Below are 115343 nucleotides of genomic sequence, written 5' to 3' on the forward strand. Positions count from 1 at the left end.
GGACGGCGCGCGGCATCGAAGCGCTTCACCTATGGGCTGAAGGGCTCGACCATTCTGGCGGCCTTGCTCAACGCACTGCTATTGTTGGTCGCGCTCGGCGCGATCCTGCTCGAGGCGGTGCAGCGGCTGGCGATGCCCGCGCCGGTGGACGGGCCGACGGTGGCGTGGGTCGCCGGAGCCGGGATCCTGGTCAATGGTGCGACCGCGCTGCTGTTCCTGCGCGGTCGTGAGGGCGATATCAACATTCGCGGTGCCTATCTCCACATGGCGAGCGATGCGATGGTATCGGCCGGGGTGGTCGTGTCGGGGCTGGTAATCTGGTGGACCGGGCTGACCTGGATCGATCCTGTGGTCAGCATCGTCATCGCGGTGCTGATTTTCCTGCAAACCTGGGGCCTGCTGCGCGAATCGGTCGAGATGGCGCTGGCGGCGGTGCCGCGCAGCATCGATTCGGACAAGGTGTGGGACGCACTGCGCGCGCTGCCAGGCGTCGCGCGTGTCCACCACGTTCATATCTGGCCGATGAGCACGACTGAGACCGTGCTGACCGCGCATCTGGTGATACCGGCGGGCCATCCGGGCGACGCCTTCCTGGATACGACGCGCGCTATGCTCAAGGGCCGTTTCGGCATCGGCCATGCGACGTTGCAGGTGGAATTGTCCGGCGCTGAAGCAGGCGATGCCGAGGTGCGTGGCTGCTAGACGTCTCCGACGGTCAATGCCGCCATGCCGCCATTACGGCATCAAACAGCGTGACGCCCGCCAGCGGGCCGACCAACAGCATCACCAGGTTGAAACCGATAATCCACGCTGCGATGCTTTCCCGACGCGGGTTTGGCGTCGGTGCGGGCTTGGCTTCCCAGCGCTCAGGGGGCGGCCAGCCATTTTGGAAATCGACGAACATCTCCGACGCTCCTGCAGTCCGGCACTGAAGGTACCGGAAAGGAGGCGGTGCGACAAATGCGGATCGGCGACAACGGAGCCGAATCGCCGTGACTGACGCTCAATAGGCGCGTGCGATCGCGAACTCGACGGCTTCGACCATCGCATCCTTGGCTTTGCCATTGCCAAAGATGCCGAGCGCGTCGATCGCGCGTTGCCCGTAATGCCGCGCGCGCGCCAGCGTGTCGTCAACTGCGTGGGTCGAGCGCACCAGGTCGATCGCTCGCACGAAATCCTCGTCGCGGTTACGATGGCCCTCGATTGCCGCCTTCCAGAACGCCCGGTCTTCGGCACCGCCGCGGGCATAAGCAAGGATGACGGGGAGCGTCGCCTTGCCTTCGCGAAAATCGTCGCCCGCGTCTTTGCCCATCGTGCCTGCGTCGGACACGTAATCGATTGCGTCATCGACCAGTTGGAACGCGATGCCGAGATTGCGGCCATAAGAGTCGAGCGCGAGTTCTTCCGCCTCGGGGCGCTCCGCCACCACCGCCGCGACCCGGCACGCCGCAGCGAACAAGGCGGCGGTCTTTGCACCGATGATATCGAGATAGCGTTCCTCGGGGATGTCGACTCGGCGCGCGGCGGTAAGCTGGTTGACTTCGCCCTCGGCGATGATCGCGCTCGCGCCCGCCAGGATCGACAGCACCTTGAGCGAGCCGTCTTCCACCATCAGCTCGAAGGAGCGGCTGAACAGGAAGTCGCCGACCAAAACGCTGGCGGGGTTGCCCCAGATCAGATTGGCGGTGCGCTTTCCCCGGCGCAGATCCGACCCGTCGACGACATCGTCGTGCAGCAGCGTGGCGGTGTGAATGAACTCGACAGCGGCGGCCAACCGGTGGTGGCGCGAGCCGAGATAGCCCAGCAAGCGCGCGCTCGCGAGCGTCAGCATCGGGCGCATACGTTTGCCGCCGCCCGCGATGAGATGACCGGCAAGTTCCGGGATCAGCGGGATTTCCGACTGCATCCGCGACAGGATCACCGCGTTGACCAGATTCAGGTCGCCCGCGACGAGTTGCACCATGGGCTCCAGCGAGGGCTGGGCACGCGAAGGGTCAATGCGGAGAATGGTGGCGCTCATCTGCGCTGCGATGTGGCGGCGTGGCGCGCTAAAGGCAAGTCTTTCTCGGGTTGCGCCAAGCCGCCAGCGCACGCAAAAGAGCGCTGACGCGCGATGAGGAGTGGATGGTGACCGACGAAACGCTGAACGGATACCGCCAGAGCATCGACAATATCGATGCCGCCCTCGTCTTTTTGCTCGCCGAACGCTTCAAGACCACACAGGCGGTCGGTCGCTATAAGGCCGAGGCTGGTTTGCCGCCTGCCGATCCGGGTCGTGAAGAAGCACAGATCGCGCGGTTGCGAGGCCTTGCCCATGATGCGAATCTCGATCCCGATTTCAGCGAGAAGTTCCTCCGCTTCATCATTGACGAGGTCATTCGTCATCACGAGCGCGTCCGCGTTACGGACACACGTTAACCACGAAGCTTTGCCAGAAAATCGGACAGCGTGCACAGGCCATTGATGCCGCGTGCCTTGCAGCCCGCAATTGGTAATACTTTGTGATAGGGTGTCTTGGCCGTCGCCGCGCGCAACTCGGGCAGCGATTGGGCGCGATAGCTGGCGCGGACATAATGGTTGCCCTTGCCGTCGGTCAGCCGTTCCAATTGGATGGCCCCACCTGGTACGGGATCATCCGCTGCAATCCCGGGGACGTTCCAGTGCAGGCCTAGCACTCCGGCAAGATTGGCGACGTTCGTATCGTGACCAGCAATCAACGCCACTTTCGGGGCGGTGGGGGCTTCATCGGTAAGCCAGGTCGCGATGCGCGGCGACAGACCGGCCAGATTGCGCGTCGCGATATAAGGTGGTCGCGCCAGCAGCCGGAATTCGAGTGCATGGAAGGCTCCGAAAGCCGCGATGTCGGAAGCGGTGGCGCGGCCCCAGCCGACTTCGTTTGCCGGTTTGCCTTCCGCATATTCCAACAGGAGAATCTGCGCTGCGGTCGACGCACGGTCGAGTGCGCCGCCGAGCTTGGGCCGTGAGGTGGCCGTAGCCGGGCGGATGGTGGTCGGCTCGCGCGCCACGCCGCAAGTCGCGGTCGCGGATCCGCACAACACGCGGTCCAGGCGAATCAGCAGCGGTTTCATGCCGCGCTCGGTCGCGGCGATCCCGCGCGGTCCCACCGCCGCGTCGATGGCGGCACCGGCGCGCGCAGGGTCAAGCGGGGCCTGCCCGCTCTCGATTGGGTTGAACATCGGATCGGGCTCGTCCTGCGGACGATGTTCTATGGTGAGGGAGCAGCCAGGGGCGACGCCCTTGGCATAGCTTGCTGCGGTCGCGATGGTGCGTTGGTCGCTGTCGGCAAGGAGCGCGATGCGGGTGGGGCAGTCGGTCAAGGGCAGCAGCCCCGCTTTAATAAAGCCAATCCGGTCGAAATCGGCCACCGCCACGATCGCGCTGGCACCGTGTTCGGTCAACCAACCGGGCTTGACGCTCCAAGTCGGCCAAGCGGCGGCAGCGGTACCGATCGGCATCGGCTGTGCTTTGGTGGGCGGGCGGATGCCGTGCCGCATCATCAGGACGACGCGATCAACCTGTAACGGGTCAGCTGGCGCTCCGGCAGTCAGCGCGACACCCGCCAGCATTGCGGCCAGCGCGGCCAACGTTCGTCCGGTTCGTGAAGTGCGCATGCGACCATCTCCTTCGGACGCTATGCCGCACAATTATGACAGCATGGCAATCCCTGAAGGGGGGCTCTGGGCTGCTTTCATTGGCCCGGCAGCGTGAAGTAGACTGCCGCGCCGCCCTGGGCGGTGTTTTCGGCGCGGATCGTACCGTGATGCGCAGCTACGATGGATCGGCATACCGATAAGCCGATGCCTAGACCACCTGTGGTTGAGGTCGCCCGCTGATGGAAACGCGCACTATCGGCCTCCGGATCGAAGCCGGGACCATTGTCGATTACGCCGATCTCGACCGTGCCGTCCTGTGTCCGGCGACAGGAAACGGTAATGGTCGGTGACGCGACGCCGCGCAAAGCGGTCGCCGCGTTACGCAGCAAATTCGTCATCACCTGGGTGATCTGCACACCGTCTCCGACGAGCGCGGTGACGCTGGGGTCGATATCATAAATCATCGCGGGCGCGGCACCATCGTGATCGGCGAGCGCAAGTTCGAGCGAGTCCGACAGCACTTCACAAAGGTTGGCATGCTCGTTCGCGACCGTTCCGGTTTCGACCAATTGGCGTGCCTTGGCGATGATCTGAGCCGATCGGGTAATCTGGGTCCGGGCCTGTACGAGGCGACGCAGGATGTCGGCATCTCCCAGCCCGCCGAGCGCCATTTCGGCGGAGGCGATATAGTTTGCGGCGGCGGTGAGCGGCTGCGTCATTTCATGGGCAAGCGTTGAAGCGACAGCGGATGTATCCGACAAGCGCGATAAAGTGGCGATGCGATCGACGAGCCGCGTTTGTTCGACGGCAAGCGCATCGCGAGCACAGGTCGTCTCCCACAGGGTCAGCTCGGTACGCAGACGGTTTTTGGCGATGGCGACGAAGCTGCAGATTGCACGCAGGAACTGCACTTCGGCGCGACTGAATGGCATCGTCGCCTTGCGGCCAAAGCCGAGGGTGCCAAGCAAGGTATCACCCTGCATCAGCGGCGTCCCGACATAAGCGGCGAGCCCGATTGCGCGGGCATAAGCGAGCCGCGCGTCCTTTGAGCCGCGAACCCGATTGAAAACATGCGGCGCGCGATCCGCAGCCACCAGCCCGCACGGACCTTGACCGAGGGCAAGATGGGAAGCCGCTCCGCTTTGCGTCGGGGTCAGGCCGCCATGTTCTTCGAGGATGAGGCCATTCCTGCCATCGTAACGATAGCAGAAATACACACTCAGGTTCAGCTTGACGCGGACTGACTCAAAAAGGGCGTTCAGCATCGACGACGTATCGGAGGCGCAAAGAATTCGTGCGGCGCAATCCGCCAAGAGTCCCAGATAAGGACTAACGCCATCATCATTCGAAGGAATGATACCGTTGTCATATAACCGTAAGGCGCTGCTGGATCGCATCGATATTTCCTCTCTGCGATCCCGGATGCCACGGTTTTATAACAATAAAAAGCGGCGAATGCCGCGTTGGCATCGTCTTATAGTATGAAAATTGGCCGATTTGGCCCGAATTTTTCGAGGAGCCTTGGTTGGATGTCGCTTTTATACAATTTATCCGGTCACATCGTGGAAACAAAACGCGTGTTCGAACGTACGCGCGAAGATCGGGATGTGAGTCGGTCTTGCGGTGTCGACAGACCGACCCCGCTCGGAAATTGCGCTAGAGGCGTGCGTTGATCGAGATCGGCGCGGGCAAGTCGATCCGCATCATGTCGCCTGACGCGCCATAGGTAGAACTTCGTTTTCCCGTAGCGCGCTGTGCTTCTGCTGCGATCGCGCGCATCAAGTCGCTCGAAAACGCGATCTGCCGCTCCAAAATCTGCGCGTTGACGATCGAGGCGTCGCGTAAATGCCCGAAGACAAGCGCCATTTCGGCACGCTGTTCCTCGGACAGGGCATCGGCCCAATCGGGAGTTTCGCGCTCCCGCTTCGTAACTTCGGCCTCGATTTGTCCAGCCAACCGCAATTTCGCCGCGACGAGTTCTGCCAAGCCCTGCAAGCGGCCGCTTCGGGTCAGCGCCTCGCTCTCCTGCTCCATCAAGTGCGAGAGCGACGTCACAAGATCGATCAGGTCATCGTCCATTGTCAGCATTTTCCTGCATTTTTAGAATTTGAGCGAGCACCGCCGGGGCAAGGCCGACGCCGCCCTTTTGGGCAATTGCAGTCCCGAGCTTTTCAGCGAGAACACCGCGAAACATTTCCTCGCCATGCCCCCCGGAAAACTCGCCGGTCTGCACGCTTTCGAACATCAATTGCGTCATCTGTCCGAGGAACACCGCCTCAAAGGACTGGGCGGTGGCCTTTTGCGCGGGCGTTGCGGCCTTGGCGGGTGCCGCGCCAACGGTCGCAGCAGGAGTCGGGATTTCGATCGTCATTGGACCTCAATGTCGGCCTGGAGCGCGCCTGCACTCTTCACCGCCTGCAAAATGGTGATGAGGTCACGAGGGGAAACGCCGAGCGCGTTCAACCCGCTGACCAGCGTCTTGAGCGATGCGCCTCCGCCGATCAGCGCGAGATGGGCGTCGTTACCGTCGTTGACCGATACCTGCGTGCGCGGGACGACCGTCGTCTGGCCGCTGGAAAGCGGACCCGGCTGCGACACTTGCGGAGTTTCGGTGACGCTGATGGTCAGCCCACCCTGCGCCACCGCGACCGAGCTTATCCGTACGTCCGCGCCCATTACGACGGTGCCGGACGCTTCGTTGATGACGATCCGCGCCGGCTGATCGACATCGACGTCGATCGTCTCGATCTGTGTCATCAGATCGACGACCGAACCCTGAAAGCCTCCGCGCTGCGCGATTTCGACGGTGGCGGGGTCGAGCATCTCGGCCGTCCCCGAGAAACGGCCGTTGATCGCGGTCACGATTCGCTGCGCCGTCGTAAAGTCGGGGTTTTTCAGTGCGAGCTTCAGACTGGTCGCGGTGCGTAGCGCAAACGGCACCTCGCGCTCGACGATCGCGCCGCCGGCGATCCGTGCCGAGGTCGAAACACCGCGGCTGATGCTGGCGGCGGCCCCTTGCGCCTTGAAGCCCGATACCGCGACCGGGCCCTGTGCGACGGCGTAGATTTCCCCATCAAGCGCGCGCAGCGACGAAGCGATCAGCGTGCCGCCCTGCAGGCTCGAAGCATCGCCGAGCGCCGCGACCTGAACGTCGATGCTGGAGCCGGTGCGCGAAAAGGGTGGCATCGACGCGGTGATCGACACCGCCGCGACATTCTGGGTCTTCATGTCGGAGCCCCGGATGTTGACGCCCATGCGTTCGAGCATCGCCTGCATCGATTCCTCGGTGAAGGGCGAATTGCGCATCCGGTCGCCGGTGCCGGCCAGGCCGACGACGAGGCCATATCCGACCAGTTGGTTGGGCCGGACATTCTCGACATTGACGATATCCTTGATCCGCGTTCGCGCGATGCCGGGCGATACGCAACCGAGCACAACCGCAAGCGTCGCGGACGCGCGCAGCCCTTGTCGGATAAAGCGGCGAATTCGTGGAAAAGATCTCATGAATCTCTTATAGGATAGGTATGGCCGATGACGGTCTGGAGGTGTAAGTTTCGGTGCGGATCGATGCCCTGACAGTGCCGGTGACACGGACCCTGCTCTTGGGCGCGTTGCCCAAGGCGGCGGCGCAGTTCGCCGCGCAGGAATTGCATCCCCACGCCGTGCAGGCACCGACCCCCGCACCGACCGCGCCGGCGATGCCAAGCGTTGAAATGCTGGTTACGCTGGCGATGAACGAAGCGCCGATCGAGCGCCGCCGCCGGATTGCCCGCGACGCGAGCCGTGGCCTCGACATGCTCGAGCGGCTGCACCAGGAGTTGCTGGTCGGTGTTGCGGCACCGACGCGCTTGCGCGAGATCGTCGAGTGGGCGCAAACGACCGAGCAACCCGAAGATCCGGTGCTGGCGCAGATCTTCCACGACATTGACGTCCGCGTTCGCGTCGAACTGGCGAAGCACGACATCGAGGTGTAAGGCTCAGCGCCCGCGGGCGAGGCGCAAAACGTAGCTGATGATTTCGGCGACTGCGGCAAAATGCTCGGTCGGGATCGGGCGATCCAGTTCCGCGCTGGCGTAGAGCGCGCGCGCGAGCGCGACATTCTCGACGATCGGCACGCCATTGGCGGTCGCGATCTCGCGGATCTTGGCGGCGATCGCGTCGACGCCCTTGGCCACCACAATCGGCGCGGCCATAGCGCCGTGATCATATTTCAGCGCAACCGCATAATGGGTCGGATTGGTTATGATCACGCTGGCATCGGGCACGGCGGACATCATCCGGCTGCGCGCGCGCTGCATCTGGATCGCGCGGATCTTGCTCTTGATCAGCGGGTCGCCATCCTGTTCCTTATGCTCGTCCTTAATCTCCTGCAGCGACATTTTCATGCGGTTGGTGAACGACCAGCGCTGATAGACGAAATCGAAAATGGCGAGCGCGGCGACCAGGATCGCCACCGCCTTGATCATGGCGAGCACGACCCCGACTGCGGCGGCGGTGACCGCAGCCGGATCGGCACCGACCAACTGGTCCAGGCCGACAATCTTGGGCCAGATGACATTGGTCGCAATGACGATGACGCCGGTCATCTTGGCGAGCGTCTTGCCGAATTCGATCAGCGCGCGCGGGCCGAACATGCGGCCTAGGCCCGAAAACGGGTTGAGCTTCGACCATTGCGGTTTGAGCCGGGCGAGCGCGAAGCTTGGTCGCCCCTGCAACACACCGCCAAGCAGCGCGAACACGAACAACACGCCCAGCAACGGTGCCACCGCCAGGCCGACCGCACCGAGAAGACCGATTGCGAAATTTTCGGCCCCTTGCGGATTGAACAGATAATCGTCCGCGCCGCCCCACAACCGCACGAAGATGACGCCGAGCTGTTGCACCGTATAGGTGCCCATACCGCCGACCACGACGATGGCAGCGGCGAACATGGCCGCGTGCTTCATCTCGGGCGACGACGGCATGTCGCCCTTGGCACGCGCGTCGGCGAGCTTCTTTTCGGTGGGATCGAAGGTTTTCTGGTCGTTGTCGGCCACGCTTTAGTTCCAGCTTGTCTGCATATAGGCGGCCATCGCCTGCGCGAAGCCGGTCAGCAGTCCGCCCAGCGTCATCGCCATCACCGCCAGGCCGAGCAGGATGTTGAGCGGCTGGACGATGAAGAAGAGCTGGATCGCAGGCGCAATCCGGGTCGAGAGGCCAAGCGCGACGTTGAACACGATGCCGTAAACCAGCAACGGGGCCGACAAGCCGATTCCCAGCGTCATCGCGCGCGCCACCGCGTCGAGCGCGGCGCGCAGGAAATCATGCGCTGGTGGCATGCCGCCGATCGGGAAGGTGCGATAGGATTCGACAATCGCGCCAATCCACAAATGGTGGACGTGCATCGACATGCACACCACGGCGGCGGCGACGGTCACGAACTTGGACAGCAACGCCGCTTGGCCGCCCTGTGAGGCATCATAAAGCAACGCCGAGGACAGGCCGATTTGCGAGCTGATGATCGATCCCGCCATCGACACCGCGCTGAACACGATCTTGACCAGCGCGCCGATCGCGAGCCCGGTAATCAGTTCTGCCAGCAGTACCGCCGGCAGCGCCCCGCCCGCCGCGGCCGCCGTGCGCATCAACGGTCCGAGCACGCCCCACAGGCCGATGCTCATGCCCAGCGCGATCATCAGGCGGATCCGCCCGGGCACCGCATCCTCCGAAAAGACCGGGAGCAGCATCAACACCGTGCCGACGCGCGCGAACAGGATGAGGAACGCGGTCGCCTGCACATCGAGATGCGACAGGTCGAACGATGGCGGGGCGAGGGGGGCGAGCACCCTTTCAGCCAGCGATGATCATGCCGCTGATCCGCGCCATGAAATCGGACAGCGCACCGCCGATCATCGGCAGGCACAGCAGCATCACCACGCCCATGGCGATGATCTTGGGAACGAAGGTCAGCGTCATTTCCTGGATCTGGGTCAGCGCCTGCAACAGGCCGATCGCGACGCCGACGATCAACGAGGTGATCAGCAGCGGTCCGACGATCGTCATCACCAGAATCAAGGAAGCGCGGGCAAGCTCCATCGCGGCGAGCGCATCCATTGGCGTGTGCCTCAGATCTGCATGCGCATGATGTCGGAATAGGCGTTCACGACGCGATCGCGCACTGCGACCATCGTGTCGAGCGCGGTTTCGGCCGATCCGATCGCGGTCACCACGTCGATCAAGTCGCCCTTGCCCGCGACTTGCTTGGCCGAGGCGCTTTCGGCGGCACGCAATTGCGTCGAGGTGTCGGAGATCATCGCCTCGACCATGCCGCCAAAGCCGCCCGATGCGCCGGGCGCGGTTTCCTTGGTCGAGCCGGTCTTGAGCGTGTTGCCAAGGCCAAGCGTACGGCCATAGGCCGAGCTGGCGTCGAGAGATCCGATGGACATTGTCGCTCTTCCTTATTTCAGCAAATCGATGGTGCGCATCGTCAGGTTCTTGGCTGCTTCGATGGCGTTGAGGTCGGCTTCGTAGGAGCGCTGCGCGTCCTTCATGTCGGCGGCCTCGAGCAGGGGATTGACGTTGGGCTTCAGGACGTACCCCTGAGCGTCCGCAGCCGGGCTGCCCGGCATGTAGACCTTGGTGAAGGCGGTCTTGTCGGCGTCGACGCTGGAAATCTTGACGGCGGTTCCGCCATTCGCCCGGTCGACTTCGGCCTGAAAGCTGACGACCCGGCGGCGATAGGGATCGCCACCGGCGGTGCGCGACACCGAATCCTGGTTGGCAAGATTTTCCGCGATCACCCGCATCCGCAGCGACTGCGCGCGCAAACCCGATGCCGATACTGCCAACGATGTCTTGAGATCCATGAAGTCGCTCCACCGGCTCCGTGCCGTCACCCCTCCTTCATAGGCAATTATTGCCTAGCCAGACCGTCAATGCGGAAAAATAATCCTATAACTCGGGGGAAGGAGCCGTGCATTGTCCATCCTCGAAGATATCGAAGTCGAGCTGTCGATCGTTCTGGGCTCGGCCCAGGTTCAGATCCGCCAGATCCTGCAAATGAGCCGCGGCGCGATGATCCCGCTCGATTGCGGGCAGGACGACCCGACTTTGGTGTTCGTCAATGGCGAGCTGATCGCCAAGGGCCGGATCCTGGTCAACAGCGAGGAGATGTCGCTGGAAGTGACCGAAATCACGCGCAAGAGCCGCAACTGATGGATGTGCTGTCGCTGCTGCGCACGATGGGGGCGCTCGGGGTCGTGCTTGGCTTGCTCGGCGGTGCGCTGTGGGTGGTGCGGCGCTACAATATCGCCTTGCCGGGGCGCGTTACGCTCGGTCGCGGGCGGCGCTTGGAAGTGGTCGAGCGGGTCACGCTCGACGGGAAACGCTCGCTCGCCCTGGTGCGGCGCGATGGCTGTGAACATCTGATCCTGATCGGCCCGGATGGGCAGATGGTGGTCGAAAGCGGTATCCTGCCGTCTATCCCCTCTGACGGAGCGGCTGCGGTCGGCACCGCGATGGCTGGGGAGGCAATCGCGCAGACGGTAGTCCCTGAAATGGCAGCGCCTGAGCGCGAAGGCCAGGCGTCGGAACCGACGCCTGGAAACAGCAAGGATGCTATCGTCAGCGACGAGACCGCGCCGGAACCCGAAACCGAGTTGCGCACTGCCCTGACGCTGCTGCTCGACCATCTCCAGTCGCGCCGCGACAAAGCGGCCTTGATTCAGGCGTCGCTGTCGCCTTCGCGCGAACCGTCTTTGCCTGTCTCGGCTGTCGCTTCCGCCTCGTCCACGCCGCGTCGTTCGGTGTCGGCATTGCTCGACCATCTGACCGAGCAGCATCATCGGGCGGACGTCGTTGCGTAAGTCGGCCCTGTTTGCGCTCGCCGCAGCTGCGCTGCTGATCCCGGTCGCTGCGCACGCGCAGTCCGCATTGGCCCAATCCGCATTGGGCTTGCCCGGTGCTGGCGCTGGCGGGTCGGTATCGGGCCGGGCGATCCAATTGGTGCTGATGCTGACGGTGTTGAGCCTCGCGCCCGGCATCCTGATGACCGTTACCAGCTTCACCCGCATCGTCGTCGCGCTGTCGCTGTTGCGCACCGGCATCGGTGCCCAGGGCGTGCCGCCGAATCCGGTGATCATCAGTCTCGCGATGTTCCTGTCCTTCTTCGTCATGGCCCCGACCTTCGAAAAGGCGTGGGACCAGGGAATCAAGCCCTATACCGCAGGCAAAATCGCCGAGGAGCAAGCCTTTGCGGCGACCGCCGAGCCGTTCCGGCAATTCATGCTGAAACAGGTGCGCGATGACGATCTGAAGCTGTTTATCGACATGGCGCATGCGAAGCCGACGGCGCGCAAAGACGTCGCGCTGACGACGTTGACCCCGGCCTTCATGATTTCCGAACTGCGCCGCTCGTTCGAGATCGGCTTCTTGTTGCTCCTGCCGTTCCTCGTCATCGATCTGGCCGTGGCCGCGGTATTGATGGCGATGGGCATGATGATGCTGCCCCCGCCGACCATCGCCATGCCGATGAAGATCATCTTCTTCGTGCTGGTCGATGGGTGGGCGCTGGTCGCGGGGTCGCTGGTCAAGAGCTTCGGCACGACGTGAACCCGACCGCCCCCCTCCAGCAAAGGCGGGGGGCTTTGGGGGCGTCGGTTTAATTATTGCGGCTTGCGCCTGCGAGCCACGCCGACAGCTCGGCAAAAGAAATCAATTCGATGAAGGCGACCCCGACATGAAGCTCGTTGCGCCAGCGCACCGAGCACGCGCGCGGGGAAAGTCCAGGGATCGTCAGCGTGGCGGGCGCGTCAAGCGGGATGTCGGTGGACAGCGTCAACCGCGCGCCGCTCTGCGAGAGATTTTCGACCGTGACCGGGCATGACCGACCGAGGCTGCTCAAACGGCCTGGCGCAGCGACGGCGAAGCGCGGGGCCCGGCCGATCGCGGGGATATGGCCCTTTGCCTTTACCACCTGCGGTCGCAAGGTGCTCGCTACATCGATTTCATGGTCGAGCTGGATGCCGACACGCCCTTCGTCGGTCCATACCACGGTTGCCGACAGGCGCTCGCCCGAGCGGAGTTCGATGACGACGGCATCGTCGCGGGTGAGCGGTTGACCTGTCTCCACCAACATGCCGGTCGTCGACACGTTGCGCAATCGGCACAGCGCTTCCTTGCCCGGGCCTAGCTCAAGCTTCGCGGCAATGAGCGTCGTAACGGTTCGCTGCGCGCGTTGGCGCAGTCCCTCCGGTGAGGCGATTGAGGGATCGACCGGTGGGTGAGGTTCAATAGAGGTCATGATCGTCTCTCATGAAAAAAAAGAGTATCCCCTCTTTTTATAGGATGATCGACCCGTCAGGCGGGCTCGGCGCGTGTTATTGCGATGCGCTTGACCGTGCCCTCACCGAATGCCTCGGTCGATGCGGCACGCACCACGTCGCGGAATCCGCCGATATTGGCCAACAGGCCGTCGGGCCCGGTCGCGAGCGGGGTTCGCCAGGTGCGCATGTTGATCGCGTGGAGCATCAGCGGCAGCTTCGACGTCACCATATCGGCCTTGTCGCTCGCGACTTCGAGCGACACGTCGAAATTCACGTAACCAGCGAGGCGACCGTCCGAAAACACCAGCGGAGCGAGGATCTTGGCGCTGGACACAAAGCTGCGCGGCGGTTCTGCTGCCGGTGTCGCAGCGGCCTTGGGTTCGCTGCCGCCCGGTTTGGCGAACAGCAGAACTGCACCATAGCCCGCACCGCCGCCGATCGCGACGCCAAGGATGAGCAGCAACAGCAGGGAGAGCGCGCGTTTCACGAACCGGATCTCCTCAGAATTTGAAGCTGGCGTCGCTGGGCAGCGCAGATTGCTGACCCATCACGACAACCGTAATGCGCCGGTTTTCCGCACGATCGGGCTGTTCGGGATAGACCGGCTGGCTCGCACCCAGCGCAACGATCTCGGCGAAGCGATCGGGCGTCATGCCCGCCGCGATCAACGCCGAGCGCGCGGCGAGCGCGCGCGCGCCGGACAATTGCCAGTTTGCGTCGCTTTGGCCGCCGGTGCCGTCCGTATGCCCTTCGATCGCCAGTTGTGCCGAAGAGCGGGACAGTTTTTCGGCAAGCTTGCCAAGCACTACGCGCGCATACGGGTTGAGCTCCGCCGTGCCGGCGCGAAACATGGACTGTCGGTCATTGTCCATCAGCGTGATGCGAAGGCCGTCGCGAGCCACTGCCAGAGTGACGTTCTTCTGGCCGTCATTGGCTTGCGGCACGCTGTCGATCGCGATCTGCAATTCGGCGGCGACAACGCGTTGCGACGCATCGGGCACATTGGCGGTGCCGCCGCGCGCCGGGCCGGCTGCCGCAATTTCGGTCGAAGTCCTGCCTTTGGAGCGGCTGCCCGCCCCCGATCCTGGTGCGCCGCCTTGCGGGCCTGTGCCGCTGGCGCTGCTGGGCGGGGACGGCGTAAAATATTCGGCCAGGCCCTTCAGCTTCGCTTTGTCGGGGCTCGACAGCAGCCACAGCAGCATGAAGAACGCCATCATCGCGGTCACGAAATCGGCATAAGCCACTTTCCACGCCCCGCCATGATGGCCGCCAGCGATCTTCTTGACCCGTTTGATGATGATCGGGCGATCATTGGCCGCTTTGCCAGCCATGTCAGGTTCCGATCAGCGCGATACGCAGACGTTCCTGCACCGCGCCAAGGCGAACATGCTTGATCGCCTCCACCGAATTTTCGCCAGCCGCGATGCGGTCCATCAGATTGGCGCATTCATCGGCATGTTGGATCAGGTAATCGAAGCTTTGGAGCTGTTCCAGAAAGCTGGTCACGAAGTGTTCGTCCGCGACGAGCACTTCGGCCAACCCTTCCAACTGTTCGCGGATTTCGCGCAGCTCGGCCGCCATCACGCCGTGCAACAGGCCCGAAAACGGGTCGAAGGCTGTGACAGGGGTTCCGTCCTGGGTTGTGATCGAGGGAAGATAGGCCATCAAAACAACTCCAGTTCGCCATCGCTGGGCGGGGCAATGACAGGGACGGGCGCGCGGACGAGGGGGACCGCATCCGAAACGTTTTTGCTGCGGCTCAACCCCTGATAGGGAATGAACTCGACCTTGCGGGCGGAGCGCCCGCCAATGTCGACGTGCCCGATCTCGATTCCTTCGGTTTCAAGGAAGCGACGCGCGAACTCCGCATTTTGCGACCCGATCGAGCCCAGCCCGGCAATGATGTTGGCACCGCCATAGATATGGCCTTTCAGCCGCGCCCGGGACGCGCCCTTGGCCATCATTCCGTTGATCAGCAATTCCATGGCATGGACGCCATAGCGCTGCATCTCGTCGGGCCGCGGTTTGACATCGGCTCCCGGTTCGCCGAGCAGGAAATGATTCATGCCCCCGATCCGAGAGACGCTGTCGTTCAGGCAGACTGCGATGCAGCTGCCGAGAAGGGTCGTCACCATCGTATCCGGTTCGGATACGACGCAATGCTCGCCCTGGATGATGTTGATCCTCCGCATGGCGTCAGGTCAACGCGCCGAAGACGCGCTCAATCTTTTCCTTGAGGGCAGCCGGCGCAAACGGCTTTACGACATAGTTGTTGACGCCGAGGGCTGCCGCCTTTTGTACAAGATCGCGGTCAGAAGAACCGGTCAGCATGATAAAGACGGTCTTCCCGATCACCGGGTCGGCCCGGACTTGCTCGAGAAACTGGAGTCCGTCCATTTCGGGCATGTTGTAATCGGAAATGATGAGATGAACCCGGTCGCTGCGGACCGCGCTCAACGCCTCGGTTGCGCTGCCCTTGTCGCGCACATCCTTGAAGCCGAGATCCTGGAGCGTGCGCCGGATCATGGCGCGCATGCTCGTCTGGTCGTCGACCACCATAACCTTGATCTGTGCAGCGGCAGGCATCAGACAATTCCCAGGGGCTTGGCCCGGCATGCCGCAAGGATCGCCTCGGGCATGGCGGACAGGCTGATTTCTTCCATTACCGCGCCGATTTCCATCGCCGCGCGCGGCATACCGTAGACCACGCAGGTTTGCTGGTTCTGCCCCAGCGTGCGCGCACCGGCGCGTCGCATTTCGAGCAGGCCTTGCGCCCCGTCCGATCCCATGCCGGTCAGGATCACTCCGACCGATCCGGACGCGACCGGACAGAACGAGCGGAACAGAGCGTCGACCGAAGGACGATGGCCGCTGATCGGGTCGGTTTCGCGCAGTTTGATCCGGCGGTCGCCGTTGGTCGCGAGTTCCATATGTGCTTTCCCCCCAGGAGCAATATAGACGGTTCCCTGCTCGACCGGGCTGCCATTGGTCGCTTCCACCACCCTTACGGCACATTCGCCATCGAGGCGTGCCGCGAAGTTGCGGGTGAACGCTGCTGGCATGTGCTGGACGACCAGGATCGGCGGGCTGTCCTTGGGCATCGCCTTCAGCACCGAGAACAGCGCCTCGACGCCGCCGGTGGAAGAACCGATCGCGATGATCGAACCCTTGCCGACGCCACCGCCCTTGGCAGGCGGGAGGTTCGGCGTCGGCCCCGGCCGCACCGAAGCGCGGGCGGCCGCCTTGACCTTCTCGCACAGCAGGGTCGCGTCGCGGGCGATGTCCTCGGGCGTGCCGGTGGGCTTGGCGATATAATCGACCGCCCCCAGGCGCAGCGCCTCGATCGTGACCTCGGCTCCATGCGCCGTCAGCGTCGAACACATCACCACCGGCATGGGCCGCAGGCGCATGACGCGTTCGAGGAAGGACAGGCCATCCATTCCCGGCATTTCGACGTCGAGCGTCAGAACGTCAGGATTGAGCGACTTGATCATTTCGCGTGCGGCAAACGGCTCGGGAGCCATGCCGACGACTTCGATTTCGGGGTCGGCCGACAGCATCATTTTGAGCGTCGCGCGCATCGTGGCGCTGTCGTCGACAATCAGGGTTCGGACACGGCGGGTCATGAGCGGCCCTCGATTTTGGCGTAAATGGTCTGGCCGCTCGATCGCATCTTGGTCGCCGAGACCCCGATGAGACGTTCCGAGTGGCCGATGTAGAGATGTCCCGCTGGCGCAAGTTGATCCACGAAGCGTTCTTCCAACTCAGCCTTCGCCTCTTCGTCGAAATAGATCATCACGTTGCGACAGAAGATCACGTCGTAGAGCTGGCGCAGCGGCCATGGTTCGAACAGGTTCAGCACCTTGGCGGTGACGAGCGCGCGCGCTTCATCGACCATGACGTAATCCTCGCCGTCCTGGCGCATCCACGTCGAGCGATACTCGGCGGGAATGGGGCGGACGGTCGCCGCGTCATAGACGGCGCGCCGGGTGGCTTCGACCACGGGCGGCGACAGATCGGTTGCGAGCAGCCGAACATCGGCGTGCCGCAGCCAGCTTGCCGACGCCCGATCGGGGCCGAGCAAGCACATCGTGATGCTGTACACTTCCTCCCCGCTCGAACATCCTGCCGACCAGATGCGGATCGGGTGCCCCTTGGCAGCCCGTTGCTTCAGTTCAGGCAGAACGACTTTGCGGAAATGGTCGAAGTGATGGACCTCGCGAAAGAAATGCGTGTGATTGGTAGTCAGCGCGACCACCATCGACGCGCGTTCCGTCTCGTCCGACTGCACCATCGCGACATAATCGCGAAAATGCGCCAAGCCGTGTTGCCGAAGCCGCTTGGCCAGTCGAGACTGGACCAGCGTCATCTTGCCCGCGCTAAGCGAGATACGCGCGTCGCTCTGCATGATCGCTGCGATCGCTGCGAAATCCGACGAGGTCAGTTCTGCGTTCGTCATGGTGGTGCCGCCGGCGGGCGCGGCGGGGGCGCCCCCGGCCGCGGTCACGCTACGAGTTCCAGATGGCGGGTCAGCGACAGGCCATCGAGATCAAGCAGCAGGATCATCTGCCCGGTGTCGTCGCCGCGCGCTTCCATCGTCCGCGATTCGACCCGGACCAGGCCCAGGATGACGCTCGGCTCGCCGATTTCGACATCGGGTGCCGGCTGAATTTCCTGGTCGCCGATCGAGACGATGTCGCTGACCTCGTCGACCAGGAAGCCGGCCTGTTTTTCGCCGATCGAGACCACCAGCACGCAGCTCCGCGCATGGATCTTGCTGGGTTCCCAGCCAAGGCGCTCGGCCAGGCCGATGACGGGAACGACGTTGCCGCGCAGGTTGGTGACACCCTTGATGAACGACGGGACGGTCGGCAGCGGAGTCGGCTCTTCCCACTCGCGAATTTCGATCAGCGAGTGCATGTCGATCCCGAAGGTTTGATGGCCCAGCGAGAAGGTCACGATCTTACGGTCGGCCTGCTTGTTCGCGGTGCGATGGTCGAGGGAGCTCATGCTGCGATTCCTTTTGGAGTGAAGCGGTTGAAACTGTTCGAGGCGACCAGTGCCTCGATATCGAGAATAAGGGCGATCGATCCGTCACCCAGGATGGTCGCGCCACCCAGCCCGCGGATCGGGTAGAGGTTCTGGTCGAGGCTCTTGATCACGACCTCGCGACGGTCATCGATCGTGTCGACGATCAGGCCGACATGGCCGGCGCTTTCGCTTTCGACGATCACCACCAGCGAATCTTCCAGGCTGCGGTTGCTACCGGGCAGATCGAAGATGTCCGTCGCACGCTTGACCGGCAGATACTGGCCCCGCATGTCGATCACTTCGTTGGTCGGGCTGGTGCGCTTGACCTGGCCGGGGGCCGGCTGGACGGTCTCGATCACGTTCGCCAGCGGCAGGACGTAGCGTTGCCCGCCAAGGCGAACGATCATCCCGTCGAGAATCGCCAGCGTGAGCGGCAGGATCATCGTGAAGGTCGTGCCTTCGCCGGGGGTGGAGGCGATCTCGACGCGGCCACCCAGTGCCTCGACGTTCGAGCGGACCACATCCATGCCGACGCCACGCCCCGAGATGTTCGAGATTGTCTCGGCCGTCGAGAAGCCGGGCGCGCAGATCAGCTGATCGATCTCTTCGTCGGTCAGTTGCGCATCCGCCTGGATGATGCCCTTTTCGATCGCCTTGGCGCGGACCCGGACGCGATCGATGCCGCGGCCATCATCGGCCACGCGCACGAAGATGCGCGCGCCCTTCTGTTCGGCCGATAGCCGGATCGTGCCTTGGGCTTCCTTACCTTTGGCGATGCGGTCGGCGGGCGGTTCGATGCCGTGGTCGATCGCGTTGCGGATCATGTGGGTCAGCGGGTCGCCGATCTTCTCGATCACGCCCTTGTCCACTTCGGTCGTCTCGCCCGTGGTCTCCAGGATGACCTGCTTCCCGGTTTCGGCCGAGAGATCGCGCAGCATGCGCGGCACGCGGCTGAATGCCTGACGGATCGGCTGCGCGCGCAGCGACATCACGTTGTCCTGGATCTGGCGCGTCAGGCGCGCCAGTTCCGGAAGTTCGACGCGCTGCTGGTCGGCCGGGGTCAAGCGATCCGCGAGGATCGAGTTGCGGATGACCAGTTCGCCGACCAGATTGAGCAGCAAGTCGAGTTTGATCAGGTCGACACGGATGGTCTGCGCGGCGGGTTCGGAAGCGCGCTCGAGCGTTGGCGCGCTTGGCGACGGTGCTGTCGTCGATACCAAAGTGAGCACCGGTGCCGACAGTTCGGGCTCCGCATCGGCAATGTCGTCCGAGGTCTGGTCGAGGGGATCGGTGGCCGCGGCAGAGGTTGCCGGAACAACCGACTCTGCGCGCGCAATGCTCACGAGCGAATCCGGGGCGACGAAATCGAAGCAGTCGGTCAGCGCGGCTTCTTCAATGCTTGCCGGGACGCGGATCGTCCACCGCAGATAGCTCTGCTCGGGTTCCATCTCGCGCAGCGGTGGCAGCGCCGACAGGTCGACACTAACAATGGAGCCCCCAAGCGCTTCGACTTCCCGCACCAGCAGCAGCGGCTCGCCGCCATTGGCCAAGGCGGCGTGCGACGGTGCGAAATCGATGATCCAGTCGGGCTCGACCGGCTCTTCCGTCGCATCGAAGATGTCGAGCGCGACACCAACCGGGCGGAACCCGAATTCGTCCTCGTCGCTTTCCTCGGCCTCCGGCTGGGGCGCGTCGGGCGTGGCGGGCGCGGGTGCGGGTGCGGCGGTAGCACCGCCGCCGACGCCGACGCCTTTTGTCTCCAACACGTTCTCCAGCGCGGCCAGGACGGCAGAATCCTGGGGCAAGGGTGCGGTGCCGCGGGCGGCGGCGACGTGGTCGGTCAGAATGTCGAAGGCCGACAGCATGACATCGGTCACACCGGGCGTCGCGGGAATGCGACCGGCACGTACCTCGTCCATCACGTTTTCAAAACGATGGGCAAAGGCGGTCAGGGCAGCGTGACCGAACGCGCCGGCGCCGCCCTTGATCGAATGCACCGCGCGGAACACGCCGGCAATGGTTTCCGACGACAGGTCGCCCGCGCGCATGGCCGACAGGCCCTGCTCGGCGACGGCCAGCCCTTCAGCGCATTCTTCAAAGAAGATGCCCTGGATTTCGTCCATTTCGTCGCTCATGAGCATACCCGCCGAATGGCGGCTCCCAGTTTTGCCGGGTCGAACGGCTTGGTGATCCACCCCGTCGCGCCAGCCTCGCGGGCGCGCATCTTCTTCTCGTCGGAGAATTCGGTGGACAGCACGAGGATCGGTGTGCCGCGGAAGGCGGGCTCTGCGCGCACCGCCTCCATCAGCTCGAACCCATCCATCTTCGGCATGTTGATGTCGGTGATGAGCAAGTCGGGCTGGACTTCGCGCATGCGCTCAAGCCCATGCTCGCCGTCATTGGCACTTTCGATACGATAGCCTTGTGCGGTCAACGATGCCTTCAGCAGCATACGCATGCTGGCAGAATCATCGACGGTCAGGATCAACTTGCTCACGCCTGGTCTCCGATGGTTTTGATGAGGCCGATCGCGTCGGCAAGACCGCACTTCTCCATTCGTTCGACGAAGGCGGGGCTGGGGTCGATGATGTGAAATTCATGTCCGGCGTCGCGCGCTTCGATGCGCGCGGCGAGCAACACTTGCAGCGCGGCCTGGCCAATGCTCTCGCTCGCGGACGCGTCGATGGTCGTTGCGCCGTCGTCGGCGGCGTTGATGAGCCGAGCGAGCAGATCCTCGGCGGTCACCGTCGTCGCATGCGATGGCAGGTGGATCACCGACGATGCGGTCTCGGGGTCAAGCGGGGGTGGCATTGAGTTCATTTTTCGCCTCGTCGAGTGCGGCTTCGAGCTGCTGGAAGGTTGGGGCATGGGCCGAGGGCGCCATGCGTCGGGCAATTTCCACCGCGACCTGAACGGGCACGTGCTGCGCGTAGGCAACGATCGCGGATTTCGCGACCAGGAAGGGTTTGGAATCGGCTTCGATCACTTCGAGCAGTTTCGATGCGAGCGGGCCGACGATGCAGTAGGACAGCAACACGCCGAGGAAGGTGCCGACCAGCGCGCCGCCGATCATCGCGCCGAGCACTTCGACCGGCTGGTCGATCGAGCCCATTGTCTTGATGACGCCGAGCACGGCGGCGACGATGCCGATTGCGGGCAAGCCGTCGGTCATGATCTGCAGCGCGTGCTGCGGTGCCAGTTCCTCGTGGTGGTGCTTGTCGATATCGGCATCCATTGCCGATTCAAGCTGGTTAGGGTCTTCGAAATTGACCGTCATCATCCGCAGATAGTCGCAGATGAATTCGATCAGGTGATGGTCCTTGAGCAGCCGCGGATAGGGCGAGAACAGCTTGCTCTCCGACGGCGTGTCGAGATGCGGTTCGATCCCGGTCGCGCCACCCTTTTTGAAGGTGGTGAGCAAGCCGAACATCATGGTCAGAAGATCGCGATAGTCGCTCGACTTCCAGCGCTCGCCCTTGAACGCGCGCAGCAAGCCGCCCATCGCCTTCTTGATCGTGCCAAGCGAATTGGCGACGATGAAGGACCCGATCGCTGCGCCCATGATCGCCATCAGCTCGTGCGGCAGCGCTTCCAGCACGACCGCCAGCTTGCCGCCCGAGAGCAGGAAGCTCCCGAACACGCAGCCGAGGATCACTATGAAGCCGATACCGTTCAGCATGATGGATAACGCGTCCGCAATGAAAGGTGGGTGACCCTTTGATTATAGGATGAACGCGGGCGCTTGGGCGCGGGAACGATACTAAATCTGCAATCCTCCCAAGATGACGGCTTCCGACCGCCTAGAATGATAACAGAACCGTAAGAGGAGATTTCATGTCACTGCATGCTTATCAAAGCGCCCGGAGCCGCGCCGAAACCCCGCGCGCGGCCGAGGCCCGCCTGCTGAGCCAGATTACCGGCGAATTGATGGATGCGCAGGCTGCGCGCCTGTCGGGCGGAGCGCTGATCCAGCCGCTGCACCGCAACCGCGAAATGTGGTGTACCTTTGCCAGCGATTGCGCCGCACCCGGCAATGCGCTGCCCGAGACATTGCGCGCGCAGATCATTTCGCTGGCGCTGTTCGTCGACCGCTTCACCACCGAGGTGATGATGGGCCGGGAGAAGATCGAGACGCTGATCGATTTGAACCGCACGATCATGGAAGGGCTGCGCGCACCTTCGCTGGTGAACTGACTTTCCCGCCGCTCCCGTCGCTCGGACACAAAAAGGGGCACCGCAGAGAACCTGCGGTGCCCCTTTTGTTTGGGTTGGATGGGCTCAGAAGCTGGCCCAATCCTCCCCATTGACCGATTCAAGCGCCTTCACCGGCGACGTATAGGCGGGGGCCTTTTCCTTCTTGGCCGGCGCAGCGGCGCGGGGCTTTGCAGCGGGCCGGGCCACCGGGCGAGCGGCGGCATTGCCGCCAATGTCGAAGCGTGCAGTCTGCTGCGACAGCGAACTGACCTCGGTGGTCAGGTTGCGGGCGGCAGCCGAGGTCTGTTCGACCATCGCGGCGTTCTGCTGCGTCGCACGGTCCATGCTGCCGACGGCAACGCTGATCTGCGAGATCGCGGCGGCCTGGGCCTGGTTGTCGGCGGCCATGTCGCCGAGCAGCTTGTGCACTTCGCCAACGTCACCGGCGATGTTGACCAGCGCGCCATCGACCTTCTGCACCGCGCCAACCGCGGACAGAATTTCGCTCTGCGTGACGGTCAACTGGTCGCGGGCGCGCTTGGCTTCCTCTTCGGCGCGCATTGCCAGCGCCGAGACGAGATCGGCGACGACCGCGAAGCCGCGACCGGCGTCGCCTGCACGGCCCGCTTCCACGGCCGCGTTCATCGCCAGAACGCGCGTCTGGAACGCGATCTTGTCGAGGCCTTCGATCACGCTGTCGATGCCCTTGGCGCTTTCGGACACGCGGCCCATCGCCTGTACCGCTTCATCGGCGATTTCACGACCGCCCGAGACGGTGGCGATCGCGCCGTCGGCACGGGCAACGGTGCGCCCGGCCGCATCTGCGCTCGCCTTCAGGCGACCATCGATCTGCGTGATCGCGGCGGAGGTTTCCTCCAGGCTGGCGGCATTGCCTTCGGTCCGGCGTGCGAGATCTTCCGACGCCTGCGCGATTTCGGTCGAGCCGGTGCCGATGGCCGAGGTGCTTTCCACGACCCCGCCGATCAAGCCGCGCAACGCTGCGGTGGCGGCGTTGAAGTTGGTCTTGAGTTCGGCATAGTTGCCGGGGAAATCGGCGTTGATCGTCGCGGTCAGGTCGCCAGCGGCCAGCGCGCCAAGATTTTCACCGACGGTCGCGACGACCATCTGCTGCGTCGCGTCTTCCTGGGCCTTGGCCATTTGCGCAGCTTCCAGTTCCAGCGCCGCGTCGCGGAACACGCGCACGGTGTCGGCCATGGTGCCAATTTCGTCGGTACGATCGGCAAAGGGAATCTCGACCGAATTGTTTCCGGCGGCGAGCGTTGCCATCGTCTGCTGCAAGCGGGCGAGCGGGCCAGTAATACCCTTGCGGGCGACGACCAGGCTGAGGCCAATGCCAATCGCGATGCCGAGGATGCTCACGATCGTGAGCGTCATCGTCGTCGATCCCGCATTTGCATTCAACTGAGCGGTTTGCTTCTTGCCGTCGGCGATCAAGCGGTCGTTGAAAGTTGAAATATCCTTCGCCAATGGCTCGAGCATTTCGTCAGCAGGGCGCAGCAACGCGGTCGCTTCGGCATTGCGGTTGACCGCACCGAGCTTGGTCGCCTTGTCGGTCAGCGCGTGCAGTTGATTGATCCGGTCTTCGAATTGCGACAGTTCCGCCGTGTACTGTGGCCCGGATTCCTTTGCCTGACGGATGTAATCGAGCGCGGACTTGTACGCTTCCTCCTGCTTGGCCGGAGATGATTTTGCCATCGGCGTGGACGCGTCGTAGATCATTGCCTGATAGGCGATCAGGTCCATCATGACCGAGCGCCGATTGGCGCGCGTGAGCATGGCGGGAATCTGCAGGTCATGCTCGGCGAGGTGCGTATAACTTGTGTTGGTCCGCGTGAGTGAAGACGCGCCAAGATAGGCGATGACGGCGGTGATCAAGCCAAGAAAGACCAGTAGTGAAATGATCTTCTGGGCGATTTTCATATTATCGAGAAAGCGCATTGAACTCTCCGGGATGGGCGGGGAAAGGAAGCAATTGTCCGTTTCGTAGGAATTATAGGATGTTTGCAGCGGTCTCGACGGCGTCATGTGCAAATTGGGCCCTTGGCTCTTCGCAGCGGCACGGACCAGGCAGCGGGAAAGGGGCGGGGTTGGGTGTCCCTGCAGTCGCTGAATTCGACACGCCGCGAATGTAGTGGGAATCGCCACTGCGCGTTTGCGGGGGCGGCAGCCATCCCAAGAGATGATGGTCGCACCGGCACCGAACGACGGCCTCTCCCGCAAATCCTCTATGATGAAGGTTAGGGATCTGGCCCGGAACCTTGCGGATGGCTGCGTCGCCTTCGCGCGCCGTGTCACCGCGCGGGATATGAGCATGACCAATATCGGAACCAGGATTGCACGGCTGCAGGTGTTCGGTGCCGCGCTGTTTTTTGCGGTGGCGGCGCTGGTCGTTGGCGGGATGCATGAGAGCAGCCTGGCGATGGAGCAGAACCTCGAGGACATCCGCCGTGTTTCAGCAGTTATGGAAGTTGCCGATCTGATTTCCGAAAATCGCGTGGCGCAGGCTTCGTTGCTGCTTGAGGACGGGCAGGCTGCGCGCGCGCTGTTGGCGAAGCGCACCGGCGCGCTAACCGTCGAGCTGGCGCGCTTATGCGCCCTGACGCCGCCCGGTCCGCTCAGGCCGATGGTCGATGCCATGGAGAAGGATTGGGACTCATATCAAAAGGCGCAGCAGCGAATGATCGCTATGGACGGGGATGGGCACGCCGCTGACGCGCTTGCCCTTTTCCGCGGGGAGCTACAGAAGAAATACCTCGATTTTGACCGGCAGGCGGATGTTTTGGCCGGCCAGTTTCGTGCCAATGCCGATCGATCCGGGCAAATGGCGACCGGGGTGGCGCACTTCGTCGCGGTGTTTGTACTGTCGTTTTCGGCCGTTGGTTTCCTGGCCCGCTTCCTGGTTCAAATCTTTATTCACCGCCGGGTGGTGCGACCGTTGGTCGACATTACCAAGTCGCTGACGGCACTGGCGTCGGGCAAAACCGACGTCGTGCTGGCTGGCGGCGAGCGGCGTGACGAGATCGGCGCGATGGTGCGGGCGCTGGATGTGTTCCGCGCCCAGGCTCGGCTGATCGAGGCGGAGCATGAGCGGACCCTGGAGGCCCAAGCCCGCGCCGAGCGATTGGCGCGGCACGACTCGTTGACCGGTCTGCCCAATCGGCGCTTCTTTACGGAAGTTCTTGGGCGCATCACTGCGAACGCAGAGCATCCCGCAGCCGTAATGATGATCGATCTGGACCGCTTCAAACCAGTAAACGATATCTATGGGCATGATGCCGGCGACCTCGTGCTGAGCGAGCTCGCGCAACGTTTCATTGCCCACCGCGATGAACTGGGAACGGTCGCCCGGCTTGGCGGAGACGAATTTGCGGTAGTGTTCCCCTCTTCGAACGATCGCAGCCATGCCGCGCGCGTTGCCCAATTGCTCAGCGTCATCATTTCCCGCCCGATTCAACTGGAAGATGCCGTGGTCGAGGTGGGCGCGGCAATCGGCATCGCGCTCTTTCCGCACGACGGGACAAGCCCGGCCGCGCTGCTGCGAGCTGCCGATCTGGCAATGTATCAAGCCAAGACCGGTGGCCAAGGACGCTATCGTTTTTTCGATCCGTCGATCGAAGACAATGTCCAGGCACGGGCCGCGATGCACATCGACGTCCGGCGTGCGGTTGTCGCCGGAGAAATTATCCCTTACTATCAGCCTCTTGTGGCTATAGATGGAGGCGGACTGGTTGGTTTCGAGGTGTTGGCGCGTTGGATCCATCCCGATTGTGGAGTGGTTATGCCCGATGCGTTCATTCCGGTGGCGGATGAAATCGGCGTGCTGACCGACCTTACCTATCGTTTGTTGGAACGGGTTTGCCGGGAAATTCGGGAATGGCCCGACACGCTGACCTTTTCCATTAACTTGGCACCGAGTCAGTTGCGCGATCCGCAGATTGCGTCGCGACTGATTGCCATCCTGGATCGCTACGGCATCGCACCGCAGCGGATCGAAGTGGAAATCACCGAAAATGCCCTTATCACGGACTTTGGTGCGACCAAGAAGGTATTGAGCCGCCTCCAGAAGCACGGCATCCGCATTGCGCTTGACGATTTCGGGACCGGTTATGCCAGTTTGAACCATCTGCGCGAATTCAAGTTCGACAAGATCAAGATCGATCGGTCCTTCCTGCGCGGGCTCGACCAAGGCAGCAAAAACGAGGGAATCGTGCGCGCCATGATTACGCTCGGGAAAAGCCTTGATCTGGCGATCACCGCCGAGGGCATTGAGGAGATGGGCCAGTGGGCGCATCTGTCGGAATGGGGATGCGATTTTGGCCAAGGCTATCTGTTTGGGAAGGGCATGCCGGCCGGAAAGGCGAAGGCCCTGATCTCCACCGGCGCGCGCGGGCTGAAAGGTGCTCCACGGTCCCCGCTTCGCGTGGCCCAGTTATAGCCCTGAACGCCGTCGCCGACCGCAGATTCAGTCTTCGAAGATTGTGCGCAGGCGTTGCAGCAGGTCCCGCGCGCGCAAGGATTGAGCGCTGGCATCCTTTACGAACCCGGTGATCGTCTCGGGCGAAGAACCCGCCATCAGCGCGATTTGGGCAGCGGCTAGAAAATTGGTCATCGCGGTCATCGGTTGGTTCAGTTCATGCACCAGAAGCGCGACGGTGTCGGCCGATCCAATCGCGTTCGCATCACGCTCGCTCGCCTGCGCGGCATGTGCGCCGGTGCCAAGCCAATCCGAAAGGGTTTGCAAAGAGCAGGCAAACACCCGTTGCCCTTCAATGACCACCTTACTCACCAGCGCGGCGACCGGAATTTCATAACCGTCGCGGTGGCGCGCCATGAAGACCCGACTTTGCGCGATTCGTTCGCCGTCCAGACTTCCCGCATACTCCGCGATGGTCCTATCGTGGATATGATGATATAGTTGGGGTATCAATTCGTTGATGTTCTGGCCCGGCGCGGTCTTGCCGTCAAAGCCGAACAAAATCTCGGCATGATGATTGGACGATCGCAGGATTCCGCAATCGTCGATCACCATCATCGGAAAAGGGACAATGGCCAGGATGGATCGCGCGATCGCATGATCGCCATCCATGGGCTTATCCGATTCTCGTGCGCCGTTCATCACCGGTCGCTTATAGCTCCGCGATGCAGCGCACCATACATCATATTGGAGCGTGTGTCTGGAACAGATGACACCGCACCGATGGGCGCGATTTTGCGACCCTTGAGCCGAGGCATCCGCAATTCAAACAATGCGCGGGCGGGTCAATCCACGAGCCCGGCTGCAAAAGCGATGCGCAGCGCGTCGGGTAGGGACCGGACGTGGAGCTTGGTCATCAAGTTGGCGCGATAGACCTCGACCGTGCGCGGGCTGATGTCGAGTTCGTGCGCGATGACCTTGTTGACCTTCCCCGCGATCAAACCCATCAAAACATCGACTTCGCGCGGGGCCAGGCGCGCGATCGATTGTTGTGCGGCAAGGACGCGTGCCGCGTCCGCTTCGACCTTTTGCAAGCGATCATAAGCACGCTCGATGGTGGTGATCAGCGAACCGTGATCATACGGTTTTTCCAGAAAATCGATTGCGCCGGCTTTCATCGCCTCAACGGCCATGCTGATATTGCCATGCCCAGTGATAATGACGCAAATCAGGGGCAAATCGCGCGCGCTAATGGCGGTCAGTACGTCGATCCCGGACGCGCCGGTCATATGCACATCGAGCAGCACGACTCCGGGTTCGAGGGTTTGTGCCGCCGCCAGAAATTCGTCGCCCGAACTGAAGGTGCTGATGATGAATTCAGAGCGCATGTTGAGCAAGGATTGCAGCGATTTACGCACCGGTTCGTCGTCATCGACGATATAAATCTGTTTTAACATGGCTACCCCGCTGGCCGTGGCGAAACTGTTTCCTGAAGCCCTTTATCCCCACGTGGGAACGGCGGCGCGCGGATCACGCCTTGTGCCGGGCAGTCAGAAGAAACAAACTCTCCGAAATAAACGTGATTGATCGAGAGCGATCTATCTTGCGGTGCAGCAATATTGTGCAAATGCACATTGGAGATTTTGACGTCTCCCACGCCGTAAAATGTTCGATCTGAGCGTGATAAAGGTACAACAGATTCGACCCGGCGTTTACGTCGGTGAAATGCACGGACCGAGGACACTTCTCGTAAAACCACATTTCACTATTACACCTAAAAAAAACGCTTTCCATAGCAAAAATGGATGATGCCGTTGGCCAAAAATGGGATTTACTTTAAGGATAAAACTGCTCCCGCGGAGGGTGATCTCACCGTTCAAGCATAGCCAGTGGCCCCGCCGGTTAACTGGGCAGGCCGTTCCTTCCACGACCGCGTTCGTTGATTTCCGGACGCGGAGCTGCAGGACCACCGCGCCAGATTGGGAAGTTTGTCCTTGCGGCTTGGGAGGCATGATCCCGTTCTGAAGGGTGGGTTTGGCTTGCCCGGATGCCAAACCGAAGCGCTGGCCAGTCACTTGCCGATATGATCGGGCACGGGCGTAGCAGGGGGTTGGGTATCGCAATGTGACTGCCCAGAAACAGCCCTTCGTTCGTCGGGCGATATACGGGGGACCTGACGCCTTGGGTGGAAAGCTGTCGCTACTTATTGCGAAAAGCCGACCAGCGATGTCGCGCCACTTCGTTTTACAACCAGCAACCGAACGCCGCCACCTATCTCATCTTGGTTGGAGACTTCGACAAGCCAAGCGTCGCGGTGATCAGAAACATAGTAGGAAAGGTATGCGCCCTTCGCCGAGTATCTGTTTGGAAAGTGAGAGAAAATGTAATCTCTCGCCCTGACAACTGGGTCGATATGCTGTCTCACCGCTGGTTGCCGAGCGCCTAGCGCGAAACCGAAGAACGCTCCTGCAATCATTGCAACCATGATCGAAAGGACCGCAGTTCGTTTTGCCATTAGGATTGTATCGTGCATGTTGCGAATGTCCGCTATTGGGCGTGATCCGACGCTTGGCACTCGACCCGGCACGTTGCGCCATTGCGCAATGCTGCGCACGCCCAACGCAGCCATGCCAGTATCTCCTGCTACGTCTTGCGGGAAGCCGCTACTGCTGAACGAAGCGGCGCTTTCTGCGCCTGAACGGTCAGTGTTGCGGGGACCAGCGGCATGCCCAGCGCTCCGCTTTCCGCTGCCTCGATCAGAATCGCGCCGCTGCGTTTGCTCGACTGGACGATCACTTGTGCCAGTCCGTTGAACAGCGACCGCTCGCTCCCCTTGTCGCTCTCCAGGCAATTGGGATTGCCGTTGCCGACGCCGATCAGCTTGCCCGCTCCGGACACGCGGAAGCCGAGTTTCTGACTGGCGGTTGGCACCGGACGCCCGCGTGCATCGAGCGCTTCGATCTTTATCAGCGCTACGTCCTCGCCATCGGCATCGATCGTCAGCCGGTCGGCGGTCAGGCGCAGTGACCGCGCCGGGCCGGTTGTCTCGCGCCGCTGCGTCATCACGACGCGCCCCCCACGCCGCCCGCGCGCCTCGATCACGCCGGGCTGATATATGGCTTTCCACGCGACGTGCCCGAGGTGCGGTACCGCCTGGCTGCCGAGGCTGCGACCATTGACCAGCAGTTCGACCTCATCAAGGTTGGAATAGACCCAGATGGCGAGTTCATCCCCCTCGCGGCCCGTCCAGTTCCAGTGCGGGAAAAGGTGGAGCGCCGGCTCCGGACGCCACCATGCCTTGTAGTAATGGAAATAATCCTTCGGAAAGCCGCACATGTCGACGATGCCGAATTGCGAACTGATCGACGGCCATCCATACGGGGTCGGCTCGCCGCGGTAATCGAAACCGGTCCAGGCGAAGCCGCCCGCCAGCCACTCGCGCGCGCCGTAAACGCCCCACCATTGTTCGGGCGTTTCACCCCAGGGTACCACGCCGTCATAGCTGTTGACGGTGTTCCGCGCCGGGTCGCTGCTATATTCCCCGCGCGTCGAGATCGCGCTCGACGTCTCCGAGCCGAACACCGGTCGGGTCGGATGCTTGCGATGGAATTCGTCGGGCAGCTTGAGATTGTAGTTGAAGCCGATGATGTCGAGCGGGTCGGACACGCCTTGCTCGTTATTGCCGTTGACCGCAGCCGATACGACCCGCGTCGGGTCCAGCGCATGGCAGCGCCGCACCATCGCTGCGGCGATGGCGCTGCCTTGCTTGGCCATGTCGCCCGATTGCAGCAGCCATTCCTCATTGCCGATCGACCAGATGATGATTGAGGGTGAATTGCGGTAGCGCTTCACCATCATTTCGAGCTCCTGCATTCCTTCGGCATTGGAGCTCATCTGGCGCGTCTCGCACATCAGCATGACGCCCATGCGGTCGCACGCCTCGACCCATTCGGGTGTCGGCATGTTGTGCGAGGTACGCACCGCATTGCATCCCATCTCCTGCAGGACGGACAGGCGAAAGGCCTGTAATCGATCGGGCAATGCCGCGCCGACGCCGGCATGGTCGTGATGGTTGCAGGTGCCTTGGATCTTGAGCGGGCGGTCGTTGAGGAAGAAACCGCGGTCGGCCGTGAAGCGCGCGCTCCGCAGGCCGAAGGTCAGCCGCTCGGCATCGCGCACCGCTGCACCGCTCAGCACTTTTACGACGGCCGAATAGAGATAGGGCTGGCCGGGTGCCCAGCGCTGCGCGATCGCGATCGTCGCGCTGGCGGTGAAAAGGGCTGAGGTGCCTGCAGCGATGTGCTGCACCGGCGTTGTCGCCGTCGCGACCGTCTGGCCGGCTGCATCGAGGATCGTCCATTCGACCGCGGTGGCGGTCGCCTGCTCGCCCTCATTCTCCACGACCGTCGCCAGTTCGAGCGCGGCACCGTCACCATTTGGCGTTGCGCGTACGACGCTGTCCCATTTGCCGAGATGGAGCGGGTCGATTTTGCGCAGCCAGACGTGCCGGTAGATCCCGGCTCCTTCATAGAACCAGCCATCGCCGAAGCTCGCGTCGACGCGCACCACGACGCAATTGCTGCCGCCATAGACGAGGAAATCGGTCAGATCGAAACGGAACGGCGCATAACCGTTATCGTTGCGGCCGATGAAGCACCCGTTGACCAGGACGATCGCGTCGCGCAGCGCGCCATCGAACTCGATCCAGATGCGTCGGCCTCGATCGCTTTCGGCCACGTCGAACAGGCGACGATACCAGCCGACGCTGGTCTCGGGATAGCGCCGACCGAGCGGTTTATAGCCGTGCGAGCGCAGCTTGCTGTCGCCCTCGCCGCCCTCGTCGTTGACGAAGGGCAATTCGACCGCCCAATCGTGCGGCAGGTCGATCATGCGCCAGCCACCGTCATCATAGGCGGCCTTGGCAATCTTGAAATCGCCGGTCTTGGCGAAGTCGGCCTGTCCCGCGCCATAGCCGAAATCCTTGGCGGGATCGCTCGCATGGCCGAATGCAAAACGCCAGCCAAAGTCGAACAGGGACTCTTCGCGCGGCGATATCCCCGTGTTCGGGCGCTGCTTGGATGCGGCCGTGGGGACGGGCGCAGCCATGCTGGCGGTTGGCAGCAGCGCGGCTGCCGACATCACCAAACCGTCTCCTATAACTTCTCGACGAGAGCGATCATGCATCAGAATTTCTCCGCGCCCGTAGCTTTGCGTCCATTGCGAAGGTCGCGCCGTTAAAGCGTCCCACGTCGCGCCAGATGAGAAAGCGTAGGGCAACCAGGCGAGAACCGCCAGATCTGTCGCCTCGTAAAGGCAGGCAAACGTGTCGGTGCGCGAAGCCGCAGCAGTGGAATGATGTGCTTTTCTTGTAGGAGTATTGACTCTGGATGCGTAGGCTGCCCTCAACACCAAATGCCGGGCGAGCGGCGGGGGGAGGGATGATGCGGACACTGTCGAGCGTGGTGGGCTGTGCGGCACTGCTCCCCTGCCATGCTGCTCCGACGGCGGTTCCACGCGTTGCGCCAGCAAAAACGCAGGGCGCGGTCGTGAGGGTTATACCCCGAGCTATGGTACTTCCGGGAGATAGATCTGCCATGCGATCATTACACCGACTATTCGCGACCGTACTACTGCCGATGTCCGTGCCGATCCCTGCCGCCGTTCTGGCGGCAAGCCCGGCGCTCGCGCAGTCGGTGGCGGCACCGACTGGCCTCGACCCGCTCGGGCAGATGCAGTTGGCGGCACCGGCATCGGACGCGGCGTTCCACTATCGGCGGCTGCGCGGCGGCGTGCAGTTCATGCTGGGCGGCGTCACCAAATCGGTGATTTTCTACGCACCGGGCGTGGTGCGGGTGAACGCCAATCTCGGCCAATCCTATTGGACGCAGCGCAGCCTCGTCGTGATCCGCGAGCCCGGCGCGGTGCCGTTCACGCTGCGCGAAAGCGCTGACACGCTGGAGCTCGTCGGGCAAAAGCTGCGCGTTGCGATCGACACGCACACCGGCGCGGTGCGCTATTATGACCCTTCGGGTCGCTTGCTGACGCGGGAGAAGGACGACGCGCCGCAATCGATCGACAAGCGGATCATTTCCAACGCCCCGACCTATGAGGTGGAAAATCGTTTCACGCTCAAGCCCGATGAAGGCATTTACGGCTTCGGCTTCACCAGTGACGACGAGGTCAACCGGCGCGGCAAGGATCTGCTCCTCGTCCAGACCAATGTCGGCATCATCATCCCGGTGATGGTCTCGACCGAGCGGTACGGCGTGCTGTGGGACACCTATTCGCAGATGCGCTTCAAGGATGATGCCGATGGCGCGCGGTTATGGGCGGAAAGCGCGCCGGGCGGCGTCGATTATTACTTCATGGCCGGCGACACGATGGACGGGGTCGTCGGTGCCTATCGCTGGTTGACCGGCGATGCGCCGATGTTCCCCAAACAGGCGTTCGGGCTGTTTATGAGCAAGGAGCGCTACCCGACGCAAGAGCGCATCGTCGATGTCGCGCGGACGTTCCGCAAGGAAGGCTTTCCACTCGATTACATCGTGCAGGACTGGCAATATTGGGGCAGCGACAAGGACGGAAGCTGGTCGGGCATGATCTGGGACCCGAAGCGCTATCCCGACCCGGTGGCGATGAGCCGGGAAATTCATGATCTGCACATGAAATTGATGGTGTCGATCTGGCCATCGGTCGGCGACGACACCGCGCTCGCGCACGATCTCGATCGGTATGATCTGCGGTTTGCACCGGAACACTGGATCTCGAAGCACGCGCGCGTCTACGACGCGTACAGCCCGAGGGGCCGCCAGATCTATTTCAAATACGTCAAGTCAGGCCTGCTCGACAAAGGCGTCGATGCGCTGTGGATGGACGGCACCGAGGTCGAGGTCAGCTCGGCGATGTGGAATCCGGTCGACAATGTCCGCGACACCAAGGCGCTCGGCCGCAATGCGATGGGCGATTTTACGCGCTATCTGAACCCCTATTCGCTGCTGACCACGCAAGGCACCTATGACGGCGAGCGCGCGAGCGGCGACAAGCGCGCCTTCACGCTGACGCGTTCGGCCTGGGCGGGGGCACAACGCACGGCGGCGGCATCCTGGTCGGGCGACATCTATGCCAATTGGAAGACGTTCGCACAGCAGGTGTCGGGCGGCCTCAACGTCACGATCACCGGCAATCCGTATTGGACGCAGGACACTGGCGGGTTCTTCGTCAGCGATTTTCCCGGTGGCGAGAAGAACCCGGCATGGCGCGAACTGTTCGCGCGCTGGTTCCAATATGCGACCTTCAACCCGATCATGCGCGTGCACGGCACCAACGTCGAACGCGAGCCATATATCTTCAAGACGCTCGATCCGGCGGTGTACAAGACCCTGCTCGACAGCGTGCATCTGCGCTATCAATTGCTGCCCTATATCTACAGCCTGAGCGCAAAGGTGACGTCCGCTGGCTATACGCTGATGCGCGCGCTGCCGATGGACTTTCCGGACGATGCCGCGACGCGCAACATCAATGACAGCTTCATGTTCGGATCGGCGTTTCTCGTCCATCCGGTGACGCGGGCGATGTACAATATCCTGCCCTCGGAAGCGGGCACCGTGCCGACCGAGTGCTTGCGCACTGCCGACGGGAAAGCCGGGTTGAGTGTGCAATATTTCGTCGGCGAGAATTTCGAAAAGGCGGGCGGCGTGGTGTCCGATGCGAAGATCGATCACACCTGGCCCGATCCGCCGCTTGCCGAACTGCCGCCGGGCCTGACCTCGCTTAGCCACTTCTCCGCACGCTGGCAGGGCGAGTTGATCGCGCCTGAAGATGGCGAGTATGAGATCGGGCTGACCGGCAACGATGGTATGCGGCTATTCCTTGGCGGCAAGCTGGCGATCGACGGCTGGAAGCGCAGTGCCACGCGCTCGCGCGTGGTGCGCTACACGCTCAAGCAAGGCGAACGGCTGCCGGTGCGGCTTGAATTCTTCCACCCCGAGGGCGGGCGCGTCTTCCGTTTTATCTGGCGCACCCCGAGCGAGCTGAAGCGGGATGCCGCGATCCTGAGTGCGCCGCGCGACCTGACCATGCGGACCTACCTGCCGCGCGGGAACGACTGGTATGATTTCTGGACCAACCAGCGCTACCCCGGCGGCGTGACCGTTGCCCGCGAAGCGCCGCTCGACGTAATTCCCCTCTATGTCCGCGCCGGGGCGATCGTTCCGATGGGGCCCGTGCTGCAATATGCGACCGAGCGGCCCGATGCCCCTTATGAGATCCGCGTCTATCCGGGAGCGGACGGTCGCTTCACGCTCTATGAAGACGACAACGAGACCTATGCCTATGAGAAAGGGCAGTCGGCGCAATATGATCTGGTGTGGGACGACGCCAAGCGGACGCTGATGATCGGCCCGCGGCGCGGGGCCTTCCCCGGCATGGTGCGGCAACGGACGTTAAAGGTCATCGTCGTCGACCGTGGGGGTGACGAACGGGCTGGGCAAGAGGATACGCGAACCCTCCGGTATGACGGAGGTGCGATCAGTCTCCATTTCGATCACACGGGTTGAGGCAACCCGCTAACCGTGCCGGAAGGCGCACGGCAACAGGACGTTGCGCGTTCCCAAAGATCGCTCGACCGCACTCTCGCGATACCCGCGGGCCTGCCGGGAGCCGACAAGCTGAATCAAATCTCGCTCCGTTTTGAAATCCTGCAAGCGATTCCAACGCTTAAAAACGGGTATCAGTGGTCCAATTCCGGGGAGTTTTTTTATAGTTACAAATTAACCACACTGCCAATGAAACGACCTGTCGCTTTCATTGCCCCTTGCGGCAACCGTGCCGATTGTTTCACCATCCTGTCATAAACCCGGAGAGGATGTCGCAAAGACGACAAACGGGGAAACAATCATGCTCAAAGCTATCTCGCCTTACTATCTCGGTGCCGCCATTGTTGCGCTCGCGGCCGGCATTTCGACCGCTCCAGCGTCCGCGCAAATCGCGCCCGGGAGCGCGGCTGCCTCCGACCAGGATATTGTCGTCACCGGATCGCGCATTCGCCGCAGCCCGCTTGACCAGGACAAGCCGGTCGTCACCGTCGATCAGGCCGCGATCGCGCGCACTGGCCTGAGCTCGGTCGCCGACGTGCTGCAGCGCTTGCCGAGCGCCGGCGGGGGGCTCAACACCAAGGTCAACAATGCCGGCAATATCGGTGGTCCGCCCGACGGCACCGGCGTGAGCTCGGGCGCGGCGGAAATCGACCTGCGCTATCTCGGTGCCAAGCGCACGCTCGTGCTGGTCGACGGCCTGCGCTACGTCAACGGTTCGTCAGCGGGTGGCATCCCGGCATCGGTCGATCTCAACGAGATCCCGATGAACTCGATCGAACGGATCGAAGTGCTGCAATCGGGCGCGTCGCCGCTCTACGGCACCGATGCGGTGGCCGGTGTGGTCAACATCATCACCAAGCAGGCGCAGAAGGGGCTGCAGGCCAACGCCCAGTTCGGCACCTTCCGCCAGGGCGACGGCCATACCCAGAATTACGAGCTCAGCTACGGCATCCAGAAGCCCGAAAGCGGCACCTCGGTCGTGTTCGGTGGCTATTACACCAAGCAGGAAGCGGTCAGCACCGGCAATCGGGCGATTTCGCAATTCCCGGCGTCGGGGGCGGTGTCGTGCCAGGATCCGGCCTTTGCCGCGACCGGTGGTGTCGGGTGCAGCGGCTCGCCGCCGCTCGGGCGCTACCGCGTGCTGGGCCAGAACCTGACGCTCAAGGCACCCGTCGTCGGGCGCACCACGACGCTGGCCGATTTCAAGACCTTCACCGATGCCGACCGTTTCAACTTCGCCCCGTTCAACTATCTGCTGACACCGTCGGAGCGCTACGGCGGATTCCTGAACTTCAAGCAGGCGCTGGGCGACAGCGTGAACATGCGGGTGAAGCTGGTCTATAACCACCGCCATTCGACCACCGAGGCGGCGTTCCTGCCGCTTGTGATCGGGCCGGGCGCGGGCAACGGCAATTTGCTCGACCGCATCTCGGTCGATGCCAGCAATCCCTACAATCCGTTTGGCGTCACGCTGTCCTCGGGCGTCAACCTCGACGGCACGCCGTCGGGCGTGCCCGCCAATTACGTCGCGATCAATCGTCGCTTCGTCGAGGGCGGCCAGCGCGTCTTCACGCAGGATGTCGATACCTTCTCGGGAACGGTGACGCTCGACGGCTCGTTCCACATCGGCGACCATAAGTGGTTCTGGGATGCGAACGCGGTCTATGGCCTTAACGACGCGCACCAGCTCTTCACCGGCAACGTCAATGCCGCCAAGCTCGCACAAGCGCTCGGGCCGGTATCGCAATGCACCGGTGCGTGCGTGCCGTTCAACATCTTCGGCGGGGCGACGGTCGGCGGCGCGGGCTCGATCACCCCGGCGATGCTCGCCTTCGTGACCTTCAACGAGCGCGACAAGAGCCAACAGGAGCTCAACGATTTCAGCGCCAACCTGTCGGGCTCTCTGTTCACACTGCCCGCCGGCGATGTCGGCCTGGCGATCGGCTATGAACATCGCGATCAGGGGGCGAGCTACGACCCCGATCCCGTCATCGTCGCCGGGCTCGGTGCCGACGTGCCGACCCAGCCAAGCCGCGGCCGCTTCAACGTCAACGAAATCTATGGCGAGCTTCGCGTCCCGATCCTGACCGACACGGCGTTCTTCCAGAAACTCGAATTCGACGGCGCGGTGCGCCACTCGAACTATTCGACCTTTGGCGGCAACACGGTCTTCACCGCGTCGGGGCTGTGGAAGCCGGTTTCCGACCTGCTGTTCCGCGGCGGCTATGCCGAGAGCCTGCGCGCGCCGAGCATCGGCGAACTCCACGCCGGTGCCTCGCGGTCCGACCAGACGATCCAGGATCCGTGCACCAGCGGCCTGGGCGGCTCGTTCCAGACGAACGCGACCGTGAAGGCGAATTGCATCGCCAATGGGGTGCCCGCGAACGGCAGCTATGCCGAGCCGGCCGGCCAGATCGGCGTCTTTTCGGGCGGCAACATCAACCTCAAGCCCGAAACCGCGAAGACCTGGACTGCGGGGGGCGTCTACAGCCCGTCCTGGGCACGTGGCGGTTTGGCCAGCGTGCTGAGCCTCGAGGTCAATTATTACGCGATCAGCCTGAAGAACGCGATCGACTCGGCACCGGCATCGCTGATCCTCTCGCGCTGCGCGTTCAACGCCGATGCCGCGAGCTGCGCGCTGATCAAGCGCACGACCGTCGGCACCATCGCATCGGTCGGTGCCGTCCTGCAGAACCTGAACTCGATCAAGACCAACGGACTCGACGGCACCTTGCTCTATCGCACCCCGCGGTTCCGCGGCGGCACCGCTGGCCTCAGCGTCAATGCCGCATATCTGCTGAAATATGACGCGCTGCTGCCGACCGGCTTGCAGAAATGCGTCGGAACCGAGCGTTGCCTGTCGGTCGATCAAGCCTTTCCTCGCTTCAAGCTCAACAGCACGGTCGACTTCGCGACGCCGTATTTCGGGGCGTCGTTCACCGGCCGCTACATCAGCGCCGTCACCGAAAGCGATGCGACCAAGCACCGCATGACGCCAACCTTCTATGGTGACGTGCAATTCTACCTGTCGGCAGACTGGATGCAAAAGTTCAAGCTGGTCGCAGGCGTCAACAACGTCTTCAACAAGCAACCGCCCGTCTGCATCACTTGCGACGGCGCGAACTTCGACACGACGACCTACGATGTGCCCGGACAGTTCGGTTATTTGCGGCTGTCATACGGCTTCTGAGCCAACCGGCCACCTGGCCAAAGGGTCCTGCGCGGTGTTCTTCACCGCGCAGGCACAGCCCCACGAAACGATCTGCAACGGCGTATGACCGCGCCGATCAGCATCAAGGTCGGCGCGCAAGGCCTGTCAGGCCCTGCGCGCCGGTCGGTATGAACGCCTCAGAACTGATACGAGACCTTTACTGTCGCAGTACGGCCGGAGTCGACGATCGAACCGATTGTCGAGCTGGAGCGACCGATGGTGGCATAATAGCTACGCTGGTTGGTCAAATTCGACAGCGCGGCTTCGAACTTGGCGCGGCCATAGCGATAGGCGACGTGAAGATCGAGCTGGCTGTTGGCCCGCACCCAGCCGTCCAGGTCGCTCTTCCCGTCAAGTACCGCATATTGATACACGTAGGAGCCGATGTAGCGATACGAGAAATCGGCCTCGAACCCGCCAAGCACATAGGACAATTGGGCGTTGCCGGTCAGGTTGGGCTGGTTGAGCAAACGTTCGTTGCTCGACAGGCCGCCCTTGGGGTCGACGCTGGACCCTTCGAGGGTGACGTTACCCGACAGGATGAAATTGCCCGGAATACTGGGCGCGGCACCGAGCATGGTCGAGGCGGCGAGTTCCAGCCCGTAGACGTCGCCCGATCCGCCATTGACCGGCTGCGAAATGGTGGTCGAGCCATTTTCCTTCGAGCTGGTGACGTTGGTGAAGCTGTTCACCCGCGAATAGGTGAAATTGGTGATGTGCTTGTAGAAGCCGCTGATCGAGGCAGAGCTCTTAGTATTGAAGAACTCCGCAGAGGCATCAAGGTTGGTGGCGTCGAGCGCCTTCAGATTGGGGTTGCCCATGGTGATCGAGGTGGTTCCGCCCGCTTCGGCACCCCCGCTCGACCGGTTGATGCGCTGACCACCGGCAAGTTGGAAGAAGGACGGGGCGACATAGGAGCGCGAGACCGAAAAACGATACACGCTGTTGCCGGTGGGCCGATAATTGACCGCGAAGCTCGGCAGAACCTTGTCGTAGGTTGTTTTGCTCGATGCAAAATTGCCGGCGATCTCCGCACCGGTGCCGTCGGTGGGCAGCACCCAGAAGGTATTGGTGATGCCGGTATGCTCGTAACGCAGGCCCGCCAGAATTTCGGCCTTCCCGGCCTCGAACGTCCCCATCGCATAAAGCGAGGTGATGCGTTCATGTCCGGTCTGCGTGTTACAATTTTGGTTGTTGACGTTCTTGATCGCCGGATTGGGATCATTGCAACTGTCGTCCGCAGCTGCGAACGAACCGTAGGTCGCGAGGATCGCCTTGTTGAACACCTGGTCATATGCAGCGCGGTCGATCAGCGGGGCCGCGAAATTGTAAACGCCCGGGACGATCGATGGGACGCTCCCGCCGAAGATCCCCAGGGTGGTCCAATTTATCTCGGCACCAGCAGCGTTGTAGACCCGCGGCGTGTAATAGTCGTTGTAGGTATGCTTGCGATAGGCATCGCGATATTTGGCACCAAAGCTGATGGTTTTGAGAAAGTCGCCATCAAAATTGACGTCAGCATCGAATTTTGCGCCATATTTGCTCTGGTTGCTAAATTCCGCCGAGAGATCGCCGTAGCGACGGGCGTTATAATTGGCGATGTCGTTGATATAGGCATATTGCGCCGCCGATCCGATCAGCAGCGGAATCCCGTTCTGGTAGGTGAACATGGTCGAGCCGCTATACGGGAGAGCCGTACCGCTATTAGGTTTGCGTGCCGAAATTTCCGCGTGGTCGGGTGCGTTATATTCGCCATAGCTGAAGAAGATGTTGGGCCGCAGCGTCAGTTGGCCGAACGTGACCTTGCCGCCGAACTGCGCGGTCGCCAGCAACGCCTGTTCGGGTGAGGTGGTGTAATAATAACGTGGACGGATCGCGCCGATGCTCGGCGCGTAAACGCCGCTGGTGCCGATCTGGGCCTGGCCGATGCTGTCCCCGTAAATCTGCGCGTAATAGGAATTCTGCGTGATCTCGTTCTGGGCATAAGTGCCACGCAGATACCAGCTTTGGGTATCGCTCGGGGCCCAGTCGAGCGAGATGCTGCCGCCGTAGCGCTGGTTGGTGCCCTGGGTGAACCCGGCATTCACCCCGGTGGAAGTAAGATTCTGCGCGGGCGACAGACCCGAGGCGCTGGTGCCGTCCTTATTCTGGCTGGCATAGGCCCATTGGCCGTTGGTCGCCGCCGGGTAGACACCGTCGATGATCGTGTTGGTGAAGTTGGAGCGGTCATAATAGCCGCCGACATAGAGGGTGAACGCCTTCGACGCGCCAAAACCATGCGCGAATTCAAGCGAGGCGGTCTCGCCATCGGCCTTCTGGCCATAGTCCCGCGCGCGCGTGTTGAGGCGGCCGGTCACCGATACGTTGAACGCGGAGCTGTTCTCGAAATCCGCCGCGGTCGGCGTGCGGAAATCGATCGAGCCGCCAATCGCGCCGCCGTCTTCCGTGGCGAGGAAGGATTTGTTGACCACCACGCGGTGCATGCCGCTGGGCGGCAGCAGGTTGAGCGGCACCTGCCGGCTGAACGGCATACCCTGCGCGCCTTCGACGCCATTGATGAGGTTGATGTTATATTCAGCAGCCATACCACGCAGCGAGACGTAATTGCCCTGCCCGCGACCGGCGATATCGACGAACACGCTGTTGGTGTTGCCCTGGCCGCCGTTGAATACGGATACGCCCGGCAGACGTGCGAGCGCCTCGGCGATGTTCACATCGGGCGCGCGCTCGATCGTTTCGGGGGAGAGTACCGCGATGGCGTTGGGCGACGCTACCTGCTCTTGCGCCGGGCTCTGCGCGACCTTGCGATTGCCGGTGACGACGATCGTTTTGGAGCTGGTTGTATCGGACTCCGGCTCAGCCTCGGTCGGCTTGGTGGTTTGGGCGTGGAGGGCGATCGGCATCGTAAACACCGATGCGACCAACATGGATTTCAACGTCAGGCGATAATTTTTCACGGCGACCCCCAAAAGGAAAAACCCCGTCGGGCAGGCTGCGAAGCGTTTTTCGCGGCCTGCCGCGAACAGGACCGGGGCCGCCTAACAGGGGGGTGTTTCAGTGATGGTGCACTGCAGCGTCAGTTTCGTTACGGATCGGATACGAAATCCGATCGGAGCTGCCATGTCGCACAATCGCCAGCCAAGCCGCGTTGCGTCCTGTTCTAGCCGACCGCCCTTCGTTCGATCAGTTCGGTCAATGTGGCCAGCGGACACAGATCGTGTCGCCTGGCGCGGCTACAGCCTGGCACGTTCAAAATCTGACGCGCTGGCGCATCACCGTCGGAAAAGCGCACCAGGTGCCGGATCTGTTCCGGATTGGCGGATTCGAAGAACAGCCGTGCCCAACGGTGTCCGCGTCCGTCGCGCAACACCTCGATTCCCAACGCGCCGCCCGGCGGTGGATCGCCCGGTGCATAATCGCGGGCGGTGACCTGTACCCCCAAGAGCGCCGAGAGCGCCGCGACATTGGTGTCATGCCCCATGAAGATGCTGACCTTGGGGGCAGCGGGACTGCGTAGAAGCGCCGCGATCCGGAGCGCCAAAGGGCCCGCCACGCGCGCGGCCATGTAAGGCGGCCGCGCGTAAACGTCGAATAAGGCGGCATGGAGTACGGCGAGGCGTTTGAGCGCGGCGGGCGTGGCGCGCCCCCAGCCCACCTGCGCCATCGGCAGCCCCTCCAAATATTCCAGCAGCAGCACCTGCGCCGTGCCGGAATAGCGACGGATGGGCCCGGTCAGTGCCACATCGCGGCCATCGTCGCCGACGCTGACCGTAGCGGGCACTGCCGCCAGATCGCAGGGGGCAGGAGCCCGGTCGCAGCCAAGAACATGCGCCATCTCGCGTAGAGCGGCGGCATTGCGCGCGGTCATCGCGGCCACGCCACCGGTATAGGCCTGGACCGAGGCGATCGCCGCTGCGCCGTCAAATGGCATCGGGCTTATGCGCATCGGCTCGAACAACGGGTCGGTCTGGCCGTCGGCCAAGTGGCCGATCGGCACCGTGCAGCCTGGTGCGAGGCCATTGGCGAGCGCCGCGCCGCTGGCGATGGTACGGGCGGCGGTGTTGGTCCAGATCGCCAAATCGCGTGCCGCCGGGCATCGCCCGCGCCACAGTCCGCTACGCTGGAAGCGCGCCCGGCGCCAACTGCCGATCCGGCGCAGTGCCTCTGCGCCATGCGGGGTGAGCAAGCTCGGCGAGACTGGCCAGGCGGGCAATGGGGCATGCGGTAAATCGTCGATCGCGGCTTCCGATTCCAACGGCGCACGTACGCCGTGCCGGTAGAGCAGCACCACCTTTTCCAGGGTCAAAGGCGCGCGCGTCTGCGCCGCCGCATCGCCGGCCGCGCTCGCCGCGACCGCCACGACGGCAAGCCAGCCCAACATACGCCGCATCATGGAAGCCTCACAACAAAGCCGAGGTGCAACGGGTCGGGCGCACCCGGATAATAATCGGTACTGATGATCTGCGCGCCCGAACGGAGCGCGGCCTGAAACCGGCGATAGTCCCCGCGGCGCGCCTCCACCGTGTCGGAATCGGCGCGAGTGCGCACGATAAAGCCCTGCGCCACGGCTTGACGGATGCGCGCTTCGTTCTCGACCGGATTCTGCACGTTGAAGATAGCGGCTTCGGCATCGCCTTCGCCGTAAAAGCCGAACATCGCCCGACCACGCAGCGAAGCGTGGCCGCGTCGGTAGGCGTCGAGCACACGGTCGTTCGTGTCGAGGATCAGCATCACCTTGCCCTTCGCGGCGCTTTGGCGGGGCCACCCGCGATGCAGGACGCCCGCGCGCAAGGTCGGCCATCGACCGCGAACCTGATCGGGCGTGATGAGATGCGCGGTGCCGAAGGTGCTCCGCGCGCTGGTATCGATCGCTGCCAAGGCGGCCGCGTCGAACGGCATCAATTGCGGCATGATCGGATTGTCGTCCCGCCCGTCACTGGCATTGACCACCACGGTGATCAGCGCATGGCCGGGATGCGCGCGCGACCACGATGCAACCTGCGCGAAGCAATCTGCCAGCGTCAGGCACAGGCTGCGCCTGTCGACAAAGGGCACATGCAAAACCTTCGCGCCCGGGCGGCGCATAGCGGCGAAGCTGGCAGGATCGCCGACATAGGGGGCGGCGAACAGCCCGCCAAAGGGATCGGCGACGGGATCGAATTCGAGTTGGCGCAGCCCGAGATCGAGCTGCCGTGCAATCGACGGGTGGCCATATTCGACTGCGGCGGAGTGTTCCCCGAGGATGCGCCGCTGCTCGGCAAGCGTCTGCTCCGTCAATGCCGGACGGTAGGAATTGTGGGAACCAAGCACGCGCATCCCGTTGAGCGGCACATCCTGGGCCCGCACCGCGATCGGCGCTGCGGCACACAACGCCAATGCCAGCGCCGCAAGCCATTTCTGCATCACGACTCATCGTCCCGATTGGTGAACGTGATCGATCCGCGCGGCTCACGAAGGGGGTCGATCACGTTTCACTATGTCCCGTTAAATGCGGGCCATTGGGTGAGGCCGCCGGTCGCTGTCACCACAGGACAATGACGGTGCCATGACAGGTGCGGTATTATATAGCGGCACTGGCGGATTCGGACCTGATCCGTCTACCAAACTGCGTAGGACGTAGCCCCTGGAGGTAGCGAGTATAGGCCGGGCGCAAGGCACCTTGCGGCAGACTGCAACACAAGCCTCCGGGACGGGTGGCTCGCGGCGACCTTATGGCCGGCACCGCTGGCCGCACGGCGACCTGACCTGCGGCGCGGCGAACGAGCGCGCGTTGCACCGCAAGAGCATAGGATATTTGATCGTTTCACGACGCTGCCCTAGACGAAGCGTTCCTACATCCCGCTTCATTAGGCGCATCCCATGATAGCTCCGCCGCCTCCACCCTCGTCCGGCGACGTGACGACGATCGCAAGCCTTGTCGATCTGGCGCAGGCCGCTGGTACGTCGGTATCGACCGCTTCGCGCGCGCTATCGGGGCATTCGTCGGTCAACGAAAAGACCCGGCTGCGCATCCAAAAGCTCGCCGACGCCCATGGCTTTCAACCCAACCGTCTCGCTCGCAACTTGCGGTTGCAGCGTACCCAATCGATCGGGCTTGTGCTGCCGCTTGGGCACGAGGCCGGGCAGCACCTGTCCGACCCGTTTTTCCTGTCGCTGCTCGGCCATCTGGCGGATGGGCTGACGGAACGGGGCTACGATTTGGTTCTATCGCGGGTGATCCCGCACGATGGCACCTGGCTTGACCGCCTGGTCGATAGCGGACGGATCGATGGGCTGATCCTGATCGGTCAGTCCGACCAGAGCGACGTGATCGACAAAGTCGCGGCACGCTATGCCCCGATCGTGGTGTGGGGCGCGCGCCTCCCGGGACAACGCTATCTGACGGTCGGATCGGACAATCGACTGGGCGGAGCGCGTGCAGCCGAGCATCTGATCGCGATTGGCCGACGCCGACTCCTGTATCTTGGCAATGCGAGCGCGCCCGAGTTCGCGGAACGGCTTGCCGGATTTCAAGACGCGGTGTCGCGGGCCGGTCCCGGCGTGGCGGCAGCGGCGCTGGACCTGCACATGACGCCCGACGCAGCCCATCTTGCGATTGCCAAATACCTTACGGAGCATCCCGCTCCCGATGCGATTTTCGCGGCATCCGACGTGGTCGCGATGAGCGCCTTGCGGGCGTTGCGCGAGCGCGGCCTGAGCGTGCCACAGGACGTCGCCGTGGTCGGCTATGATGATGTGACGCTGGCGGCGCATACCGCCCCGGCACTGACGACGATCCGCCAGGATCTGGTGGTCGGTGCCAAAGCGCTGATCGAGATTCTGTTTCGCCGGATTGCGGGCGAACCCGCGCAATCGCTGCAACTGGACCCGCAACTGATTGTGCGCGGGTCGAGCGTGGCCTGACGTCAGGCCGCTGTCGCGACCGTTCGCGCTGGCGCGACCCGCATCGTCGCCAGCGCGGCGGCAAGCATCAGCACGCCGCTGAGATATAGCACGTTGCGTGGGTCGCCCCGCAGCACGCCATTGTACAGCAAGGGCAGCGTCAGGCTCTGGATCATCATCGGCACAACGATGAACATGTTGAAGATGCCCATATACACGCCCGTTCGCGCCGGTGGGATCGAATCCGCGAGCATGATGTACGGGTTCCCCATCAGGCTGGCCCAACCCAGACCGATGCCGATCATCGGCAAGAACAGCCAGTTTTGCGTGGTGATTCCGGGGATCGTCAGCATCGCAGCGCCCGCCGCCACCATACACAGCGCATGGACGTTGCGCGCGCCCCATGCCCGCGTCACCGGCACCAGCGCAAAGGCACCGACAAAGGCGATGAAATTGTAAAATCCGCCAAGCTGCCCGGTCGCAAGTGCGGCGGCGCGAAAGCCGGGGGAGGCGGGGTCGCTCGTGCCGTGGAGCGAGCGCGCCAGCGAAAAGGTGATGTACTGCCAGTAGCAGAACATCGCATACCATTGGAACAGCATCGCCACGGCCAATTGTCGCATCGTCGGCGGCATTTCCCGGATCGCGTCGCCAATCTCGCGCAGCGTGCTACGGGCCGATAACGGGGTAAGGCGCAACTCGGCAATCTGGGCCGCCGTCAGGGGAAGCTCGCGGACCGACAGAACCGACCACAGGATCGTCGAAAGGGACAGCACCGCGCCGATCAGAAAGGCTGCTTTCGTAATGTGCGGGATGCCGTTCAGGTCGACGGCATCGCGGCTCATTCCCGCATAGACCAGGATGGAGGGGGCGAGGTAGGCCAGCGTTTGCGCAAGGCCGGTGAAGGCGCTCTGGGTCAAGAACCCGATCGGTCGCTGGTTTGCATCGAGCCGGTCGCCGACATAGGCGCGATAGGGTTCCATCGTCACATTGTTGGCGGCGTCCAACACCCACAGCAACGATGCTGCCACCCACAGCGTCGGGCTGTACGGCATGGCGAGCAGCCCCAGGCTGCACAGGATTGCGCCGATCAGGAAATAGGGCGTGCGTCGCCCGAAGCGGCTGATGGTGCGGTCGCTGAGCGCGCCGATGAGCGGCTGCACCAGCAGCCCGGTCATCGGGCCCGCCAGCCACAGCAGCGGCATCGCCGCCTCGCTGGCCCCGAGGTAACTGTAGATCGGCCCCATATTGCTTTGCTGCAGGCCGAAGCTGAACTGGAGCCCGAAAAAGCCGATATTCATTTGGAAGATGCGCGCCAAGGAAAGGCGCGGCTTGCGCTCCCCTGCGGACGCGTTGCCCGTGCTGTCATCCGCCTTCTGGTGCATCGCCCTCTCCAACCTGTTCGTGACAGCCTGTCTTTCGGCGGTCGCTACCATCGATCCAAACTTTTCACAAACGATTGCGAAAAATTATTGCAATCGATTGCGAAGCGCTTATGAGCATCCCTCAAGCCGCAATACAGCGGACACTAGGAGGGGTTATCATGAAGCTTGCAACGCTTTTGCTCGCCGGTACGGCTTTGGCGTTTCTGCCGCAGATCGCACTCGCGCAGAGTTCCGTGCCCGCGCCGGAAGCGGCCGTCGAGCCCGAAGCCAAAACAGATGCCGCCGATATCATTGTGACAGGTACCGCCCGGCCCGAGCGCCGTTTGACGACCAGCATCTCCATCAGCGCGGTCGACTCTCAGGAAATCGCCAAGCTCGCCCCAATGGGCAGCGCCGACCTGTTGCGCAACATTCCGGGCCTGCGCGCCGAATCTTCAGGCGGCGAAAGCAACGCCAACATCGCGGTCCGCGGTTTGCCGGCGGCAAGCGGTGGCGGCAAGTTCGTCCAGTTTCAGGAAGACGGCCTGCCGGTGCTGGATTTCGGCGATATCGCCTTCGCGACCGCCGACACCTTCGTCCGCCCAGACTATAGTGTTTCGCGCGTCGAAGTTGTCCGCGGCGGTTCCGCCTCGACCTTCACCAGCAACGCGCCGGGCGCGATCATCAATTTCATCAGCAAAACCGGCGACGTGGCCGGCGGAACGGTCGGCATCACCAAGGGGCTTGATTTCAACCGTACCCGGATCGACGCCGATTATGGCGCGCCGCTCGGCGAAGGATGGCGGTTTCATGTTGGCGGGTTTTACCGCGTCGGCAATGGCGTGCGGAACGCCGATTATACGTCGGAGCGCGGCGGCCAAATCAAGGGCAACGTCACCAAGACTTTCGCCAACGGCTTCATCCGGCTGAACTTCAAATATCTCGACGATCGCTCGCCCATCTATGTCCCGACACCCATTCGGGTAACCGGCACCGCTGCGAACCCGACCTATTCGTCCTTCCCGGGTTTTGACGTGCGGTCGGGAACGTCGCTGTCGCCCTATTTCCGCTCGGACATTGCGATCGGCAGCGGCGGGCAGCGGATCGTCTCCGATCTGGGCGACGGCTACCGCGTCAAGACGCGCGGCGGCGGTGCCGATGCATCATTCGATCTGGGCGGCGGCTGGCACATCGAGGACAAGTTCAACGTTGCGAGCAATTCGGGCAGCTTCGCCACCTCCTATCCGGGCCGGGTCGCGCCGCTGACCACCTTGATGAGCGAAATCGGCGGTGTCGGAGCCACCTTGCGCTATGCCAACGGGCCAAATGCGGGGCAGGTCATCGCCAACCCGGCGGGTCTCAGTGGCAACGGCCTCGGCATCAACGCACTGACCTTCGGGGTGACGCTGAACGATTTCACCAATGCCACCAACATCCTGACGCTGAACCGCGACTTCAGCGCCGGTGGCGGCACCGGCAATGTGACGGCCGGCTATTTCAAATCCTATCAGGCGATCCAGATGGATTGACACTGGAACAGCTATCTTCAGGAAGTGAAGGGGCGCGATGCGGCGCTGCTGAACGTCTATAATGCGGCCGGTCAGTCGGTTACGCAAAACGGACTCATCGCTTATGGCGAACCGGTGTTCGGCAATTGCTGCCAGCGTTATTACAATGTCGATTACAATATCGATGCCCCTTATCTGGCGGTTTCGTACAAAATTGGTAAATTGAACCTGGACGGGAGCGTCCGTTTCAACAGTTCGAGGGCCAGCGGATATTACGCCTCGAATAACGGGCTGAGCGTGGTCGATGTGAACCAGGACGGCATTATTCAGACGCCGGAACGCAGCGTGCCCGTGGTCAATCCCCAGGCATCGTCACCCGTCAACTATCGGAAGAACTATTTCACCTACTCGGTCGGTGCAAACTATGAGGTCATGCCGAGTCTGGCGCTCTTCGCACGCGTGAGCCGCGGTGCGCGGTTCAACGCGGACCGTATTCTCTTTGGTGGCGGCGTGCGGGCCGATGGCAGCGTCGCGGACGAAGTCGCGGTCAATTTCGTCAATCAGCAGGAAGCGGGCATCAAGTTCCGGCGAGGCGGGGCCTATGTCAACCTGACGGCGTTCCGCGCGACCACGGCCGAGGCCAATGAAATCGTCATCCCGCAGCAAGCCATCATCAACAACAAATATCGGTCTTACGGCGTGGAATTCGAAGGCGGGGTCGATCGCGGCATTTTCCACCTTACGGCCGGTGCCACCTATACCCATGCCCGGATTACCGAGAGCCAGGTAACCCCGGCGCTGAACGGCAACATCCCGTATCGCCAGGCGGCCTTGATCTTCCAGGCGACGCCTTCGATCAGGACCGACCGGTTCGACATCGGCGCAAACGTCACCGGCACCACCTCGTCCTACGCGGCTGACGTCAACACGCTGAAGATGCCGGGATATGTCATGACAAATGCCTTCGCCTCTTATGCGATAACGCCAGCGATCCGGCTTTCGGTGAACGTCCAGAACCTGTTCGACGTGATCGCAATTACCGAGGTCGGCCAGGTGCCGGACAGCGTGCCGGCTGACGGCATCGATACCGCGCGCGCTTTCCCCGGGCGCAACATCAGCGCCACCGCGACGCTGCGTTTTTGATGCGCGGGCGAGCGTTTGCGGTGGCGGCGATGGCCACGGTGCTTGTGTCGGTCGGGGCGACGGACAGGGCGGCAGCGATGGACGAGACCGTCGTCGTTCCACCGCGGCCTTTGCCCGTGCCGAAAACGGTTAGCCCTGAATTACAACGGCTGATCGGATCGCCGATGAACCCGAGCTGGGATCAGCATCCGGCATCGGCGGAGGCGTGGCGCGCGTTGGTCAAAACTTACGCCGCCGACATTGAAACCGCGTTGCCGGCGCTGATGGCCCGCGAAAAGGTCACGATCCGCGCAGACCGGATGAACGGCGTGCCGGTGTTCTGGGTCGAGCCAGAAACCGTGCCGTCGGAGAACCGGGACCGCATCCTGCTCAACTTCCACGGCGGCGCGTATGTTTTCGCCCCCGGCAAAGCCGGGCTACGCGATGCCATCTTGCTCGCCGGGCGTGGCTTTAGAGTGCTGAGCGTCGATTACCGCATGGCCCCGGACGCCCCATATCCGGCCGCGATCGATGATGCCGAGGCAGTGTGGAAGGCGGTCGTCGCCCAATATCCCGCCAAGCGTGTCGGCGTGTTCGGATCGTCGACTGGTGGGGCGATGACACTGGCGCTGGTGGTGCGCGCCAAGGCGCATCATTTGCCACTGCCCGGTGCGCTGTGGGCGGGCACGCCGTGGGCGCAACTCGACAAGGTCGGGGACAGCTATTTCACCAATGACCATGTCGACAATGCGCTGGTATCCTATGACGGACTACTAGGCGCGGCCGCACGGCTCTATGCGAATGGTCACAACATGGCCGGCCCGGAGCTGTCGCCCGTCAATGCCGATTTCACCGGCTTTCCGCCGACCTTGCTGACGACGGGCACCCGCGATTTGTTCCTCTCCAACACCATCAGGGTTCATCGCAAGCTGAAGCAGGCGGGGGTCGTTAGCGACTTGAACGTCTATGAGGGCTTGTCGCACGGCGATTTCGAGCGCGATCCGGATCTGCCGGAATCGCGCGAAGTTTACGGCGAAGCTGCGGCCTTCTTCCGCCAAATGCTGGCCCGATGAGCGAGACGTTGCAGTCGTTGTTCGATCTGCTGGAACCGCTCTACCAAGGCCATCCCGCCTGGCCGGTGGAGCGCGACCGGATCGCGGCGGTGGTGTCCGCCGCCGCCGAGGCCAGATCGCCGGCCTTGCGCGCGCTCGACGCCGACCGGGCGGCGCATCCCGCCTGGTTCGGTGCGCCCGACATGGTCGGCTACAGCTTCTATGTCGATCGGTTCGCCGGGACCCTCGCCGGGTTGCGGCAGAGATTGCCATGGCTGGAAGCGCTGGGCATCCGCTTGCTTCATCCCTTGCCCATGACATTGAGCCAGTCAGATCATAGCGATGGCGGTTTTGCGGTCGCGGACTATCGCGCGATCGAGCCCGCGCTTGGCAATCTGGACGACGTGCGGGCGCTGGCCGCCGATTTGCACGACCGTGGCATGGCGCTGGCGATGGACTGCGTGTTGAACCACACCGCGCGGGATCATCCCTGGGCGCAGGCCGCACTGGCTGGCGATCGCGAGATGCGTGGCTATTACCGCATTGTCGACGACGCTGCCGAAGTCGCCGCCTGGGAGCGCGATCTGGACGAGGTTTTCCCCGATACCGCGCCGGGCAATTTCACGCATGAGCCCGCGCTCGGCGGGTGGGTTTGGACGAGCTTCTATCCGTTCCAATGGGATCTCGACTGGTCGAACCCAGCGGTCTTCCGCGAAATGCTCGACGTATTGCTGTTCTGGTCGAACATCGGCGTGGATGCCTTTCGCCTCGATAGCGCGCCCTATCTGTGGAAGCGGCGCGGGAGCGTATCGCGCAACTTGCCGGAAACGCACCGGCTGGTCGCCGCGCTCCGCGCCGGTCTCGACATCGCTGCACCCGGTGTCGCGCTGCTGGCGGAAGCGATCGAACGCACCGCCGACGTGCTGCCCTATATCGAGCCACAGGATGGCACGCGCGCGGCGCAGCTTGCCTATCACAATGGCGTGATGGCGGCGTTATGGGTGGCGTTGGCGACGGGCGACGCGGCGATCGTCGGCGATCTGGTTCGCGATACCGTGCTGACGCGGCCCGATACGGCGTGGCTCACCTACCTGCGCTGTCATGACGACATCATCTGGTCCGCACTCAATGGGCGGGTGTCCGCCGAAGCGCTGGATCGTATTTCGGATTTCTACACCGGTGTGGGCGGGTTCGGCGATGGCCGCCGCTTTCAGGCCCGCCCCGGCGCGGCCGCCAGTACGGTCGGGATGCTCGCCTCGCTGGTTGGCACTAAGGGCCCAGAAGCGCTCGGCCGCTACCGCTTGCTGCTGGCGACGATGCTGGCGCTGCCAGGCATGCCGATGTTGTACATGGGCGACGAAATCGGGCTGCCCAACCATGTCGATCCCGCTGCGCCGGACGATGCGCGCTGGCTGCATCGGCCGCCGATGGACTGGTCACGCGCGGATAGCGCGGCGGCGGGGAAGGGCGCTGGGGCGGAATGGCTGGCGCTGACCGAGCGGCTTCTCGCGGTGCGGACCACCTTGCCGGCGTTCGACGCCAAGGCCGCTACAAACGTGCAGGCCGATGTGCCGGGCCTGCTGGTCGTGTCACGCGGCGGCGATAGCGATACGGTCGTACTCGTTGCGAATTTCGGTGATGTGCCGCAGGCGTTACCCTTTGCGGGGCGGTGGAAAGATGCGATCGAGGACCGTCCGATTGGGCGCGTGATCGCGCCAGGGGCCGTGCTCTGGGCAATCCGTTGTGATTGACCGGTTTACAAACAGCGTCCTTCGCTGATCATGCGATGTCGCCCCTGACCGCGAAACCACCGGCCGCCAACGTGACGGTGCCGGTCGGGATTCGCGCGCGCGGTTGACATCAAGAAACGATAGCTATCAATATCGCCTTGTCGCTATGCTCTGGTCGTGAGAAGCGCGCCGGTCGCGACAGGAGAGATGTATTGAGCAATCATCGCAAGCCGATGCAGGAGCGGTCGCGCAAAACCTATGAGCTCCTGCTTTCGGCTGCGGAAACGCTGCTTGAGGAGGTTGGCATCGAGCGGATTTCGAGCAACCTCATTGTCCAGCGCGCCAAGCTGACCTCTCCTGCATTCTATCGATATTTCGATGATAAATATGCCGTTATCGAGGCATTGGCGGAACGACTGATGCAGCGCCAGAATGAAGCCCTGACCCGCTGGATCGACCGGTATCGGGATGCGGGATACGATACCTTGGTCGATCATATCGAAGATCTGGTTCGCGAAATGGACGCGATCACGCGTCAGCAGCCAGGCGCGATCTGGATTATGCGCGCCCTCCGTGCAGTGCCGAGCCTCACCCACATCCGACTCGCTTCGCATCATTTTGTCACCGATCTGATGACGGACGTTTACATGACCTATCTGCCTGGCGTGCCGCGCGAGCTGGTCCGCCGCCGTACGCGGCTGGCGGTGGAGATCGCCTATTCGGTGGATGAAATGCTCAAGGAAGACGCGGACTCGCGCGAGGAAGTCTTTGCAGATCTGACCTATATTTTTCGCTCGCTCTATTATCACCCCGATTTGGGAAGGGTGCCGCCGACGCCCCAGACGACTGTGGCGTCGGGCCTTGCGCTATCGGCCGACGCCTGACGGGACAATTCCCGACCTGTCATAAAAACGATACCGAATACTATCATATGCGCGTCGACACGAATCATTCGGGGCGCATAATGATCCATTCCATCGTTCATCGATCGACGCTGGTCGCCACCTTGCTGGCTGGCACAGCGATCGCCACTCCAGCGCAAGCGCAGCACAATGCGGTGGCCGATCAGGCCATGGCGGCGCAGCAGGAACCGGATAAGACGCAGGTCGCCGATGGTGACGATATCGTCGTGACCGGCCGCGCGGGCACGTCGCGCCAACGCAAGGTCGAGACGAGCTATGCGATCTCGACGATCTCGGACCAGGATCTGCGCATCCGCGCGCCGATCGGCGTGGCTGAGGCGCTCAAGCAGGTGCCGGGCTTCTACAGCGCACCGACCTCGGGTGAAGTCGCCGGCGGCGTGCGCGTGCGCGGCATCCCGAGCGACGGCTATCAGACCGTCGCCTTGCTCGAGGACGGTATCCCGATCCAGGGCGACCCGGGGCTCGGCTGGCTCAACGGCGACCAGTCTTTGCGCATCGACCAGAGCGTCGAGCGGATCGAAGTGGTGCGCGGCGGACCCTCGGCGATCTTCTATTCGAATGCGCCGGGCGCTGCGATCAACTTCATCACGCGCAAGGGCGGCGACACGCTCGAAGCTCTCGCGCGCTACGAAGCGGCGAGCTACAATTCGCACCGGATCGACGGGTGGATCGGCGGGCCGATTGGCGCGACCGGGTGGCATTTTTTCACCGGCGGCTATTACCGCGTGTCGGATGGTCCGCACAATTCGGGCTTCACGCAGGATCGTGGCGGCCAGATCCGCCTGAACCTGTCGAAGGAGTTCGAGCGCGGCGGGATCAGCTTCGGCGTAAAGCGGATCGACGAGCGCGTTGGCTATTGGGGCGGTGGCATTTATCAGGCCAATGCCGACGGGACGCCGGCCAATGTGGTTGGACTGGACAATAAGGTCGACAATGTCGTCGGTCCCGACACGCGCTATTTCACCTTTCTGACGCCGAACGGCACGGTCAAGTTCGACAATGGCGTCGGCAGCAGCGTCAAACTGACGCAGCTCAGCTTCCAGGCGCATTACGACATTACCGACAGCTTCAAGGTCGAGGAGAATGTCCGCTATCGCACGAGCTGGACGCAGCGGAACAGCATCACGCCCTATTCAGTCGCCGCGTCGGCGAGCGCGCTGCTGACCAGCACCTTCGGCAAACCCCCGACCGGGACGAGCTATGCCCCAATCTACCGCGACAGTGGTGCGGCCTTCAATCTCGCCAATCAGAACGGCAACGGCTTGGCGTTGATCGACCTTGCGCGCACGCACACCGTGCCGCTCGACGAATTCATCACCGACACCCGATTGGTCGGCAAGGTCGATTTTCTCGGCACGCACAACCTGGCGTTCGGCGTCTATTATGCGCGCGAGCAGGAAGATTATAACGCGCTCAGCGCCGCCGTGCTGACCGACGTCAAGCCGCATGCCGAAGTGCTCGACGCCTATCTCGTTGATGCGAAGGGCAACAAGCTGTTCAAGATCAGTGACAATGGCGTCATCCAATACGGTGCCGAATATGCCAATGCGAGCGGCAGCTCGGACAATATCGCAGCCTATGCCAGCGACGAGTGGCAGCTGACCCCCAAGTTCAGGCTCGAGGGCGGTGTGCGCTACGAGCAGATCAAGACGCGCGGGCAGGTCGAGGGCACCAAGAAGGTCAATCTCGGCCAGAGCCCGACCAGCGCCGACGATTCGGTCGGCGTCGGCACCGGGGTGTTCACGCCCTTTTCGCGCAAATACGATCATGTCGGCTGGACCGCGGCCGCCAATTATCAGGTCCGTCCGTTTTTCGGCGTGTTCGCGCGCTATACCGACACCTTCCGGCTTCCTGCAGTGTCGAGCTTCATCACCAACGCCAATGCTGCGCCCGTCGTCCAGACGCTCAATATGCTCGAGGGCGGGGTCAAATATTCGCGCGGCAAGATCGATCTCTACGCAACGGCCTTCCGCACGGTGTATAACAGCTACGCGATCAGCGATTATCAGAAGCTCGCCAATGGCCTGTTGTCGCCGGTCACGGTCTATGGCGACACCAAGACCACCGGCACCGAGATTGAGGGGACGTGGCGGCCGACGGACTGGTTCGATCTGCACGCTTCCTGGACCTGGCAGGACAATCGCTTCAGCAAGTTCGTCTATACCAACAGCGCGGGCGTGCTGACGGATTATTCGCACCACCGCGTCAACGGCGTGCCCGACAATACCTTCCGCATCACGCCGGGCCTGACGCTGTTCGACCGCAAGGTGCGCCTCCAGTCGGACGTCAATTATGTCGGTGCGCTCTATACCGACGTCGCCAACCAGATCCGGCTGCCATCCTATTGGTCGGTCGATTTCGACGCGCAATTCCAGATCACGCCAAAACTGCAATTCGGGCTGATCGTCGCGAACGTCACCAATGCCTTTGGCCTGGTCAACGGCAACCCGCGCGCGGGCACGATCGACAACAGCCAGGCCGGGCAGCCCGTCTACATCGGCAGTTCGCTCTATCAGCGCAACTACCGCGGCTCGCTCACCTACCGCTTCTGACGCGGGCGCGGCGTGAAGCCATCACGCCGCGCGCCGCTTTCTCTGTTCGAAAGGATCCTGCCGTGCGTGTTGGTCTTACTCTGCTGGCGCTCGTCCTGGCACAAACGCCGTTGCTTGCCGCTGCGGGCGATTCCCCGCGCATCCCGCCGGTCGCCAGCCTGACCGATGGCCAGTGGCTTAAGGGCGATCTCCATCTGCACTCGCGTCACAGCAAGGATTCGACCAACAATCCCGAAGCGAAGATCATCAAATTCGCCGAGGATACGGGCTTCGACTATCTCGCCATCACCGATCACGACAATCACGTCGCGGGTGATGTCGCGCACAACACCTGGAGCGATCCCGAATTCAAATCCAAGTCGGTGATCCTGCTCTACGGTGCCGAATGGACGACCGAGCGCGGCCACGGCAACGTGTTCTCGGCCAAGCCCTACGACCATCAGCGCCTGTTCGATGTGCGCGATGCGCGCGACGCGAACATCCTTGCGGTCAAGAAAGCGCTCGGCATTCACCTTTCGGGCAACCATCCCGCCGGCAAGGACCATTTCGGTTTCAGCTTCGACATGCTCGATTCGCTGGAAGTGTGGAACTCGGCGATCTGGCCCAACAATGCCGCTGCCATCATGATCTGGGACGACATGCTCAAATCGGGCCGCAAGCTCACCGGTCGCGGCGGCAGCGATTCGCATCACGGCACACCCGATACGCCCGAGCAGAAGACGTCCCACACCGGCGAACGCAGCGCCAACTATGTCGGCACGCCAACCACCTGGGTGTTCGCCAAGACACGCGATGCCAGGGGCGTGGTCGACGCGCTGACCAATGGCCGCGTGTCGATCAGCGCCAATCCGTACGACCCGCGCGTAGAGCTACGCGCCGATCTCGACGGGGATGGGCGTATGGACATGATGATGGGCGACAATGCGCGCCCGACCGGAAAGCCGGTCACGTTTCAGGTGCGCCTTGTCGGAGGCGGCGTGCGCGGTGGGGTCTATCACGTCCGCGTGATCAAGAATGGCGATCCGCTCGGCACCTATGACACCGACCCCGCGAGCAACGCCGTAACCTTCGCCGACACGCCCGCCGCAAAGGGGCGCAGCTATTACCGCGTCGAGGTCGAAGGCCCGCAAACCCCCTATCCGCAAGTGCCGGTTTCGAGCCTGCTCAGCGGCAAGATGATCGCGCTGTCGAACCCGATCTATTTCAATTTCGATCCCCACTTCTGAAGCGCCAGTCGACGGCGCACGCACGACCTGAAAGATTGCGGCGAGCGAACCGCCCGCTTGCGCGGTTTGCAAGGCGGTCCGCTTTCACGGCTGCGGTTGGGGTGTCAGATGTGTCGCCACCCGCGGACCAACAGTGTCGCGGATGCGTATAAAGTCGCGCAGTTCCTCACCGGCCGCAGGTAACCGGTTCCGGTCGAGGAGGAGCGCTGTCGGCTCGAGATCCGCTACGCCACGTAAACGCTATCAAAGCCCGTTGCTCGCTGCCAAAGCGATGGTGAGGGCCTGCCTGAGCCGACCGGATAGGATGAGACAATGATGATTCGCGCAATCGTGGTGTTGACTGCGTTAGCCGCTTCCGTGCCGGTCATCGCGCAAGATCCTCCCGTCGAACAGTCCACCATACCGGCAAGCGTGCCGCTTTGGCCGACGGGCGCGCCGGGCGTCGGCGCGCGAAGCACGGAAGCGGAAATCGGTCGCGACTATTGGGTGCGCAACATCCACCGGCCATCGGTGATCGCCTATCCGGCCAACCGCGATCACAATAGCGGTGCCGCAGTGGTGATCTTTCCTGGCGGCGGGCACAAATTGCTTGTCTGGACCAATGAGGGGACCAAGGCCGCAGTGGCGCTCAACCGGATGGGGATATCGGCCTTCGTCGTTAAATATCGCCTCGCGAATGAGCCTGGCTCGCCTTATTCGGTGGAAGGCGATGCCGCCGATGACGCGCGACGTGCGGTGCGATGGGTTCGTGCCAATGCCGCGCGTTATGGCATCGATCCTAAGCGGGTCGGCGTCATGGGCTTTTCGGCCGGCGGCGAGCTTGTCTCGCTGATCGCCGACAATCCCGAGCCTGCTAGTCGTCCGAAACGTGACGCGATCGATACCGAGCTGGCACGGCCGGACTTTCAAATCCTGGTTTTCCCGGGGCCGCGCGGAATCCCCGCCAAAGCGATCAAGCAAGCGCCGCCAGCGTTCATTGTTGCGGGATCCATTGACCCATGCTGTGCTGCACCCTCTGTGGCGCTGTATGAACAGTTGCGCACCAATGGCATGTCGGCGGAACTCCATATGTATGCCGAGAGCGGCCATGCCTTCAATCTGGACGAATCGAACCGCATCTCGATCCTGCATTGGCCGGACCGTCTGCACGACTGGTTGGCCGATGGCGGGTGGCTCGAGCCTCGCCACGCTCAGTAAGCGCAGCGGCGTCGATCGCGCGATCATGGGGCAGCGCCGCGATGAACGAGTGCGGCCTACAGCCGCACTGAATGTCTGGGGCTCCCAAGAAACATCCATCCCGCATCGGAGCGATTTGCGCCCCTGTGTGCCAGCCTCAGGACGCTGCAGGGGCGCGGAAATATTGGAACATATGTGAGGCGTAATCGGCTTTCCCGAGATCAATGCCTTGAGCTCGAAGGATCGAATAGGCAGTCATCACGTGGAAATAGAATTGTGGCAGCGCCCAGTCGCGGGCGTATTGCTGCGCAGTGAGGTCCAAAATCATGCCGTTCGGCAGAGCATGGGCAATTGGGGTCGCAGGTTCAATTGCGATGCCCGCTGCCCCGGCGGACTCTACGATCGCCAGCGTTTCCGCGATCCGGGCTTGTGCGTCTGCCACGGTGCCCGGCCGCTCGTCGGCGTTGCGCCCTTCGTCCAGCAGGATCTGCAACGACGGCGGAAAGTCTCGTTCCAACAGCCGGAAGACTCCTTCCTGCGCTTGCCGACATGCGAAGCGCACCTGGGTCGCCAAAGGAAACATGTCCGGCGCGAGCCGCGCGCCCAACAAGGCGTCTGCGCCGCCGGTCGGTCGCTGGGCCTCAGCTTTGGCAAGCCACTTCGACAACGCGCCGAGCATCTGCACGTAAGTGGGTACGAGGAGGTCTGACAGCGTCATAAGAGATTGCTTTCATAGCGGATCAGGCGCGCGCAACCCAAGCCGCTACGAGCATGAGCGTCAAGCGCACCGTCGAGCGATCTAGACCGCGAGACCCGAATTGGCGACCCACTCCGCTGTCGTTTGCGCCGTCGCAAGCGGGAATGAACCGATGCCGGAAATTGGGGATCGCAAGCCGCCCCTTGGATGTCGCACCGTCGCATTGTCGGCGGTGTTTTGAACGGCATTGGTTTGTTTAACGCGGTCGTTTTGATAGTTTACGAATCACTTTTAAAGTTTCAAAAATAACAAGATAGCGACATGAATCGAGCGGAAGGGGGAGGTGGTTTACGCCCCCCCGGCCTGCTTGGCGCGCGAATAGGGAACGGGCGGATGCGAAGGCTTTGGGTAGTCGCTGTGGCCTTCGCGGTGATTGGCTCGCCCTGCGCGTCCGCACAAACTCCGTTATGGGTTGCCGAAGAGCGTGGCGAGACCCCCGATCCCGCGATCCACTACGGCGAACTCGCCAATGGCCTGCGCTACGCGGTCATGCGCAGCGCCGAGCCCAAGGGGGTCGCTGTCGTCGAATATCATATTGCGGTCGGCACCGCGCAGCAGTCCGCCAACGAAAAGGAGTTTGCGCACCTCGTCGAGCATATGGCGTTCGGCGCGACCACGACGTTTCCCAAGGGCGATGCAATCGCGCAATTGCAATCGGCCGGTCTGCAATTGGGGGGTGATGTCAACGGCGCGACTTCTGCGCGCGGCACAGTGTACAGCCTTTCGATCCCGCAAGTGACGACCGAGAAGCTGGCGCTCGCGCTGCGGTTCCTGCGCGGGTTTAGCGATGGCGCGTTGTTCGACGCCAACGAGGTTGAGCGGCAAAAGGGTGTGGTGGGGGCGGAGATTGCGGGCGGCGAGACGCAGGCAACGCGCGCAGCCCGGGCGCTGCGGCAGCAATTCTATCCCGAACTGCCCTATTTGTGGGAAACGCCTGCGCAACGGCTGGCCTCGCTTCATACCATTACGGCGGACCAGTTGCGCGCGTTTCATGACCGTTGGTATCGGCCCGACACCGCTTTTCTCGTCGTGGTGGGCGATGTCGACCCGAGCGAAACCGGCAAGGCACTTGAGGCTGCGTTTGCAAGCTGGAAACGGCCGTCCGCGCCGATTCCCGCGCTCAAGCCCGTGCTGTTTCAACCGCGCACCGCGTCCGCATCCGTCGTGCAAGAAGCCGGACTTACCGATTCGCTGACCCTTGGCGTGGCAAAGCCGCAGCCCAACGTCGTGCCGACGGCGGCGACGCGGCACGATGCGATCTTGGCGACGCTCGGCATGGCCATCGTGCGCGATCGGCTCGAGCGGCTCGTGTTGACCAGCCCGCAGGTTCCGATCGCCTCGGTTTCTTTCCAAACCTCGCGCTGGCCTGAGCTCGCCGAATTTTATTCGTTCTCCGCGAATTTCCGTACCGGCAAATGGCACGAGGCGCTGACGCTGCTCGAGCAGGAGACGCGCCGACCGCTGGTGACCGGATTCACCGTCCCGGAAGTCGATCGCGCCGTTACCAATACCTTGAAGGGCGCACGCGGTGCGTCGTTGCGCGCCGCCGCGCGGACCTCGTCCGAACTCGCCAACGGCATTGTGGCTGCCTATGCCGATCGCCAGGTCTTTGTGCTCCCGGAGCGGAACTTCCAGCGCATCTCGGAAGTGCTCAACGCTGCGTCCCCGGCGGACATCGCGGCGGCCTATAATGCGGTGTGGCGGGAAACGCCGCCGGCGATCGCGGTTGCCGGCTCGGAGGCATTGCCCGCATCCTCGGCGCTTGTGCGAGATGCTTACGCCCTGGCGCATCGCGGTCCGCTGCCGACGCGCGATCTCACCCTCGCCGTCGCCAAGCAATTGCCCGTTCCCGGGCCTGCGGGCACCGTCGTCGAGCGGCATCATGTCGATGACCTGGGTGTCGAACAGATACGATTTGCGAACGGAGTCCGGCTCAACATCAAACATACCGATTTCCGCGCCAATGAGGTGTTGACCACGATGCGGTTGGGCGGCGGGTTGCTGGCCATGCCACATGGCGAACGCCCGGTCGCGCCGCCGCTGTCGATGCTGTACCTCGGCGGCGTCGCCGGGCTGAGCGCCGAGCAATTGCTCGCGGGTTTGCGGGCGACACAAGTGTCGGTCGATTCGGTCGCGCTCGGAACGAATGTCGTCCAGTTCAAGGGGCAGAATAACCCGGCATCGTTGTCCGATCAGCTTCGGCTTTGGGCGGATCTTGTCGGCAAGCCCGATTTTGATCCGCATGCCGACGCCTTGGTGCAAGCACGGGTAGAGGCGGCGCTGCAAAAGGCGGACGCGACGGCGATGGCGGCTTTTGCACGGCACTGGCCGGTGTTCAGCAACGGCGATCTGCGGTTCGCGCCGCTCGATCTGGCCGACGTCGCCGGATTGAGTTTCTCGCAGAGCCGGCAGCGTTTCGCACCGATCCTTGCCGATGCCCCGATCGAGGTCACGATCGTCGGCGATATCGATGTCGATAAAGCGATTGCGGCGACTGCGGAAACGCTCGGCGCACTCCCCCCGCGCCGCGCCCAGCCGTTGCACGACGCCGGGCCCGATCCGAAGTTCCCGACGGGCGGCGAGCCGATCGTGTGGTCCCATCACGGCGATGCCGGGCGTGCGCTGGTGGTGTCGGCTTGGCGGGCGCACGACGGCTTCGACCCCAATGACGGTATTTCCCAGGCTGTTCTCGACGAGATCCTGCGGACCCGGCTTTTCAACGATCTGCGCCAGACGTCGGGTGCGACCTATTCTCCCGCGCCTTTATATGCGGCATCGACCAGTGTGCGCGGCTTTGGCTATATCGGTGCGATCGTCGAAGTCGCCACCGGCGACGTTCCGCTTGCCGAACGGACGCTTCGCACGATTGCGAGTTCACTCGGCGAATTGGGGCCGACTGCGGAGGAACTGGCGCGCGTGACGGCACCGATGAAAGCGCGCGCCGCGCTTGATATGCGGACCAACGCCTGGTGGCTCAATGCGCTTGACTGGGCGCAGACGCAGCCCGACGCGTTGGCGCGCGCGCGTGGCTATCAAAGCGCGCTGGCCGCGCTGTCGCTCGACCAATTGAAAGCCCGCGCCGCCGAAGTCTTTGGCACGGCACCGGTTACGATCCGCGTTTTGCCAAGCCCCGCCGCGAAACCCTGAGCCGCGCCAGCCGCTTGCTACGGCGCGATCCGGCGTGGGCGGGAGACTCTACCGCACTACCGGCAGCACGATCTTCGATCCGGCGCACACCTGCTGCGTGGCCTTGACGAAATCGGCAGGCGTGGCGCGGGCGATGTTGGGGACGAAGTTTTGCGGGTTGCGGTCGATTACCGGGAACCAGCTCGACTGCACCTGCACCATGATGCGGTGGCCTTTCAGGAAGACATGGTCGTGCTCGCGCAAGGGCACGTCCCAGTGCGTCACCTTGTTCGGCACCAGCGCTTGCGGTGTGGTGTCGCTGGCGAGGAAACGGCCGCGGCGGACGTCCATCGCGATCGGCAATTGGTAGCCGTTGAGCGACTTGGCATAATCGCCGGGCTTGGGATGTTCGGGCGGCTTGACCGCATCTTCGGGATAGACGTCGATCAGCTTGACGACGAAATCGCTGTCGGTGCCGCTGGTGGCGGCGGCGAGCTCGGCGAGCACGCTGCCCGTCACCGTCAGATCGGCATCAAGCGGCGCGCTGGTGTAGCTCAGCACATCGGGGCGGCCCTGTAGGAAGCGTTGGTCGGCGGCTTCCCACCACGACCAATCGGGCGAGAGATAGGTGCCCGACATCGGGCGCGGGCGGAAGGGGACGGGGTTGGCCGGATCCGACACATAGTCGCGGCAGCCTTCGCTGGCGGCGGGTGCGGTGAAGGAGAGCGAGCCATCGGCGTGGAGATAGAGGTCGGTCGCTTTTGCGCCGGGCACGGGCCAGCCGGGATAGCTTTTCCACGTCCAGCTCCCGCTCTGGAAGCTCTTCACCCCCGAGGTCGGGCGCGGGCCGGTGCCGTGCAACCAATAGGCGAAGAACGGCGCCTGGATCTGTTCCTGGAATTGTGGGCCGCTCGGCACGCCGTACGGGATTGGTCCCAGCGCGGCGGTCGGGCCTTGCCACCAGCCATGCGCCCATGGCCCCGCCACCATCGTCGCCAGATGATCGGGGTCGTTCTGCGCTTGCTTGAAATAGATCTGCCAGGAGCCCCACGGGTCTTCCTGATCCCAATAGCCCGCGACGTTGAGCGTCGGCACCGTCGTCTTGCCGAGTTTGTCGCTCCAGCGCTGATCGGTGTAGAAGCGATCGTGATTGGGATGGTCGAGCAGGGCAGTGAACATCGGCACCTGGCCCTTGAACACTTGCCGGTCGATTTCCGCGACCGGGCCTTTGCTCAGGAACCAGTCATAGGTGTCGTAGCGGTCATACTGAAAGTCGGTGTCCTTGGTCTTGTCGAGCTGGAGCATCGACAGCCAGTCGGTCGCGTAGCTGAGGCGCAGCGCGCCACCCCGGTGGAGATCGTCCGACTTCCAATAATCGATCCAGGCGGCTTGCGGGCTGACCGCCTTCAGCGCGGGGTGCGGGCCGATCAGCGCGACGGCGGCAGCGAAGCCGGGGTAGGACACGCCCCACATGCCGACCTTGCCGGTGTTGCCCTGCACATGCTTCACCAGCCAGTCGATGCTGTCATAGGCATCGGTCGATTCATCGGTGACCTTGGGTTGGCCGGGATGGACCGCAGTCGACAGCGTGAACACGCCGTCCGATTTGAAGCGACCGCGCATCGACTGGTAGACGTAGATATAGCCGTCTTTGTCGAGCGAGACCTGGTTGCCGGGGACCTTGGCCGGGGGCGCATCGGGCACGCCATAGGGGGTGCGCTGGAACAGGATCGGCAGCGGGCCGGTCTTGCCGCGTGGCCGCAGGATGACGGTTTGTAGCCGCGCGCCATCGCGCATCGGGACCATCACTTCTTCATAGCTGTAGGGGGATTGCGCTTGCGCTGCGGGAGCCGGGGCGGCTTGCGGGCGAGCGACGAGCGCGACCGGGAGCAGCGCGGCACTGGCCGCGAGAAGGATTTTCAGTGTTCGCATAACGCCCCCAAACTCCACACCCGTCACCCCGGCCTTGTGCCGGGGTCCACGGTGCCGCGAATCTTTACGTTCGGAATGTGCGGCACGGTGGATGCCGGGACAAGCCCGGCATGACGGATTTCGGGTAGGCCGTTTCGCCTCAGATGCGGTGTTCGCCCTTGACCCAGCGCACCGTGCCCGAGCTGGCGCGCATCACCACGCTTTCGGTGGTCATCACATGGCCCTTGCGCTTGACGCCTGCGAGCAGCGACCCATCGGTGACGCCGGTTGCCGCGAAGATGCAATCGCCGCGCGCGAGCTCGGTCAGATCATATTGCTTGTCGAGTTCGGTCACGCCCCATTTGGCGGCGCGGGCGCGCTCATCATCGTTGCGGAACAGCAGTCGGCCCTTGAACTGCCCGCCGACGCAGCGCAGCGCCGCTGCCGCCAGCACGCCCTCGGGCGCGCCACCCGCACCCATATAGATGTCGATGGTGGTGTCGGGGTTGGTGGTCGCGATCACGCCCGCGACGTCGCCATCGCCGATCAGCATGATGCCGCAGCCGACTTCGCGCAGTTCGGCGATCAGTTTCTGGTGGCGCGGGCGATCGAGCACGCAGGCGATGATCTCGCGCGGTTCCACCCCCTTGGCAGCGGCGAGCGCGCGGACATTCTCCGTCGGCGATTTGTCGAGATCGATAATGCCCTCGGGATAGCCCGGGCCGCAGGCGATCTTGTCCATGTACACGTCGGGGGCGTTGAGTAGCCCGCCTTCCTCGGCGATGGCGAGCACGGCGAGGCTGTTTGGGCCGGCGGTGGCGCAGATCGTGGTGCCCTCCAGCGGATCGAGTGCGATGTCGATCTTGGGGCCCTTGCCGATCGCCGAGCCGACTTTCTCGCCGATGAACAGCATCGGCGCTTCGTCGCGCTCGCCCTCGCCGATCACCACGGTGCCGTCCATATAGAGGTTGTTGAGCGCGGCGCGCATTGCCTCGACCGCCGCTGCGTCCGCAGCCTTTTCATCCCCGCGCCCGGTCAGCTTCGACGCGGCAATCGCCGCCGCTTCGGTGACGCGCACCATTTCCAGCACGAGGACTCGGTCGAGCGTTTTGGAGCGGGTGGTGTTCATCGGGAATCCTCTTATGGTTTGTTTCGTTTGCGTGGCGGTTAGCAGAGCCTTTGCGTGTGTCGAGCCGGATTTCCCCTCCCGCGAGCGGGAGGGGTTAGGGGAGGGACGTGTCCGTAGCATTGCGCTTGTCGTAGACTGCCCTCCCCCGGCCCCTCCCTTTCAGGGAGGGGAGGAGATTCAGTCCCGCAGCAATTCGTTGATGCTGGTCTTGCTGCGCGTTTGCGCGTCGACGCGCTTGACGATGACCGCGCAATAGAGCGCGGGCTTGCCGTCGCCGCCGCCCATGCTGCCGGGCACGACCACCGCATAAGGCGGCACTTCGCCGCGATACACGTCGCCGGTCGCGCGGTCGACGATCTTGGTCGAGGCACCGAGATAGACGCCCATCGACAGCACCGCGCCTTCGCCGACGCGCACGCCCTCGGCCACTTCGCTGCGCGCGCCGATGAACGCGCCGTCGCCGATGATCACCGGATCGGCCTGGAGCGGTTCGAGCACGCCGCCAATCCCCGCGCCGCCCGAGATGTGCACGTTCTTGCCGATCTGCGCGCAGGAACCGACCGTCGCCCAGGTGTCGACCATCGTGCCTTCGCCGACATAGGCACCGATATTGACGAAGCTCGGCATCAGGATCGCGCCCTTGCCGATGAAGCTGCCGCGCCGCGCGACCGCACCCGGTACGACACGGAAGCCGCCCGCGCGGAACTCGGCCTCGCCCCAGCCGGCGAATTTGGAGGGCACCTTGTCGAACGCGGGCGCGCCGCCAGCGCCGCCCTCGACCAGGCTGTTATCGTTGAGGCGGAAGGAGAGCAGCACCGCCTTTTTGAGCCACTGATTGACTGTCCAGCCGTCGCCCTCGGGTTCGGCGACGCGCACCGCGCCCGCACCCAATTGGTCGAGCACGCTGTCAACTGCGTCGCGCACCGCGCCCGTGGTGCCAAACCCGATCGTGTCGCGCGCGTCCCATGCGGCTTCGATCGTGTGCTGCAGATCGCTCATGCTTCCCCCATATGCTCGTGAAGCCACGCCGTCACATCGGCGCAGGTAAAATCGATATAGCTGCGGTCCTCGTCCGGCCCCTGTTCGGAGCCATTGTCGACCCACACCGTCGTCATGCCGATCGCCTTGGCGGGCGCGAGGTTGCGGGCCATGTCCTCGAAGAAGATCGCCTCGGCGGGCGCGATGTCGAACGCCGCGCACAGCCCGGCATAAGCCGAGGCTTGCGGCTTGGGCAGCAAGTCCATCGCATGGATGTCGTGGATCGCCTCGAAGCTTTCGCCCAGGCCCAGCCGCCCGAGCACGCGCGTGGCATACGGCGTGTCGGCATTGGTGAAGACGATCTTGCGCCCCGGCAGCCGCGCGATGGCAGCGGCGAGCGGGGCATTTTCTTCGAGCACGTCCATTTCGATGTCGTGGACGAAATCGAGGAATGCGTGCGGGTCGACGTCATGCTCGGCCATCAGCCCGGCGAGCGTGGTGCCGTGGCCGTGGAAATAGCCCTTCTGAATGCGGCGGGCCTCGACCAGATCGACCTCGAACTTGGCGGCGATATAGGCACCCATCTTGGCGTCGATCTTGTCGAACAGCCGCGCGCTCGCGGGATAGAGCGTGTTATCCAGATCGAAGATCCAGGTGCGGATATGGGCGAGGCGCGGGTCCATGTCGCGCAGGCTCTAAGCGGGGTGGGCGAGGGGGGCAAGGCGTGGAGTGCGGAAAGCCCCTCACCTTCAGGGGAGGGGTTGGGGTGGGGCCGTCCAGCAAACGCTGCGCCCAGACCATAGCGTCGAAGCGGGCATCAAGCCCGCTCCGCCGCCGCTACCCCACCCCCAAACCCCTCCCCTGAAGGGGAGGGGCTTTGAAACACCCGCTGGCCTCCCCACATCCCTCTTATGACCCAATATTCCCTGCTCGATCTCGTCCCCGTCATCGAAGGCGGCAGCGTTGCGCAAGCCTTGGCCAATGCCGCCGACCTTGCCGCGCATGTCGAGCGGCTCGGTTTCACACGCTATTGGACCGCCGAACATCACGGCATGACCGGCATTGCCAGCGCGGCGACATCGGTGGTGCTGGCGCATATCGGCAACGCTACGTCCTCCATCCGCATCGGTGCGGGCGGGATCATGCTGCCCAACCATGCGCCGCTCGCCATTGCCGAACAGTTCGGCACGCTCGACGCGCTGTTTCCGGGGCGGATCGACCTGGGGCTCGGCCGGGCTCCGGGATCGGACCAGATCGTCGCGCGCGCGATGCGCCGCAACCTCGACAGCGACGCCAATGCCTTTCCGCAGGATGTGATGGAGCTGCAAAGCTATTTCGCCGATGACGGCCAGACCGGCATTCGCGCGACACCGGGGGCGGGGGCGGATGTGTCCTTGTGGATCCTGGGATCGAGCACGTTCGGTGCGCAACTCGCCGCGATGCTGGGCTTGCCGTATGCTTTCGCGTCGCACTTCGCGCCCGATGCGCTGATGGCGGCGATCGACGTTTATCGCCGCACCTTCCGGCCGTCGGCTGCGCTGGCCAAGCCCTATGTGATGGCGGGCTTCAACGTGTTTGCCGCCGACACGGATGAGGAAGCGGAATTGCTGGCGAGTTCGCAGCAACAGGCGTTCGTCGCCCTGCGCACCGGCAACCCACGGCAATTGCCGCCGCCGGTGGCGGGTTACCGCGCGAGCCTGGGGCCGCAGGGCGCGGCGATCCTCGATCATGTCTTGTCCTGCTCGGCCGTGGGCAGCCCGGCCAAGGTCGCGCGCGAGATCGCCGCGTTCGTCGCGCGCACCGGGGTGGATGAACTGATGATCGCGAGCTCTATCTTCGACCATGCAGCGCGCAAACGGAGTTTGGAAATCACGGCGCGGGCGATGCAGGACATCGCCGTCGCCGCCTGACCCCGTTCCGGTACCCCGGCCTTGTGCCGGGGTCCACCGCACCGCACTCCCTGCCGCCGGAGAATGCGCAGCACGGTGGACCCCGGGACAAGCCCGGGGTGACGGGGGTGATAGGTCCCGGTATTTCATCGCCGCTCAAGCCGTGTTACATAAGTGCATCACTGTCGAAGGATGGCTCGATGCGCTACGAGATTTCCGGCACCGTCATGCAGACCGTCTCGATCGATCTGTCGCCGGGCGAACGGATCGTAAGCCAGACCCACGCCATGGCGTGGATGAGCGACGGCATCACGATGGACACGCATACCGGCGGCGGGCTGTTCGCGGGGTTGAAGCGCGCGCTGTCGGGCGGCAGTATCTTCATTACCGAATATGGTGCGGAGCGCCCCGGCCATGTCGCCTTTGCGCCGCGCTTCCCCGGCACCATCATCGCGCGCGAATTGCGTAGCGGGGAATCGCTGATTTGCCGCAAGGAAACCTTCCTGTGCGCAGAATATTCGGTGTCGCTGGAAATCGCCTTCCAGCAGCGCCTCGGTGCGGGGGTGTTTGCGGGCGAGGGTTTCATCCTGCAGCGCGTGACCGGGCCGGGCACGGTGTTCCTCGATCTGTCGGGCGAAGTGATCGAGAAGACGCTCAGCCCCGGCGAACGGCTGCGCGTCCATGCCGGGCATATCGGGATGCAGGAGCCGACCGTCTCGACCGACATCCAGATGGTGCGCGGCTTCCGCAATATCCTGTTCGGCGGGGAGGGGCTGTTTCTCGCGACGCTGACCGGGCCGGGCAAGATCTGGCTGCAATCGATGCCGATCCTGAACCTGGCCGAGGAAATCGCGCGGCACTTGCCCAGCAACGAAGCGCGCGATGCGGGCGTGGGGGCGGGCGTCGGGCGACTGGTCGGCGGCGGTGCGGCGGGCGCGGTGGTCGGGGGATTGCTCGGCGGGTTGTTGGGGAATGAGTGAGGGGTGGGTTTGGTGGATGGCAGACCTCAGAAGGGACTGCTGCGGTTGAAAATGCTCAGAGTGCGGACAAGGTAAATTATCGCCTTCTAATCCAATCTGCTAACGCCCAAGCCAATGCCATTCCGGCTACGGTAGAAAACGTCGCCATCGTCGAAAGAATACTCCAGAAATGGTCGGAACTCGCATTGGCCAACGTGAGTAGTTTTGTTTTATCCTCCGCGCTGTAGGACTGATTGCGAAGTATTTCCACGATCGCATCGTCAACCTTGCCGCTGCCTGCAGCGCGCGTGAATATAACAGTCGCAATCGAACCGCTGATCGCCGAAAGGACAGGGATAACACCAAAGAGGATAATTCTCTCACGTTTGCTCTGCTCTGCCATAATCGCAAGATGCATTTTTTGCGTAGATGCCGCAAGACGGTTGGCTGTCGGAACGTCTGCAAGTGGGTGCAACCAGGTGTTCCGCCTCAATTCGCGGCCGGCAACCTTAACCGCACCAGCAACCCGCCCAGATCCTCGCTCTCCTCAAGGCTGACCGTGCCCTCGTAAATCTCGGCCACGTCGCGGACGATCGCCATGCCGAGGCCGGTGCCGGGTTTGCCCGAATCGAGCCGCACGCCGCGATCGAAGATGCGGATACGCTCTTCCTCGGGGATGCCGACGCCGTCATCCTCGATCAGGAATTCGACAAAGCCCGAATGCTTGGACACGGTGACGAACACGCTGCCGCCGCCATATTTCGCGGCATTCTCGATCAGATTGCCGAGCATTTCGTCGAGATCCTGCCGCTCGACATGGACTTGCAAGTCCTTGGGACCCGAAGTGTCGATGCGGACGTGGCGATACAGCACGCCGACCGCGCGCTCAACCGATTCGAGGCTGGGCCACACGTCCGCCCGGCTATGCGCCGACCCACGCCGGCCGACCGCGCGGGCGCGGGCGAGATGGTGGTCGACCTGGCGGCGCATCGTCCGCGCTTCGCGTACCACCGTCTCACCGAGATCGTCGGCCTGTGCCGTCGCGGCGTTCATGATGACGGTGAGCGGCGTCTTCAGCGCGTGCGCCAGATTGCCCGCGTGGCGGCGGGCTTCCTCGGCCTGGCGTTCGTTATGTGCGATCAGGCCGTTCAATTCCTCGACCATCGGCGCGACCTCGATCGGCATGGGGCGCTCGATCTGGCGTGATTTGCCCGCGCGCATCCGGGCGATTTCCTCGCGCACCTTGCGCAATGGCCACAGCCCGTAAAAGGTCTGCAACGCCGCCATCACGATCAAGCCGAAGCCGAGCAGCGCGAAGCTGCGCACCAGCGTCTTGCGCAACACCTTGATCTGCGCGTCTAACCCCTCGCGATTTTGCGCGACCTGGAAGCGCCAGCGCACCTTGGAGCCGGGCAGCGTCGCGTCGCGCTCGACGATGCGCAGCCGCTCGGGATTGTCTGTGCGGGGATCGACGAACTGGTCGCTGTCATAGGCATGGATGCCGAGATCATTATGCGCGCTGCCATAAGCGAGGCGGCGATCCCATAGCGAACGCGACGGATAGGGTTCCTGCCCCGGCGCGCTGATCTGGTAATAAAGGCCCGAATTGGGTTCGAGGAAGCGCTGGTCGGCGAGTTCGCGATTGTTGAACACCTCGCCTTGCGGCCCGATTTCCGCCGAAACGATCAGCGCGTTCAACACATATTCGAGCTGGTCGTCGAAATTCTGGGTGATTGCGGTGGTCAGCACCCGGTCCAGCGCGAAGCCGCCGCCGGTCAGCAACAACAGAATCCACCCCGCCGCGATCAGGATCATGCGGCGGCTGAGCGAACCCGTCGTGCGCGTCGGGATCGTCGCTCGCGGCTCGGTGTCGAGCGGCGGTAGCGGAGCGGGCACAGGCTCGTGCGCCACCGCGCTCTCGGCCGCCGGAATGACGGCGAGATCGGTGCCCGGCGCGTCAGCCATTATGCATCCGGATCTTCAAGGCTGTAGCCAAGCCCGCGAATGGTGGTGATGACGTCCTGCCCGAGCTTCTTGCGGATGCGGGTGACGAACACTTCGATCGTGTTCGAATCGCGGTCGAAATCCTGGTCGTAAATATGCTCGATCAGCTCGGTGCGGCTGACCACCTTGCCCTTGTGGTGGAGCAGATAGCTGAGCAATTTATATTCCTGCGCGGTCATCTTGACCGGCTCGCCCGCCAGCGTGACCTTGCCGCTCCGCGTGTCGAGCCGCACATCGCCTGCGGTCAGTTCCGACGAGGCATTGCCCGAGGCGCGGCGGATCAGCGCGCGCAGGCGGGCGATCAATTCCTCCGACTGGAACGGCTTGGCGACATAATCGTCTGCCCCGGCATCGAGCCCGGCGACCTTGTCGGACCAGCTGTCGCGCGCCGTCAGCACCAGCACGGGGGCGGTGCGGCCTTCCTTGCGCCAGCGGTCGAGCACGGTGAGGCCGTCGATTTCGGGGAGGCCGAGATCGAGGATGATCGCGTCGTAATTCTCGGTCGAGCCCATGAAATGGCCTTCCTCGCCATCGGTGGCAAGGTCGATCGCATAACCTGCCCCCTCCAGCGTCGCCTTCAATTGCTGGCCGAGATTGGGTTCGTCCTCGACGATCAGAACACGCATGAAAGTTCCCCTTGAACGGCGCTGGCCGCGTTCAGTTGCTGGTGCGGCCGAGGATCTGGCCGGAACGCCCGTCCACCTCGACCCAGATGACGGTTCCATCGCGCAGGAACTTGAGCGTGTAAATCCCGCGATCTGGTTCGAAATCAAAGCCGAGATACTGGCTGCCGCGCATCGATGGCAACACGCGCCCTTCGATTTCCTTGAGCGGAAGGATGCGGCCTTCCTGGCGCGCGCGCCACGCCTCACGCTGATCCGCGCGCTGGAGTTGCACGCCGTCGGCCGGCAGCGGTGCCGTCGCGGTCGCCAGTCCGAGCAGGATGGGTAGGAGCATTGTCATGGGATTGGCATAGGCACGCAGCGTTGAACAGCCTGTGAATGGCGAAAGGCGGCAGTCGGCTTTGCCCGACGGACTCGCCTGGGGCCGGTTTCAATCCTTCTCCCTGTGGGAGAAGGTGGCGCGAAGCGCCGGATGAGGGTGATCTGGGTGCACGCCGCATAGCGGATCACCCTCACCCTCCCACCGCTTCGCGGCGGGCCCCTCCCTCTCCCGATGGGAGAGGGGTATCCCGGCTTGCTCGCAAGCGCCTATCCCCGTAACGCCCCCCTCATGGCTGCACCAATTCTCGCATATGAAAATCTCGGCGTCATTCAAGGCTCGGGCTGGTTGTTTCGTGGGCTCGATATTCATATCGGGCCGCGCGACCGGCTGGCGCTGATCGGGCGTAATGGCGCGGGCAAGACGACCTTGCTCAAATTGCTCGGCGGCAAGATCGATTCGGACGAGGGTCGCCGCACGATCGTGCCCGGCACGCGCGTGATCCAGCTCGAGCAGGAACCGGCGATGACCGGCTTTGCGACGCTCGCCGATTATGTGCTGGCGGGCGACGACGCGCCGCAGCGTTATGAAGCGGAGGCGATCGCCGACCAGCTTGGCATCGACTTGACGCGCGAAGCGGCCAAGGCCTCGGGCGGTGAGCGCCGCCGCGCCGCGATCGTGCGCGCCTTTGCGCAGAACCCCGATGTGCTGCTGCTGGACGAGCCGACCAACCATCTCGACATTGGCGCGATCGAATGGATCGAGGAATGGCTCCAGCGTTTTCGCGGTGCCTTTGTCGTCATCAGCCACGACCGCACCTTCCTGACCAAGCTGACCAAGCAGACGCTGTGGATGGACCGGGGCAATTTGCGGCGCGCCGAAATCGGCTTTGGCGGGTTCGATGCGTGGACCGAGCAAGTCTATGCCGATGAGCAGCGCAATGCCGAGAAGCTCGACGCCAAGCTGAAGCTGGAGGAGCATTGGCTGCTGCGCGGCGTCACCGGGCGGCGCAAGCGCAACCAGGGCCGCTTGACCAAGCTGGTCGAGATGCGCGCCGAACGCGCGGCGATGGTCGGGCCGCAGGGCTCGGCCAACCTCACCATTGGCAGCGACGATGCGCGCTCCAAAGTGGTGATCGACGCCAAGCATATCTCCAAGGCGTTTGGCGACCGCACCATCATCCGCGATTTGTCGCTGCGCGTGACGCGCAAGGACCGCATCGGCATCGTCGGCGCGAACGGTGCAGGCAAATCGACCCTGCTCAAGCTGCTGACGGGCGAATTGGAGCCCGATAGCGGCACGATCCGCTTCGCCAAGACGATCGAGCGGATCGTGATCGACCAGCAGCGCAGCAAGATGGCGCCCGACAAGACCATCCGCGACGTGCTCGCCGATGGCGGCGACTGGATCGAGGTGCAGGGCATTCGCAAGCATGTCGTCGGCTATTTGAAGGAATTCCTGTTCGAGCCGGGCGTGCTGGATGCCAAGATCGGCACGCTGTCGGGCGGTGAGCGCTCGCGCCTGTTGCTGGCGCGCGAATTCGCCAAGCCGTCCAACCTGCTGGTGCTGGACGAGCCGACCAACGATCTCGACCTCGAAACGCTCGATCTGCTGCAGGATGTGATCGGCGATTATGATGGCACCGTGCTGATCGTCAGCCATGACCGCGACTTCCTCGATCGCACGGTGACGATCACGCTCGGGCTCGACGGGTCGGGTACGGTCGATGTCGTGGCGGGCGGCTATGAGGATTGGGAGCGCCGTCGCAAGGCCGCCGCGCCGACCAAGCGCGGCGCGATCGCCAGGAATGCAACCTCGGCTGCCGCGCCGCCGCCGCCGGGCACCAAGGTCAAGCTGACCTATAAGGACCAGCGCGACTACGAATTGCTGCCCAAGCGGATCGAGGCGCTTGATGCCGCGATCGCGCGTGACCAGGCGTTGCTGGAAGACCCCGATCTCTACACGCGCGACCCGGCGTTGTTCGAGCGGCTGATGGAAGCGATCGGCCAGGCGCAGGAAGACAAGAACGCGGCGGAATTGCGCTGGCTGGAACTGGCCGAGATGGTGGAGAGCCTCGCCTAAATCCTCCCCGGAACGGGGAGGGGGACCCTGAGCATTCAGCGAAGGGTGGAGGGGGCGTGCCGCAGGCGCTCCGCCCGTTGATGCCCCCCTCCACCATCCGGCTGAAGAAGCCGGATGGTCCCCTCCCCGTGCCGGGGAGGATTGTTAGGTCAGCGCTCGCCCGTTTCGGCCCGCGAGATCGACGATGTAATGCCACGCCACGCGGCCCGAGCGCGCGCCGCGCCGCGTTGCCCAGCCGACCGCATCGCCCGGATCGAACGGCAAATCATACGCCTGGGCATAACCGGCGACGATGGCGAGATAGCCGTCCTGGTCGACGACGTGGAAACCGAGGCTGAGGCCGAAGCGATCGGCCAGCGCCAGCGCATCGTCGGCGGCGTCGCGCGGGTTTACGGCGGTCGGCTGGTCGATCATCTCGCGCGGCACCAGATGGCGGCGGTTCGAGGTGACGACGAGCCGCGCATTGGCGGGCCGCGCCTCCGCCCCGCCATCGAGCATCGAGCGCAGCGCGCGCCCATCGGCGGCGGCGTCGAAGCCGAGATCGTCGAGGAACAGCAGGAAGGCGCGCGGCACATCGGCGATCTGCGCGAACAAGCCGGGCAGGGTGTCGAGCTGCCCGGTGACGACTTCGATCAGCGCGAGCGCGCCGCCCTCAGCCTGCACCGTGCCCGTCACCGCCTTGACCAGTGCCGATTTGCCGGTGCCGCGCGCGCCCCATAGCAGCACGTCATGCGCGGCTGCTCCGTCTGCGAGATGGCGGGCATTGGCATGCATCGCCGCCTTTTGCGCGTCGATTCCGTGCAGGCGGTCCAGCGGCAAGGGCCGAAAATCGCGCACCGGCTCCAGCACCGTGCCGCGCCAGACATAGGCCGGGTGCGCCAGCGGATCGGCGCTTGAGGGTGGTGGCGGGGCCAGCCGTTCGAGCGCGGCGGCGATGCGGGCGAGGGGATCGGTCATGTGGCCGCATGTTTAGCCGCGCGCGGCCTCGTGTGGCAAACTATCCCAACGCCTTGAGCGCCGCTGCGGCTGCTACGCGGTCGCCAAAGGCGGGGTCGGCGAGTGCCGCGCGGATTTGCGTCGCGGCTTCGGCGGTGCGGTCGAGATCGGCATAGGCCTGCCCCAAATGCCAGCGCAGATCGGCGCGGCCGGGCGCGATCGACGCCGCTTTTTCCAGCAATTGCAGCGCGGGTTCGCTCTTGCCCTGCTGGTACAGCGCCCAACCATAGGCATCGCTGGCGGCAGGGTTCATCGGGGCAAGCGCATAGGCCGCCTTGCCATAGATCGTGCCGGTATCAGCGTCTCCGGCCCCGGTATAGGCATAGGACAATTCGGCCAGCAGCGCGGTATCGCGGTCACCGATGCGCCCGCGCAGCTCCTCCAGCGTGTCGATCGCGGCATCCCAATCCTGCGCCGCGATTTGCCAATGGCCGATCAAGCGCCGTGCCGTGATATTTTGCGGGTTTTGCGACGCGAACAGCGCGAGCACCTTGCCCGCCTCGGCGTGCCGGTTGGCATGGTCGAGCGCATCGACCACGCGCAACAGGGTCGGTTCGTCAAAGCGCAGGTCGGCGGCATGGCGATAGGCGTCGGCGGCGTCGCCATAGCGGTTCACCGCCATCAACGTGTCGCCGAGCGCGAGATAGGCAGGCGGCGCACCCGGCGTCAGCCGCACCAGCGCCTGCGCCTTGGCCAGCGCCGCGGCAGTATCGCCCGCCTCGATCAGCCCGCGGATCAGCGTGAGCTGCGCGACTGGTTCTGCGGGGGCAGCGCTGGCGGCGTCGTTCAGCGCCGACAAACCGTCATCGATGCCGAACGGCGCGGAGCCGACCGCGCTCGGCAGGGCCGAACGATCGAGATATTTCGCAGCCCAATCGCGCTCGCCCGTTTGTTCGAAGGCGCGCGCGACCAGAGCGAGTGTGTAGCTGTCGGCATCGGCGCGCAGCGCGACCGGGCGCAACACATCGAGCGCGCCTTGCGGATCGCCCGAGCGCAGCAAGGCTGCACCAAGCAGGCGGCGCGCGGTAATGTTGGTAGGCTGTTGCCCAACCAGCACACGCCAATCGTCGATCGCTTGCTGATAGGCCCCGGCTTTATAGGCGAGCGTCCCCGATAACAGCCGCGCGCCGGGCATCGCGTTCAATTGCCCGCCGGTGCGCGCAAGCAAGGTGCGGGCGAGATCGTCTTTACCCGCCCGTGCTGCCAGCACCGCCTGAAGATACAAGGCTTGCGGGCTGCCCGGCCGCGCGGCCAAGGCCTTGCGCGTCGCCGCCAGCATATCGGTATAGCGCCCGACATCGCCGAGTGTGGCGGCATATTCGATCAGCGCAGGATGATAATAAGCGTCATGCCCCAGCGCATTTTCAAACCACGGCAGTGCGGCGATCAAGCCATATTGGCCGCGCACCAATTCGCCGCGCAGCGTGATTGCCTCGACATTATCGGCATCGAGATCGACCGCGCGCTGTGCCGATTCGATCGCGCCCGCAATGTCCCCCGCTTGATATTTGATGCGCCCGAGGTCGGACCAGGCGAAGCTGTCCTTGGGCGCATCGGCGAGCAGGGTACTGAGCGCGGCTTGTGCGCCTGCGACATCGCCCTGCGCCGCCAGCGCGCGCGCGCCGATGCGGATGGCATAGCCGCTATAAGGCGCACCTGCCTTGGCGGCTTCGGTCAGCGCGCGGTTCGCGTCGCCCTGTAGCAACCACGCATGGGCGTAAAGCTGGTGCGCCCGTGCCGGATCGAACCCGGCGTCGCGCGCGCGGCCAAGCTCACCCTCTGCTGCCACCCCGTCGCCAATCGCAAGGAAGCTGCGCGCGAGCATCGCATGGGCCAGGCCCCAGCTTGGATCGGCCTTGATCGCGGCTTGGGCGTGGCTGCGCGCGGCGCTGTAATTGCCGGCCTTCAGCAAGCGCACGCTGAGCGCGAGTTCGGTGCGCGCGCTCGCGGCATCGGCATGGGCCGGGCCAGTCGCCGCGACCGCGATCAGTGCGGCGCTGGTTATCGCGGCGAGGGTGCCGATGGCGATCGAAAGGGATTTACGCATGGAGATCGTAGCTCTTTAGCAAATCGTACAGGGTCGGTCGGCTGACCCCTAGCAGCTTGGCGGTATTCGAAATGTTACCCTCGGCGCGGGCGAGTGCTTGCGCGATCGCCGAGCGATCGGCGCTTTCGCGCGCGGCGCGCAGGTTGAGCGGCAATTCGGCCCCCCCTTCCGCCAGATCGAGATCGGCGGCGGTCACGAGTTTGCCCTCGGCCATGATGACCGCGCGCTTCATGCGGTTTTCCAGCTCGCGGACATTGCCCGGCCAGCCCCAAGCGGCAATCGCGGCACGGGCATCGGGTGACAGGCCGGTAACGGCGGCGTGCATCGATTTGGCGTAGCTCTTCAGGAAATGCTGCGCCAGCAACACCGCGTCACCGCTACGTTCCGCCAACGACGGGATGCGAACGACGATTTCGGCGAGACGGTAATAAAGGTCTTCGCGAAAGCTGCCGGAGGCAACCATCGCATCGACGTCCTGATGCGTGGCGCAGACGATCCGGGTATCGACGGCAATCGCCTTGCGTCCGCCGATCCGCTCGATCGTGCGCTCCTGCAGGAAGCGGAGCAATTTCACTTGCAGCGGCAGCGGAACGTCGCCGATTTCGTCGAGGAACAGCGTGCCGCCCTGCGCTTGCTCGATCTTGCCTTCGGTGGTCTTGATCGCGCCGGTAAACGCGCCCTTCTCGTGCCCGAACAATTCGCTTTCCAGCAAGGTCTCGGGGATCGCGGCGCAATTGATCGCAACGAACGCGCCACTGCGGCGCGGGCTACTGTCATGAAGCCCGCGCGCGAGCAATTCCTTGCCGGTCCCGCTCGCGCCGAGCAGCATGACCGAGACATCGGCCCCGGCGACGCGTTCGATCGTGCGGGTGACCTTCAGCATTTCCGGGCTGGCGGTAATCATGCCGCCGAGCGCCGTGCCGGTCGCGCGCGTGGCGAGGCGGCGATTTTCGGTCTCCAGCGCATGGACGTGGAACGCGCGTGCGACGATCAGGCCGAGCGCATCGATATCGATCGGTTTGGCGTAAAAGTCCCATGCGCCATCGGCAATCGCTTGCAGCGCGCTTTCGCGTGCGCCGTGGCCGGAGGCGACGATTACCTTGGTATCGGGCTTCAACCGCAGGATTTCAGCGAGCGTGGCGAACCCTTCGCTCGTGCCGTCGGGGTCTGGCGGCAGGCCGAGGTCGAGCGTCACTACGGCAGGCTCGGCTGCGCGCACTGCATCGAGTGCGGTGGCGCGGTCGATCGCGGTCAGCACCTCATACCCTTCATACGCCCAGCGGAGCTGGCGCTGGAGGCCTAAATCGTCCTCGACGATCAGGAGCTTGGGCTTGTCGGTCATGCGGCTTGTTCCAGGGTGCGCGCGTGCGCAGTCGGCAATGTAATGCAAAAGCTGGTGCCGATGCCTTCGCGACTCTCGACTGCAACGCTGCCGCCCATCGCCTCGGCAAGTTGCTTCGCCTCGAACGCGCCGATGCCGAAGCCGCCGGGTTTGGTCGAGACGAACGGCTTGAACAACTGGTCGCGTACGAAAGCCGGGCTCATCCCGCTGCCCTGATCGATCACCGTCAGCGAAACCGCCATATCCGCGATGGCGAGCGCGATGGTGACGGGTTCGGTTGGCGGGCTCGCGTCGATCGCGTTCTGGACGAGGTGGCCGAGCAGTTGCTCGACACGTGCCGGATCGGCCTTGGCGAACAGGCCCTGTGGACCGACCACCACGACCGGATGCTGGACGCGCTTGCCGCGCGCGACGGTCTCGGCCAGCGGCAACAGCTCGACCGGGCGTAGCACCTCGGCGCGCGCGCGGTGCTGTTGGGAGAGCCGGGCGAGCAAGTCGTTCATGCGCGCGGCGGAGTCTTGCAAGGTGGCGACCATGTCGACGCGAAAGTCGGGATTGTCGGCGTGGCGTTCGGCATTGCGCGCGACCAGCGTCAACTGGCTGACCAGGTTCTTGATGTCATGCAGGATGAAGGCGAAGCGCCGGTTGAACTCGTCGAAGCGCTCGGATTCGGCCAGCGCCTCCTGCGCGCGGGCCTCCGCGAGATAACTTGCCACCTGCCGCCCGGCGATGCGCAGCAGATCAAAATCTTCCCAATCGAGCGCACGGTCGAGCGGCGGGCGTGCCAGCACGATCGCCCCCTGCAAACGATCGAGATGGATCAGCGGCACCACAGCCCAGGCATCGCAGTCGATCATCCAGATCGGGATGCTTGCGGCTTCGATCGGGTCGGCGGTTTCGCTGCGCACGGTATCCAGCTCGATGATCCGGCCACTACCGGACAGGTGGGCGACCAATCGCGCATCGGCGGCACCCGTGGCGGCGTCCCAGCGCCATCCGGCTCCAATACCAAGACCATCGCCTTCGGGCACCAGCAGCAGACCTGCGGGGGAATCGGTCAGGTCGGCGACGGCCTTGACGATACGCTGGTCAAGTGGGGCTGCCCCATCGGGCTTGCCAAGCGTGTCGGTAAAACGCGTCCATTCCGTCCGATAATCATAGCGGTGGCGGAAGAAGTGCTTGGACACCTTTACCTTGGCCCAGGCGCGCAACCATGGGGAAGAGAGGATCGTCAGCCCCGCCGCAGTCGACCCGAACACGAAGGCGGTTTGCCACAGTCGGGCATTGTCGCCGCTGATGCTGGCGATCGCGCTGGTCGCCAGCAGCATACCCGCCGTGTAAAGCAGCATGACGGCAAAGGTGAGCGTCTGCCAGGCGACGGTGCGGGAGAGTTGCAGGGTCCAGTCGCCATTGCGCTGCACCGCGATCGCAAACATCGGAGCCGCCAGCACCATGACGATGCCCCGCGCTGCGATCAGACCGGCATACCATGCGCTGAATGCATAAGCGGCGGCACAGAGGAGCAGGTCGATGCTCCACATTGCCGCAAGCGCGAGGACTGCCAGGCGGATGCCGCCGCGTGCCTGTGGCGTTACCGCCGAATAGAGATGGTGAAGCAGCAGCATGGCACCGATCGCGATCATCATCCGCCACACCGCCCGGACCGCAGCGACTTGCGAAACCGTCTCCGCGCCAATCGCGGGTTCGATCACCGTCAGCGTCGCGCCGGCCAGCACAAGCACCGCGACAAGACCGTAGATGACCGAAATCGCGTGGTGTTCCGGGCCCGTGCCGCCGCGCCGGACCAGCGCGTACATGAAGCCGAGCCACGCGAGATTGCGCGCCGCTTCGGCCAGGCGTGTGACGACGTCGGTCGTGTCGATCCCTGCGACCGCCAGTGCCCACAAGGCGGTGCTGCCCAGCGCGATCACGAAGGTCAGCCGCGGCAGCGCCGTGCCCGCATCGTGCAGCCGTGACAGCGCGACGCCCGCAAACAGCAAGGCGGCCAGCGCGTGGCTCCACAGGATAAGGGTGGCGAGTGCGGTCACGGGATCAGCGCGCGCCTTCGGGCCACAAGACGACGCGCACCGTCTGCAGCAGAATCAGCAAGTCGAGAAAGGGCGAATAATTCTTGGCGTAATACAGATCATATTCGAGTTTCTGGCGGGAATCTTCGATCGACGCGCCGTAAGGATAGTTGATCTGCGCCCAGCCGGTAATGCCCGGCTTCACCATATGGCGCTCGGCATAATAGGGAATTTGCTGTTCGAGATCCTCGACGAATTGTGGTCGTTCAGGGCGTGGCCCGACGAAACTCATCTCGCCCTTGAGCACCGACCAGGTCTGCGGAAGCTCATCGATGCGCAGTTTGCGGATGATGCGCCCAATGCGGGTGATTCTTGGATCGTCTTTCTCGGCCCACACCGCTTGGCCCGCGACCTCGGCATCCTGCCGCATCGAGCGCAATTTCACGCAATCGAATCCGACGCTGTACAGGCCGACACGCCGCTGACGATAGAATGCAGGGCCTTTGCTCTCGATCTTGATGGCGATGGCGGTGATGAGAATCAGGGGGAGGGTCAAGGTCAGCAAAAGAACGCTGGCGACGATATCGAAGATCCGCTTGAACATGCTGGACAGCATCCGCCCTGACGAAAATCCGTCGGAAAAGATCAGCCAACTCGGGTTGACGCTCTGCAGGTCGACACGGCCCGTTTCGCGTTCGAGGAAGGTCGAGATTTCGTTGACGTGCACACCAGTAGTTTTGATCCGCAGCAGATCCTTGAGGGGCAGCGCGTTGCGGCGTTCCTCCAGCGCCAGCACCACTTCGCTTGCGTTGAGCAGGACGACATGGTCGGCGAGGTTATAGATTGCGTCGCGTGCGATCGCCTCGGGGATGACCCGCGCCGACTCGCTCATTGACACATAGCCGACCACCGCGAAGCCCGCGCCTGGTGCCTGCGCCAAGGCCTTTAGCCGAGCCGCCCGCGCGCCCGCGCCGAGCACGACCACGCGCCGCTTAAACACCTGTCCGCCCAGCGTTTTGCCCAGCAATATGCGTAACGCGATCAGAAGGACTGCCGCCACACCCATGCCGTAGAGCAGGTTAGACCGCCAAAAGGTGGCAGCGGGCACGATGAAGTAGATAACGCTCAGGAAAATGACGCCCAGCGAAATGGCGACCAGCAGCCGCGCCGTTGCGTAGCGCAGCGATTGCAGCGCCCCCGCCCCGTACACGCCGACCGCGATCATCGCCATTTCCAAAGACCCCGCGAAGGTCAGCAATTGCGGAATCCGCATATGCATCGGCGTCAGCGGCAGCGCGACCTGGCGCATCCGCATCGAATATCCGAGCTCCCCTGCCACGACCAGCAGGACGAGATCGAACAGCCCCAGCAAGAGCACCGCGTTGGGAATATAATGTTTGAACAGCCTGATCATTGATGCCGTACCTCGTCCGCCTTCCCGATAGCGGTGTAAACAAATCCGACAGGGGCAAGCTGCTGTCGCAGAAATTGGCAAAGAAAGGTTGAACAGAATGGATCGAGGCTGATCCAAGGCAGTTATCAACTCCGGCCGGACCCGCTATGGGTCTAGCACCAGGAGGATGATACATGCCGCAGTCCAAGCCGATCGTGCCCGTTATCCTGTCGGGCGGTTCGGGAACACGGTTGTGGCCGATGTCGACATCCGAGATGCCCAAGCAGATGTTATCGCTGACGGCCGATGAAACAATGCTGCAATTGACGGCGCAACGCGCGCGCGGGGAGCGCTTCGCCTCTCCGATCGTCGTCGCCAACGCGCGCCACGCAGGAATGGTGGAGGCACAGCTTGATGCGGTTGGCACCACGCCACAAGCCCTGATCCTGGAGCCGGTGGGGCGTAACACCGCCCCGGCGATTGCGCTGGCGGCGATTGCTGCGGGCAGTGGCGATGTGCCATTGCTGGTAATGCCGTCGGACCACGTCATTGCCGATGTCGCCGCATTCCATTCCGCCATCGCTGTCGCGCTGCCCCTGGTTGAAGCGGGCTGGCTGATTACGTTCGGGATCGATCCGCTTTCCCCCGAAACCGGCTATGGCTGGATTCGCCTTGGTGAGGAAATTTCCGAGGGTGTTCACCGGGTCGCCAAGTTCGTCGAGAAACCACCGCTCGGCGTCGCCGAGGCGATGCTCGCGGCGGGTAACCATGCGTGGAACGGCGGTATTTTCCTGTTTCGCGCCGATGCTTATCTCGCAGCGCTGGCGATCCACAATCCGGCCATTTTGGCGGCGTCGCAGCGTGCGATGGATGGAGTGCGCGGGGAAGGGACCCGGCTGTATCCCGATGCGGATGCCTTCGCGGCAGCCCCGTCGGACTCGATCGACTATGCCGTGATGGAAAAGGCTGACCGCGTTGCGGTCGTCCCTGTATCGATGGGTTGGAGCGACCTTGGCAGTTGGGATGCCCTCCATGAAATCAGCGATCGCGACCAGGACGGCAACGTCCATGCCAGTCGCGAAGGCGGCGAAGTGATCGCGATCGATACCGCCAATTGCCTGGTGCGGAGCGATGGCGCGCGCATCGCGATGGTCGGCGTGCAGGATTTGATCGTCGTCGCCAGCGGCAAAGATATCCTGATCCTGCCGCGCGGCCGCAGCCAGGAAGTGAAGGCACTGATCGAGGCGATGAAGCGCTGAACAGGCCGGGGGGCAGCTGATGGATGGATTGACGATTCACGATTATCGCGACGATCTGGCGCAGGCGTTCCACGACATCAACGCGCAGTGGATCTCCGCCATGTACCGGATCGAGCAGACCGACCGCGACGTGCTCGAAAACCCGCGCGCGCGGATCATCGATCGCGGCGGCGACATTCTGTTCGTCGAAGCGGCCGGGCTGGGCATTGTCGGGGCCTGCGCGCTGCAGAAAACGGGCGAGCACCAGTTCGAACTCACCAAGATGGGGGTGCTCGAGTCGGCGCGTGGCCGCAAGGCGGGGGAATTCCTGCTGCACGCGGTCATCGCGCGCGCCCGCGCGCTCGGGGCGGAGCGGCTCTATCTGCTCAGCAACAGCAAGAGCGCCGCTGCCATCCATCTCTACGAAAAGCTCGGTTTCGTCCATGATACGGGGATCATGGACGAATTCGGCGCGCGCTATGAACGGTGCAACGTCGCGATGCTGTACCCGCTGGATTAGCCGATCAAGGCCTCGGCCTGATCGAGCGTTTCCTTGAACGTCGCGATCACCGCGCGATACGGCGCGGGGCTGGCCATATCGAGACCGGCGCGTTGGAGAATTTCGGTCGGATAGGCCGACCCGCCCGCCTTCAGCACGGTCAGATAGGTGTCGCGCTCCTTCTGTCCACCGGTCAGGATGGCGTGCGCGAAATAGGATGCCGCCGAAATGCAGGTGGCATATTGGTAGACGTAGAAGCTGTTGTAGAAATGCGGGATATAGGCCCATTCGACGGCATAAGCCGGGTCGATGGTCACCTTGGGCCCGTGATAGCGCTTGAGCAGATCGAGATAGAGCGCCGTGAAGCGCTCGCCCGATAGGCCTTCGCCGGCTTCGGCCTTGTCATGCACGGCGAGTTCGAATTCGGCGAACATCGTCTGGCGGAAGAAGGTGCCGCGAATGCTCTCCAACTGCTGGCCGAGGTAGAACAGTTTCTCCTGCTTGGTCTTGGCCTTCGCCACCATATAGGCAGCGAGCAGCATTTCGTTGCAGGTCGAGGCGATCTCCGCGAGGAAAATCGGGTAATCCGATTTCTCATAGACTTGCGTTTTGTTCGACAGCAGCGAGTGCATCGCATGGCCCCATTCGTGCGCGAAGGTGGTCATGCCCTCATAGTTTTCGCCCAGATTGAGCAGCAGATAGGGGTGCACGTCATAGGCACCGGGGTTCATATACGCGCCCGATTTCTTGCCCGGACGGGGCAGGGGATCCATCCATTTTTTCGCAGTGGCGGTGCCGAGGAGCGCGACATAATCGGGCCCGAGCGGCTTGACCGCCTCCAGCACGGTCGTGCGCATTTCGGAAATGGTGACCTTGCGGTCGAGCGACACCAGCGGCGGGTAGATATCGTAATACGCCATGTCGGGCAGGCCGAGCAGCTTCCGTCGCAGCTCGAAATAGCGGTGCAGTTGCGGCAGACCGGCGTTCGCTTCGGCCACCAGCGTGCGATACACGCCTTCGGGGATGTTATTGCCCGATAGCGCGGCCGCGAGCGAGGTGGGGTATTTGCGCGCCTTGGCCCGAAAAATGTCGGCTTTGACATGGCTGAGATAGGCGGCCCCGAGCGAACTCTTGAAGTGCCCATATTCGCCCCAGAAGGTGTCGAACACCGCCTTGCGATCGGCGCGCGCGGGCGCGTCGCGGTTCAAGGTATAGGCCTGGTCGTCGAGGCCGACCTGTTTGCCGGTCGACAGGGTGATCGTCGGCCAGGGAATGTCCGACCCGACGAGCTGCTCGCGGATCGTGCCCGGTCCGGAAAGCGGTGCGCCCGCGCCTGCAAGCAGAATTTCGCCCTCGGGGGACAGCGTGTGCGGGGCTTGCCGCAGCGTGTCGGCTAGAAAGAAATCGAACCGCGTCGCGAGAGTCCGGTTCGCCGCGATGAAGCCGTCGATTTTGGCTTTGCCGAGCGTGAGAATCTCGGGTGCCATCCACGACGTCGCTTCGCCAAACGCGGTGAACATGTCGCCGACCAAAGCGAGCTTTTCCTGATTGGCGGAAATGCGGAGATCCGCGTCGCTCTTCAGCCCGGCATAGGTATAGACGCGCGCCGCCTCCCGCGAGAGATCGGACTGCGCCACCAAAGCGGCGGCGAGCACCTCCGCGCTGGTGCCGAGCCTCCCCTTATAACTGGCCAGACCCGGGATCTTGGCGAGCACGCTCTTGCGGGCGGCATCCCACGCGGCATCGTCGGGATAGATTTCGGTGAGGTCCCATTGTGCCGCATCGGCCGGGGCCGATCGATCCTGCGCCCATACGGGCAAAGCGGTGACAAGCGCCGCCAGAGCGGTCGCGGCCAGCGCGTCGCGGCGGGAGAGATCGGTCATGATGGTGGTTCCCCTGGCAGGCGTAATGGCGACATTCTGTCGCATCACGCCCGCCGTGGGAAGGGCCGACTTAGAACGCCAGTTGCACGCCGACGCGGAAGGTCTGGCGGTAATGTTCGTTCTCGATCAACTGGGTCTTGATCGCTTGGTAGCGACGCCACGGGGAGTCGAGCAGATTGCTGGCTTCGGCGAACAGCGTGTATTGTTTCACCGGCGAATAAGCGATCCGCGCGTCGAGCGAGTTGTTCTCGGCGGTATATTGGTCGGTCGCCGCCGATCCGCCCAGCGTATCGAGATAGGCCGAGCGATAGGTATAGGCCAAACGGCCGGTGAGGCCGTATTTCTCGTAGAAGAGCTGGGCGGTGCCGGTATATTTCGATTGCAGGAAGTTCGGCACGTTGCCCGCGCGATTGGGCACGCCGGTGGCCGAACCGTCGGTATAGGTGAAATTGCCCGACACGCCGAACCCCGACAGCGCGCCCGGCAGGAACAGCAACTGCGCCTGCAGGTTCGCTTCGACGCCGTAGAGTTTGGCGCTGCGCGCATTGATCGGTTGGGTGACCAGCGCATTGGTCAGAACGGTGCCGCCAAAGGTGCCCGATTGTGTCTGGCCGGCCGTGAAAATCGGATCGTCGAGATGTTTGTAGAAGGCCGCGACCGACAGGATGCCCTGGCCTTTCAGATAATATTCGGCCGAGAAGTCCCCTGCGACCGCCTTGTACGGCTTGAGGTTGGGATTGCCGAGCGTGACCGTGTTTCCGACCGGATCGAGGTTTTGATACGGGGCGAGATCGGCATAGTTCGGTCGACCGATCGCCGTTGTCGCGGCGGCACGCAGCACCAGGCGCTGGGTGGCGTCGAAGCGCACGTTCAGGTCGGGGAAGACATCGGTATACTTCTTGGTGTTGGTGACATTGAAATCCTGCGTCGCGGTCGACGCCGCAGTGAAGGACTTGCCGCTGTAGCGCCCGTCCGTGTGTTCGACGCGGACGCCGGGGATGATGGTGACCGATCCCAGCTTGGCGGTGACCATGACATAGCCGGCATAGACTTTCTCGCTCAGATCGTAATCGTTGATCAGCGAGTTGGCGAGGCTGGCGGCGGCGTCCAGCGTGCGCGCAGCCGGATTGGTCACAGTATAATAGGTCTGCGCAAGATCGTAGTTGATACGCGGACCGAACAGGTAACGACCATTATAGACCGAGCTGCCATCGTCATAGGAAGCACCGGTGCTGGCGAGCGTGCTGCCGCTGAGATTATATTGTTGGAAATCGCGATTGTTGGTCTTGTCGGTCTGCTGATATTTGCCGCCGACCTTCAGCGTAAAGGCGTCGCCGGTGCCGAGCGGCACCGTCAGGTCGACGCGACCCTGGTACAGGTTTTCGGCAGCGCGGCGGCGATCGTAATTGACGCGGTAGCCCGAATAGAGCGCCGGATTGTACGGTGTGCCGTTGGCGGTGTTGACCTTGAACAGCGTGTCGCTGAGGTCGAGCGACAGGCCGGTCAACGCGGTACTGCCGGTACGGAACGAAAATTCGGAGCGCAGCGGATCCTTCTTCAGCGCCTTGCTGTACGTCCCCTCAACCTGCAGTTCGGCGGTGCCGAAGTGGAAGTTGCCGCCAAGCTCGCCGGTAAAGGTGGAGTCATCTTCGTTGCGCAGACGCAGGAAGCGCGTGCCGCGCGCGCTGAAGGTGCCGCCATTGGCGATGTTGGCGTTGGCGTTCGTGGCGCTGGTCAAAGCGGTGTTATAGGCTGCGATCTGCGCCGGGGTGGCGGTCGCCGAAGGCGGTGTCGGCGGTGCAACGACGGGAATTTCGATGCGCGACTGGTCGCGGGTTTCATGGTCCTTGAAGGTCGAATAGAGCGTGCGCAGGTACAGGCTGACATCCGAGTTTGGCCGCCAGTCGAAATTGCCGACCAGGCCATAGCGCTCGCGCGTCAGGTTATAGTCGCGCAGGCGGAAGTCGTCGGGCAAGGCCTTGCTTGAACCCGGATAATCGCTGCGCCAGTTGGACGAGCCTTGCAGATTTTCGGATTCGATCGGGCGCTTCGAATAATTGCCCGACAATACCACGCCGAAGGTCTTGTCCGCGCCGAAACGCGAGCCGACGGTCAGATCGCCTTCATAAGGGCTGCGACCGTTGAGGTTGCTATAGCCATTGGCGATGCGCGCATTGGCGAAGGCCCCCTTGCGATCGAAAGCGGTAAGCGTGTCGATGTCGACCTGACCGGCAATGGCGTTGGCATCGCGATCGGCAGTGAGCGATTTCACTACCGTGACCGAGCCGATCAACGAGGAGGGAATATCGTCGAGCTTGACCTGGCGGCCCTCCGGTTCTGGGGCGGGTGCGGTCTGGCCGTTGATGGTGACGTTGGCGAGGTTGGGGTTGGCACCCCGGATGATGACATAGCGGCCTTCGCCCTGGTCGTTGGCGACCGAAATGCCGGGTAGGCGGCGCACCGCTTCGGCGACATTCTGGTCGGGCAGCTTGCCGACGTCGTTGGCGTTGAGCGTATCCTGGATGAAGTTGGACGTCCGCTTCGCCTGGAGCGCACGGCGTTCGGCCGCGCGCTGGCCGGTCACGACGATGTCCCCACCGCTTTCATTGCCTGGCGGAACATCGAGCTTGAAGTCGACGATCTGCGGGGTATCGCTCGACGTCGCGCTGCGGGTCGTGGTGGGATAGCCGACATAGGTGAAGGTCAGCTGGACGGGGCCGGCGGGAAGATCATGGATCACGAACATGCCGTCATTGTCCGATACGGCGGTGCGGCCGCCGACCGAGACCGAAGCGCCCGGCAGCGACGCGCCGGTTGCCGGGTCAACGACGCGGCCCGCGACATCCGCGGCAAAGGCGGGCATGGCGGTGGAGCCGAGCAATGCGGCACACAAGCCTGCCTTGGACGCAACAGAGCGCGCCCGGACACGTCCGAACATGATGATTTCCCCCATCGAAAGGCACGTTGGGGTTCCCCAACTTTGCCGTTTGCGCGGCGCTACGCCGCTTTCATGACGAGTTCGTGACGAGCGGAGCGATATGAACAAATTGAGTATGTCCCGTTGTGTCGTTTCCATGCGGGAACAAAAATGCTCGCACGGGCGTCGTGCCGCTAAGGCAACAACTAAGGAAAACGTCGAACATGCGTCGGACACATGCTCTCAGCGGATTGGGCTCGATCGCTCTTATGCTTGCGCCCGTCGCGGCGCAGGCAGCCGGACCGCAGGATGACAGCGTCGGCAAGGCGGTTACCCAGCCGCTGCGCGACGTGCGGATTGCGGACAAGAAGATCCCGCCGATCCTGCAATTGGCGGCATCGGCCCCCTATTCCTCGCAGAATACGCGCTCCTGCGCCGCGATTGCGGGCGAGGTGCGGCGGCTCAATGCCGCCTTGGGGACCGATGTGGATGTGCCGGGCCAACCCAAGGGCGAAGGGTCCGCGCTCGCTGCGGTCGCCGCGCGAACTGCGGTTAATACGCTGATTCCGGGCCTGGGCATCGTGCGTGTCATCACCGGGGCGGACAAGCAGCAGCGTCGCGTCGAGGCGGCCGTCTATGCCGGATCGACACGCCGTGCCTATCTCAAGGGCATCGGGCTGGCGCGCGGGTGCAAGGTTCCTGCGGCACCGACCGCCGCAGCCGTGGCGGACCGGCCGGAACTGCCCTGATTTGTCTGCGGACTGACTGAGCCGCGCAAAAAAAGGGCCGGGGTGCGAACCCCGGCCCTTTTCTCTTGGTCCAGCCTGGGCCGGGAGGTTTGGATCGGCCCCGGCAAAGCCATGGCCTTTCGTCGGGCGGGTTCGACGGCATTGCCGCCGACCCTCCGCCCGTCCTCGGGGCGAGACCGTGGCCAGCATGGCCACGGCCCGCCCTTCGGATCAGAAATCCATACCGCCCATGCCGCCCATGCCGCCGCCGCCGCCCATCGGCATGGCGGGCTTGTCTTCCGGCAGTTCGCTGATCGCCGCTTCGGTGGTGATCAACAGGCCGGCAACCGACGCCGCGTCCTGAAGTGCCGTGCGAACGACCTTGGTCGGGTCGATCACGCCGCTCTCGACGAGGTTTTCATACTTGTCGGTCTGCGCGTTGAAGCCCTGGGTCGGATCGTTGCCCTCGAGCAGCTTGCCCGAGATCACCGCACCGTCATGGCCCGCATTCGCCGCAATCTGGCGAACCGGCGCGTAGAGCGCCTTGCGGACGATATCGATGCCGCGGGTCTGGTCGTCGTTGAAGCCCTTCATGCCCTCAAGGGCCTTGGTGGCATAGAGGAGCGCCGTGCCGCCGCCGGGGACGATGCCCTCTTCGACAGCTGCGCGGGTTGCGTGGAGAGCGTCGTCGACGCGATCCTTGCGCTCCTTGACCTCGACTTCGGTCGAACCGCCGACCTTGATGACTGCAACGCCGCCGGCCAGCTTGGCCAGACGCTCCTGCAGCTTTTCCTTGTCGTAATCCGACGTCGTGTGCTCGATCTGCTGACGGATCGCATCGGTGCGGCCCTTGATCGCGTCATGGTCGCCAGCACCATCGACGATGGTGGTGTTGTCCTTGTCGATCGTGACGCGCTTGGCGGTGCCGAGCATGCCGATCGTGACGCTCTCGAGCTTGATGCCGAGGTCTTCCGAGATCATCTCGCCCTTGGTCAGGATCGCGATGTCTTCGAGCATCGCCTTGCGACGATCGCCGAAGCCCGGTGCCTTGACCGCTGCGACCTTCAGGCCGCCGCGCAGCTTGTTGACGACGAGCGTGGCCAGAGCCTCACCCTCAATGTCCTCAGCGATGATGAGGAGCGGACGGCCCGACTGAACAACCGCTTCCAGGATCGGGAGCAGCGCCTGCAGGTTCGACAGCTTCTTCTCGTGGATCAGGATGTAGGGATCCGCGAGCTCGACGTTCATCTTTTCCGGGTTGGTGATGAAGTAAGGCGAGAGATAGCCACGGTCGAACTGCATGCCTTCGACGACGTCGAGCTCGAATTCGAGACCCTTGGCTTCCTCGACGGTGATGACGCCTTCCTTGCCGACCTTTTCCATCGCTTCGGCGATCTTCTCGCCGACGACGGTGTCGCCGTTTGCCGAGATGATGCCGACCTGGGCGATTTCCTTGGTGCCGGCGACGGGCTTGGAGCGCGCCTGCAGGTCCTTGACGACTTCGATGACGGCGAGGTCGATACCGCGCTTCAGGTCCATCGGGTTCATGCCGGCCGCAACCGACTTCATGCCTTCACGCACGATCGCCTGCGCCAGAACGGTCGCGGTGGTCGTGCCGTCGCCGGCGATGTCGTTGGTCTTCGAGGCCACTTCGCGCAGCATCTGCGCACCCATGTTCTCGAACTTGTCCTTGAGCTCGATTTCCTTGGCGACGGTAACGCCGTCCTTGGTGATGCGCGGTGCGCCATAGCTCTTGTCGATCACGACGTTGCGGCCCTTCGGCCCCAGCGTAACCTTCACCGCGTCGGCGAGGATGTCCACGCCGCGCAGAATGCGCTCGCGTGCGTCACGCGAAAATTTTACGTCCTTGGCTGCCATGATGGCTAATCCTTTGTTTGATTGCGTTCCTGCGGGAGCGGGAACCCAGAATTATGGAGGGCAGAGCGTTGGGCTCGGGGCTCCTGCCTGCGCAGGAGCTCAAGAGCTTCAGCCGACGATCCCGAGGATGTCGCTTTCCTTCATGATCAACAGGTCTTCGCCGTTGATCTTGACTTCGGTGCCCGACCACTTGCCGAACAGGATTTTGTCGCCAGCCTTGACTTCGAGCGGGTGGATTTCACCGGCTTCGTTGCGCGCGCCGGTGCCGACCGAGACGACTTCGCCTTCCTGCGGCTTTTCCTTGGCGGTTTCCGGAATGATGATCCCGCCTGCGGTCTTCTCTTCTGCCTCTACGCGGCGGACGAGGACGCGGTCATGCAATGGACGAAAGGTCATGCGTGAAGTCCCTTTATATTGAACGTCTGTTAGCACTCGCATGGAGTGAGTGCCAGCACGGCGCATATGATGTCGCGACCGAGCATCGTCAACCGGTCGCGACCGCGCTCCCGCCACAAAAATAATGCGTGTTGGTCGTGCAACACGCATTTACTCGACGGACGCGTTGCCCTAGCCAAGGGCGGTATTTCCGCCAATCAAGGAGCGGCCAAGTGAAACTCGTACGGGGCGCGTGGAAGATTCTCGTCGGCATCAAGGACGGTCTTGTGCTGATCGCGATGCTGCTGTTCTTTGGCTTGCTCTTCGGCGCGCTGGCCGCGCGGCCGGGCAAGGCGGCAATCGGAAACGGGGCCTTATTGCTCAAACTCGACGGCGCAATCGTCGAGCAGCCCGCCGAGGTCGATCCGTTTGCCAGCCTCGGTGGTGGCGGCACGCCGCATCAATTCCGCCTGCGCGATGTCGTGCGCAGCCTCGATGCGGCGGGCAAGGACAGCCGCGTCAAGGCGGTCGTGCTCGATCTCGACGCGTTCGGCGGGGGCTATCCCGCAGCGCTGAACGAAGTCGCCGATGCGATCCGGCGCGTGCGCGACGGCGGCAAGCCGGTGCTGGCTTATGCGACTGCCTATACCGACAGCGGCTACCGCCTCGCCGCCAATGCCAGCGAAGTGTGGATGAGCCCGATGGGCGGCACGCTGTTCATGGGGCCGGGCGGCAGCCAGCTTTATTATAAGGGCCTGATCGACAAGCTCGGCATCAACGCGCACGTCTACCGCGTCGGCAAATACAAGTCGTTCGTCGAGCCTTATACCCGTACCGACGCCTCGCCCGAGGCCAAGGAAGAAGTGGAGAAGCTCTATCAGGTGCTGTTCGCCAATTGGCAGGCGGCCGTGGCCAAAGCGCGCCCCAAGGCCAAGGTCACGCCGTTTCTGACGACGCCGGGCGCGGTCATCACCGCCGCCAAGGGCAACATCGCGCAGGCCAATCTCGAAGCGGGCATCGTCGACAAGCTCGGCAGCCATCTCGATTTCGGAAAGCGCGTTGCCGAGCTGGCGGGCGCGGATTCGGGCAAGGCACCGGGCACCTTCAAGACCATCAAATATGACGCCTATGTCGCAGCCAACCCGCTGCCGACGAACGGTGCCAAGATCGGCGTGTTGACGATTGCGGGTGACATTATCGATGGCAAATCGAAGAGCGGCAGCGTGGGCTCCGATACGGTGTCTAAGGCGTTGCTCGATGCCCTGGCCAAGAAGGATCTGAAGGCGCTGGTCGTGCGGGTCGATTCACCGGGCGGTTCGGCGCTTGCGTCCGAAGACATGCGGCGCGCGATCCTGGAAGCCAAGGCGCAGAAGCTGCCGGTCGTCATCTCGATGGGCTCGCTGGCGGCGTCGGGCGGCTATTGGGTGTCGACGGCGGGCGACGTGATCTTCGCCGAGCCGACCACCATCACCGGTTCGATCGGCATCTTCGGCATCATCCCGACTTTCGAGAACACGCTCAAAAAGATCGGCCTCACCACCGATGGCGTGCGCACCACGCCGCTGTCCGGGCAGCCGGACATTTACGGCGGCACCAATGCCGAGACCGACACGATCTTCCAGGCGGGGATCGAGAATGGCTATCAGGAGTTCATCACGCGCGTCGCCACTGCGCGCAAGCTGACCCCGGCGCGCGTCGACGAGATCGGGCAGGGCCGCGTCTGGGATGGCGGCACGGCGCATCAGATCGGGCTGGTCGATCGTTTCGGTGGCTTGCAGGACGCGATCGACGAAGCCGCCAAGCGCGCCGGGTTGAAGGCGACCGACGTTCATGCCGAATATCTGGAGAAAAAGCCGAGCGCTTTCATGCAATTGATCGCGCAAATCCTGGATTCGAACAAGGATGACGATGCGAGCGCGGGCGATGCCTTCACGCGGATGGCGACGGAGCGGCGCGCGGTGTTCGCGCGCGCGCTGGGCGATGTGAAGCGGATCGGCACGGGGGCGGCGATCCAGGCGCGCTGCCTCGAATGCGACGGGCTGGGCGGAACGCAGCCGCAACCCGGCGATGCGACGTTGCTGACGCTCGTGCTCGCGCGGTTCGGCCTGTGAGCGTCGATCCCGCACCGCGCCCGATCGCGGTTCGCCCGGCGACGCCTGAAGATGCTGGCGTGATCGCCGAAATCTATCGGCCTTATGTGGAAGGCGGTACCGTCTCGTTCGAGTTGACCGCGCCGAATGCCGAGACGATGCGGCAGCGCATGGCGGCCTCGGGCGGGTTGTATCCGTGGCTGGTGGTGACCGAAGGCGAGGGCGGCCCTGTACGCGGCTACGCTTATGCCTCGGCCTTCCGCGACCGCCCGGCCTATCGCTACACGATCGAGACCTCGGTCTATCTGGAGACGGGGACGCAGGGGCGCGGCAATGGGCGGCATTTGTACGATGCGTTGATCGATACGCTGCGCGCGCAGGGATTTACCCAGGCGATCAGCGTGATTTCCTTGCCAAACGAGCATTCGATCCGGCTGCATGAATCGGTCGGCTTCCGCCGCGCCGGGGTGCTGCGCGAGGTCGGGTATAAGGAAGGCCGCTGGATCGATGTCGGCCTGTGGCAATGCGAACTCAACGACGCCACTCTGCCACCGATGGAACCCAAGCCGTTCAGCGCGACCGGCATGGTGTGGAATTGGTGACGGGGTAGCTTTCCCCGTCATGCCGGGCTTGTCCCGGCATCCACCGTGCCGTGCTTTCTACAGATGGTTGGGAAGGATCGACGGTGGACCCCGGCACAGGGCCGGGGTGACGGGAGGAGGCCTTTGCAGGGGGCTTTCGACAGGGGCCGCTTCACGCTAAGGCCGCATCAAATGACCGACACTTCAGACACCACGCCCGCCCGCGACGCCCAACGAGATTGGCGCGACACCGTCTTCCTGCCGAAGACCGACTTTCCGATGAAAGCCGGCCTGCCCGCCAAAGAGCCAGGGATTCTCGCGCGGTGGCAGGCGATGAACCTCTACGAGAAAACGCGGGAAGCGCGTCGGGGCCGTGAGAAGTTCATCCTGCACGACGGCCCGCCTTATGCGAATGGCGACATGCATATCGGCCATGCGCTCAACCACATCCTGAAGGACACGGTGTGCCGCACGCAGACCCTGCTCGGCAAGGATGCGCCCTATGTGCCCGGTTGGGACTGCCACGGCCTGCCGATCGAGTGGAAAGTCGAGGAGCAATATCGCGCCAAGAAGCGCAATAAGGATGAAGTTCCGGCGAACGAATTCCGCGCCGAGTGCCGCGCCTATGCGCAGCATTGGGTGGATGTGCAGCGCGAGCAGTTGAAGCGGCTCGGCATCAATGGCGATTGGGACCATCCCTATCTGACGATGGATTTTGCAGCGGAAGCGACGATCGTCAGCGAGCTGATGAAGTTCGCGGAAAGCGGCCAGCTCTATCGCGGGGCCAAGCCGGTGATGTGGTCGCCCGTCGAAAAGACCGCGCTCGCCGAGGCCGAGGTCGAATATGAGGATGTCGTGTCGACGCAGATCGACGTGGCGTTCGAGATCGTGGAAGCGCCGAACGCACCCGAACTGGTCGGCGCACATGCGGTGATCTGGACGACGACGCCGTGGACGATCCCGGTGAACCAGGCGCTGAGCTATGGGCCGGAGATCGAGTATTGGGTGGTCGTCGCAGACGTCTATCAGGAAGGTGACGTCAGCGTTGAATTTGAGATGCCGACCTGGGCTGGGCGGCAGTTCCTTGTCGCACGTGCTTTGCTGCCGCAATTCCGCAATCGACTGCAGGCGGAGCTCTCACGGCTACCCAACTCTGCTGGTCGAAGCGCCGCAGTCGAGCTCGCTCGCATGAACCCTGACGATGTCGTGCAGGGCATCGAAGTTGTTGACGATAGAAATGTCCGGGGTGAGTTTTTGCCTCGCGAATTCGGACGCGATCGACGCACCTCGGTTTATTCGGGCTCGCAGCTCGAAGGCGCCACCGCGCGCCATCCGATGCACGCGCTCGGCGGGTTCTTCGCCAAGCCGCGACCGTTCCTGCCGGGGGATTTCGTCACCACCGAGGCCGGCACCGGGCTCGTGCATATGGCGCCGGACCATGGCGAGGACGATTTCCTGCTGTGCAAGCAATACGGCATCGATCCGGTCTTCGCGGTCGATGGCGCGGGCATGTATCGCGCCGACTGGGCGTGGCTCGGTGGGCAGGGATCGGTGATCAACAAGAAGTTCGTGTCCGCCGAGGGGCCGATCTGTTCTGACCTGCGCGGCGTCGGCGCGTTGCTCGCGGCTAGCGATGATTTTGCGCACTCCTATCCGCATTCGTGGCGGTCTAAGGCGAAGGTGATTTTCCGCGCGACGCCGCAATGGTTTATTCCGATGGATCAGGAACTCCCCTCCCGCTTGCGGGAGGGGCTGGGGGAGGGCGGTGCCGCGAACGCTGCGCTCGCTGCTGATTTCCCTCCCCCAACCCCTCCCGCGGGCGGGAGGGGAGCAGAAGAGAATACGCTACGTTCCACCGCGCTCGCTGCCATCGAAGCGACGACCTGGTATCCGCCCAAGGGCCAGAACCGCATCACCGCGATGGTCGCCGGGCGGCCCGATTGGGTGATCAGCCGTCAGCGCGCCTGGGGCGTGCCGATCACGCTGTTCGTCAACCGCACGACCGGCCAGTATCTGGTCGACCCGGAGGTCAACCGCCGCATCGTCGCAGCTGTGCGCGAACAGGGCGTCGATGCGTGGAGCGAAGAGGCGGCGCAGGATCTGCTCGGGGCCGACTACACGCTCGCCGATTATGAGCGCGTCACCGACATTCTCGACGTGTGGTTCGACAGCGGCTGCACCCATGCCTTTGTGCTGGAAAGCGGGCGCTGGCCCGATCTGCAATGGCCGGCCGATCTCTATCTCGAAGGCTCCGACCAGCATCGCGGCTGGTTCCAGTCCTCGCTGATGGAAGCGTGCGGCACGCGCGGGCGCGCGCCCTATGATGCGGTGCTGACGCACGGCTTCACCATGGATGCGAAGGGCATGAAAATGTCCAAGTCGCTCGGCAACACGATCAACCCGCTCGACCTGATGAAGGAATCGGGCGCGGATATCTTGCGGTTGTGGGCGCTGTCGGTCGATTTCACCGAGGACCACCGCATCGGCAAGGAAATCCTGAACGGGGTCTCCGACCAATATCGCAAGTTGCGCAACACCTTCCGCTATTTGCTGGGGGCGCTGGAAGGGTTTGACGAGGCCGAGCGCCTGCCGGTCGCGGACATGCCCGAGCTGGAGCGCTACATGCTCCATCTGCTCGCCGAGCTGGATGCCAAGCTGCGCGCGGCGGTCGAAGTGTATGACTTCAACAGCTATGTCCGGCTGCTGACCGAATTCGCGCAGGAAGATTTGTCGGCCTTCTACTTCGATATCCGCAAGGATTCGCTCTATTGCGACGGCGTCGATGATCCCAAGCGGCGCGGCTGCCGCACGGTGTTCGACACGCTGTTCCACGCGCTGGTGCGCTATGCCGCACCCGTGCTGTGCTTCACCGCCGAGGAAGTGTGGCAGGATCGCTTCCCGAGCGAGGACGGCTCGGTGCATTTGCTCGAATGGCCGGAGGTGCCTGCAGTGGCGGACGTCGACGCGGCGCATTGGGTTGCGGTCCGCGCTTTGCGCACGCAGGTGACCGAAGCGATCGAGCCGCTGCGGCGCGAGAAGATCGTGCGCTCCAGTCTGGAGGCCGAGGTAGTAGTGCCCGAGGCAATGCTGTCGCCCGCAGCACTGGCCGAGTTGTTCATCGTCGCGAAGGTGACGACGGGTGAGGCGATCACCGTTTCCCGCACCGATTTCCACAAATGCGGCCGCTGCTGGCGGCATTTGCCCGAGGTCGCGGTGGACCGCGATCTGTGTGACCGTTGCGCGGGAGTCGTCGCATGAAGCTGCCTATCGCTGGTTTTGCCACCGCCGCCGCTCTGTTCGTGGTCGATCAGGCCGCGAAATATGGCATTACCGATGTGCTGAAGCTCAACTTTTTGAGCGATGCCTATTACGTCACCTCGTTCTTCAACCTGCGCTTCGTCGCCAATCAAGGCGTGTCGCTCGGGCTGTTGCACGCCGACACCGCTACGATGCGGTGGCTGCTGGTGGCGATGACCGGGGCGATTGCGCTCGGCGTGCTGGTGTGGTTGCTGCGGGAGAAGAACCGTGCCGACCAGATGGCGCTGGGCCTGGTGCTGGGGGGCGCTGCGGGCAATATCGTTGACCGCATCCGCTTGGGCTATGTCGTCGATTGGGCGGATTTCCATATTGGGGCGTGGCAGCCGTTTTTGGTCTTCAATGTCGCCGATGCCGCGATTACGATCGGCGTCGTGATCTTGCTCGCGCGCGCGCTTCTGGTACGGGATAAGCCGACCGGGGATTCGGGCAAAAATTCTGGGGCGGAACATGGCCCAACGGAGAACATCCATGCGTAAGTCGATTCTTCTCTCCGCGGCCAGCTTGGCGATCGTGGCGCTCGCCTCGGGCTGTGCCCATGGCCGTGGCGGGCGCGGCGGCCCCGACGAGTTCGCGGTGGCGCGTCAGGCACCGCTGGTGATCCCGCCCGATTTCTCGCTGACCCCGCCAAAGCCGGGTGCGGCGCGCGCCAACGATGTCAGCGCCAATGCGCAGGCGCTCGACGCGCTGTTCGGCGGCACGGCACAGCGTAGCCCGGGCGAGGCAGCCACCGTGGTCGCCGCCGGTGCCGATAGCGACGATCCCGGCATCCGTTCGTCGGTCGGCGATCCCGGCACGACCGTGGTCGACAAGGGCGCAACGACGCGCGACGTCGTGGCCGCCCCCGAAGGCGACGGGCAATCCGCCAAGGCCGCCACGCCGAAATAAGCGCCTGAACAGTACCAAAAAGGCCGCGTACCGGATGCCCGGTACGCGGCCTTTTTGTTGGTGCGCTGGAGCGTTTAGAAGCTTGCGGTCAGCGTGGCGACCACGCCGCTCTTGCTGACGTTCTTGGTCGCCGAGAGGAACTTGGCGTCGGTATCGACATAGGACACGCCGAGCGTCAGCACCTTGTAGGTTGCCGTGGCTCCCAATGCCCAGTCGGTATAGCCCTTCTTGCCGTTGGAATCGGTGGCAAGCCAGCTCGGACCGAAGCTATGGCCGACATGCGCGGTCAGGCCGAGCGGTGTCTTGGGGATCGCGACGGTGAAATCGTCGGCGAGATAGACGTTGTCGCGCGACTGGAGTTTGCCGCTCGCACCCTGATCGAGCGCCAGCGCCTTTTGCTTCGGGGCATAGTTGACCGTGGTCTTGGCGGTCACCGGCCCAAGCGTCGTCGAAATGTCGAAATACGGCTCGACAAAGTCGGAGCTGCTCTTGTCGCCCGCGAGCTTGGTCTTGGGATAGAAATAGTACAGGATCCCGCCATCCAGCTTGATGCCGCCGATCGTGTGGCTGTAGCCCGCGATCAGATCGATTTCCTGGTGGCCGGTGCCGGCGACGGTGACATAGTCATCGATCGAAGACCCCCAGACCGAGGCATAGAAGCCCGATTTGTGGGTGACGGTGATCGAGCCCTGGATCGCCGCGTTATTGTCGGTCTGCGAAATGCCGCGGAACCGATAATCAGTAACAACGGCCGCCGTCGCGTTGATCGTGATCGGCGGTGGTGGCGCGGTTTCCTGCGCGAAGGCAGGGGTGGCGGAAGCGGCGAGCAAGAGCGCGCCGAGCGTGGTTGTGGAGAAGCGCATCGTTTCCCTTTCGAAAATGCGACTGTCCCCGCCTGCTTCTACCGGTGCGTGCATCTGTCAGGAGCAGGAAATGCCCCCCGCGCCGCTAACCGGTAACGCAGAATAATTGACCGTTCATGCGGCACTGCACAACTCAATTTTGAGGTTTTACGACCGGTTCGGCACCGGTTGTTGTAACTCAGCAACAGTCGAGCAACGCTTCAGCAACAGGAGATGCTTTCAGCGAGACGCTGAAAATCGCTCCAGGCCCGCTGCCAGATCGGCAATCAAGTCGACCGGATCCTCCAGTCCGATCTGCAGGCGAACGATCGGGCCAGCATGAGCGCGCTTGGTTACGCTGCGATACCGTTGCGGATCGACGGGCAGGGCCAAGCTTTCGAAACCGCCCCAACTATAGCCGATCCCGAAATGCTCCAGCCCGTCGATCAGCGCCGCGCGGGCGGCTTCATTGCCGCCGTTCAGGACGAAGGAGAACAGCCCGGAGGAGCCTTTAAAGTCGCGCAGGAAGGTTTCGTGGCCGGGGCAATCGGGGAGCGCCGGATGCAGCACGGCAGCGACCTCGGGCCGCTGCTTCAGCCAATGCGCGATTTCCAGCGCGCTCGCCTGATGCTGTTTCAGCCGCACCGCCATGGTGCGCAGGCCGCGCGACGCAAGCCACGAATCGTCGGGGCTGGCGATCTGGCCGAGTTGGAAGCTGGTGTCGCGCAGCCGCGCGAAATGCCCCGGGGCGGCGGTGACCGAGCCGAGCATCACGTCGCTATGGCCGACGACGTATTTGGTGCAGGCAAGGATGGAGAGATCGATGCCGTGGGCGATTGCAGGAAAGAACAACGGCGTCGCCCAGGTATTGTCGAGCAAGGTCGTCACGCCCCGCGCCTTGGCTGCGGCGACGATTGCCGGCACGTCCTGCACCTCGAAGGTGAGGCTGCCTGGGCTTTCGAGCAGAATCGCGCGCGTATTCTCGGCGATCAAGTCGGCAATCCCACCACCGATCAGCGGATCGTAGAAGCGCGTTGAAATTCCCATCCGCTTGAGCAGGCCGGTGCCCATCGATCGGGTCGGGTCGTAGGCCGAATCGGGCAGCAGCAGCTCGTCCCCGGGCGAGAGCACCGACAACAAGGCCGCTGCGATCGCGGCGACCCCTGAGGGGTATAGGAACGTGCCCTCCGCGCCGGGTTCCAGTTCGTTCAGCGCGTCGGCGAGGCTCCACTGCGTCGGCGTGCCCTTGCGCCCGTAGAACAGCCGATGGTGCGTATTGCTGGTACCGGCGGCGCGGAGATCGGCAACGCTATCGTAGAGGATCGTCGAGGCGCGCCACACCGGCGTGTTGACGATCCCCTGCGTCCATTCCTTGCGCCGCCCCGCTGCTACGACACGGGTGGCATCGCCCTTCGGGCAGTCGCGATCGTCGTTCACGCCGCGCCGGTCGCCTTGGGTGTGGTGCGGTCTGCGCCCCATTCGGACCAGCTGCCGTCATAGACCGCAGCTTCATTGCCGAGCAAATGCGCGCCGAACGCCAGCGCCGAGGCGGTGATGCCCGAGCCGCACGTGGTAACGAGCGGCTTGTCGAGATCGATCCCGGCCCCTTCGAACGCGGCCTTCAGTGCGTCGCCCGTCTTCCACGTGCCGTCTTCGTTGAAGATCTGGCCGACCGGCAGATTCTTCGAGCCCGGAATATGGCCGGGATGCGTCGCCGGGCGCGGATCGGCCTCTTCGCCGGTGAAACGTGCCGCCGAGCGCGCATCGAGCACTTGCTCCGCGCCGCTTTCCACATTGGCTTTCATCTGGTCGAGCGTGCGCACGCCCTTGTCATCGGCCCAGACGGTGAAGTGACGGTGGCGCAGCTGCTCCTTGCCCGACGCGGTTTCGCGACCTTCGGCCTGCCATTTGGCCAGACCGCCATCGAGGATGGCGACATCGTGCGCGCCGAAGGTCCGCAGCATGAACCAGGCGCGTGCTGCGGTGTGGTAAGGCGAGTTGTCGTAGAGGACGATGCGGCTACCATCGCCGAGACCCAGCGACTGCATCCGGCTGGCGAATTTTTCGGCGCTCGGCAGCATCGAGGGCAGGTCGCTGGAGGTATCGGCGATTTCGGCCAGATCCATGAACACCGCGCCCGGAATGTGCGCCGCTTCATATTCGGCAGCGGCATCGCGATCACCGAAGCCGGCGAAATAGGTCGCATCGACAATGCGCAGATCGTTCGCGCCCAGCTCGTTTGCGAGCCATTCCGTCGTCACCAGCGAGTCCATGTATCGTCTCCTTGTTTTGTCCGTCCCTAGCCCGCTGCAGGCACGCCGTCGAGCCACCGGGATGACGCACGCGCCTTCTATCCCTATATCGGCCTCATGACTCCGAAACATCTTGGCCAGACCAGCGCGCTCCCGGCTTCTCCTGACGAAGCCGTGCTGGATTATGTTCCCAACCCGCGGCCGGGGCGCACGTATCTGGTGCGCTTTGCGGTGCCTGAATTCACGTCGCTTTGCCCGGTTACGGCCCAGCCCGATTTCGCGCACCTCGTCATCGATTATGCGCCTGCCGACACCATCGTCGAATCGAAATCGCTCAAGCTCTTCCTGGGCTCGTTTCGCAACCACCAGGCATTTCACGAGGATTGCACCGTCGGTATCGGCGAGCGTCTGTTCGGGGAAATGCGGCCGATATGGCTGCGAATCGGTGGATATTGGTATCCGCGCGGCGGCATTCCCATCGATGTGTTTTGGCAATCGGGCGCGCCTCCTGAGGGTTTGTGGCTGCCGCCGCAGGAGGTTCAGGGGTATCGTGGGCGCGGCTGAGCGAGCGATTCGTTCATCTCACCGCAAGGTTGATTTCGATCAGCGCAATTCCCCGCGTTGCAATGCAACATCTGTGCAACCATATTGAAACTTGGCCGTTCGTTGGAGGTATTCAAAGGGCAAGCGCCCTGATTTTTTGAGGATTGCGAGCATGATGCAACAGGCGGATGGCGTGACCCCAATCGATCACCTGGCTTTGGTGGGCAATTTCCTGCCGCGGAAATGCGGCCTTGCGACTTATACTACGGATACCTTTACGGCGCTGAAGGGCCGCTTCCCCGATCTGCAGATCGATGTCTATGCGATGGACGACCATCCTGGGCGATACGACTATCCCCCCGAAGTAACCCGCAGCATCCCCGATCAGGACCGTATGGCCTATCTCGATGCCGCACGCGCGATCGAGGCGAGCGGGGCGCAGGCGCTGTGGTTGCAGCATGAATATGGGATCTTTGGCGGCCCGGCGGGCGAACACATCCTCGCGCTGCTCGATCGTGTGTCGATCCCGGTAATCGTCACGCTCCATACCATTCTCGAAAAGCCCGATGCCGACCAGCGTCGGGTCATGGAAGGCCTGCTACGCCGCGCAGCACGTGTGATCGTGATGGCCGAGCGCGGGCGCGAAATTCTCGAGCGGGTATACGGTGCCAGCGGGCGCAACGTGGTGATGATTCCCCATGGCGTGCCGGATCGTGACTTCGTCGATCCCGAATCGTTGAAGGGGCGCTTTGGCTGGGCGGGGCGAGAGGTGGTACTGACCTTTGGCCTGTTGGCACCGGGTAAGGGCATCGAAGTCATGATCGAGGCATTGCCTGCGATCGCCGAGCAGCATCCCAATGTGCTCTATGCGGTACTGGGGGCGACGCATCCCAATTTGGTCGCGCACGAAGGTGAAAAATATCGCGACGGGCTCAAGGCTTTGGCGGCGAAATTGGGCGTCGGGCGCAATATCGAGTTCATCGACGCCTTTCTCGAACATGACGAGCTGATCGATTACCTGCAGGCGGCCGATATTTACGCGACGCCGTATCTCAACCCGGCGCAGATCACCTCCGGCACGCTGAGCTATGCAGTCGGTGTCGGCAAGGCGGTGGTTTCGACGCCTTATGTCCATGCCACCGAAATTCTCGGCGATGGTCACGGCGTGCTGGTCGATTTTGGCGACTCTGCGGCCTTTGCATGCGAGATCAACGCCCTGCTCGGCAGCGACCGCAATCGCCTGAAGCTGTCGGAACGTGCGTATGCGCGGGGCCGGACGATGATCTGGCCGCGTCTCGCCGAGGTCGCCATGCGCGAGATCGTGCAGATGGTGGCAGCCAAGCCGCAACGGTTGCAGAGCGTTGCATTGTCGCTGAGCCCGTTGGCCCCCGATTTTTCGGCGGTTGAGCGCATGAGCGATTCGACGGGCATGCTGCAGCACTCGATCTACTCCGTGCCCGATCGCCGCCATGGCTATTGCATTGACGACAACGCCCGCGCGCTCATGCTGGTCAGCCAAATGCCGACAATGGATGAAGGCGAGCGGGACAAATGGATGACGATTTACGCGTCGTTCCTGCAATATGCCTGGAATCCGGAGGCTCGACGTTTTCGGAATTTCATGAATTTCGACCGGACCTGGTGCGAGGATTTCGGGTCGGAAGATTCGAACGGCCGCACGCTGTGGGCGCTGGGCGTGACCGCGCGCGATGCGCAGCTGGCCAAGCATCGCCATTGGGCCGTGTCGATGTTCGACATGACGGCGTCGCTGTCGCTCGAACTTGGCTCGCCGCGCTCGCATGCCTTTGCCATGCTGGGCGCTGCGGCCATCCTCGATGCTTTCCCGGGCCATGCGCTGGCGCGCACCATCTTGGCGCGTTTTGGCGAGGAACTGTGCGGGCTGCTTGAAGAGGCGCGGCGTCCCGAATGGGAATGGTTCGAAATCGTGTTGGCGTATGACAACGCCCGCTTGCCCGAGGCATTGATCAGGGCAGGGCACTCGCTCGGCCGCGAAGACATGGTCAAATGCGGTTTGAGTACGCTCGATTGGATCGTCGGCAAACAGACATCGCCAGAGGGGCGCTTCCGTGCGGTGGGCAGTGAGAGTTTCGGGCGGGTCTATGCCGAGCCGTTGCAGTTCGACCAGCAGCCGCTGGAGGCGCAAGCCACGATCGACGCTTGCAGTGCCGCTTTTGACGCGTCGGGGGACCATCGCTGGGTGGCCGAGGCACAACGGGCCTATCTTTGGTATCTCGGCCAGAACGATCTCGACCTGCCGCTTGCCACCGTGCAGGACGGCGGTTGCTTCGATGGCCTCATGCCGACCGGTTTGAACCGAAATCAGGGCGCGGAGTCGATTTTGGCGCTGCAATTGTCCGGTTGCACCATTTCTGGGCTGGCAAAGCGGGCGGAAAGCGTGGCAGGACCGCGGAGCGCCGTCGCGTAGCCTCGCTCGTGACGCCGCGAAGGCGTTACGCGAGGCTTTTATACCGTGATCGATTTGTTCCAACATGCCCTGCGGCTTCATGCCGACCCGTCGCGAGTCGTGGTGCGGCCGTTCCATCTCGCGTGGGGCGGGAATGGCGGCAACCGGACGGAGCGGATCGTCAGCGCGGTGATGGCGCTCGACTCTGCCGAGACGCGCGCGCAGCTCGAACTGGTGCTCAAGGATTTCGAGGCGCGCCACTGGCAGACGCGCCGCGTGTTCATGACGCGCTATGACGAGATCGAGGATATGCTCGGCATCGACGGCAGCGAGATTGGCGATGAGAAGCGCCAGTTGATCGGTGCCTATTTCTGCCACGAATATAGCTATGCTGCCGCCGCGCTGATGAACCCGAGCGCGGTGCCGCATTTCGACCAGTCGGGCATGCCGGCCGGGTCGCAGCGCATCCTGATGAGCCTGCGCGCGGTGGGGGAGGGGCACATCTCCTCGGTCGCCTTCCGCGAAGGTATCATCACCGACGACAATCAATTGAAGCTCGCGCCCGAGCCGCCCTTCGCCACCGCGACCGATGCGGTCGGGCTGGATGAGGAAACGCTGCCCGAGGGACCGATCACGGTCTATCGCCATCGCGATTCGACGCTGTCGGGCACTGTTATCTTCCCGATCACGGCGGCGCAGTCCAAGGGGCTCGAAGATCTGCGCCTCGTCCAGTTTCATCATGACAATGGCGATGTCGAATGGCTCGGCACGTACACCGCCTATAATGGCTCGACGATCCAGTCCGAATTGCTGCGCACGCGCGATTTCCGCGCGTTCGATCTGGTGCCGATGACGGGGCCGGCCGCGCGCAACAAGGGCATGGCGCTGTTCCCGCGCAAGGTCGCCGGGCAATATATGATGATCGGGCGGCAGGACGGCGAGAATCTGTTCCTGCTCAAATCCGATACGCTGACGCATTGGGACGAGGGGCAGAAGCTGCTCGTGCCGGTGTTCCCGTGGGAACTGGTGCAGATCGGCAATTGCGGCCCGCCGATCGAGCTCGACGAAGGTTGGTTACTGCTGACCCACGGCGTCGGCGCGATGCGCAAATATGCGATCGGCGCGGTGCTGCTCGACAAACGCGATCCGTCCAAGGTCCTGGGGCGCACGCCTGAGCCGATCCTGGCGGCGGCGGACCAGGACCGCGAGGGCTATGTGCCCAACGTCGTCTACACCTGCGGCGCGATCCGGCACGGCGACACGCTGTTCGTGCCGTATGGCGTGGCGGACAGCTCGGTCGCGTTCGCGTTCATCAAGATCAGCACGCTGCTCGCGGCGATGTAAGGAGCGCAACCGACGTGAAATTCTTGTCGGTTGTGCTTTTTACAGTTGTTGTCGTTCCGCTCTGGGATTGGCTTGGCGTAACCCGCATGGGTGCCTACGCAACAAGCTTCGATTATCGATATTGGCTATTGTCAAAAGCACGATGGATAAGTGTGTTTTTGCTGGCGTTCACGGTAGCCGGAATGGGCTTTTTCGGGCAGCCTACCTCTGCCGCACCTTTGTGGCCGCTGGTTGTAATGGTCTTGGCAATTGCGAATTGGGCGTATGTCGCGGGTCGCGATGTGCTGTTGCAGAAGCGCGTTGGTTATCGCATCCCGCCCGATTACGGCGACCGCGAGACCGAATAAGCTCGTCTTTGACGCTCGCTTACCGCGAAACGGTGATGGTCCGACGGTACAACACCGCCGCAATCCCCAGGAACAGCACCGTCCCGCTGACCAGCGCCGCCGTCTCATGGCCTTTTCCGATCAGCGCGAGCGGCGCATCGCTGCCGCTGGCCCATACGATCAGCGCGAACAGCACGCCCCACAGGCTTTCGCCGACGATCAGGCCGGTTGCGGTCAGCGTGCCCATGCGCTCGGCCACTTCGGGGTTGGCGGTGGTGCGCGCCCAGCGGTCGTAGAACCAGCCGATCACCGAGCCCAGCACCGTCGGCAGGATCACCGACATCGGCAGATAGATGCCGAGCGCCACGCCGAGCGGGGGCAGGCGCAACAGCTTCAACCGCCCGAGCGCTTCGTCCAGCGCGATCAGCACGACGCCTGCCGCCACGCCATAGCCCAGCATCCGCCAATTGGCGTCACCCGACAGCACGCCCTTGGCCAGTGCCGAGATCAGCCCGGCTTGCGGCGCGGCGAGCGCATTCGGCCCGGCACCGGGCACGCCGACAAAGCCCATCCCGCTGTTGAGCACGTTCAGCACCGGCGGGATGATGAGCGAGCCGAACCCTACGCCGATCATCAAGGCGACCTGCTGCTTCCACGGCGTCGCGCCGACCAATTGGCCGGTCTTGAGGTCCTGCAGATTGTCGTTGGAAATGGTGGCGACCCCGAACACGATGCCGGTGACGATCAGCGCATAAGCGATCAGTGCGCGCGTGGTGTCGGCGCCCGGATGCTGGCCGAATAGGCCGACCAGCATCAGCGAAGACCCGATCACTGCGAGGATGCCGATGCCTGAGACGGGCGAATTGGACGCGCCGATCAGCCCCGCCATATAGCCGCACACCGCCGCGATCATCAGCCCGGCGACGAGCACGAACACCAGTGCGCCTGCGATCAGCAGCGCCGCCGAACCGACCAGCGCGCCGCCCGCGATCACGTCCCACAACAGCCAGGCGATTGGCAGCAGCGTGAGCAGCGCGACCCCTGCCACCCAGACGATCGGCAAATCCTGTTCTTCCAGCGCCAGCGTCTCGCCCTTGTCGCGCGCGGCGCTTGCCGCCAGCGCCGAGCGCACGCCGCCGATGACCGGGCCGGCGATCTTCACCAGCGTCCAGATCGCCGAAATGCCGATCAACCCCGCGCCGAAGAAGCGCACATCGCCCTTCCAGATCGTATTGACCCAGGCGGCCATGTCGCCGGGCATCGGATGCGCGGCAGTGAGCAGCGGCACCAACACGAACCAGCCCATCACCAGCCCCAGCCCCATCGCCGCGCCGACCGAAATGCCGACGAGATGGCCGACGCCGAGCAAGACGAAGGACAGGCTGCCTGCTATGCCGGTTGCGCCCGCGCCGACGCGGAAGGTGGTGGCAGCGGTATCGGTGATGATCTTGGTCTGGGTGAAGATCGCGAACCCGGCCGACGCGATGCTGTTCCAGATCAGCACGAACAGCCCGGTGCGTGCCTCGGCGGCGCCCTCGCGCGAGCCTGCGCCGATTTGCAGTACTTCGGCGGCGGCGACGCCCTCTGGATAGGGCAGGTCGGTATCGACCACGAGCGCGCGGCGTAGCGGGACCGAAAACATCACGCCCAATATGCCGCCGGTCGCGGTGATCATCGCGGTCTGGACATACGGGAAGCCGTGCCACCAACCGATCATCACCAGCCCGGGCAGAACGAAGATGATCGCCGCCAGCGTGCCCGCAGCACTCGCCACCGTCTGCACAATGTTGTTTTCGAGGATCGTCGCGCCCTTGAACAGCCGCAGCACCGCCATCGAGATGACGGCGGCCGGGATCGAGGTCGCGAAAGTCAGCCCGACCTTGAGCCCGAGATAGACATTGGCGGCGGTGAATAGCAGCGTGATCAGGCCGCCGAGCAACACACCCCGGAGAGTCAGTTCGGCGATCGGGGCGGGGCGTGTGCTGGTCATGCGCCTATCTGGCACAGCGCCGTGCCTCCGCAACAGGGAATTTTGCAACGGAACCAATCCCGTTGCGCAAACTTATTGCAATGCAGCAAAGAAGACTATGGATAATCTAAGCATACTTATTATATGGACACCATGCAGGATTCGATTGGATTTTTGATCAGCGACGTCTCGCGCCTGATGCGGCGGCGCTTTGATGAGCGGGCACGGCTGATCGGCGTGACGCGCACGCAGTGGCGCGTGCTCAAGTTTCTCCAGCGCGGCGAAGGCATCAATCAGGGCGGTTTGGCCGATTTGCTGGAGGTCGAACCGATTACCTTGTGCCGCATGATCGATCGGCTGGAGGAGGCTGGCCTGGTCGAGCGGCGGCGCGACCCGTCCGATCGACGCGCGTGGCAAATCTTCCTGACCGAGCGCGCCCGCCCTTTACTCGAAGAATTGGGGCACATTGCCGAGGTGATGCTTGGCAGCGCGCTGGAGGGCGTTTCTCCGGCCGAACACGATGCGGTGATGGCCACGCTCCAGCGCATCCACAGCAACCTTTCTTCCCCGGATAAAACCAATGAGGTCGCCAATGGCTGACGCAGACCCCAAGATCGACCGTAGCGCAGCGGCCGACACCGTGGTGATCTCACCGCCGCCCGGCACGATGATCGAAACGCCGGTCAAGCGGCGTGCCTGGTTGCGACCCTTGCTGATGGTCAGCGTACCGTTGCTGCTGATCGCGATCGCGGGCTATTTCTGGCTTACGGCGGGACGCTTCGTGTCGACCGACAACGCCTATATCCAGCAGGACAAGGTCTCGGTCTCGTCCGACGTCGGGGGGCGCATCGTCCAGATCAACGCGCGCGAGAACCAGCCGGTCAAGGCGGGCGACCTGCTGTTCCAGATCGATCCAGATCCGTATCGCATCGCTTTGGCGCAGGCCAATGCCGCGATTGCGACGGCGCGCGTGCAAGTGAGCACGCTGGCGACCGACAGTGGCGGTGCTGCCGCCGATATTTCCAGCGCCAGGGCCGATATCGCACTCGCCCAGGCGACCTATGATCGCCAGGCCGCACTGATGAAGCAGGGCTTCACCACGCGCGCCAGCTTCGATGCGGCGGCGCAGCAAGTCGCGGCGGCGAAGGCGCGGCTGGCGACCGCCAATGCCAGTGCGGCCAAGGCGCGCACGCAAGTTGGCAGCGGCACCGATGGATCGGGCGTGCCCGCTGCGGTCCAGGCAGCAACGGTCCAGCGCGACAAGGCTGCGCTCGATCTGCGGCGCACCTCGGTCTACGCACCGGTGTCGGGCACGATCAGCCAGTCGGATCGGCTTCAGGTCGGCCAGATGATGATCGTCGGTCTGCCTGCGGTCAGCATCGTGTCGAACCACCCAGCGTGGATCGAGGCCAATTTCAAGGAAACCGAACTCAACAAGATGTGCGTCGGGCAACCCGCCGAGGTCGAGTTCGATGCCTATAATGGCCTGAAACTGAAGGGCCATGTTCAGTCGATCGGTGCCGGCACCGGCTCTGAATTCTCGGTGCTTCCGGCGCAGAATGCGACGGGCAATTGGGTCAAGGTGACGCAGCGCGTGCCGGTGCGCATCGCGATCGACCAGGCGAGCAAACGGCCGCTGATCGCTGGGCTCAGCGCCAACGTCACCGTGGATGTGCGCAGTGGCCACTGCTAATCCCGATGCGGGCGAGGCCGACCGCCTCGCCCGCATCCCCTCGACGGAGGAGGCGGTGCCGCTCGAGGAGCGCGCCGCGCTCCACACCAGCAATCGTCCGCTGCTGACGATCGGCGTGATGGCGGCGACGATCATGCAGATCCTCGATTCGACCATCGCCAATGTGGCCCTGCCGCACATGCAGGCCTCGCTCAGCGCCACGTCCGACACCGTCACCTGGGTGCTGACCAGCTATATCGTCGCCTCGGCGGTCGCGATTCCGCTGACCGGCTGGCTCGCCGACCGGATCGGGTCGCGCAATCTGTTCCTCGGCGCGGTGGTCGGTTTCGTGATCGCTTCGATGCTGTGCGGTCTTGCCAGCAGCCTGCCCGAAATGGTGATCTTCCGCGTGCTGCAAGGTGTCGCGGCGGCGTTTATGAACCCGCTCAGCCAGACCGTGATGATGGATATCAACCCGCGTTCCAAACAGGCGGCGGCGATGTCGATCTGGGGCATGGGCATCATGGTCGGGCCGATTTTGGGGCCGGTGATCGGCGGTTGGCTGACCGACAATTACGACTGGCGCTGGTGCTTCTACGTCAATGTGCCGATCGGTATCGCTTGCTTCCTTATCCTGTGGGCGCTGTTGCCCTCGCGCGACATCACCAAGCGCGGGTTCGACATTTTCGGTTTCTCGATGCTGGCGGTGGCGATCAGCGCTTTCCAGTTGATGCTCGACCGGGGGCAGACGCAGGACTGGTTCAGCTCGTGGGAAGTGTGGACCGAGGGCATGGTCGCGCTGGCGAGCGCATGGATGTTCTTCGTCCAGTTGTTCACCGCCAGAAATCCGATGTTCGATCGGGCTCTGTTCCTCAATCGCAATCTGTTGACGGGCGTCGGCTTCATGCTGGTGCTCGGCGTACTGATGACAGCGACGCTCGCCTTGCTCCCCCCGATGCTGCAGCAGCTTTACGGCTATCCGGTGTTGACCGCAGGTATCCTGCTCATGCCACGCGGGATCGGCATTGTCGGTTCGATGTATATCGCCGGGCAGTTGATGAAGCGCCAGGTCGATCCGCGGATGATGGTCGGCACCGGACTGCTCATTGCTGCCTGGTCGCTTTATGACATGACGGGCTGGACGCTCGAAATGGGGCAGCAACCCTTCATCGTCACCGGCTTCGTGCAGGGGATCGGACTTGGGCTGGTGTTCATCCCGCTCAATATCACCGCCTTCGGGACGCTCGATCCCCGTTATCGTACCGAGGCGTCGAGCTTGATGAATCTGTCGCGCAACATTGGCGGTTCGGCGGGCATTTCGGTGGTGACTGCGTTGCTTGCCCGCAACATCCAGACCGCGCATTCCGAGATCGGTCAGCATATCCCCGATCCCGGCCTGGTGGCCAACGATCCGGTGGTGAGTTCGATCACGGGCGGAGCTACCGATACGGTGCTGGCGATGGCCGACGCGATCGTCAACAAGCAGGCAGCGATGGTCGCCTATCTCGACGACTTCAAGCTGATGATGATCCTGACGCTGGGCTCGATCCCCTTGGTGTTCCTGCTGCAACGCCCGGCGGCCCCCAAGGTCGGAGACGAACCTGTCCATGTGGCGATGGATTGAGCAGAGAATCCGTTGCGGAGGCGAGCCTTTTCGCGTCGTGGTGCGTTGGCGGGGCGATGAAGACACTTTGGTTCATTACAAATCCCAAATCGGGCACGGCCACCCCAGCCAAAGCGGAGGCGCTGGCGACGGTGTTCGCCGATCGCGGACTGGTGCTCGCCGGGCGCACCGCCTTTCCCGATGACGCCTTGCCGACACCGGAGGCGCTGGACTCGGCGGGCGTCGATACCGCGGTACTGTTCGCTGGCGACGGCACCATCAACGCCGCCGTGTGCGCGCTGGCCGAGTGGCACGGCACCATCCTGATTCTGCCGGGCGGCACCATGAACATGCTGGCGAAGCATCTTCACGGCTCCACCGATTCGGCAGCGATTGTCGCGGCCGCGGTCGAGCACGGGCGCAGGACGAGCCTGCCCTATGTCGACGTCGCCGGTCACCGCGCCTTCGTCGGCTTGATCCTGGGCCCGGCGGCCACCTGGGTGCGGGCGCGCGAGATGGTGCGCGCCGGGCGGCTGCGTGGGCTCGGCCGGGCGATGATGCACGCGTGGCAGCGAACCTTTGGCCGGGGCATCCGGCTGGAAGGCGTGCCCGCTCTAAAGCATGGCGCGCAAGCTGTGTTCGTCCGGCCGGAAGCCGATCATCTCGACATCGCCGCCATCGACGCGCGCGATTTCCGGGCGATTGCGCGGCTGGGGTGGGAATGGGTGACGGGCGATTGGGTTGCCGCCGCCGAGGTCACGCAATGCCATGTCGGGCAGTTTCGCACGCGCGGCGACAAGCCCGCGCTGGCGCTGGTTGACGGCGAGCCGATCATGCTCGAACCCGGTAGTATGGTGCGGGTGGGCATGATGCGTGAAATCTTCCTTACGACCAGGGCCGCCGCGTGACGCGGTTGTTTCACGTCAGCGATGTCCATTTCGGGCGCGAGGATGCAGCCGCAGTCGCGTGGTTCGATGCGCTGGTAAAGGCCGAAAAGCCCGATGCCGTGGTGATGACCGGCGACCTGACCATGCGCGCTCGACGGCGTGAGTTCGCGGCGGGGCTCGCCTGGTTGCAAGGGCTTGGCGTGCCGGTAACGGTCGAAGTCGGCAATCATGATTTGCCCTATTTCAATCCGATCGACCGCTTCTTCCGACCCTATCGGCGAATGACTGCGGTGGAGCGCATGGTCGAGCAACCGCTCGATCTGCCGGGCATCGCGATCATCCCGTTGGTAACGACGGCGCGGGCGCAGTGGCGGCTCAACTGGTCCAAGGGCAAGGTCAGTCGCGCGGCGCTGGAGCGGGCGCTATCGCTGATCGCGGCGGTGCCGGAGGGGCGTTTGATCTTTATCGCGTGCCATCACCCTTTGGCAGAGCCCGAAACGCGGATGTCGGCGCGCACGCATAATGGCGCGCAGGCGCTGGTTGCGCTGGCGCGGGCGGGTGCCGATGCGGTGTTGACCGGCCATGTCCACGATCCCTTCGACATCGCGCACGAGATTGAGGGACGGACGGTGCGGATGATCGGGGCGGGCACCTTGTCCGAACGAATCCGTATCACGCCCCCCTCGTTCAACGAGATCCGCATCGGCGATGGAGGGTTCGACGTCGTGCAACGCACGATGGACCTGGCCCCGGCAACCCCTTTGCTGCGCGAACGCGCGGAATAGCCTGCCAGGACCGAAAGGCGTCTTTGCGGAACGAAAAAGGGCGGCCCGTTGCCGGACCGCCCCTTCGCGACTGGGTGTGAAAAGGACTTAGCGCTTCGAGAACTGGAAGCTGCGGCGTGCCTTGGCGCGGCCGTACTTCTTGCGCTCGACCGTGCGGCTGTCGCGGGTCAGGAAGCCTGCTGCCTTGACCGGCGCGCGCAGGATCGGCTCGAACTTGGTCAGCGCCTGGCTGATGCCATGCTTGACCGCGCCGGCCTGGCCCGAAAGGCCGCCGCCCTTGACGGTGCAGACGACATCATAGGCACCTTCGCGCTCGGTCACGCCGAACGGCTGGTTGATGACGAGGCGCAGCGTCGGACGGGCGAAATACACGTCCTGGTCACGGCCGTTGATGGTGATCTTGCCCGAACCGGGCTTGATCCACACGCGGGCGACGGCGTCCTTGCGGCGGCCGGTTGCATAAGCGCGGCCCTGCTTGTCGAGGATCTGCTCGCGCAGCGGCATCGTCGGAGCAGCGGGCTCGGCAATGTGGCCGGCCATATACTCTTCGGCCTTGCGGTCCGAGGCAGCCGATTCCGCCGGAATGGCGGGGGCAGGGGTGTTGGTCAGGCCGGCGAGATCGGCGAGGGACTGGCGGTTGTCGGACATTAGTTGCCCACCTTGTTCTTGCGGTTCATGCTGCCGATGTCGAGGACTTCGGGGTTCTGGGCCTCATGCGGGTGCTCGGTGCCGGCGAAGACGCGCAGGTTGCGCAGCTGCTGACGGCCAAGCGGGCCGCGCGGGATCATCCGCTCGATCGCCTTTTCAATCACGCGCTCGGGGAAACGACCTTCGAGCACCTTGCCCGCGGTGATGCCCTTGATGCCGCCGGCATAACCGGTGTGCTTGTAATAGACCTTGTCCTTCAGCTTGTTGCCGGTGAACTTGACCTTGTCCGCGTTGATGATGATGACATTGTCACCGCAATCGACGTGCGGGGTGAAGCTCGGCTTGTGCTTGCCGCGCAGGATATTGGCGACGATCGAGGCCATGCGGCCGACGACCAGACCATCGGCATCGATGATCAGCCACTTTTTTTCCACCTCATGCGGCAACGCCGGCTTGGTGGTCTTCATCAGCGCCTTCATGGGGCTTGTGACCTTTATGTATGAACGGGTGTAAAACGACAGGTGCCGCCCCGAAGGACGGCACCGATGCACGGCCTATTGCGGCGAATAGGGGTGAAAGTCAAGCAAAGTGCGGCTTTGCTGACGGGTATCGGAATACCGCTTCAATCTCATGCTGGCGGGGTGACGGTTATGACGGTGGCGGTGCGCGTGCGGTGAAGGCTGCGACCGTCCGACGCGATCACGTCGCTGGCTTCGGTGCTTTCGACGAGCAGGCCTGAGGTGGAGTCGAACCTCCGCGTCGAGTGGGTCGTGACCGATGGCGCGGCCACCGGCCCCGCCGCAAATTTTCCTGGGCTATCGGCGAGCGACGATGCGTCGACGTTGCCGGTCGCCTCGGTTTCGATGGTGACTTGACCATTTGCGGCATGCCGCACGGTTTCGGTGCCGGACAGGGCCATCCCCGGTGCCAGGGGTGGGCGACTGGGCAGCGTCACCGCGACTTTGCCTGGCAGGCGGTCGGTCAAGTGCCCGGCGAGCAGCGGCGACACGATCGACGTCAGCATTGCGACCTTCCGCTCGGGCGGCATGGCGCGCAGCGGTGCGGCGAGCGCGGTCGACATGCCGGGACGGCGGGTGCCGATCGCCATCCGCTCGATTGCCGTAGCGATCTGCGCGATGGCGGCGTCGGCATCCTCGACACCCTCGATCGATCCATCGGGGCCGAGCGCGAAGCGCAGTTGGCGGTTGAGCAGACTTTCCGTTGCGGTCGCAAACATTTGAGCAACGCCTGCGGCATTTTGGTAATCGACCATCACCAGCGTGACGATCGCGGTGAATCCGCGGTCGGTCTGGTGAAACACGACCGTTCGCTTTGACTGAAACCGCCGCTCAACGCCGTCTGCGGAGCGCGTTTCGACCGAGTCGTAGCGGTAGGGGCGATCCTGGATGGGATGGAACGTTGCCTGTGCCGCACTTGCAATGAGCGCAACCGGGAGCAATCCCAGCCAGCGGGTCACGCGAAACGACGGCCCACGGCATGGGCGGCGGCCGTCGACGCGATCAAGGTGAGTGCAGCATTGGCCTGGTGTGCGACCGCGACGACGATCTCGACGCCGCTTAGCAACGTGGCAATTCCAAGCACGATCTGACATGCGACCAAGCCGATCAATATCGCGGCGGTGCGGGGTGCCCCCGCCCGCATCGTCCCAAGCGCGAGCGTGACGAGTCCTGCCGCCGCCACGAAGGCGAACCAGCGGTGGATAAACTGCACCACCACCGGATTGTCCACGGCATTGCGCCATAACGGATCGGTCAGCGGAGTCGCGGCGGGGAAGATTTCATCGCCCATCAAGGGCCAGCTCGAAAAGGCGTACCCCGCATCGAGCCCGGCGGTGAACGCGCCGAACAGGATCTGCCCGAACAGCAAGCCCAGCGCGATCACCGCGACTGGCCGCAAGCGCGAAGGTCGTGCGCGACCATCCTGCGCCAAAGCGCGCAGGTCGAGCGCGGTCCAGACGGTGCCGGCGAGCAAGGTGAGCGCGGTGACGAGATGAACCGCCAGGCGGACATGGCTGACGTCGGTGCGCTTGACGAGGCCGGACGACACCATCCACCAGCCGATCGCGCCCTGGAAAGCGACCAGGGCGACCAGCGCGAACAACCGCGGCACATAGCCGCGCGGCACGCGTCCGCGCACCCA

Annotated in this window: 100 protein-coding genes (1 of these 100 running past the window's edge); 40 read left to right on the forward strand and 60 right to left on the reverse strand. The window is 63.5% G+C overall.

The window, feature by feature from the left end; genetic code table 11:
- A partial coding sequence (locus EJC47_RS12855; protein WP_148110551.1) for a cation diffusion facilitator family transporter occupies positions 1-702 on the forward strand: 702 nt, incomplete at its 5' end.
- A 13-nt stretch (positions 703-715) separates the two neighbouring features.
- Here the strand turns inward: EJC47_RS12855 and EJC47_RS12860 are convergent.
- Both EJC47_RS12860 and EJC47_RS12865 read right to left on the reverse strand, forming a co-directional pair.
- Positions 716-904 (reverse strand): hypothetical protein, encoded by a 189-nt coding sequence (locus EJC47_RS12860; RefSeq protein WP_126848226.1) that lies wholly within the window; start codon positions 902-904, stop codon positions 716-718.
- Positions 905-1003: 99 nt separating this feature from the next.
- Positions 1004-2020, reverse strand: coding sequence for a polyprenyl synthetase family protein (locus EJC47_RS12865; RefSeq protein ID WP_126848228.1), 1017 nt, complete (start codon positions 2018-2020; stop codon positions 1004-1006).
- Positions 2021-2124: 104 nt separating this feature from the next.
- Between EJC47_RS12865 and EJC47_RS12870 the strand changes: the two genes are divergently transcribed.
- Positions 2125-2418: a chorismate mutase gene (locus EJC47_RS12870; protein ID WP_033963630.1), complete on the forward strand. Its 294-nt coding sequence runs from the start codon at positions 2125-2127 to the stop codon at positions 2416-2418.
- Here the strand turns inward: EJC47_RS12870 and EJC47_RS12875 are convergent.
- The 5 genes from EJC47_RS12875 to EJC47_RS12895 form a co-directional block, all read right to left on the reverse strand.
- Positions 2415-3632: a histidine-type phosphatase gene (locus EJC47_RS12875; RefSeq protein ID WP_126848230.1), complete on the reverse strand. Its 1218-nt coding sequence runs from the start codon at positions 3630-3632 to the stop codon at positions 2415-2417. The genes EJC47_RS12870 and EJC47_RS12875 overlap by 4 nt on opposite strands.
- Before the next feature lie 77 nt (positions 3633-3709).
- On the reverse strand, positions 3710-5011 hold the full coding sequence (locus EJC47_RS12880; RefSeq protein ID WP_081988597.1) for a sensor histidine kinase: 1302 nt from the start codon (positions 5009-5011) through the stop codon (positions 3710-3712).
- Between the two features lie 259 nt (positions 5012-5270).
- Entirely contained in the window at positions 5271-5693 is a 423-nt protein-coding gene (locus EJC47_RS12885) for a flagellar protein FlgN (RefSeq protein WP_126848232.1), read from the reverse strand.
- Positions 5683-5985, reverse strand: coding sequence for a rod-binding protein (locus EJC47_RS12890; protein WP_126848234.1), 303 nt, complete (start codon positions 5983-5985; stop codon positions 5683-5685). Before EJC47_RS12890 ends, EJC47_RS12885 begins: the two co-directional genes overlap by 11 nt.
- A complete protein-coding gene (locus tag EJC47_RS12895) occupies positions 5982-7118 on the reverse strand; it encodes a flagellar basal body P-ring protein FlgI (protein ID WP_126848236.1) in 1137 nt (378 codons plus the stop codon). Before EJC47_RS12895 ends, EJC47_RS12890 begins: the two co-directional genes overlap by 4 nt.
- A gap of 53 nt (positions 7119-7171) precedes the next feature.
- Between EJC47_RS12895 and EJC47_RS12900 the strand changes: the two genes are divergently transcribed.
- Positions 7172-7588 (forward strand): flagellar assembly protein FliX, encoded by a 417-nt coding sequence (locus EJC47_RS12900; RefSeq protein WP_033963634.1) that lies wholly within the window; start codon positions 7172-7174, stop codon positions 7586-7588.
- A 3-nt stretch (positions 7589-7591) separates the two neighbouring features.
- Here the strand turns inward: EJC47_RS12900 and flhB are convergent, their stop codons facing one another.
- The 5 genes from flhB to flgC are packed head-to-tail and all read right to left on the reverse strand — an operon-like array spanning position 7592 to position 10459.
- A complete protein-coding gene (flhB, locus tag EJC47_RS12905) occupies positions 7592-8650 on the reverse strand; it encodes a flagellar biosynthesis protein FlhB (RefSeq protein ID WP_126848239.1) in 1059 nt (352 codons plus the stop codon).
- A gap of 3 nt (positions 8651-8653) precedes the next feature.
- Positions 8654-9439 (reverse strand): flagellar biosynthetic protein FliR, encoded by a 786-nt coding sequence (gene fliR / locus EJC47_RS12910; protein WP_126848241.1) that lies wholly within the window; start codon positions 9437-9439, stop codon positions 8654-8656.
- Positions 9440-9443: 4 nt separating this feature from the next.
- Positions 9444-9707 (reverse strand): flagellar biosynthetic protein FliQ, encoded by a 264-nt coding sequence (locus tag EJC47_RS12915; protein WP_033963635.1) that lies wholly within the window; start codon positions 9705-9707, stop codon positions 9444-9446.
- An 11-nt stretch (positions 9708-9718) separates the two neighbouring features.
- Entirely contained in the window at positions 9719-10039 is a 321-nt protein-coding gene (fliE, locus tag EJC47_RS12920; RefSeq protein ID WP_033963636.1) for a flagellar hook-basal body complex protein FliE, read from the reverse strand.
- 12 nt (positions 10040-10051) lie between these two features.
- Positions 10052-10459, reverse strand: coding sequence for a flagellar basal body rod protein FlgC (gene flgC, locus EJC47_RS12925; protein WP_010404686.1), 408 nt, complete (start codon positions 10457-10459; stop codon positions 10052-10054).
- 112 nt (positions 10460-10571) lie between these two features.
- On the opposite strand from flgC, the gene EJC47_RS12930 reads away from it, so the two are divergent.
- The 3 genes from EJC47_RS12930 to fliP are packed head-to-tail and all read left to right on the forward strand — an operon-like array spanning position 10572 to position 12203.
- Positions 10572-10808, forward strand: coding sequence for a FliM/FliN family flagellar motor switch protein (locus EJC47_RS12930; RefSeq protein WP_033963637.1), 237 nt, complete (start codon positions 10572-10574; stop codon positions 10806-10808).
- Entirely contained in the window at positions 10808-11458 is a 651-nt protein-coding gene (locus EJC47_RS12935) for a flagellar biosynthetic protein FliO (protein WP_126848243.1), read from the forward strand. Before EJC47_RS12930 ends, EJC47_RS12935 begins: the two co-directional genes overlap by 1 nt.
- Positions 11451-12203, forward strand: a complete 753-nt coding sequence (gene fliP, locus EJC47_RS12940; RefSeq protein WP_033963639.1) for a flagellar type III secretion system pore protein FliP — start codon at positions 11451-11453, stop codon at positions 12201-12203. Before EJC47_RS12935 ends, fliP begins: the two co-directional genes overlap by 8 nt.
- Positions 12204-12252: 49 nt before the next feature.
- Here the strand turns inward: fliP and EJC47_RS12945 are convergent, their stop codons facing one another.
- The 13 genes from EJC47_RS12945 to motA are packed head-to-tail and all read right to left on the reverse strand — an operon-like array spanning position 12253 to position 21626.
- Entirely contained in the window at positions 12253-12894 is a 642-nt protein-coding gene (locus tag EJC47_RS12945) for a PilZ domain-containing protein (RefSeq protein WP_126848246.1), read from the reverse strand.
- Between the two features lie 56 nt (positions 12895-12950).
- On the reverse strand, positions 12951-13403 hold the full coding sequence (locus EJC47_RS12950) for a hypothetical protein (protein ID WP_033963644.1): 453 nt from the start codon (positions 13401-13403) through the stop codon (positions 12951-12953).
- 13 nt (positions 13404-13416) lie between these two features.
- Positions 13417-14247 carry a flagellar motor protein MotB gene (locus EJC47_RS12955; RefSeq protein ID WP_033963646.1) on the reverse strand — a complete coding sequence of 277 codons (831 nt, stop codon included), beginning with the start codon at positions 14245-14247 and terminating at the stop codon, positions 13417-13419.
- Between the two features lies 1 nt (position 14248).
- Positions 14249-14581, reverse strand: coding sequence for a hypothetical protein (locus tag EJC47_RS12960; RefSeq protein WP_033963647.1), 333 nt, complete (start codon positions 14579-14581; stop codon positions 14249-14251).
- Positions 14581-15108: a chemotaxis protein CheD gene (locus tag EJC47_RS12965; protein WP_126848248.1), complete on the reverse strand. Its 528-nt coding sequence runs from the start codon at positions 15106-15108 to the stop codon at positions 14581-14583. Before EJC47_RS12965 ends, EJC47_RS12960 begins: the two co-directional genes overlap by 1 nt.
- Positions 15109-15112: 4 nt before the next feature.
- Positions 15113-15502 carry a response regulator gene (locus tag EJC47_RS12970; RefSeq protein ID WP_010404669.1) on the reverse strand — a complete coding sequence of 130 codons (390 nt, stop codon included), beginning with the start codon at positions 15500-15502 and terminating at the stop codon, positions 15113-15115.
- The gene (locus tag EJC47_RS12975) at positions 15502-16542 is read right to left on the reverse strand and encodes a protein-glutamate methylesterase/protein-glutamine glutaminase (protein WP_126848250.1); all 1041 of its coding nucleotides are present in this window, start codon (positions 16540-16542) and stop codon (positions 15502-15504) included. The genes EJC47_RS12970 and EJC47_RS12975 overlap by 1 nt, the downstream gene beginning before the upstream one ends.
- Positions 16539-17375 (reverse strand): CheR family methyltransferase, encoded by an 837-nt coding sequence (locus EJC47_RS12980; protein WP_260591567.1) that lies wholly within the window; start codon positions 17373-17375, stop codon positions 16539-16541. Before EJC47_RS12980 ends, EJC47_RS12975 begins: the two co-directional genes overlap by 4 nt.
- A gap of 44 nt (positions 17376-17419) precedes the next feature.
- Positions 17420-17926: a chemotaxis protein CheW gene (locus EJC47_RS12985; RefSeq protein ID WP_010404666.1), complete on the reverse strand. Its 507-nt coding sequence runs from the start codon at positions 17924-17926 to the stop codon at positions 17420-17422.
- Positions 17923-20082 (reverse strand): chemotaxis protein CheA, encoded by a 2160-nt coding sequence (locus tag EJC47_RS12990; protein WP_126848254.1) that lies wholly within the window; start codon positions 20080-20082, stop codon positions 17923-17925. The genes EJC47_RS12985 and EJC47_RS12990 overlap by 4 nt, the downstream gene beginning before the upstream one ends.
- Entirely contained in the window at positions 20079-20444 is a 366-nt protein-coding gene (locus tag EJC47_RS12995) for a response regulator (protein WP_033963654.1), read from the reverse strand. The genes EJC47_RS12990 and EJC47_RS12995 overlap by 4 nt, the downstream gene beginning before the upstream one ends.
- Positions 20441-20815, reverse strand: a complete 375-nt coding sequence (locus tag EJC47_RS13000; protein ID WP_405052977.1) for an STAS domain-containing protein — start codon at positions 20813-20815, stop codon at positions 20441-20443. The genes EJC47_RS12995 and EJC47_RS13000 overlap by 4 nt, the downstream gene beginning before the upstream one ends.
- Positions 20742-21626, reverse strand: coding sequence for a flagellar motor stator protein MotA (gene motA / locus EJC47_RS13005; protein WP_033963657.1), 885 nt, complete (start codon positions 21624-21626; stop codon positions 20742-20744). Before motA ends, EJC47_RS13000 begins: the two co-directional genes overlap by 74 nt.
- A 155-nt stretch (positions 21627-21781) precedes the next feature.
- On the opposite strand from motA, the gene flaF reads away from it, so the two are divergent.
- The gene (gene flaF, locus EJC47_RS13010; protein WP_033963658.1) at positions 21782-22141 is read left to right on the forward strand and encodes a flagellar biosynthesis regulator FlaF; all 360 of its coding nucleotides are present in this window, start codon (positions 21782-21784) and stop codon (positions 22139-22141) included.
- Between the two features lie 84 nt (positions 22142-22225).
- Here flaF and EJC47_RS13015 read toward each other — a convergent pair whose 3' ends face one another.
- On the reverse strand, positions 22226-24100 hold the full coding sequence (locus tag EJC47_RS13015) for a methyl-accepting chemotaxis protein (protein ID WP_126848257.1): 1875 nt from the start codon (positions 24098-24100) through the stop codon (positions 22226-22228).
- Between the two features lie 373 nt (positions 24101-24473).
- Between EJC47_RS13015 and EJC47_RS13020 the strand changes: the two genes are divergently transcribed.
- The gene (locus EJC47_RS13020) at positions 24474-26597 is read left to right on the forward strand and encodes a putative bifunctional diguanylate cyclase/phosphodiesterase (protein ID WP_185867667.1); all 2124 of its coding nucleotides are present in this window, start codon (positions 24474-24476) and stop codon (positions 26595-26597) included.
- A 27-nt stretch (positions 26598-26624) separates the two neighbouring features.
- Here the strand turns inward: EJC47_RS13020 and EJC47_RS13025 are convergent, their stop codons facing one another.
- From EJC47_RS13025 to galA, 4 genes are all read right to left on the reverse strand, one after another.
- On the reverse strand, positions 26625-27278 hold the full coding sequence (locus tag EJC47_RS13025; RefSeq protein WP_260591573.1) for a PAS domain S-box protein: 654 nt from the start codon (positions 27276-27278) through the stop codon (positions 26625-26627).
- A 143-nt stretch (positions 27279-27421) separates the two neighbouring features.
- Positions 27422-28033: a response regulator transcription factor gene (locus EJC47_RS13030; protein ID WP_126848263.1), complete on the reverse strand. Its 612-nt coding sequence runs from the start codon at positions 28031-28033 to the stop codon at positions 27422-27424.
- Between the two features lie 746 nt (positions 28034-28779).
- Positions 28780-29205: a hypothetical protein gene (locus EJC47_RS13035; protein ID WP_126848265.1), complete on the reverse strand. Its 426-nt coding sequence runs from the start codon at positions 29203-29205 to the stop codon at positions 28780-28782.
- Between the two features lie 14 nt (positions 29206-29219).
- Entirely contained in the window at positions 29220-31715 is a 2496-nt protein-coding gene (gene galA / locus EJC47_RS13040; protein WP_260591574.1) for a beta-galactosidase GalA, read from the reverse strand.
- Between the two features lie 503 nt (positions 31716-32218).
- Between galA and EJC47_RS13045 the strand changes: the two genes are divergently transcribed.
- Both EJC47_RS13045 and EJC47_RS13050 read left to right on the forward strand, forming a co-directional pair.
- On the forward strand, positions 32219-35131 hold the full coding sequence (locus EJC47_RS13045) for a glycoside hydrolase family 31 protein (RefSeq protein ID WP_260591568.1): 2913 nt from the start codon (positions 32219-32221) through the stop codon (positions 35129-35131).
- A gap of 340 nt (positions 35132-35471) precedes the next feature.
- Positions 35472-38360, forward strand: coding sequence for a TonB-dependent receptor domain-containing protein (locus EJC47_RS13050; protein WP_126848271.1), 2889 nt, complete (start codon positions 35472-35474; stop codon positions 38358-38360).
- 158 nt (positions 38361-38518) lie between these two features.
- Here the strand turns inward: EJC47_RS13050 and EJC47_RS13055 are convergent, their stop codons facing one another.
- The 3 genes from EJC47_RS13055 to EJC47_RS13065 form a co-directional block, all read right to left on the reverse strand.
- Entirely contained in the window at positions 38519-41338 is a 2820-nt protein-coding gene (locus EJC47_RS13055; protein ID WP_126848273.1) for a TonB-dependent receptor, read from the reverse strand.
- Positions 41339-41541: 203 nt separating this feature from the next.
- Positions 41542-42771 (reverse strand): histidine-type phosphatase, encoded by a 1230-nt coding sequence (locus EJC47_RS13060; protein WP_185867668.1) that lies wholly within the window; start codon positions 42769-42771, stop codon positions 41542-41544.
- Positions 42771-43784, reverse strand: coding sequence for a phosphatidylinositol-specific phospholipase C domain-containing protein (locus EJC47_RS13065; RefSeq protein WP_126848277.1), 1014 nt, complete (start codon positions 43782-43784; stop codon positions 42771-42773). Before EJC47_RS13065 ends, EJC47_RS13060 begins: the two co-directional genes overlap by 1 nt.
- Before the next feature lie 456 nt (positions 43785-44240).
- Here EJC47_RS13065 and EJC47_RS13070 point away from each other — a divergent pair, with 456 nt between their 5' ends.
- A complete protein-coding gene (locus EJC47_RS13070) occupies positions 44241-45284 on the forward strand; it encodes a LacI family DNA-binding transcriptional regulator (protein ID WP_052192093.1) in 1044 nt (347 codons plus the stop codon).
- Between the two features lie 2 nt (positions 45285-45286).
- On the opposite strand, the gene EJC47_RS13075 is transcribed toward EJC47_RS13070, so the two are convergent.
- Positions 45287-46645 carry an MFS transporter gene (locus EJC47_RS13075; RefSeq protein ID WP_126848279.1) on the reverse strand — a complete coding sequence of 453 codons (1359 nt, stop codon included), beginning with the start codon at positions 46643-46645 and terminating at the stop codon, positions 45287-45289.
- Between the two features lie 158 nt (positions 46646-46803).
- Between EJC47_RS13075 and EJC47_RS21370 the strand changes: the two genes are divergently transcribed.
- From EJC47_RS21370 to EJC47_RS13110, 8 genes are all read left to right on the forward strand, one after another.
- Positions 46804-48153, forward strand: coding sequence for a TonB-dependent receptor plug domain-containing protein (locus tag EJC47_RS21370; RefSeq protein ID WP_260591569.1), 1350 nt, complete (start codon positions 46804-46806; stop codon positions 48151-48153).
- Positions 48154-48177: 24 nt separating this feature from the next.
- The gene (locus EJC47_RS21375) at positions 48178-49275 is read left to right on the forward strand and encodes a TonB-dependent receptor domain-containing protein (protein WP_260591570.1); all 1098 of its coding nucleotides are present in this window, start codon (positions 48178-48180) and stop codon (positions 49273-49275) included.
- Between the two features lie 29 nt (positions 49276-49304).
- A complete protein-coding gene (locus EJC47_RS13085; protein ID WP_260591571.1) occupies positions 49305-50327 on the forward strand; it encodes an alpha/beta hydrolase in 1023 nt (340 codons plus the stop codon).
- Positions 50324-52057, forward strand: a complete 1734-nt coding sequence (locus EJC47_RS13090) for an alpha-amylase family glycosyl hydrolase (protein WP_126848283.1) — start codon at positions 50324-50326, stop codon at positions 52055-52057. Before EJC47_RS13085 ends, EJC47_RS13090 begins: the two co-directional genes overlap by 4 nt.
- Before the next feature lie 191 nt (positions 52058-52248).
- The gene (locus EJC47_RS13095) at positions 52249-52920 is read left to right on the forward strand and encodes a TetR/AcrR family transcriptional regulator (RefSeq protein ID WP_126848285.1); all 672 of its coding nucleotides are present in this window, start codon (positions 52249-52251) and stop codon (positions 52918-52920) included.
- 80 nt (positions 52921-53000) lie between these two features.
- Positions 53001-55511 (forward strand): TonB-dependent receptor, encoded by a 2511-nt coding sequence (locus EJC47_RS13100; RefSeq protein WP_185867669.1) that lies wholly within the window; start codon positions 53001-53003, stop codon positions 55509-55511.
- A 62-nt stretch (positions 55512-55573) separates the two neighbouring features.
- On the forward strand, positions 55574-56737 hold the full coding sequence (locus EJC47_RS13105; protein ID WP_126848289.1) for a CehA/McbA family metallohydrolase: 1164 nt from the start codon (positions 55574-55576) through the stop codon (positions 56735-56737).
- A 312-nt stretch (positions 56738-57049) separates the two neighbouring features.
- Positions 57050-57934: an alpha/beta hydrolase gene (locus EJC47_RS13110; protein ID WP_185867670.1), complete on the forward strand. Its 885-nt coding sequence runs from the start codon at positions 57050-57052 to the stop codon at positions 57932-57934.
- A 136-nt stretch (positions 57935-58070) separates the two neighbouring features.
- Here the strand turns inward: EJC47_RS13110 and EJC47_RS13115 are convergent, their stop codons facing one another.
- Positions 58071-58631, reverse strand: coding sequence for a DUF1993 domain-containing protein (locus EJC47_RS13115; protein ID WP_126848291.1), 561 nt, complete (start codon positions 58629-58631; stop codon positions 58071-58073).
- Between the two features lie 372 nt (positions 58632-59003).
- Between EJC47_RS13115 and EJC47_RS13120 the strand changes: the two genes are divergently transcribed.
- Positions 59004-61817 (forward strand): M16 family metallopeptidase, encoded by a 2814-nt coding sequence (locus EJC47_RS13120; protein WP_185867671.1) that lies wholly within the window; start codon positions 59004-59006, stop codon positions 61815-61817.
- A gap of 48 nt (positions 61818-61865) precedes the next feature.
- Here the strand turns inward: EJC47_RS13120 and EJC47_RS13125 are convergent, their stop codons facing one another.
- The 4 genes from EJC47_RS13125 to EJC47_RS13140 all read right to left on the reverse strand — a co-directional run bounded on the left by EJC47_RS13125 (position 61866) and on the right by EJC47_RS13140 (position 66497).
- Positions 61866-63728 carry a CocE/NonD family hydrolase gene (locus EJC47_RS13125; protein WP_126848295.1) on the reverse strand — a complete coding sequence of 621 codons (1863 nt, stop codon included), beginning with the start codon at positions 63726-63728 and terminating at the stop codon, positions 61866-61868.
- A gap of 139 nt (positions 63729-63867) precedes the next feature.
- Entirely contained in the window at positions 63868-64836 is a 969-nt protein-coding gene (gene glpX, locus EJC47_RS13130) for a class II fructose-bisphosphatase (RefSeq protein WP_126848298.1), read from the reverse strand.
- 177 nt (positions 64837-65013) lie between these two features.
- Positions 65014-65835: a 2,3,4,5-tetrahydropyridine-2,6-dicarboxylate N-succinyltransferase gene (dapD, locus tag EJC47_RS13135; protein ID WP_033963686.1), complete on the reverse strand. Its 822-nt coding sequence runs from the start codon at positions 65833-65835 to the stop codon at positions 65014-65016.
- Positions 65832-66497 carry a pyrimidine 5'-nucleotidase gene (locus EJC47_RS13140; RefSeq protein ID WP_126848300.1) on the reverse strand — a complete coding sequence of 222 codons (666 nt, stop codon included), beginning with the start codon at positions 66495-66497 and terminating at the stop codon, positions 65832-65834. Before EJC47_RS13140 ends, dapD begins: the two co-directional genes overlap by 4 nt.
- A gap of 228 nt (positions 66498-66725) precedes the next feature.
- Here EJC47_RS13140 and EJC47_RS13145 point away from each other — a divergent pair, with 228 nt between their 5' ends.
- Together EJC47_RS13145 and EJC47_RS13150 are read left to right on the forward strand one after the other, a co-directional pair.
- Positions 66726-67724: an LLM class flavin-dependent oxidoreductase gene (locus EJC47_RS13145; protein WP_126848303.1), complete on the forward strand. Its 999-nt coding sequence runs from the start codon at positions 66726-66728 to the stop codon at positions 67722-67724.
- A 179-nt stretch (positions 67725-67903) separates the two neighbouring features.
- Entirely contained in the window at positions 67904-68683 is a 780-nt protein-coding gene (locus EJC47_RS13150; RefSeq protein WP_126848305.1) for a TIGR00266 family protein, read from the forward strand.
- Positions 68684-68759: 76 nt separating this feature from the next.
- On the opposite strand, the gene EJC47_RS13155 is transcribed toward EJC47_RS13150, so the two are convergent.
- From EJC47_RS13155 to EJC47_RS13170, 4 genes are read right to left on the reverse strand one after another with little or no spacing between them, the layout of a single operon-like run.
- On the reverse strand, positions 68760-69137 hold the full coding sequence (locus EJC47_RS13155) for a hypothetical protein (RefSeq protein ID WP_126848308.1): 378 nt from the start codon (positions 69135-69137) through the stop codon (positions 68760-68762).
- Positions 69138-69151: 14 nt separating this feature from the next.
- Positions 69152-70627, reverse strand: coding sequence for a sensor histidine kinase (locus EJC47_RS13160; RefSeq protein ID WP_409574485.1), 1476 nt, complete (start codon positions 70625-70627; stop codon positions 69152-69154).
- The gene (locus EJC47_RS13165) at positions 70627-71292 is read right to left on the reverse strand and encodes a response regulator transcription factor (protein ID WP_010404476.1); all 666 of its coding nucleotides are present in this window, start codon (positions 71290-71292) and stop codon (positions 70627-70629) included. The genes EJC47_RS13160 and EJC47_RS13165 overlap by 1 nt, the downstream gene beginning before the upstream one ends.
- A gap of 31 nt (positions 71293-71323) precedes the next feature.
- Entirely contained in the window at positions 71324-71629 is a 306-nt protein-coding gene (locus EJC47_RS13170) for a hypothetical protein (RefSeq protein WP_126848310.1), read from the reverse strand.
- Between the two features lie 270 nt (positions 71630-71899).
- Here EJC47_RS13170 and EJC47_RS13175 point away from each other — a divergent pair, with 270 nt between their 5' ends.
- Positions 71900-73690 (forward strand): ABC-F family ATP-binding cassette domain-containing protein, encoded by a 1791-nt coding sequence (locus EJC47_RS13175; protein ID WP_126848312.1) that lies wholly within the window; start codon positions 71900-71902, stop codon positions 73688-73690.
- A gap of 144 nt (positions 73691-73834) precedes the next feature.
- Here the strand turns inward: EJC47_RS13175 and EJC47_RS13180 are convergent, their stop codons facing one another.
- Genes EJC47_RS13180 through EJC47_RS13200 form a run of 5 tightly spaced genes read right to left on the reverse strand, consistent with a single transcriptional unit; the run spans position 73835 to position 81516 of the window.
- Positions 73835-74647 (reverse strand): DUF815 domain-containing protein, encoded by an 813-nt coding sequence (locus EJC47_RS13180; protein WP_126848314.1) that lies wholly within the window; start codon positions 74645-74647, stop codon positions 73835-73837.
- Between the two features lie 40 nt (positions 74648-74687).
- The gene (locus EJC47_RS13185) at positions 74688-76733 is read right to left on the reverse strand and encodes a tetratricopeptide repeat protein (RefSeq protein ID WP_126848316.1); all 2046 of its coding nucleotides are present in this window, start codon (positions 76731-76733) and stop codon (positions 74688-74690) included.
- Positions 76726-78075 (reverse strand): PEP-CTERM-box response regulator transcription factor, encoded by a 1350-nt coding sequence (gene prsR / locus EJC47_RS13190; RefSeq protein WP_033963690.1) that lies wholly within the window; start codon positions 78073-78075, stop codon positions 76726-76728. The genes EJC47_RS13185 and prsR overlap by 8 nt, the downstream gene beginning before the upstream one ends.
- Positions 78072-80123, reverse strand: a complete 2052-nt coding sequence (prsK, locus tag EJC47_RS13195; protein WP_126848318.1) for an XrtA/PEP-CTERM system histidine kinase PrsK — start codon at positions 80121-80123, stop codon at positions 78072-78074. The genes prsR and prsK overlap by 4 nt, the downstream gene beginning before the upstream one ends.
- A gap of 4 nt (positions 80124-80127) precedes the next feature.
- The gene (locus EJC47_RS13200; RefSeq protein ID WP_126848320.1) at positions 80128-81516 is read right to left on the reverse strand and encodes a TIGR03013 family XrtA/PEP-CTERM system glycosyltransferase; all 1389 of its coding nucleotides are present in this window, start codon (positions 81514-81516) and stop codon (positions 80128-80130) included.
- A 173-nt stretch (positions 81517-81689) separates the two neighbouring features.
- On the opposite strand from EJC47_RS13200, the gene EJC47_RS13205 reads away from it, so the two are divergent.
- The gene (locus EJC47_RS13205; protein WP_185867672.1) at positions 81690-82754 is read left to right on the forward strand and encodes a mannose-1-phosphate guanylyltransferase/mannose-6-phosphate isomerase; all 1065 of its coding nucleotides are present in this window, start codon (positions 81690-81692) and stop codon (positions 82752-82754) included.
- A 19-nt stretch (positions 82755-82773) separates the two neighbouring features.
- Entirely contained in the window at positions 82774-83253 is a 480-nt protein-coding gene (locus EJC47_RS13210) for a GNAT family N-acetyltransferase (RefSeq protein WP_171010560.1), read from the forward strand.
- On the opposite strand, the gene pepF is transcribed toward EJC47_RS13210, so the two are convergent.
- Together pepF and EJC47_RS13220 are read right to left on the reverse strand one after the other, a co-directional pair.
- Positions 83250-85115 (reverse strand): oligoendopeptidase F, encoded by a 1866-nt coding sequence (gene pepF / locus EJC47_RS13215; protein ID WP_126848323.1) that lies wholly within the window; start codon positions 85113-85115, stop codon positions 83250-83252. The two genes, EJC47_RS13210 and pepF, sit on opposite strands and share 4 nt — an antisense overlap.
- 70 nt (positions 85116-85185) lie before the next feature.
- The gene (locus EJC47_RS13220; RefSeq protein ID WP_126848325.1) at positions 85186-88053 is read right to left on the reverse strand and encodes a TonB-dependent receptor; all 2868 of its coding nucleotides are present in this window, start codon (positions 88051-88053) and stop codon (positions 85186-85188) included.
- Between the two features lie 203 nt (positions 88054-88256).
- On the opposite strand from EJC47_RS13220, the gene EJC47_RS13225 reads away from it, so the two are divergent.
- Complete coding sequence (locus EJC47_RS13225) at positions 88257-88781, forward strand: hypothetical protein (protein WP_052192110.1); 525 nt, start codon at positions 88257-88259, stop codon at positions 88779-88781.
- Between the two features lie 210 nt (positions 88782-88991).
- Here the strand turns inward: EJC47_RS13225 and groL are convergent, their stop codons facing one another.
- Both groL and groES read right to left on the reverse strand, forming a co-directional pair.
- Positions 88992-90638 carry a chaperonin GroEL gene (gene groL, locus EJC47_RS13230; RefSeq protein ID WP_126848327.1) on the reverse strand — a complete coding sequence of 549 codons (1647 nt, stop codon included), beginning with the start codon at positions 90636-90638 and terminating at the stop codon, positions 88992-88994.
- 108 nt (positions 90639-90746) lie between these two features.
- Entirely contained in the window at positions 90747-91034 is a 288-nt protein-coding gene (groES, locus tag EJC47_RS13235; RefSeq protein WP_010404457.1) for a co-chaperone GroES, read from the reverse strand.
- A 212-nt stretch (positions 91035-91246) separates the two neighbouring features.
- On the opposite strand from groES, the gene sppA reads away from it, so the two are divergent.
- The 5 genes from sppA (at position 91247) to EJC47_RS13260 (ending at position 97887) form a co-directional block, all read left to right on the forward strand.
- Positions 91247-93124 carry a signal peptide peptidase SppA gene (sppA, locus tag EJC47_RS13240; RefSeq protein ID WP_033963695.1) on the forward strand — a complete coding sequence of 626 codons (1878 nt, stop codon included), beginning with the start codon at positions 91247-91249 and terminating at the stop codon, positions 93122-93124.
- Complete coding sequence (locus tag EJC47_RS13245) at positions 93121-93705, forward strand: GNAT family N-acetyltransferase (protein ID WP_033963696.1); 585 nt, start codon at positions 93121-93123, stop codon at positions 93703-93705. The genes sppA and EJC47_RS13245 overlap by 4 nt, the downstream gene beginning before the upstream one ends.
- 171 nt (positions 93706-93876) lie before the next feature.
- Positions 93877-96942 carry an isoleucine--tRNA ligase gene (locus EJC47_RS21380; protein WP_126848329.1) on the forward strand — a complete coding sequence of 1022 codons (3066 nt, stop codon included), beginning with the start codon at positions 93877-93879 and terminating at the stop codon, positions 96940-96942.
- Entirely contained in the window at positions 96939-97478 is a 540-nt protein-coding gene (lspA, locus tag EJC47_RS13255; protein ID WP_126848331.1) for a signal peptidase II, read from the forward strand. Before EJC47_RS21380 ends, lspA begins: the two co-directional genes overlap by 4 nt.
- Positions 97471-97887 carry a DUF3035 domain-containing protein gene (locus EJC47_RS13260; RefSeq protein ID WP_126848333.1) on the forward strand — a complete coding sequence of 139 codons (417 nt, stop codon included), beginning with the start codon at positions 97471-97473 and terminating at the stop codon, positions 97885-97887. The genes lspA and EJC47_RS13260 overlap by 8 nt, the downstream gene beginning before the upstream one ends.
- A gap of 74 nt (positions 97888-97961) precedes the next feature.
- On the opposite strand, the gene EJC47_RS13265 is transcribed toward EJC47_RS13260, so the two are convergent.
- From EJC47_RS13265 to sseA, 3 genes are all read right to left on the reverse strand, one after another.
- The gene (locus tag EJC47_RS13265) at positions 97962-98750 is read right to left on the reverse strand and encodes a TorF family putative porin (protein WP_126848335.1); all 789 of its coding nucleotides are present in this window, start codon (positions 98748-98750) and stop codon (positions 97962-97964) included.
- 219 nt (positions 98751-98969) lie between these two features.
- Positions 98970-100208 (reverse strand): cystathionine beta-lyase, encoded by a 1239-nt coding sequence (gene metC / locus EJC47_RS13270; RefSeq protein ID WP_260591572.1) that lies wholly within the window; start codon positions 100206-100208, stop codon positions 98970-98972.
- Positions 100163-101002 (reverse strand): 3-mercaptopyruvate sulfurtransferase, encoded by an 840-nt coding sequence (sseA, locus tag EJC47_RS13275; RefSeq protein WP_033963698.1) that lies wholly within the window; start codon positions 101000-101002, stop codon positions 100163-100165. The genes metC and sseA overlap by 46 nt, the downstream gene beginning before the upstream one ends.
- Positions 101003-101098: 96 nt before the next feature.
- On the opposite strand from sseA, the gene queF reads away from it, so the two are divergent.
- The 4 genes from queF to EJC47_RS13295 all read left to right on the forward strand — a co-directional run bounded on the left by queF (position 101099) and on the right by EJC47_RS13295 (position 105640).
- Positions 101099-101545, forward strand: a complete 447-nt coding sequence (queF, locus tag EJC47_RS13280; RefSeq protein ID WP_126848339.1) for a preQ(1) synthase — start codon at positions 101099-101101, stop codon at positions 101543-101545.
- A 151-nt stretch (positions 101546-101696) separates the two neighbouring features.
- Positions 101697-103970, forward strand: coding sequence for a glycosyltransferase family 4 protein (locus tag EJC47_RS13285; protein ID WP_126848341.1), 2274 nt, complete (start codon positions 101697-101699; stop codon positions 103968-103970).
- Between the two features lie 45 nt (positions 103971-104015).
- Complete coding sequence (locus EJC47_RS13290) at positions 104016-105293, forward strand: glycoside hydrolase family 130 protein (protein WP_126848343.1); 1278 nt, start codon at positions 104016-104018, stop codon at positions 105291-105293.
- Between the two features lie 14 nt (positions 105294-105307).
- Positions 105308-105640: a hypothetical protein gene (locus EJC47_RS13295; RefSeq protein ID WP_126848345.1), complete on the forward strand. Its 333-nt coding sequence runs from the start codon at positions 105308-105310 to the stop codon at positions 105638-105640.
- A gap of 19 nt (positions 105641-105659) precedes the next feature.
- On the opposite strand, the gene EJC47_RS13300 is transcribed toward EJC47_RS13295, so the two are convergent.
- The gene (locus EJC47_RS13300) at positions 105660-107609 is read right to left on the reverse strand and encodes an OPT family oligopeptide transporter (RefSeq protein WP_126848347.1); all 1950 of its coding nucleotides are present in this window, start codon (positions 107607-107609) and stop codon (positions 105660-105662) included.
- A gap of 123 nt (positions 107610-107732) precedes the next feature.
- On the opposite strand from EJC47_RS13300, the gene EJC47_RS13305 reads away from it, so the two are divergent.
- From EJC47_RS13305 to EJC47_RS13325, 5 genes are read left to right on the forward strand one after another with little or no spacing between them, the layout of a single operon-like run.
- Positions 107733-108188, forward strand: coding sequence for a MarR family winged helix-turn-helix transcriptional regulator (locus EJC47_RS13305; RefSeq protein WP_126848349.1), 456 nt, complete (start codon positions 107733-107735; stop codon positions 108186-108188).
- Positions 108181-109281: an HlyD family secretion protein gene (locus EJC47_RS13310; RefSeq protein ID WP_126848351.1), complete on the forward strand. Its 1101-nt coding sequence runs from the start codon at positions 108181-108183 to the stop codon at positions 109279-109281. Before EJC47_RS13305 ends, EJC47_RS13310 begins: the two co-directional genes overlap by 8 nt.
- Complete coding sequence (locus EJC47_RS13315; protein ID WP_231564918.1) at positions 109259-110884, forward strand: DHA2 family efflux MFS transporter permease subunit; 1626 nt, start codon at positions 109259-109261, stop codon at positions 110882-110884. Before EJC47_RS13310 ends, EJC47_RS13315 begins: the two co-directional genes overlap by 23 nt.
- A 56-nt stretch (positions 110885-110940) precedes the next feature.
- Positions 110941-111771 (forward strand): diacylglycerol/lipid kinase family protein, encoded by an 831-nt coding sequence (locus EJC47_RS13320; protein WP_126848353.1) that lies wholly within the window; start codon positions 110941-110943, stop codon positions 111769-111771.
- Positions 111768-112535, forward strand: a complete 768-nt coding sequence (locus EJC47_RS13325; protein WP_126848355.1) for a metallophosphoesterase family protein — start codon at positions 111768-111770, stop codon at positions 112533-112535. The genes EJC47_RS13320 and EJC47_RS13325 overlap by 4 nt, the downstream gene beginning before the upstream one ends.
- Positions 112536-112622: 87 nt before the next feature.
- Here EJC47_RS13325 and rpsI read toward each other — a convergent pair whose 3' ends face one another.
- From rpsI to EJC47_RS13345, 4 genes are all read right to left on the reverse strand, one after another.
- Positions 112623-113183 (reverse strand): 30S ribosomal protein S9, encoded by a 561-nt coding sequence (gene rpsI, locus EJC47_RS13330; RefSeq protein ID WP_052192115.1) that lies wholly within the window; start codon positions 113181-113183, stop codon positions 112623-112625.
- The gene (gene rplM, locus EJC47_RS13335; protein ID WP_052192118.1) at positions 113183-113662 is read right to left on the reverse strand and encodes a 50S ribosomal protein L13; all 480 of its coding nucleotides are present in this window, start codon (positions 113660-113662) and stop codon (positions 113183-113185) included. Before rplM ends, rpsI begins: the two co-directional genes overlap by 1 nt.
- Positions 113663-113811: 149 nt before the next feature.
- A complete protein-coding gene (locus tag EJC47_RS13340) occupies positions 113812-114660 on the reverse strand; it encodes a hypothetical protein (protein WP_126848357.1) in 849 nt (282 codons plus the stop codon).
- Positions 114657-115343, reverse strand: partial view of a COX15/CtaA family protein gene (locus EJC47_RS13345; RefSeq protein WP_185867673.1) — the 3' portion only. It continues 351 nt past the right edge of the window; 687 of the gene's 1038 nt are visible here — the last part of the coding sequence; its start codon lies beyond the right edge, outside the window; the stop codon is at positions 114657-114659. Before EJC47_RS13345 ends, EJC47_RS13340 begins: the two co-directional genes overlap by 4 nt.

The organism is Sphingomonas sp. TF3 (assembly GCF_003985085.1).
Classification (GTDB): Bacteria; Pseudomonadota; Alphaproteobacteria; order Sphingomonadales; family Sphingomonadaceae; genus Sphingomonas.

Excerpts from the sequence above, each read along its gene's own strand:
- EJC47_RS12860 (WP_126848226.1), bottom strand. The coding sequence starts at position 904 with ATGTTCGTCGATTTCCAAAATGGCTGGCCGCCCCCTGAGCGCTGGGAA.
- EJC47_RS12865 (WP_126848228.1), bottom strand. The coding sequence starts at position 2,020 with ATGAGCGCCACCATTCTCCGCATTGACCCTTCGCGTGCCCAGCCCTCG.
- EJC47_RS12870 (WP_033963630.1), top strand. The coding sequence starts at position 2,125 with ATGGTGACCGACGAAACGCTGAACGGATACCGCCAGAGCATCGACAAT.
- EJC47_RS12875 (WP_126848230.1), bottom strand. The coding sequence starts at position 3,632 with ATGCGCACTTCACGAACCGGACGAACGTTGGCCGCGCTGGCCGCAATG.
- EJC47_RS12880 (WP_081988597.1), bottom strand. The coding sequence starts at position 5,011 with ATGCGATCCAGCAGCGCCTTACGGTTATATGACAACGGTATCATTCCT.
- EJC47_RS12885 (WP_126848232.1), bottom strand. The coding sequence starts at position 5,693 with ATGGACGATGACCTGATCGATCTTGTGACGTCGCTCTCGCACTTGATG.
- EJC47_RS12890 (WP_126848234.1), bottom strand. The coding sequence starts at position 5,985 with ATGACGATCGAAATCCCGACTCCTGCTGCGACCGTTGGCGCGGCACCC.
- EJC47_RS12895 (WP_126848236.1), bottom strand. The coding sequence starts at position 7,118 with ATGAGATCTTTTCCACGAATTCGCCGCTTTATCCGACAAGGGCTGCGC.
- EJC47_RS12915 (WP_033963635.1), bottom strand. The coding sequence starts at position 9,707 with ATGGATGCGCTCGCCGCGATGGAGCTTGCCCGCGCTTCCTTGATTCTG.
- fliE (WP_033963636.1), bottom strand. The coding sequence starts at position 10,039 with ATGTCCATCGGATCTCTCGACGCCAGCTCGGCCTATGGCCGTACGCTT.
- flgC (WP_010404686.1), bottom strand. The coding sequence starts at position 10,459 with ATGGATCTCAAGACATCGTTGGCAGTATCGGCATCGGGTTTGCGCGCG.
- EJC47_RS12935 (WP_126848243.1), top strand. The coding sequence starts at position 10,808 with ATGGATGTGCTGTCGCTGCTGCGCACGATGGGGGCGCTCGGGGTCGTG.
- EJC47_RS12945 (WP_126848246.1), bottom strand. The coding sequence starts at position 12,894 with ATGACCTCTATTGAACCTCACCCACCGGTCGATCCCTCAATCGCCTCA.
- EJC47_RS12955 (WP_033963646.1), bottom strand. The coding sequence starts at position 14,247 with ATGGCTGGCAAAGCGGCCAATGATCGCCCGATCATCATCAAACGGGTC.
- EJC47_RS12960 (WP_033963647.1), bottom strand. The coding sequence starts at position 14,581 with ATGGCCTATCTTCCCTCGATCACAACCCAGGACGGAACCCCTGTCACA.
- EJC47_RS12965 (WP_126848248.1), bottom strand. The coding sequence starts at position 15,108 with ATGCGGAGGATCAACATCATCCAGGGCGAGCATTGCGTCGTATCCGAA.
- EJC47_RS12970 (WP_010404669.1), bottom strand. The coding sequence starts at position 15,502 with ATGCCTGCCGCTGCACAGATCAAGGTTATGGTGGTCGACGACCAGACG.
- EJC47_RS12975 (WP_126848250.1), bottom strand. The coding sequence starts at position 16,542 with ATGACCCGCCGTGTCCGAACCCTGATTGTCGACGACAGCGCCACGATG.
- EJC47_RS12980 (WP_260591567.1), bottom strand. The coding sequence starts at position 17,375 with ATGACGAACGCAGAACTGACCTCGTCGGATTTCGCAGCGATCGCAGCG.
- EJC47_RS12985 (WP_010404666.1), bottom strand. The coding sequence starts at position 17,926 with ATGAGCTCCCTCGACCATCGCACCGCGAACAAGCAGGCCGACCGTAAG.
- EJC47_RS12990 (WP_126848254.1), bottom strand. The coding sequence starts at position 20,082 with ATGAGCGACGAAATGGACGAAATCCAGGGCATCTTCTTTGAAGAATGC.
- EJC47_RS13000 (WP_405052977.1), bottom strand. The coding sequence starts at position 20,815 with ATGCCCCAACCTTCCAGCAGCTCGAAGCCGCACTCGACGAGGCGAAAA.
- motA (WP_033963657.1), bottom strand. The coding sequence starts at position 21,626 with ATGCTGAACGGTATCGGCTTCATAGTGATCCTCGGCTGCGTGTTCGGG.
- flaF (WP_033963658.1), top strand. The coding sequence starts at position 21,782 with ATGTCACTGCATGCTTATCAAAGCGCCCGGAGCCGCGCCGAAACCCCG.
- EJC47_RS13015 (WP_126848257.1), bottom strand. The coding sequence starts at position 24,100 with ATGCGCTTTCTCGATAATATGAAAATCGCCCAGAAGATCATTTCACTA.
- EJC47_RS13020 (WP_185867667.1), top strand. The coding sequence starts at position 24,474 with ATGACCAATATCGGAACCAGGATTGCACGGCTGCAGGTGTTCGGTGCC.
- EJC47_RS13025 (WP_260591573.1), bottom strand. The coding sequence starts at position 27,278 with ATGAACGGCGCACGAGAATCGGATAAGCCCATGGATGGCGATCATGCG.
- EJC47_RS13030 (WP_126848263.1), bottom strand. The coding sequence starts at position 28,033 with ATGTTAAAACAGATTTATATCGTCGATGACGACGAACCGGTGCGTAAA.
- EJC47_RS13035 (WP_126848265.1), bottom strand. The coding sequence starts at position 29,205 with ATGGCTGCGTTGGGCGTGCGCAGCATTGCGCAATGGCGCAACGTGCCG.
- galA (WP_260591574.1), bottom strand. The coding sequence starts at position 31,715 with ATGTCGGCAGCCGCGCTGCTGCCAACCGCCAGCATGGCTGCGCCCGTC.
- EJC47_RS13050 (WP_126848271.1), top strand. The coding sequence starts at position 35,472 with ATGCTCAAAGCTATCTCGCCTTACTATCTCGGTGCCGCCATTGTTGCG.
- EJC47_RS13060 (WP_185867668.1), bottom strand. The coding sequence starts at position 42,771 with ATGCGGCGTATGTTGGGCTGGCTTGCCGTCGTGGCGGTCGCGGCGAGC.
- EJC47_RS13065 (WP_126848277.1), bottom strand. The coding sequence starts at position 43,784 with ATGCAGAAATGGCTTGCGGCGCTGGCATTGGCGTTGTGTGCCGCAGCG.
- EJC47_RS13070 (WP_052192093.1), top strand. The coding sequence starts at position 44,241 with ATGATAGCTCCGCCGCCTCCACCCTCGTCCGGCGACGTGACGACGATC.
- EJC47_RS13075 (WP_126848279.1), bottom strand. The coding sequence starts at position 46,645 with ATGCACCAGAAGGCGGATGACAGCACGGGCAACGCGTCCGCAGGGGAG.
- EJC47_RS21370 (WP_260591569.1), top strand. The coding sequence starts at position 46,804 with ATGAAGCTTGCAACGCTTTTGCTCGCCGGTACGGCTTTGGCGTTTCTG.
- EJC47_RS13085 (WP_260591571.1), top strand. The coding sequence starts at position 49,305 with ATGGCCACGGTGCTTGTGTCGGTCGGGGCGACGGACAGGGCGGCAGCG.
- EJC47_RS13090 (WP_126848283.1), top strand. The coding sequence starts at position 50,324 with ATGAGCGAGACGTTGCAGTCGTTGTTCGATCTGCTGGAACCGCTCTAC.
- EJC47_RS13100 (WP_185867669.1), top strand. The coding sequence starts at position 53,001 with ATGATCCATTCCATCGTTCATCGATCGACGCTGGTCGCCACCTTGCTG.
- EJC47_RS13110 (WP_185867670.1), top strand. The coding sequence starts at position 57,050 with ATGATGATTCGCGCAATCGTGGTGTTGACTGCGTTAGCCGCTTCCGTG.
- EJC47_RS13115 (WP_126848291.1), bottom strand. The coding sequence starts at position 58,631 with ATGACGCTGTCAGACCTCCTCGTACCCACTTACGTGCAGATGCTCGGC.
- EJC47_RS13120 (WP_185867671.1), top strand. The coding sequence starts at position 59,004 with ATGCGAAGGCTTTGGGTAGTCGCTGTGGCCTTCGCGGTGATTGGCTCG.
- EJC47_RS13125 (WP_126848295.1), bottom strand. The coding sequence starts at position 63,728 with ATGCGAACACTGAAAATCCTTCTCGCGGCCAGTGCCGCGCTGCTCCCG.
- glpX (WP_126848298.1), bottom strand. The coding sequence starts at position 64,836 with ATGAACACCACCCGCTCCAAAACGCTCGACCGAGTCCTCGTGCTGGAA.
- dapD (WP_033963686.1), bottom strand. The coding sequence starts at position 65,835 with ATGAGCGATCTGCAGCACACGATCGAAGCCGCATGGGACGCGCGCGAC.
- EJC47_RS13140 (WP_126848300.1), bottom strand. The coding sequence starts at position 66,497 with ATGGACCCGCGCCTCGCCCATATCCGCACCTGGATCTTCGATCTGGAT.
- EJC47_RS13145 (WP_126848303.1), top strand. The coding sequence starts at position 66,726 with ATGACCCAATATTCCCTGCTCGATCTCGTCCCCGTCATCGAAGGCGGC.
- EJC47_RS13150 (WP_126848305.1), top strand. The coding sequence starts at position 67,904 with ATGCGCTACGAGATTTCCGGCACCGTCATGCAGACCGTCTCGATCGAT.
- EJC47_RS13160 (WP_409574485.1), bottom strand. The coding sequence starts at position 70,627 with ATGGCTGACGCGCCGGGCACCGATCTCGCCGTCATTCCGGCGGCCGAG.
- EJC47_RS13165 (WP_010404476.1), bottom strand. The coding sequence starts at position 71,292 with ATGCGTGTTCTGATCGTCGAGGACGAACCCAATCTCGGCCAGCAATTG.
- EJC47_RS13170 (WP_126848310.1), bottom strand. The coding sequence starts at position 71,629 with ATGACAATGCTCCTACCCATCCTGCTCGGACTGGCGACCGCGACGGCA.
- EJC47_RS13175 (WP_126848312.1), top strand. The coding sequence starts at position 71,900 with ATGGCTGCACCAATTCTCGCATATGAAAATCTCGGCGTCATTCAAGGC.
- EJC47_RS13180 (WP_126848314.1), bottom strand. The coding sequence starts at position 74,647 with ATGACCGATCCCCTCGCCCGCATCGCCGCCGCGCTCGAACGGCTGGCC.
- EJC47_RS13185 (WP_126848316.1), bottom strand. The coding sequence starts at position 76,733 with ATGCGTAAATCCCTTTCGATCGCCATCGGCACCCTCGCCGCGATAACC.
- prsR (WP_033963690.1), bottom strand. The coding sequence starts at position 78,075 with ATGACCGACAAGCCCAAGCTCCTGATCGTCGAGGACGATTTAGGCCTC.
- EJC47_RS13200 (WP_126848320.1), bottom strand. The coding sequence starts at position 81,516 with ATGATCAGGCTGTTCAAACATTATATTCCCAACGCGGTGCTCTTGCTG.
- EJC47_RS13205 (WP_185867672.1), top strand. The coding sequence starts at position 81,690 with ATGCCGCAGTCCAAGCCGATCGTGCCCGTTATCCTGTCGGGCGGTTCG.
- EJC47_RS13210 (WP_171010560.1), top strand. The coding sequence starts at position 82,774 with ATGGATGGATTGACGATTCACGATTATCGCGACGATCTGGCGCAGGCG.
- pepF (WP_126848323.1), bottom strand. The coding sequence starts at position 85,115 with ATGACCGATCTCTCCCGCCGCGACGCGCTGGCCGCGACCGCTCTGGCG.
- EJC47_RS13220 (WP_126848325.1), bottom strand. The coding sequence starts at position 88,053 with ATGTTCGGACGTGTCCGGGCGCGCTCTGTTGCGTCCAAGGCAGGCTTG.
- EJC47_RS13225 (WP_052192110.1), top strand. The coding sequence starts at position 88,257 with ATGCGTCGGACACATGCTCTCAGCGGATTGGGCTCGATCGCTCTTATG.
- groL (WP_126848327.1), bottom strand. The coding sequence starts at position 90,638 with ATGGCAGCCAAGGACGTAAAATTTTCGCGTGACGCACGCGAGCGCATT.
- groES (WP_010404457.1), bottom strand. The coding sequence starts at position 91,034 with ATGACCTTTCGTCCATTGCATGACCGCGTCCTCGTCCGCCGCGTAGAG.
- EJC47_RS21380 (WP_126848329.1), top strand. The coding sequence starts at position 93,877 with ATGACCGACACTTCAGACACCACGCCCGCCCGCGACGCCCAACGAGAT.
- lspA (WP_126848331.1), top strand. The coding sequence starts at position 96,939 with ATGAAGCTGCCTATCGCTGGTTTTGCCACCGCCGCCGCTCTGTTCGTG.
- EJC47_RS13260 (WP_126848333.1), top strand. The coding sequence starts at position 97,471 with ATGCGTAAGTCGATTCTTCTCTCCGCGGCCAGCTTGGCGATCGTGGCG.
- EJC47_RS13265 (WP_126848335.1), bottom strand. The coding sequence starts at position 98,750 with ATGCGCTTCTCCACAACCACGCTCGGCGCGCTCTTGCTCGCCGCTTCC.
- metC (WP_260591572.1), bottom strand. The coding sequence starts at position 100,208 with ATGGGGCGCAGACCGCACCACACCCAAGGCGACCGGCGCGGCGTGAAC.
- sseA (WP_033963698.1), bottom strand. The coding sequence starts at position 101,002 with ATGGACTCGCTGGTGACGACGGAATGGCTCGCAAACGAGCTGGGCGCG.
- queF (WP_126848339.1), top strand. The coding sequence starts at position 101,099 with ATGACTCCGAAACATCTTGGCCAGACCAGCGCGCTCCCGGCTTCTCCT.
- EJC47_RS13285 (WP_126848341.1), top strand. The coding sequence starts at position 101,697 with ATGATGCAACAGGCGGATGGCGTGACCCCAATCGATCACCTGGCTTTG.
- EJC47_RS13300 (WP_126848347.1), bottom strand. The coding sequence starts at position 107,609 with ATGACCAGCACACGCCCCGCCCCGATCGCCGAACTGACTCTCCGGGGT.
- EJC47_RS13305 (WP_126848349.1), top strand. The coding sequence starts at position 107,733 with ATGGACACCATGCAGGATTCGATTGGATTTTTGATCAGCGACGTCTCG.
- EJC47_RS13310 (WP_126848351.1), top strand. The coding sequence starts at position 108,181 with ATGGCTGACGCAGACCCCAAGATCGACCGTAGCGCAGCGGCCGACACC.
- EJC47_RS13315 (WP_231564918.1), top strand. The coding sequence starts at position 109,259 with ATGTGCGCAGTGGCCACTGCTAATCCCGATGCGGGCGAGGCCGACCGC.
- EJC47_RS13320 (WP_126848353.1), top strand. The coding sequence starts at position 110,941 with ATGAAGACACTTTGGTTCATTACAAATCCCAAATCGGGCACGGCCACC.
- rpsI (WP_052192115.1), bottom strand. The coding sequence starts at position 113,183 with ATGTCCGACAACCGCCAGTCCCTCGCCGATCTCGCCGGCCTGACCAAC.
- rplM (WP_052192118.1), bottom strand. The coding sequence starts at position 113,662 with ATGAAGGCGCTGATGAAGACCACCAAGCCGGCGTTGCCGCATGAGGTG.